The sequence below is a fragment of the Rhodonellum psychrophilum GCM71 = DSM 17998 genome, assembly GCF_000381545.1.
In the GTDB taxonomy this organism is placed as follows: domain Bacteria; phylum Bacteroidota; class Bacteroidia; order Cytophagales; family Cyclobacteriaceae; genus Rhodonellum; species Rhodonellum psychrophilum.
The window spans coordinates 1-115,343 of sequence record NZ_KB906681.1 but is presented as its reverse complement, the minus strand read 5'-3'; the positions used below and the strand labels follow the sequence as shown (position 1 = coordinate 115,343).

At 41.7% G+C, this 115,343-nt stretch carries 84 protein-coding genes, 1 tRNA gene and 2 pseudogenes (1 of these 87 running past the window's edge); 22 read left to right on the top strand and 65 right to left on the bottom strand.

The annotated features are described in order from the left end of the window. From F824_RS25965 to F824_RS0114395, 6 genes are all read right to left on the bottom strand, one after another. A protein-coding gene (locus tag F824_RS25965) for a glycosyltransferase family 2 protein (protein ID WP_081625000.1) crosses the window boundary here: on the bottom strand, positions 1-271 show its start. The gene continues 713 nt to the left of window position 1, outside the view; 271 of the gene's 984 nt are visible here — the first part of the coding sequence; it begins with the start codon at positions 269-271; the stop codon falls past the left edge of the window. 11 nt (positions 272-282) lie between these two features. Further along, positions 283-2,040 carry a T9SS type A sorting domain-containing protein gene (locus F824_RS0114415; RefSeq protein ID WP_019598619.1) on the bottom strand — a complete coding sequence of 586 codons (1,758 nt, stop codon included), beginning with the start codon at positions 2,038-2,040 and terminating at the stop codon, positions 283-285. After that, entirely contained in the window at positions 2,000-3,391 is a 1,392-nt protein-coding gene (locus F824_RS25960) for an O-antigen ligase family protein (protein WP_019598618.1), read from the bottom strand. Before F824_RS25960 ends, F824_RS0114415 begins: the two co-directional genes overlap by 41 nt. 70 nt (positions 3,392-3,461) lie before the next feature. Continuing rightward, positions 3,462-4,646, bottom strand: coding sequence for a glycosyltransferase (locus F824_RS0114405; protein ID WP_031327235.1), 1,185 nt, complete (start codon positions 4,644-4,646; stop codon positions 3,462-3,464). Positions 4,647-4,648: 2 nt separating this feature from the next. Further along, on the bottom strand, positions 4,649-6,829 hold the full coding sequence (locus F824_RS0114400) for a GumC family protein (protein ID WP_019598616.1): 2,181 nt from the start codon (positions 6,827-6,829) through the stop codon (positions 4,649-4,651). A 2-nt stretch (positions 6,830-6,831) separates the two neighbouring features. Beyond that, positions 6,832-7,551 (bottom strand): TolC family protein, encoded by a 720-nt coding sequence (locus F824_RS0114395; protein WP_019598615.1) that lies wholly within the window; start codon positions 7,549-7,551, stop codon positions 6,832-6,834. 395 nt (positions 7,552-7,946) lie between these two features. Here F824_RS0114395 and F824_RS0114385 point away from each other — a divergent pair, with 395 nt between their 5' ends. Next, entirely contained in the window at positions 7,947-9,005 is a 1,059-nt protein-coding gene (locus F824_RS0114385) for a glycosyltransferase family 2 protein (protein WP_316928730.1), read from the top strand. A gap of 106 nt (positions 9,006-9,111) precedes the next feature. Here F824_RS0114385 and F824_RS27970 read toward each other — a convergent pair whose 3' ends face one another. From F824_RS27970 to F824_RS27220, 3 genes are all read right to left on the bottom strand, one after another. Then, complete coding sequence (locus F824_RS27970) at positions 9,112-10,329, bottom strand: sugar transferase (RefSeq protein ID WP_019598612.1); 1,218 nt, start codon at positions 10,327-10,329, stop codon at positions 9,112-9,114. Next, the gene (locus tag F824_RS0114375; protein ID WP_031327236.1) at positions 10,326-10,727 is read right to left on the bottom strand and encodes a response regulator; all 402 of its coding nucleotides are present in this window, start codon (positions 10,725-10,727) and stop codon (positions 10,326-10,328) included. Before F824_RS0114375 ends, F824_RS27970 begins: the two co-directional genes overlap by 4 nt. Positions 10,728-10,996: 269 nt before the next feature. After that, positions 10,997-15,886 (bottom strand): PAS domain-containing protein, encoded by a 4,890-nt coding sequence (locus F824_RS27220; protein WP_019598610.1) that lies wholly within the window; start codon positions 15,884-15,886, stop codon positions 10,997-10,999. Between the two features lie 38 nt (positions 15,887-15,924). Between F824_RS27220 and F824_RS27525 the strand changes: the two genes are divergently transcribed. Both F824_RS27525 and F824_RS0114360 read left to right on the top strand, forming a co-directional pair. Further along, entirely contained in the window at positions 15,925-16,287 is a 363-nt protein-coding gene (locus tag F824_RS27525) for a hypothetical protein (RefSeq protein WP_139189842.1), read from the top strand. Positions 16,288-16,523: 236 nt separating this feature from the next. Continuing rightward, complete coding sequence (locus F824_RS0114360; RefSeq protein ID WP_236613242.1) at positions 16,524-17,774, top strand: serine hydrolase domain-containing protein; 1,251 nt, start codon at positions 16,524-16,526, stop codon at positions 17,772-17,774. A 532-nt stretch (positions 17,775-18,306) separates the two neighbouring features. Here the strand turns inward: F824_RS0114360 and F824_RS0114355 are convergent. From F824_RS0114355 to F824_RS0114340, 3 genes are all read right to left on the bottom strand, one after another. Continuing rightward, a complete protein-coding gene (locus F824_RS0114355) occupies positions 18,307-19,269 on the bottom strand; it encodes a sodium-dependent bicarbonate transport family permease (RefSeq protein WP_019598607.1) in 963 nt (320 codons plus the stop codon). A 25-nt stretch (positions 19,270-19,294) separates the two neighbouring features. Beyond that, positions 19,295-19,765 carry a carbonic anhydrase gene (locus F824_RS0114350; RefSeq protein WP_081624997.1) on the bottom strand — a complete coding sequence of 157 codons (471 nt, stop codon included), beginning with the start codon at positions 19,763-19,765 and terminating at the stop codon, positions 19,295-19,297. Between the two features lie 502 nt (positions 19,766-20,267). Next, positions 20,268-21,704 carry an NADP-dependent isocitrate dehydrogenase gene (locus tag F824_RS0114340; protein WP_019598604.1) on the bottom strand — a complete coding sequence of 479 codons (1,437 nt, stop codon included), beginning with the start codon at positions 21,702-21,704 and terminating at the stop codon, positions 20,268-20,270. A gap of 94 nt (positions 21,705-21,798) precedes the next feature. On the opposite strand from F824_RS0114340, the gene F824_RS0114335 reads away from it, so the two are divergent. The 3 genes from F824_RS0114335 to F824_RS0114310 all read left to right on the top strand — a co-directional run bounded on the left by F824_RS0114335 (position 21,799) and on the right by F824_RS0114310 (position 25,678). Further along, positions 21,799-22,722: a LysR family transcriptional regulator gene (locus F824_RS0114335; protein ID WP_019598603.1), complete on the top strand. Its 924-nt coding sequence runs from the start codon at positions 21,799-21,801 to the stop codon at positions 22,720-22,722. Positions 22,723-23,331: 609 nt separating this feature from the next. Then, positions 23,332-24,279 (top strand): bestrophin family protein, encoded by a 948-nt coding sequence (locus F824_RS0114315; protein WP_316928729.1) that lies wholly within the window; start codon positions 23,332-23,334, stop codon positions 24,277-24,279. Positions 24,280-24,625: 346 nt separating this feature from the next. Next, positions 24,626-25,678 carry a formylglycine-generating enzyme family protein gene (locus tag F824_RS0114310; RefSeq protein ID WP_026333722.1) on the top strand — a complete coding sequence of 351 codons (1,053 nt, stop codon included), beginning with the start codon at positions 24,626-24,628 and terminating at the stop codon, positions 25,676-25,678. Positions 25,679-26,004: 326 nt separating this feature from the next. Here F824_RS0114310 and F824_RS0114300 read toward each other — a convergent pair whose 3' ends face one another. From F824_RS0114300 to F824_RS26870, 20 genes are all read right to left on the bottom strand, one after another. After that, positions 26,005-26,937, bottom strand: a complete 933-nt coding sequence (locus F824_RS0114300) for an NAD-dependent epimerase/dehydratase family protein (protein WP_019598596.1) — start codon at positions 26,935-26,937, stop codon at positions 26,005-26,007. A gap of 72 nt (positions 26,938-27,009) precedes the next feature. Then, positions 27,010-27,336 carry a RidA family protein gene (locus tag F824_RS26660; protein WP_236613268.1) on the bottom strand — a complete coding sequence of 109 codons (327 nt, stop codon included), beginning with the start codon at positions 27,334-27,336 and terminating at the stop codon, positions 27,010-27,012. Between the two features lie 104 nt (positions 27,337-27,440). Then, the gene (locus tag F824_RS0114290; protein ID WP_019598594.1) at positions 27,441-27,965 is read right to left on the bottom strand and encodes a nuclear transport factor 2 family protein; all 525 of its coding nucleotides are present in this window, start codon (positions 27,963-27,965) and stop codon (positions 27,441-27,443) included. Positions 27,966-28,158: 193 nt separating this feature from the next. After that, the gene (locus F824_RS0114285; RefSeq protein WP_139189840.1) at positions 28,159-29,706 is read right to left on the bottom strand and encodes an amidase; all 1,548 of its coding nucleotides are present in this window, start codon (positions 29,704-29,706) and stop codon (positions 28,159-28,161) included. 361 nt (positions 29,707-30,067) lie between these two features. Continuing rightward, a complete protein-coding gene (gene ggt, locus F824_RS0114275) occupies positions 30,068-31,765 on the bottom strand; it encodes a gamma-glutamyltransferase (RefSeq protein ID WP_019598591.1) in 1,698 nt (565 codons plus the stop codon). Between the two features lie 511 nt (positions 31,766-32,276). Then, a complete protein-coding gene (locus F824_RS0114270) occupies positions 32,277-33,080 on the bottom strand; it encodes a sterol desaturase family protein (protein WP_019598590.1) in 804 nt (267 codons plus the stop codon). Between the two features lies 1 nt (position 33,081). Continuing rightward, the gene (locus F824_RS0114265; protein WP_019598589.1) at positions 33,082-34,416 is read right to left on the bottom strand and encodes a Zn-dependent hydrolase; all 1,335 of its coding nucleotides are present in this window, start codon (positions 34,414-34,416) and stop codon (positions 33,082-33,084) included. Between the two features lie 85 nt (positions 34,417-34,501). After that, positions 34,502-35,557, bottom strand: a complete 1,056-nt coding sequence (locus tag F824_RS0114260) for an asparaginase (RefSeq protein ID WP_026333720.1) — start codon at positions 35,555-35,557, stop codon at positions 34,502-34,504. A 78-nt stretch (positions 35,558-35,635) separates the two neighbouring features. After that, entirely contained in the window at positions 35,636-36,817 is a 1,182-nt protein-coding gene (locus F824_RS0114250; protein WP_019598586.1) for a DUF1624 domain-containing protein, read from the bottom strand. A gap of 159 nt (positions 36,818-36,976) precedes the next feature. Next, the gene (locus F824_RS0114240; protein ID WP_019598584.1) at positions 36,977-37,978 is read right to left on the bottom strand and encodes a c-type cytochrome; all 1,002 of its coding nucleotides are present in this window, start codon (positions 37,976-37,978) and stop codon (positions 36,977-36,979) included. Positions 37,979-38,215: 237 nt separating this feature from the next. Continuing rightward, a complete protein-coding gene (ahr, locus tag F824_RS0114230; protein ID WP_019598582.1) occupies positions 38,216-39,220 on the bottom strand; it encodes an NADPH-dependent aldehyde reductase Ahr in 1,005 nt (334 codons plus the stop codon). A gap of 91 nt (positions 39,221-39,311) precedes the next feature. Continuing rightward, entirely contained in the window at positions 39,312-39,713 is a 402-nt protein-coding gene (locus tag F824_RS0114225; protein WP_019598581.1) for a nuclear transport factor 2 family protein, read from the bottom strand. A 42-nt stretch (positions 39,714-39,755) separates the two neighbouring features. Continuing rightward, positions 39,756-40,964, bottom strand: coding sequence for an acyltransferase family protein (locus tag F824_RS0114220; protein WP_019598580.1), 1,209 nt, complete (start codon positions 40,962-40,964; stop codon positions 39,756-39,758). A 48-nt stretch (positions 40,965-41,012) separates the two neighbouring features. Beyond that, on the bottom strand, positions 41,013-41,432 hold the full coding sequence (locus F824_RS0114215) for a RidA family protein (protein WP_019598579.1): 420 nt from the start codon (positions 41,430-41,432) through the stop codon (positions 41,013-41,015). Positions 41,433-41,578: 146 nt separating this feature from the next. Next, the gene (locus F824_RS0114210) at positions 41,579-41,845 is read right to left on the bottom strand and encodes a hypothetical protein (protein ID WP_019598578.1); all 267 of its coding nucleotides are present in this window, start codon (positions 41,843-41,845) and stop codon (positions 41,579-41,581) included. Between the two features lie 174 nt (positions 41,846-42,019). Next, a complete protein-coding gene (locus tag F824_RS0114205; protein ID WP_019598577.1) occupies positions 42,020-44,437 on the bottom strand; it encodes an outer membrane beta-barrel family protein in 2,418 nt (805 codons plus the stop codon). 378 nt (positions 44,438-44,815) lie between these two features. Next, the gene (locus tag F824_RS0114200; protein ID WP_019598576.1) at positions 44,816-46,762 is read right to left on the bottom strand and encodes a sensor histidine kinase; all 1,947 of its coding nucleotides are present in this window, start codon (positions 46,760-46,762) and stop codon (positions 44,816-44,818) included. A gap of 432 nt (positions 46,763-47,194) precedes the next feature. Then, positions 47,195-48,526 carry a DUF418 domain-containing protein gene (locus F824_RS0114190; protein ID WP_026333719.1) on the bottom strand — a complete coding sequence of 444 codons (1,332 nt, stop codon included), beginning with the start codon at positions 48,524-48,526 and terminating at the stop codon, positions 47,195-47,197. A gap of 123 nt (positions 48,527-48,649) precedes the next feature. Further along, complete coding sequence (locus tag F824_RS25945; RefSeq protein WP_022582268.1) at positions 48,650-49,162, bottom strand: YybH family protein; 513 nt, start codon at positions 49,160-49,162, stop codon at positions 48,650-48,652. Positions 49,163-49,489: 327 nt separating this feature from the next. Then, the gene (locus tag F824_RS26870) at positions 49,490-50,257 is read right to left on the bottom strand and encodes a hypothetical protein (protein ID WP_019598570.1); all 768 of its coding nucleotides are present in this window, start codon (positions 50,255-50,257) and stop codon (positions 49,490-49,492) included. 340 nt (positions 50,258-50,597) lie between these two features. Between F824_RS26870 and F824_RS0114165 the strand changes: the two genes are divergently transcribed. Further along, positions 50,598-52,541, top strand: coding sequence for a tetratricopeptide repeat protein (locus tag F824_RS0114165; RefSeq protein ID WP_019598568.1), 1,944 nt, complete (start codon positions 50,598-50,600; stop codon positions 52,539-52,541). Then, positions 52,541-53,272, top strand: coding sequence for a LytR/AlgR family response regulator transcription factor (locus F824_RS0114160; RefSeq protein WP_019598567.1), 732 nt, complete (start codon positions 52,541-52,543; stop codon positions 53,270-53,272). The genes F824_RS0114165 and F824_RS0114160 overlap by 1 nt, the downstream gene beginning before the upstream one ends. A 146-nt stretch (positions 53,273-53,418) precedes the next feature. Here F824_RS0114160 and F824_RS27215 read toward each other — a convergent pair. The 19 genes and pseudogenes from F824_RS27215 to F824_RS0114070 form a co-directional block, all read right to left on the bottom strand. Continuing rightward, positions 53,419-53,553: pseudogene (locus F824_RS27215) on the bottom strand (type II toxin-antitoxin system HigB family toxin); the annotation flags it as partial. 112 nt (positions 53,554-53,665) lie between these two features. Next, on the bottom strand, positions 53,666-53,965 hold the full coding sequence (locus F824_RS0114155) for a HigA family addiction module antitoxin (RefSeq protein WP_019598566.1): 300 nt from the start codon (positions 53,963-53,965) through the stop codon (positions 53,666-53,668). 10 nt (positions 53,966-53,975) lie between these two features. Then, positions 53,976-54,250 (bottom strand): annotated as a pseudogene (locus F824_RS27210) (type II toxin-antitoxin system RelE/ParE family toxin). A 307-nt stretch (positions 54,251-54,557) separates the two neighbouring features. Further along, positions 54,558-55,154, bottom strand: coding sequence for a mobile mystery protein B (locus tag F824_RS0114150; RefSeq protein ID WP_019598565.1), 597 nt, complete (start codon positions 55,152-55,154; stop codon positions 54,558-54,560). Beyond that, on the bottom strand, positions 55,145-55,603 hold the full coding sequence (locus tag F824_RS0114145) for a mobile mystery protein A (RefSeq protein ID WP_019598564.1): 459 nt from the start codon (positions 55,601-55,603) through the stop codon (positions 55,145-55,147). The genes F824_RS0114150 and F824_RS0114145 overlap by 10 nt, the downstream gene beginning before the upstream one ends. A gap of 273 nt (positions 55,604-55,876) precedes the next feature. Beyond that, positions 55,877-56,017 (bottom strand): hypothetical protein, encoded by a 141-nt coding sequence (locus F824_RS27520; protein WP_154654339.1) that lies wholly within the window; start codon positions 56,015-56,017, stop codon positions 55,877-55,879. A 60-nt stretch (positions 56,018-56,077) separates the two neighbouring features. Beyond that, a complete protein-coding gene (locus F824_RS0114135) occupies positions 56,078-56,380 on the bottom strand; it encodes an addiction module antidote protein (protein WP_019598563.1) in 303 nt (100 codons plus the stop codon). Between the two features lie 82 nt (positions 56,381-56,462). Next, a complete protein-coding gene (locus F824_RS0114130) occupies positions 56,463-57,548 on the bottom strand; it encodes a porin (protein ID WP_236613209.1) in 1,086 nt (361 codons plus the stop codon). 11 nt (positions 57,549-57,559) lie between these two features. Further along, a complete protein-coding gene (locus F824_RS25935) occupies positions 57,560-57,823 on the bottom strand; it encodes a hypothetical protein (protein ID WP_019598561.1) in 264 nt (87 codons plus the stop codon). After that, positions 57,820-58,512: a potassium channel family protein gene (locus F824_RS0114120; protein ID WP_019598560.1), complete on the bottom strand. Its 693-nt coding sequence runs from the start codon at positions 58,510-58,512 to the stop codon at positions 57,820-57,822. The genes F824_RS25935 and F824_RS0114120 overlap by 4 nt, the downstream gene beginning before the upstream one ends. 12 nt (positions 58,513-58,524) lie before the next feature. Further along, the gene (locus F824_RS0114115) at positions 58,525-60,267 is read right to left on the bottom strand and encodes a TrkH family potassium uptake protein (protein ID WP_019598559.1); all 1,743 of its coding nucleotides are present in this window, start codon (positions 60,265-60,267) and stop codon (positions 58,525-58,527) included. 391 nt (positions 60,268-60,658) lie between these two features. Then, positions 60,659-60,964, bottom strand: a complete 306-nt coding sequence (locus tag F824_RS27825; protein ID WP_019598558.1) for a hypothetical protein — start codon at positions 60,962-60,964, stop codon at positions 60,659-60,661. Positions 60,965-61,024: 60 nt separating this feature from the next. Further along, a complete protein-coding gene (locus F824_RS27820; RefSeq protein WP_019598557.1) occupies positions 61,025-61,630 on the bottom strand; it encodes a hypothetical protein in 606 nt (201 codons plus the stop codon). A 145-nt stretch (positions 61,631-61,775) separates the two neighbouring features. Next, positions 61,776-62,204 (bottom strand): hypothetical protein, encoded by a 429-nt coding sequence (locus tag F824_RS0114105; RefSeq protein ID WP_022582267.1) that lies wholly within the window; start codon positions 62,202-62,204, stop codon positions 61,776-61,778. Positions 62,205-62,241: 37 nt separating this feature from the next. Continuing rightward, a complete protein-coding gene (locus tag F824_RS0114100; protein ID WP_019598555.1) occupies positions 62,242-66,099 on the bottom strand; it encodes a DUF7149 domain-containing protein in 3,858 nt (1,285 codons plus the stop codon). A gap of 673 nt (positions 66,100-66,772) precedes the next feature. Further along, on the bottom strand, positions 66,773-67,840 hold the full coding sequence (locus F824_RS0114085) for an SDR family oxidoreductase (protein ID WP_019598553.1): 1,068 nt from the start codon (positions 67,838-67,840) through the stop codon (positions 66,773-66,775). A gap of 80 nt (positions 67,841-67,920) precedes the next feature. Continuing rightward, positions 67,921-68,490 (bottom strand): Crp/Fnr family transcriptional regulator, encoded by a 570-nt coding sequence (locus F824_RS0114080; RefSeq protein ID WP_019598552.1) that lies wholly within the window; start codon positions 68,488-68,490, stop codon positions 67,921-67,923. A gap of 454 nt (positions 68,491-68,944) precedes the next feature. Continuing rightward, on the bottom strand, positions 68,945-69,364 hold the full coding sequence (locus F824_RS0114075; RefSeq protein ID WP_019598551.1) for a hypothetical protein: 420 nt from the start codon (positions 69,362-69,364) through the stop codon (positions 68,945-68,947). A gap of 99 nt (positions 69,365-69,463) precedes the next feature. Then, a complete protein-coding gene (locus tag F824_RS0114070) occupies positions 69,464-70,567 on the bottom strand; it encodes a porin (RefSeq protein WP_026333718.1) in 1,104 nt (367 codons plus the stop codon). 823 nt (positions 70,568-71,390) lie between these two features. Between F824_RS0114070 and F824_RS0114055 the strand changes: the two genes are divergently transcribed. Continuing rightward, positions 71,391-72,062 carry a porin family protein gene (locus F824_RS0114055; RefSeq protein WP_022582266.1) on the top strand — a complete coding sequence of 224 codons (672 nt, stop codon included), beginning with the start codon at positions 71,391-71,393 and terminating at the stop codon, positions 72,060-72,062. Positions 72,063-72,249: 187 nt separating this feature from the next. Here F824_RS0114055 and F824_RS0114050 read toward each other — a convergent pair whose 3' ends face one another. The 4 genes from F824_RS0114050 to F824_RS0114035 form a co-directional block, all read right to left on the bottom strand. After that, positions 72,250-73,041 carry a DUF3050 domain-containing protein gene (locus F824_RS0114050; RefSeq protein ID WP_019598546.1) on the bottom strand — a complete coding sequence of 264 codons (792 nt, stop codon included), beginning with the start codon at positions 73,039-73,041 and terminating at the stop codon, positions 72,250-72,252. Between the two features lie 255 nt (positions 73,042-73,296). After that, positions 73,297-74,205 (bottom strand): helix-turn-helix domain-containing protein, encoded by a 909-nt coding sequence (locus F824_RS0114045; RefSeq protein ID WP_019598545.1) that lies wholly within the window; start codon positions 74,203-74,205, stop codon positions 73,297-73,299. 9 nt (positions 74,206-74,214) lie between these two features. Continuing rightward, complete coding sequence (locus tag F824_RS0114040) at positions 74,215-74,715, bottom strand: hypothetical protein (RefSeq protein ID WP_019598544.1); 501 nt, start codon at positions 74,713-74,715, stop codon at positions 74,215-74,217. An 8-nt stretch (positions 74,716-74,723) separates the two neighbouring features. Beyond that, the gene (locus tag F824_RS0114035; protein WP_026333717.1) at positions 74,724-75,545 is read right to left on the bottom strand and encodes an oxidoreductase; all 822 of its coding nucleotides are present in this window, start codon (positions 75,543-75,545) and stop codon (positions 74,724-74,726) included. Between the two features lie 1,028 nt (positions 75,546-76,573). Here F824_RS0114035 and F824_RS0114025 point away from each other — a divergent pair. Then, complete coding sequence (locus tag F824_RS0114025) at positions 76,574-78,937, top strand: ABC transporter permease (protein ID WP_019598541.1); 2,364 nt, start codon at positions 76,574-76,576, stop codon at positions 78,935-78,937. A 544-nt stretch (positions 78,938-79,481) separates the two neighbouring features. On the opposite strand, the gene F824_RS0114020 is transcribed toward F824_RS0114025, so the two are convergent. The 8 genes from F824_RS0114020 to F824_RS25925 all read right to left on the bottom strand — a co-directional run bounded on the left by F824_RS0114020 (position 79,482) and on the right by F824_RS25925 (position 93,647). Beyond that, positions 79,482-81,911 (bottom strand): TonB-dependent receptor, encoded by a 2,430-nt coding sequence (locus F824_RS0114020; protein WP_019598540.1) that lies wholly within the window; start codon positions 81,909-81,911, stop codon positions 79,482-79,484. A gap of 840 nt (positions 81,912-82,751) precedes the next feature. Next, complete coding sequence (locus tag F824_RS0114005; protein WP_019598537.1) at positions 82,752-84,377, bottom strand: long-chain fatty acid--CoA ligase; 1,626 nt, start codon at positions 84,375-84,377, stop codon at positions 82,752-82,754. Between the two features lie 639 nt (positions 84,378-85,016). After that, complete coding sequence (locus F824_RS0113995) at positions 85,017-88,136, bottom strand: efflux RND transporter permease subunit (protein ID WP_019598535.1); 3,120 nt, start codon at positions 88,134-88,136, stop codon at positions 85,017-85,019. Positions 88,137-88,249: 113 nt separating this feature from the next. Further along, the gene (locus F824_RS0113990; RefSeq protein WP_019598534.1) at positions 88,250-89,308 is read right to left on the bottom strand and encodes an efflux RND transporter periplasmic adaptor subunit; all 1,059 of its coding nucleotides are present in this window, start codon (positions 89,306-89,308) and stop codon (positions 88,250-88,252) included. Positions 89,309-89,318: 10 nt separating this feature from the next. Continuing rightward, positions 89,319-90,656, bottom strand: a complete 1,338-nt coding sequence (locus tag F824_RS0113985; protein WP_026333715.1) for a TolC family protein — start codon at positions 90,654-90,656, stop codon at positions 89,319-89,321. 13 nt (positions 90,657-90,669) lie between these two features. Further along, the gene (locus F824_RS0113980; protein ID WP_019598532.1) at positions 90,670-90,957 is read right to left on the bottom strand and encodes a cupin domain-containing protein; all 288 of its coding nucleotides are present in this window, start codon (positions 90,955-90,957) and stop codon (positions 90,670-90,672) included. A 113-nt stretch (positions 90,958-91,070) separates the two neighbouring features. Further along, a complete protein-coding gene (locus tag F824_RS0113975; protein WP_026333714.1) occupies positions 91,071-91,664 on the bottom strand; it encodes a TetR/AcrR family transcriptional regulator in 594 nt (197 codons plus the stop codon). 786 nt (positions 91,665-92,450) lie between these two features. Continuing rightward, on the bottom strand, positions 92,451-93,647 hold the full coding sequence (locus F824_RS25925) for a DUF6807 domain-containing protein (RefSeq protein WP_019598529.1): 1,197 nt from the start codon (positions 93,645-93,647) through the stop codon (positions 92,451-92,453). 290 nt (positions 93,648-93,937) lie between these two features. Between F824_RS25925 and F824_RS0113955 the strand changes: the two genes are divergently transcribed. The 11 genes from F824_RS0113955 to F824_RS0113905 all read left to right on the top strand — a co-directional run bounded on the left by F824_RS0113955 (position 93,938) and on the right by F824_RS0113905 (position 110,801). Next, positions 93,938-94,549: an RNA polymerase sigma factor gene (locus F824_RS0113955; RefSeq protein WP_019598527.1), complete on the top strand. Its 612-nt coding sequence runs from the start codon at positions 93,938-93,940 to the stop codon at positions 94,547-94,549. Between the two features lie 272 nt (positions 94,550-94,821). After that, positions 94,822-95,841: a FecR family protein gene (locus F824_RS0113950; protein ID WP_161629754.1), complete on the top strand. Its 1,020-nt coding sequence runs from the start codon at positions 94,822-94,824 to the stop codon at positions 95,839-95,841. Positions 95,842-96,037: 196 nt separating this feature from the next. After that, positions 96,038-99,484, top strand: coding sequence for a SusC/RagA family TonB-linked outer membrane protein (locus F824_RS0113945; protein ID WP_236613251.1), 3,447 nt, complete (start codon positions 96,038-96,040; stop codon positions 99,482-99,484). 8 nt (positions 99,485-99,492) lie between these two features. After that, positions 99,493-100,959 (top strand): RagB/SusD family nutrient uptake outer membrane protein, encoded by a 1,467-nt coding sequence (locus F824_RS0113940; RefSeq protein ID WP_139189834.1) that lies wholly within the window; start codon positions 99,493-99,495, stop codon positions 100,957-100,959. Positions 100,960-101,245: 286 nt separating this feature from the next. Beyond that, positions 101,246-102,745, top strand: a complete 1,500-nt coding sequence (locus tag F824_RS0113935; RefSeq protein ID WP_019598523.1) for a BNR-4 repeat-containing protein — start codon at positions 101,246-101,248, stop codon at positions 102,743-102,745. A gap of 3 nt (positions 102,746-102,748) precedes the next feature. Next, positions 102,749-104,233, top strand: a complete 1,485-nt coding sequence (locus F824_RS0113930) for a PQQ-dependent sugar dehydrogenase (protein WP_019598522.1) — start codon at positions 102,749-102,751, stop codon at positions 104,231-104,233. A 2-nt stretch (positions 104,234-104,235) separates the two neighbouring features. Continuing rightward, entirely contained in the window at positions 104,236-105,447 is a 1,212-nt protein-coding gene (locus F824_RS0113925) for an Nramp family divalent metal transporter (protein ID WP_019598521.1), read from the top strand. A 21-nt stretch (positions 105,448-105,468) separates the two neighbouring features. After that, entirely contained in the window at positions 105,469-106,485 is a 1,017-nt protein-coding gene (locus F824_RS0113920; RefSeq protein WP_019598520.1) for an NAD-dependent epimerase/dehydratase family protein, read from the top strand. Continuing rightward, the gene (locus F824_RS0113915; RefSeq protein WP_019598519.1) at positions 106,482-107,537 is read left to right on the top strand and encodes a dihydrodipicolinate synthase family protein; all 1,056 of its coding nucleotides are present in this window, start codon (positions 106,482-106,484) and stop codon (positions 107,535-107,537) included. The genes F824_RS0113920 and F824_RS0113915 overlap by 4 nt, the downstream gene beginning before the upstream one ends. After that, positions 107,524-109,521: a hypothetical protein gene (locus tag F824_RS0113910; protein ID WP_019598518.1), complete on the top strand. Its 1,998-nt coding sequence runs from the start codon at positions 107,524-107,526 to the stop codon at positions 109,519-109,521. Before F824_RS0113915 ends, F824_RS0113910 begins: the two co-directional genes overlap by 14 nt. 5 nt (positions 109,522-109,526) lie before the next feature. Beyond that, a complete protein-coding gene (locus F824_RS0113905) occupies positions 109,527-110,801 on the top strand; it encodes a glycoside hydrolase family 88 protein (protein WP_026333711.1) in 1,275 nt (424 codons plus the stop codon). Between the two features lie 662 nt (positions 110,802-111,463). Here F824_RS0113905 and F824_RS0113900 read toward each other — a convergent pair. Continuing rightward, positions 111,464-111,555: transfer RNA gene (locus tag F824_RS0113900), tRNA-Ser, on the bottom strand. 776 nt (positions 111,556-112,331) lie between these two features. Between F824_RS0113900 and F824_RS0113885 the strand changes: the two genes are divergently transcribed. Next, entirely contained in the window at positions 112,332-112,610 is a 279-nt protein-coding gene (locus tag F824_RS0113885) for a hypothetical protein (protein ID WP_019598514.1), read from the top strand. A gap of 283 nt (positions 112,611-112,893) precedes the next feature. Here the strand turns inward: F824_RS0113885 and F824_RS26865 are convergent, their stop codons facing one another. Beyond that, positions 112,894-114,450 (bottom strand): hypothetical protein, encoded by a 1,557-nt coding sequence (locus F824_RS26865; protein WP_019598512.1) that lies wholly within the window; start codon positions 114,448-114,450, stop codon positions 112,894-112,896. Positions 114,451-115,343 lie beyond the last annotated feature (893 nt).

Sequence of the window (115,343 nt, the reverse complement as noted above, 5' to 3'; positions counted from 1 at the left end):
AAAGTAAATATTTTCCTTTTGCAACTGCGATCCCCGAATTGTTGCCGGCCGCAAAGCCAAGGTTTCTGTTATTCTTGATGACTTTTGTCCCTGGGTACTTGGTTTTTATTTCTTTTTCCGGATCGATCGTTGATCCATTGTCTACCACGATGATTTCAAACGGGCCATAATTTATTTTGAATATTGACTCCAAAAATGCCAAAGTACAGCTCAACTGATTAAAATTTACACTTATTATACTGACAAGTGGTCGATTCAGCGAATTTTTCATTTGAAACTCAATTAATTTTTGAATAGAAGATGGCTCAGACTGGTTGTTTTTGTGTCTATCTTCAAGATATACAGGCCATTTGGGAATTGGCGGAGGTCCAAAATTCTGTCTAAGCTGTATTCATCCTGAAATTTTTCCTGAAATAAAATAACACCATTGGTATTGATCAATGCGATGGTACCTGCGTTTTCCCGAATGTTTAGGTACTTCATGTTCAGGTAATCCGAGGAGGGATTGGGATAGATTTTTAAGCTTCCGAAAGCATTGTTCAGCTTGTAAATTTCTTGGTATTCAAAGGCTCCCATATCCATTTTTCCGTTTTTTGGTCGGGGAAGCTGATCATGGTCGAAGTTCAAATCAAATCCCGCAATCGGCAGTCCCGAGTTGATCAGCGGAGAACGGAAGGTTTGTCTAAAATCATAATTTTCGGAGGATTCGAAAAAGAGCGAATCAATGGCATTGCTGAATAGATTTGCCCTTGAATATTCGATGGAGGAAGACTTATTCAGGTCGATGAATGCCCGGTTGGCCACGATGGGGAAAACCCCTGGATTTACAATCACATTGTTTTGTATAATGGTTTTGTTTCCTAGAGCATCAGGAGAATTGATCCCGCTTGTCTTGGGAGCGATTAGGGTATTGTTGAAAATGCGGATATCGAAAATACTTTCACCGGTAATGTTTTTGACGTAAATCCCATGTTTCGGGAAATTCTGTGGGGAGGATTCCGGAAAGAGTTGGCTGCCCGGATTCACGATCACATTGTTATAGATGACATTGCCGGAGTTTCCGAATACCTCAATGCCTGAACCCATCCCGTCCGCGATGAAATTGTTGAAGACCTCACAAACACTGCCCCCACCGATCAGGATCCCACTCATTTGCCCGAAGGACATTTCTTGGCTGTCTAGGGTTACCCGATTGTTGAAAATCTGGCAATTTGATGGTGTAGAGCTCACTTGAATGGCATCTTTGCCGATGTTGTTCAGGATATTGTCATGGATTTTGACATCCTGCATAAGGTGTTCCAATACAGGTTTAATTCCACCATCACAATCCCAGGTACGACCATGGTAGAAGGAGCTGCCGATATACATCCCTTCGTCCCCAATGGCATCAAAAACACAGTTGCTGATGATAAGGCCTTCAAAAATAAAATTTTCCCTCAAGAATGAATCGTTTTGACAGTTTGAATCTGATTTTGCCATAATTCCAGACTTGGCGATATTGTATAAACCGATGCCTGAAATCTCGATTTGACTGGTTCCGTCCTCCAGTGATATCCCGTTCCCGTTGGAGACATCCCGAATGGAAATTCCTTTTTCATTGGGCGCATTTTGGTTGGAATTTTTCCCTATTATCTTTAGGTACTTCGAATTTCTTATCGCTATGCCATAATTGATTCCTTCTGAAAGAACAACAGGTCCCCCTTTATTCACGATCACAATGGGTGAATTTTTATCGCCCCTTAGATTCCTGATCAAAATTTGGGAATAGGTACCCGCCATCAAGATGATGCTGTCTCCGGGAGCAATGTCCTGAAAAGAAATAGGATCAATGACCAGAATTTTGTTTGTAGAGGGGTTGACAAAAAACACTTTTTGAGCTTTGGTTTCTCCCGAACAAAAGCACGCCAAAACCACCGTAAATAACAATGGATTGAAAATGTTTTTGTAAAAATAAAGCATGTCAGGAATGTTAAAACAGATCTTTTGTGTTGAAAAGGTGTCAAGAAGAATGGCTGGCTTTGGTTTGGTCTTGCGGTTCATCCGGTTTGGTATCCCAGAGATACGCTTTCCATATCAAAGGAATTGAGATAAAACAGATGATATTGGAAGGATATTGCCCAATGATGGAATTGCCGTAGCTGGCCAATACGATTCCCGTTAAACCTGCAAGAAGGGCCCCCATGGTATTTCTCAAACCAGGGTCGTCTATGTTGAATATCTTGAAAAAGCCAAGACCTAAAATGATCAAAATACCCGCTACATGGATGACGAGTCCAACGATTCCTGTTTCGGCCCAAATCCTCACATACCAGCTGTCTGTTGGCGTGTTTGCCAACAAGGTGTCGGGACTGAATCTCAATCCAAAATATCCGGCCGAGCCAATACCTCCCCCGAAGGGTTTGTCGGCCAAGTATTTGGCGAATATCTTCTGATTGTCCTTTCTTACATTTAATGAGGCATCCTCAGGGTCCAACGCACTCCTTAATCTTTGAATATCATAGTTTCCCTGTCCAATATAGGTGTACTTGAGTACGCCAAAAGCGGAAGCAGCGACAATAGCCCCAAGGATCAAAACCTTAAAGTTTTTGTTTACCAAAAGATAAACAAAGCCACCTCCCGCAGGTACGATCAGTGCTCCTCTGGTCCCAGAGATCAACATGCCATACAGGCAAAGAAGTCCACCCAAACCAAAGAGTATTTTTTTTGTTTTGGACCCGGGACCGATTGCAATGATTGCAAATACCAATGCTGCCTGAGCCATCGAAGCACCAAATTGGCCAGCGTCGGAAAAAAAAGAAAACACCCGCAATTTCCCATGCAGAATATGGGTGGAGGCGTTCCCTGCAGCAAGCCACGCATTTTCAGCGCCATCCAATCCTATCATTTTTTGTTTCAGCCCCCAGAGGACGGCAAGGACAGACCAAGCCAACCAGGTGTAGAGAAATATTTCAAGATGCTTTTTGTCTTTGAGATAAATCAGGCAGATGATGATGATAAACAGAAAGTTGAAGGAGGTGCCCCTGACAGCATAGAACCAAGCAGTCAAGCTTACTGCCTGCGGATTCAGAACCTGGAGGGTCGTATAAACAAACCAAACAAAGAATACATAAAATGGGGCGGAGTTTAAGGATTGTCTTCCTGAAGGATCGCTTTTGACAAGTGAAAGAAAAACACTGACGAAAATAACGGCATCCAAGAGAAGCCCAAAAGGGATCGGAATGTATCTAGACAAGCCATTTCCCACAAAAGCCAAGTTGAATGCCAAAAACAGACCGAAAAGTGGGTATTGGAAAATGAAATACATCACAATCAACAAGGGAATGATGATGAAGATCAATCCAATTCCAATGAATTGCGCCTTGGCGACCAGCAAGCCAAAAACAATGGCCAAGGATCCCCAAAGTAAATATTCAAGGATGGCCTTGCTGTTTTGCGATATGTTTTTTGGTAAGGCCAGTTGCTTAATCGGTAAACTGCCTGAGAATGGAAATCAACTCGCTTGCTTTTTTCTGCCAAGAATTTTCCGCTGCAAAAGCCTGCCTTTTTTCGATCAAGGCTGGGCTATCTTTTTCCAGTAATTCTTCAATGGCTGCAACAAAAGTATCTGGTCTGTCGGCAATCTTCACCAAGTCCTCAAATTCGGGCAGGTCAGAAAACGAAGTCATGATGACAGGCAAGCCTATTGCCAGGTATTCATTGATCTTAAGGGGGTAAATGGAAATGGTGAATTTGTTCTTTACGTATGGGATGATGGCAATATCCAGTGTTTGCATAATGCCAGGCACCTCCGTAATGGCGACTGCAGGTTTGAACATCACATTGGGGAAGCCTTCGAGTTGCTCGACGACAGTCTGATCCAATACCCTGCCGACCATTAAAAAATGGCAATTGGGCATTTTTTCCACTACTGATTTGATCAAAACGGTATCAAAACGATCATCAATGGTACCCACATAACCTATTGTTTTTGGACTGTTTGAGGTGAGCTCTTTCTTTACAAACGGCGCGAAAACTTTTATGTCCACTCCGTTTTTGACGACTTTATTGATCTTGGTTTCAAGTCCTTTGATCTTGGCGAGATGATCGGAAGTGAAAACGCAGGCATCCACCTCTTCCATCAGTTTGCGCTCCATTTTTCCCCCATGTTTTTTGAGCCAAGGAGCAGCACTTATTTCATCATAACAGTAATAGATATTGGGGACATTGGGAAAAAATTCCTTGATCCCCACGCTTGTGAAGGGATTGAATGCGGTGATGATGGCATCCGGATAAGAATTCTGGCCTTTCATGGTTTTGAGAACGCTACGCAAGATGATCCGATAATTGATTTTGTTCAATCGTTCAAATGTTTGGTCGTTGTTTGCCCAAAAAGAAGGAATGATCGGTGGAGCTGTGAAAATATTGACCTTGTCCTCTTTTGTTCCGTTGTCAAAGGACTCGATTCGATTTTCAATCCCCATTATTTTTTTCCAAGGGATCATGCTATTGGGTTTTCGCATCCCTGTCAAGACGTCCTTGACCGTGAATGGATAATCCACAAACCATACATCGTATTCCGATGAAATGCCCTTCATCAATTCCACGGTTGACTTGAGGTAATCGCCTTTCCAAGGGGTCATTGAAATACAAAGTATCGTTTTTTTCATACTTATTTATTTAGGGTGATAAGGCCTTTTACCCAAACCCGCAACTTTCCTCTATTCTTTGGGACTTCAGAAATTACCTCTTCCATATAATTGACATTCATGTCTGTACCCACGGTATAAATTTCTGACTTGGGAAAAGTTTCCTTGATGAAATCCAAGGCTGCTTTGTCATGAAAACCCCAAGCCTGATCAGCATTGACCATTAAGATAACGATGGAAGGTACAATGGAGGAAAACGTATTCAGCACGGCATTTTCAAACTCTGGTATCCGTACAATGACGCCATCCTGTTCTTTCAGGTTTTGCCTCAGCTCTTGGATGACTTGATTTCCTATGGGGTCATATTTGCGGGCAAAGATTTTAGATTCTTCGTTCTCAGTGAGCTCAGGTGTGTCATTTGACTCGGTGAAATAATAATAAATCACTTTGTCAGTTAATTTTTGGAGTGCCTTGGAAACAAAAAGTCCCGCCTCATTCATATTGTCCTGGGTACGGGTGCTGGTGAGGAAGATAAGGTTCTTGGCCTCGGTATTGCTTTTGTTTAGGGCGATGTTGAGGTTGTTGGAAAGCAGGTTGAGGAGTTTTTGTTGGAGGTCTTCCTGTAGGATTTTTTTGTTTTGGATCGGTGAAGAAATGACTCCCAGAAGTTTTAGATTGGTCGCTTCCTGAATGGAAGAAGGCGTTTTGATTTTTCTGTCCATGATTTCAAGTCCTACGATCGTGCCGACCACAAAGAGAAGGGATACCATAAAACCTGCGATGAGGACCATCGCCATTTTGGATCCTTTGGGGTTTAAAGGATAGAAGGGGCGGTCCAAAAGACTCAGGTTTCCGAAGAGTTCTGAATTGCTTTTGTGAATTTTGGCTTGGTTGAGTCCATGCAGGATGCTCAGGTATTCTTGTTCGGCAATTTGGATTTCCCGTGCCATTTTGCTCAGGTTGAAGCCCACGGGGGCAAATTCACTGAAAAGGTCGATGAAATAGAGCCTTTGTGTGAGGAGTACCTCGAGTTTTGCTTTGTTTTTGTCTATTTCCAATACGTATTTCAAATATTCGGACAGGACTGTCAGTCGGGGAAGAATCTCTTTAGAGTAGCTTCTGGAGTAATACTCGTCTGCAGTATTGATCATTCCTGCCCTCATGTTGTCCTGGACTTGCTGCAGGGAATCCAAGGTTTTGATGTTTTTTGGACTGGATTCGCGCAGGGAAATAGTCGTGATGGCGGTGGTCAATTGCGCAATTTCCTTCATTTGCCGCATGATGCCTTCTCCATTGAGGTATTTGGCGGCCGTCTCATCCATGGAAACGGAGATTTCCGCCAAGGCTTTGGTGGAGGATTCTAGCTCCATTTTAACTTTGTAGATATCTTTCTCCAATTCCTCCTTGCCCTCGGAGATGAATTTTGTCTGCTCTTCGTAGTTGATGATTTGATTTTCCTGGGAGTAGTTTTTGAGGGTTTCTTCGGCATTGTTGAGCCGCATCTTTGCTTTTTCCAATTCGGCGATAAAATATTCGATAATCCCACCTGCTTCGAAATTACGGGTTGAGCTATATTTTACCTTGAAGATATCGGCCAAGAGCGAAAGGGTGGACAAACAAACACCCGGATCATTGGAACGGTAGATGATTTCCAACATGTCACTGTTTCCTTTTCTGGAAAAAGTCATGTTCGCCTTGATGGCGTCGATGTTGTAAAAGGTTTTGGATTTCTGGAGTAAAACTTTGAGGTCGTTTGGCTCCTGGTTATAATAGTCAATCCTGATTTTTTCCTCAATCGTTTTTATCTCCTTTGTTTTGGTCAATTCAGCGACTACGGCGGGAGATAAATGTTCCTCTCTGAGTTTATTGAAATTTTCTTTGGAAATGATGTAGGGATCTGGACTGTCCAATGACAGGTGAAGTGCCAGCAAGCTGATGGCAACATCTTCCAGGGTTTCCCTGGATTGAAGAATGGTGGTCAGGTTATCGAAAGCATTGTTTACCGCAAAATAATCCACCCGGCTATTGGACATACTCGAAAGATTCGTCCCAGAGGCAATCCCGGTGTTGAAGATCATTCCGGATTGGTATTCCTTTGGATTGTTTCTATTGAGTAGAAATGCCAATAGGGCTACTGTCAGTGGGAAAAAGACGATGATGAATTTTTTTCTGACTAATAATTTGATGATCCTGATTAAATTCACAGCTATTGATTTTTTAATAAGTTGTGAGGAGCCAAGCCGGCCAGCGCCGCGAGATTGTGGTACCTTTCGAGAAATTCAAATTTGGCATCCGAGTAGTAAGATCTGGATTGGGCCAATACGTCCGTCAGACGGGACAGTTCCCCAATAGGGATGATTCCATCTTTAAATTCCTTTTCGGCAATGATGTAATTTGTTTTCAACGCTTCCTGTCCCTCACTTCGGATTTTCAAAAGTTCGTAGGCGCCGAGCAGTTTGAAATATTCCAAAGTTACGAGCCGTCTCAGTTCAAACTCCATTTCATTCTTCTGGAATACTACGGCCTTTTTTTCTTCTTCAAATAGCTTGATCCTTGATTTTCTTCCCATGAATTCAAACAAGGGTACATTCACTTGCAAGCCTGCCCTGTAGCCGTTTACGAGTGAAGTCGAGGCCGCACCACCAGGATTAAAACTGTCCCCTGTGATGATCCTTTGATCACCAGCAGAATAGTTTGCAAATCCGAAAACATTGTTTTGCCAAAGTCTTTTGGTAAGTTCCACTTGGTACTCTGCTTTTTCTATCAGTGCATCCTGATAATCCAATTTGGGGCTGAAATCCAACGTTTTGCTGATGATTTCTTCCAATGGGAGGAGTTGATCTTCCAGATTTTTGCCAAGATCCAATTGTTCAATCCCCTGTCCCATCCCTTTGAAGGAGACCATCAACAAGAATTGAAGTGTCATAATAATGTATATGAAATTCGTTTTTCGCATATATTATCTTAGGTGATTGATGTTTTTATCATTTGGGATTTGGGTGAAGTCCGATGAATTGATATTACTTTATTATATTTATTTCCAAAATTACTCCATTTATACAAAATATATGGAAGGCATCACAATTAATATAGGGTATTACTTAGGTTTTCTCTCATCTTCGGCCTTTTTTTGGTGCTTGAAATGATGTTTGGTTTGTTAAATTAGGTAATATTTGATTCAAAAGGATAAATAAATTTTAGAATAAGAAGAGGATGGTAGAAATTTTATTTTGGATTGGTGTGGCGATTGTATTTTATACTTTCATAGGGTATGGAATTTTTTTATATATACTGCTTAAATTTAAAAACAACAAGGAGGGGATGATGCATTTGTTTTCAGACACCTACCATCCCGAGGTGACACTTGTGATCCCTTGTTTCAATGAAAGTGATATCTTGGATGAAAAAATCCAAAACTGTTTGGATTTGATTTATGCTCCGGAACTCTTGGAGATCATCTTTATTACCGATGGGTCGACAGACAACTTTAGGGAGGTGATTGGCCGGTATCCAAGGATAAAGCTGCTGCATGACGATGCCCGAAAGGGTAAAACCGCAGCAGAAAACAGGGCAATGACGTTTGTGAAATCACCGATTGTCATTTTTTCAGATGCCAATACCATGTTGAATAAGGAAGCTGTAAAGAATATCGTCAGGCATTTTGAAAATGAAAAAGTAGGATGTGTTTCAGGTGAGAAAAAAGTCCTGACCGAAGAAAGGGATGGGGCGAGTTCGGCAGGGGAGGGACTTTATTGGAAGTATGAATCCTTCCTCAAAAAAATGGATTCTGATTTTCACAGTGCGGTTGGCGCGGCAGGCGAACTGGTGGCCTTCAGGTGTTCAGAATATGAGGATTTGCCGGAAAATACTATTTTGGATGATTTTATGCAATCACTGCTGATCGCATCAAAAGGATTTAAAATAGTCTATGAGCCTGAGGCTTACGCATTGGAAAAAGGCTCGGCTTCCATCAAGGAAGAGTACAAAAGGAAAAAGCGTATCAGCAGTGGCGGTTGGCAATCCGTACAAAGACTCTGGGATAAAATCACTTTATCCAAGGATCCCAAACTTTATTTTCAATACATTTCCCATCGTGTACTAAGATGGACAGTAACCCCATTCTTGTTGATTCTGTTGTTTCTGCTCAATATTTTTCTCTTGGATTCAGGTTTGTTCTATCAACTTTTTATGCTGGGTCAGGTCGTTTTTTATCTTATGGCGCTGATTGGATGGTATTATGAAAACAAGCAGATAAAAGTCAAACTGTTTTTTGTACCTTTTTACTTCACTTTCATGAATTATTCGGCGATTACTGGTTTTTTGCTTTACATGAAGGGAAATCAATCAGGTGTATGGGAAAAGGCTGCCAGAAAAGCATGAGACACCAGGCTTCCTGAGGCTTGTTCTTTAGGAATAAAAAAACCCATCCTGAGCAAATCAGGATGGGTTTTTTTTTATTTTTTTTTAAAATTCGCACATCCATCCATCAGACATTCTCCTTTTGAAACAGGGCAGGGATGGTCATCAACATGATCTTTATGTCCATCCAGAAGCCAAATTTTTCAGAATATTCGTTGTCCAATTGCATGCGTTCTTCTTCAGACATTGGGCCTGCCTTGCCTCTTTTGGTGACTTGCCACAAGCCAGTGATCCCTGCAGGCGCCATGAATCGCATCGAAAACTGATCCGTGGTCAATTTTTCGGCTTCATAGATCGGCAATGGACGGTTGCCCACGATCGACATGTCTCCCATGAATACATTGAACAACTGAGGCAATTCATCCAAGCTGGAATTCCTAAGAAATTTTCCCAAGCCTGTGATTCGAGGATCATCGGTCAACTTAAAAAAGGCCGCGCCCGTATTTTTCTTGCTGTTGAGGTGCAAAATCTCGCAAACCTGTTGTCCCATCTCATTGAACAAGGGGCTTTCGCAGGATTGGTTGTATTTGGTACAGGTTTCACATTTTTTGAATTGAAAGCCATCCTGTGCATTGTCCGTCACCGATTCCGGGACTGTTTCTTTTTCTTGGTTGTTTGCGTATTGATTCAAATGGCTGAGTTCCTTGAGTTTTTTGTCCGCATCGGGCACCATGGACCTGAATTTATAGAACTCGATGATTTCCCAGCCGGTACCCACTCTTTTGGATTTGTAAAAAATAGCTCCTTTTGATTCCAGTCTGATCATGATTGCAATCAGGACCATGATGGGGGAGATCAGCAGGAGGATACTCCCAGAGACCAGTAGATCAAAGGACCTTTTCCAGAAGGGTGTTCTGTAATTGACCGTCAAAATCTTTTCTTTATTGAGATTTTCCATAAATCCTCTCATGGGAGGATTCTCCAGAAGATTTTGGATTTCGTCGAGGATTTCCAGCTCTTGCATTTGGCTGGTAGAAAACAAACCACTTATACTCTCTTTGATGGCTGTTTTTTTGTCAGCAAAATCAAAATGATCTGAAATAATGCAGATCTGAAAGTTATTTCGAATTGCGTAAGGTTTGATTTTTTTGATGTTGTCTACGAAGCTTGGGTTTTTCAGATCTCCAAACAAAAAAACTGCATCCATTGAGGTGGAACCTTTTACTTCATTGATGAATGAAAAGATGTCCTCCTGGATCCTAAGGTCAAATCCTTTTTCCAAGATCTCCTTTGATTTGACGTTTAGGGCATATCCGGGTTTGATAAATACCAATTTCTTTTTCATGTCAAGTCGAATTTGTATCTGCTGAAGAAACGGTCTATCCTGACATTCAATTCTTGTGGATTGAAAGGTTTCATCAGGAAATCGTCCGCTCCGCATTTAAAAGCATCAATCCTTGAATTGACGCTTTCCTCTCCCGACAAAACGATCAAAGGTACTTTTTCAAAATAATTGAATTTCCTTACCTCTTTGATAAACTCGATACCGTTCATTTCTGGCATGTTCAGGTCCAATACCACCACATCAGGGATATTTCCCTCCATGATCCAACTGAGCGCTTCTACTCCATTGAGCTTTAGGACGACTTCAAAATTTTCATCAAGCTTGTTTTTTAGCAAAAGACCCATGACAGGTTGATCATCTATCAGCAATAGATTTTTTTTTGATTTTTTGGTTGGCATTTTCAGTAGGGATTTTTTTGATTTCAACAACCGAAACTAAGTATTATTCAATTATAAATAATTATTACAATAAATAAATATATTTTAGTAGAGTTTCGGTCTCTATTATTATAATTTTATAATGCATTAACCTATATAGATGTGCATTTTTTTACGGTGTAAAATAAGCAGTTAAATTAATTTTTTTCGGAATTAATGCTTGTAGGAAATTGAAAGTAAATTGGATATATAATTTCATGTTTATTTAAGATCAGTTCTTAAAGAAGGCATTATAACTCTGACAATTCATTTTCGATCACCTTTTTGAGGTGGATCCATTCAGCAGCGATGTTTTCAAAATACTCTTCCAACTCGCCGATGTCTCCATCGGCTTTTTCCTCGATGATTCTTGACCATTTGTACAGTTCCAGAAAGGAAATGGATTGTGATGACCCTTTTATGCCATGACTGTCTGCTTTGATTCCACTTCTGTTTTGATGCTTTATGTTTTGGCGCAAGCTTTCTATTTGGGTTTCAAATTCCAGGGAAGCTTCCAAGAGTTGCTTGTAAAGCGGTAAATTGTGGTCTATAAGATCCAACAGGTCTTGCTTGCGAAAACTTTTTTCTACTTCAAAGACTACTTTCATAACTTTATGTTCAATTTCCTTTATATTTTTCCCTAAGTACTTTTCCAGTACCAACACCAAAGCTTCAGGTTCAATCGGTTTGGATAGGAAATCATCCACACCTGCATCAAAGCATTTGGTCTGTTCCTCTTTCAAGGCACCCGCGGTCAAGGCAATGATTGGGGTATGGTAGCCTTTTTCATTCTCAAATTCCCTTATCTCCCGGGTTGCAGATAAGCCATCGAGTACAGGCATCTGCACATCCATAAAAATAAGGTCAACTTGGTTTTGTGTGAAGGCCTCCACTGCAAGTCTTCCGTTTTTACATGGGATTATTTTCACATTGGGGAGATGGTTGGTGACCAACGTTTGGATCAGGAGCATGTTCATGCTGATGTCTTCCGCGATCAAGACGGTCAATTCCCCATCATTGATGCTTTTGTTTTCCGATTCTGGATAGTGGAATACTACGCTTGAAGGCAGTTCTTTGTTGATGTTGGTGATGAATTTAAACAATTCATCCGCTTTGACGGGTTTTGTGAGATTGCACCGAACGCCTAGATTTTTACATTCCTCCTTGATTTTGAGATCATCGATGGAGCTGTGGAGCAAAAAGACAGGGAACAATTCAGGGGTCAATTTTAATTTTTCGCGGATCAATCTAATCGTAGTCAAACCATCCATAAAAGGCATGTGGTAATCCACGATGGCCAAATCGAAATCATGGGACTTTTCCAATAGTTTCAGTGCAGACAAACCATTGTCGCAACCCACGTATTCAATCCCCCAATAGGCAAAATTATGCTCGAGGATAAGTCGGTTTTTGTCATTGTCATCGATGACCAAGACCTTTTTAATAGGGATTTTCTCCTGATTTGATCTAGGCTCGTCCTCTTTGAATTTGGTGATGATCGAAAAACTAAATGTAGATCCCACACCTGTCTCGCTTTCTATTTCTATCTGGCTCCCCATTTTTTCGGCCAGTAGTTTGGAAATGGTCAGGCCTAAGCCCGTCCCTCCAAATCGTCTTGTCGTGGAGCTGTCCGCTTGGGAAAAGGCCTTGAACAATCTTTGTTTTTGGGAATCTGAAATACCGATCCCAGTATCCCTAACCGAAAAGCCGAAGCTTCCGTGGAATGCATCAATCTTCTGGAAATCGACTTTGATTTCCACCTCACCATCAGAGGTGAACTTGACGGCATTGCTCAACAGATTGATGAGGATTTGCTTCAACCTGAAAGGATCCACTTCTCCAAATTTTGGCATGGTGGGGGAGATGTTCAATAGCAATTCCAAGCCTTTTTGAGCAGAATGGTATTTGATGATGTCCGCACTCTGTGAGACCAGATCATAAATGTCCGTATGGACAATTTCGAGTTCTAATTTACCGGCTTCGATTTTCGATAGGTCCAGCACATCGTTGATGATATTCAGGAGGGCTTTACCGGAGGTGTTTGCATTGTCGGCATATTGTTTTTGGACAGGTGAAAGTGGGGTTTTGAGCAATAAATCCGTGAAGCCAATCACCCCATTGAGCGGAGTCCGGATTTCGTGGCTCATGTTGGCAAGAAATTCTGATTTGGACTTGTTGGCGGTATCTGCGTTTTCCTTTTCCTGAATCAGGTTTTTTTCGAGTTGAGACTTCAGCTTAAGATTGGCGAGAATCTGGGCAAAAACCATCAACAATGATTTTTCGACCTCAAAATTCAATTTTTTCTTTAAGACAAAATCAAAACCCACGAATCCAAGACATGCGGTCTTGTCCATGATGGGGATGGTAATGAGGCTCTTGATGTTCTGAGGTTCCAAAATCTGCCTGACGCCATCATTCTCGGGAAGTAACTCAACGTCCGGTATGAAAGTGAATTCATTGTTAATATGGCTGTTCACCCAATCCCCCATGTATTCCAAGGGGATTTCCTGCAAGTTTTCTATTTCGGGAGCGATACCCGCTGCACACCATTCGTAGGTGTTTTTACAAGTTCGGCTTTCCCAATCATAATCAAAAACATAAACCCTGTCGGCTTCTACAAAGGTTGCCAGCTTTTGAAGGGAGTCATTTACTCCAGTGTCAATTTGGGATAAATCGATGTTGATATAGTGGGCAGCCATATCGATCAGGATTTTTTGAAGGTCGGTTTGTTTTTTTAGGGCCTCTTCGGCGTTCTTTTCCTGGGTGATATCCGATGTTTTTCCATCCAGCCTTACAGGCGTTCCATTTTTATCAAAAATGGTTTTTCCGGTATTTTTCATCCATTTGATGTTTCCATTTTTCGTTATTATCCTGTATTCCGCTTCGTAGGACTCTTTTGTTTCAAGATCCGAGTAGATTTGTGCGATTATAGATTTGTCTTCGGGATGTATTGATTTTTCCCACCATGAACTGTCATTCATCCATTCGTCGACAGAGATACCAAAGAGTCTTTCGGCTGAAGGAGTGACATAAAGCATCTCATAAGTGGGTAATTTTACCGCCCAAATCACATCTTCAATTCCATTTAAGATCCCTTCAAGTTTTTGGGTGGTTTCCAAAAAAGCAATTGATTTTCTATGGACTTCATCAATGTCCTGAAATGTCCCATGGATGCGGATACACTGCCCATCCCTAAATTCAGATTTGCCTAAAACCCTGACCCATTTTTCCTTTCTTTTTGAGGTGATGATCTGGGCCTCCAGATCAAAGCTTTCCCCATGCTCCTTACATTTTTTAAAGGCTTGTGTGATCAAAAGCCTACTTAGGCCTTTTTTGTAAAAGTTGATTCCCTTTTCATAATCAGGAATAAAGGTTTCTGGAACTTCATGGATGGTCTTTGTCATGAGGGACCAATGAAGGTTTTCAGTCAAAAGATCCATCTCCCAAGCCCCTAACTTGGCTATTTGACCTGCTTGTTCAAGGGTTTCCTTGGTTTTTTCAAGTTCAATCTGGGTTTGTTTTCTGTCGGTAATGTCGGTAACTCTACCGGTGATTTTTTTGATGTGCATCTCCCTGTCCATAATGGGTGAGGCCTTTTCTTTTAGCCACCTGGTTTCACCATCCATGACCACTCGGTATTCAAGGTCAAAGGCAATCCCCAACTTAAGATTCTGATGGGCATTTTTACAAAGCTCTTTGTCGTCATTATGGACAAAATGATCGGTAAAATCTTTGCCTTCCTCAAAAAATTTGAGATCCACTCCGATTACTTTTTGACTGTTGGGGCTGAAATACTCGTATTTTTCTGTCAGGCAATTGTAGAGGTAAAATGCATCGCCGATGGTTTTGACGATCAGGCTTAGCCGTTCTTCCGTGATTTTTAGCGATTGTTCCGTCTTTGTTTTTTCTGTGATGTCCACACAGTTGGCAATAACCATCTGGGTCTGTCCGCCAAAGTCAGCGAGGCTATTTTGATAAGCCCAATACCTGTTGCTGCCGTCTTTGGCAATGATCCTCAGCACTCCCTTGTGCGTTCCTTTTTCGTAGATCTCTGAAAAGTAACTGTCCATGAAGGGCAGGTCATGGGGATTGATAAAATCCTGGAGCTTTTTACCCAAAACCGTATTCAGGTCATATCCCAAGGAAACGGTGGCTGCAGGGTTGATTTTGGTGATCGTTCCCTCTTGGTCGTGGACACAAACCAATCCCTGTGAATTTTCAAAGATATACTTGAAAAGCGTTTCTTCACTTTTTTTATTGGTGATATCAATGATGAGGCCATTCAAAATCCCTTCATTCTCACTTTCACCTTTGGAGAAGCATCCTTTTTCAAAGACCCACTTGATTTCTCCTTGACTGTCTATTATTCTGTATTCCAGCTCCCAAGGCATGTTTTGTTTGATGGCGTCGGTGATTTGGCGCCGTACTTTTTCCCTGTCTGGTGGTGAAATGATACTTTCAAAATTCCGGATATTGCTTTTTATAAAGTCAGAGGGTGGATAGCCGGTGAGCGTACTGATGCCCTCACTGACGAACGTGAAGGTGAAATCCTCATCGTAAAGACTGCTGTAGGTCGTTCCTGGAGTATTCTGGATCTGTGAATTCAGCTTTTCCTTGCTTGCTTCCAATTCCAGGTTTTTTTTCCGGAGTTCCAGCAGCGCCATCACTTGGTTGGCCAAGGCTTTCAGGTTGTTTTTTTGACTCTCGGTAAGCGACATTGAGTTTTGGTCGAGTACACACAAGGTTCCGATAGCAAAACCATCAGGAGTGACCAAAGGGTAACCTGCGTAGAATGTCAAATTGGGAAATCCCGTCACCAAAGGGTTTTCTTTGAACCTTTGGTCCAGCTTGGCATTGGGAATTTCAAAAAGGGCATCGGGTTGATGGATTGCGTGGGCACAAAAAGAAACATCCCTGCTGGTTTGTTTTTGGCTCAGTCCATGAGTGGATTTGAACCATTGCCGCTCTGAATCCACAAAACTGACCAGAGAAATTTCGGTTTCACAAATCTCTGAGGCCATCCTCGTCAAAAAATCAAAATCCACCTCTTCGAAGCTGTCCAAAATGTGATAGGAGGCAAGTGCATTGAGCCTTTCTGTTTCATTACTAGGTATTTCCGGTAAACCTATTTTTCTTTCCATTGTCACAACTCAAAATCGAATTCAAAATTTTTTGAATTTTGTCTAAAATCCAAAAAATAATTTTTAAAAATACAATTTCAACCCAATTAATTTATTTTTTGGCTCAATTAAAAAAAGAATATTTTGGAGTGCGGGATTTTAGGTCTTTGTGGATTTTTTTACCGTGTTTATTAGGTCTCTTTGATTTTCAGGCAGATCAGTTCCTGGGGTTGGCCCATATTCCACTTCTAGGAAGGGATGTTTTCAGTCCAGTTTATGCATTTTGTCGCTTGGTCAAAATCTGGAATTCCACCATAAATGGCAGAGGGGCGACTCTTAAATTTTGGGTACCACAAAAATGGCTTGGCGCAGTCAAAAAAATCAGTATAGTGAAATTTGGTCTCTCGATGATGGTCTCCTGATTATTGTTTTCTGGCGCATTATCTTTTCCTTTTTTTGTGCACCTGTATTTCAAAAACTTTGTCGAGAAGGGTGATACTACAATTGGCTTGGGCCCGTTTATTGTGGAATAAGTAGAGGTAAGGATATCCGATTTTTTTTTGAATTCACCCAAAAAAACCAATAGGATCCCTTATTTTTGCAAAAAATATAGCTTACCCTAAATTCACACATGCACTTGCTTTCTTTAAAATTACCCTTGTCGAGATTCCTCCTTATTTCTGTTTGCCTCCTTTCCTTTTATGCTTGCCAGACCAACCCTTCAGATAGCCAGAATGATGCGTCCATAGCCTATCAGGATTCCCTGCTCCAAGTTTTGGCGGCGGAAGAGGCCGATCGGCAGAAGATAAGCATACCTGCTTCTTTTACCCCGGAAAGTGCGCAGGCTTTGGGAAACCAGCTCGATTCCATCTTCAACTTTTTGCATCAAAAAAAGGGATTTAACGGGACTGTGCTTTTCACAAAGTACGATGAAGTCATCTTCAAGGGGGCTTTTGGCTATAAAGACCTTGCGAGAAAGCAACCCCTCAAAATGGAAACAGCCTTCCAACTGGCCTCTGTTTCCAAACAATTTACAGCCATGGCCATCATGATGCTGAAAGAGCGGGGAAAACTGGAATACGATGATGATATCCAGCAATTCATCCCCAATTTTCCTTACCCAGGCATTACGATCCGGCAATTGCTCACCCACAGGTCCGGTCTATCCAATTACACCTATTTCAGTGATAAATTCTGGCCCGACAGGACCATTCCCATCACCAACGAGGATGTCATCAACCTTTTTGCCCAACATCAGCCGGCAGCCTACTTTCAGCCCAACTTGAAATACGAGTACAGCAATACAGGGTATTTACTCCTTGCCTCGATCGTGGAAAGGGCTTCGGGGAGACCATTTGCCACTTTTCTTGAGGAGAATATATTTGGACCATTGGAAATGACCAACACATTTACCTTCAGGGAAGACCTTCCCTCAGAAAATGTTGCCATCGGCCACACCCGCAACAAACGAAAAAGATCGCCGGATTACCTTGATTTTGTACTTGGTGACAAGGGAATGTACTCCACTGTTGAGGATTTGTACAAATGGGACCAAGCCTTGTATTCCAATAAACTGGTGAAGTGGAATATTTTGGAGGAGGCCTTGACCGGTTTCGATCAGAGCGAAAAGAAGGGGAAGGAAGATTATGGATTTGGATGGCGGATAAAAACGCTAAAAAATGGTGACCCTGTATGGTACCACGGAGGCTTGTGGCATGGCTACAACACCTACCTCCTGCGCAATCCAAAAGACCACAGCACCATCATTATCCTGAGCAATGTGGCCAATGGCAGCTTGAAATTCTTGAGTGACCTTCAGGATTTTCTCTATCCCATCCTTCCCCCAACGGACACAGCTGAAAACAAGAATGGCAAAGAAGGGGAAATAGATGTTTTGAATAAAAGTTGACCTTTCTTATTCCCGAGGAATGGGAGCGGAGTCTTTCCCTCTCAGACCAGAACCAAATTTTCTTCATTCTTTATTGCCAATACTTTGAGTGTAGTACTTCTCCTATTGGACTTGAAACAGCAAAAAACGAAGACCATTTGGAGAATAGGTAGTAGTACTGATATGGTGAATTCATAAACAGCAAACTACTGAAGATCGTCAAGCCATTTTAAGCTGGAGTTGAATTGGGAATGCATATCAGGGGCTAAAAGCCTAGGGTCGGAATTAATAGTTGGTGATTTATGGATTTGTTTTTTTCATAAAAGATTTGCGGGAATTGTTTTTAAAAGTAACACTACCTGAACCAGTATTTTTTCAACCCGTTTTATGCATTTCGAATGCCATTCAATACTATATTTATCTGATAATTAGTCAGTTGCTTATTTTTACTGACTTCACCATGTCGGTATCAGGAATTGGTCTCCCAGTTGTCTGATTTTCTTTTGGTTTCCATATCCTAAGAAAGCCAAATGCATATTTCGGATTCAACCAATCAGGTGTTTTGAACAATCAATAAATAGAGAGGCATTCCAATCGTAATATTTACCGGGAAGGTAATGGCAAGGGCCATTGGTAAGAAAAGCCCCGGATTTGCTTTGGGAACAGATATTTTTAGGGCGGCGGGAACCGCAATGTAAGAGGCACTGGCAGCCAAAACGGCAAACATAAATCGATTGCTGATGTCTTCGGTGACAAAAGAACTTAAAATTGCAATGATGCCTCCATTGATCAATGGAATCAAGATTGCGAAAATGAGTGGAAATGACCCAAAGGAAAAGAATGCTTTAAGCTTTCTCCCACTCGTAATGCCCATATCCAACAAGAAAATAGCCAAAAAACCCTTAAATAAATCATTGGTGAATGGTTTGATTCCCTCCGCCTGCTCAGCATTGGCCATGAAGCCAATGATTAAACTTCCCAATATCAGCAATACACTGCCATTTGTAAAAGAGTGTCGGATAGCCGTTCGCTTTTTAATTTTCTCATTTTCATCTTTATTGAAAACCGAGATAAGCACCAATCCCATGATTATTGCCGGGGACTCCATCAATGCCATGATGGCCACCATGTGCCCGTTGAGCGTCAAATGCTGCGCTTCAAGATAGGAAACAGCAGTTACAAAAGTAACGGCACTCACCGAGCCATAAGCCGCAGCGATAGCCCCTGCATCGAAGACACTCAATTTTTTTTTCAAAATAAAGAAAGTGTACAAGGGGATAAGCAAAGAAATGAAAATCCCAAACAAAATGGACCAGCCAATTTCTAAGGTAAATTCTTCATGGGACAATTCTTGACCACCTTTAAAACCGATGGCAAAAAGGAGATACAGTGAAATAAATTTCGAGGAATTTGCTGGTATTTCTAAATCGCTTTTTAAATATACGGCGATGACACCAAGCACAAAAAAAAGTAATGCAGGGTTCGTTAGGTTTTCGATCAGTAAGTTGTAATTCATGAATTTCGTTTTTGCGCTTGTTATTTTATATTTCCTTAAATAATCTCTTCTCTTTCGAGGTGATGAGTCCCTTTATTTCTATGGAAAACTCCTGAATATAATCTTTAAACAAGGTTGAATTCATGATTTCATCCACCTGATTTTTGATATTAAACTCCGCTAATTTCTGTTGTTGGTTGAATAAGGATTGGTCTTTGAAATCTGAAAAATAATACTCCACATACAATTCCTCAATTACTTTTTGGGAAGGAAAACCTATTGTTTTATTTCTCTTGATAATCCCATTGATAAATCTACATGAAGTGTCATTCACTATATAAATCCTTTTGATTTTTTCTCTATATATCAAATATTTTACCTCTAACATATAGTCGAAATCCTGCTGCTGTACAATAGCCCCAGAATAGGTGATGAAGAAAATATTTTTCCCATATTTATTTTGCAAATATGATTCCATACCCGAAAAAGGGCAAATTATGAATAATTGATTGGCCATGATTTTTTTGTTTTGATAATCCGTATTGTTTTTTCTTGGCGATCATCTCAGATGACAATTTTTTTTTCAGAGGATATTTTTTAGGGCTGATGTTTTTCTTGTCCTTGGGATGGAGTCTATTAGGGAAGGCAATCCAATTTGGTAAAAGCAGGCTTTACAGTCCAAATACATGCGTTTTCCGAAAGGTTTTCTAAATAATAAATATTTTTCACAAGAAATTAATTGCTTTATACATTGGATGTTTTTTGCGTAAAAGCAGTTTTATTATATAAATAATATTTTGTTTTTTACATATTTTAAGATATCTTGATTCGCGATTTTCGTGTAAAAACAATTGTAGTATAAATTGAAATTGAGATAAACAAAGGGTTCGATTTGTAATATTTTAATTTGATTATTTAATCATATAATTATTTCATTCATGGATATAAATTCAATAAATTATTCTTTATAATGATTTTTTAAAGGGTTTGTGTATTTTTAAATTTGACTTTGGTGCTATTTATTGCCCCTGTCCTAGCGAGAAGGCTACCTTACCATTGAAAGAATAAAGGTTTTCGGTTTTAATCGTGTCGATGTTTTCCTTCAGCGCATTGGTCAAGAGCGCGATGATAATTTCCTTGCTTATTTCTTGATTGTCATTGGGCTTGAATCGACATCTCCAGTGGTCCGTACAAAAAGTTTCTTTAAATCCCTGCGGCCACACTTTTATGCCTCTATTTGTAATCATTGACAATTCAAGTCCACTGGGGATTATCTTATTAAGATTTTCGGCCAATTCATTTGGGTCACAACCCTCCCAGTGTACGAATATATCCACACCCAATAATTTCTTTTCAGCAGAGGGTTTGCGTTTGTATTTTGGAAGAATGAGTGCGGAATTGTTGGAATAGGTGACGGGTTTAAAAATGGTAGGTTTGTTTCCAAGATTGGCGATTACCGCTTTTGCAAATTCCCTTGTTCCTACCTTTGTTTTACTTTTTCCCGCTGTATAGATATCTGAAGTGTGTGTGCCTTGTTCCAGTGTGGCAAGCCATGCATTTTGGATTTTCTCTGCGACTTTGGTCTGACCAATATGGTTCAGCATCATGATCGCGCCCTGTAACAAGCCGGAAGGATTTGCAATATTCTTACCCCCGATATCAGGAGCAGTCCCATGGATGGCCTCAAACATCGCACATTCTTCGCCAATGTTTGCAGATCCTCCAAGACCCACAGAGCCGGTAATCTCGGCGGCTATATCTGAAATGATATCTCCATACAAATTGGGCATGACCAGCACATCAAATTCTTCCGGAGATCCAGCCACTTTGGCTGCACCGATATCCACAATCCAATGCTCGTTCTTGATTTCCGGGTATTCCTTGGCAATTTCATTGAACACTTGATGAAACAAACCGTCTGTCTGTTTCATGATATTGTCCTTTGTAAAGCAGGTTACTTTCTTGCGATTTTGTTGCTTGGCATATTCAAAAGCATACCGAACGATTTTTTCACAACCAGGACGACTGATCAATTTCAAGCATTGGACAACCTCATCCGTTTGCTGGTGTTCAATCCCAGCATATAAATCCTCTTCATTTTCCCTCACGATGACAATATCCATTACAGGATGTTTTGTGTTTACAAAGGGATGCAAACTCATACAGGGTCTAACATTGGAATACAAGCCCAAAAATTTACGGGTAGTGACATTCAAACTTTTGTATCCACCACCCTGCGGAGTGGTAATAGGGGCTTTCAAAAATATTTTATTGCGCTGGATTACTTCCCATGATTCAGGTGCAATTCCTGAAGTATTTCCGGTCAAATAAACTTTTTCGCCCACTTCTATTTCTTCTGTTTCAATTTCGGCACCAGCCGCTAAAATAATCTCAAGTGTTGCGTCCATGATTTCTGGCCCTATTCCATCGCCTTTTGCTACTGTTATCTTGGTCATGTTAGATCGAGTTTGTTTTTTGACACCGCAAATTTGAACATTCAAAAGCATAATATTTTATTTATATTTGTAATGAAATACATAAACATAACTTATGAATTATACCCTTCATCAACTACAGGTATTCTTGAAAATTGTCCAAACGCAAAGCGTTACCAAGGCATCGGAAGAGTTGCATCTCACACAACCGGCTGTATCCATTCAGCTTAAAAAATTTCAAGAGCAGTTTGATATCCCACTCACAGAGTTGGTAGGTAGAAAAATTTACATCACCGATTTCGGAAGGGAAATTTCCGAAGCGGCAGAAAATATCATCAACCAAGTCTATGCCATCAATTATAAAACATTGGCCTATAAAGGGCAATTGACGGGAAGGTTAAAGATCTCCGTGGTGTCAACCGGGAAATACGTAATGCCTTATTTTCTTACTGATTTTATCCAGGAGCATTCTGGGATAGCCTTGTTGATGGATGTCACGAACAAGAACAAAGTTTTGGAAAGTTTGGAAAACAATGAGGTTGATTTTGCGCTCGTTTCCATTTTGCCAGCCACGCTGAACATCGAGAAACTTGATCTGCTTCAAAATAAATTGTACTTGGTGGGAAGTACAGCCATCAAAGCCAAGAAGGGGATTGGAACAAAAGAAATTTTTAAAGACCTGCCCTTGATTTTTAGGGAAAAAGGCTCGGGAACCAGACAAACTATGGAGAGTTTTTTTCAAAATAATGCCATATCGGTCTTGAAAAAAATGGAGCTGACTTCCAATGAAGCCGTCAAGCAAGCTTTAATGGCAGGGTTGGGATATTCCATTATGCCGCTGATAGGCATCAAGAATGAACTTCACAACCATGAACTTCAAATAATCCCCATAAAAGGTCTTCCGATTGTCACTACTTGGAGCCTGATCTGGCTGAAAGGCAAGAAGCATTCTCCTGTTTCGGCTTCATTTTTGGATTATTTAAGGAGGGAGAAAACTCAAATCGTTCAGGATAAATTCAGCTGGTATGAACAGTATTAGGGTGATGACTCTATTAGGGTGATGACTCTTTAACCGGTTTATGCATTACGGACGCAATTGAAGTTTGTAATTTACCGATAATGAATTGGGTAGAGACTATTTTTGACCTTACCCTATTGGTGTTAGGAATTTGGTTCCCAATAGTCTGATTTTCTGGAAGTTTCGATTCCATTTGGAAACGGAATGCATATTCCTGGGTTTAGGGCCTGGATTTTGGCAAGGGAGCCAATAGGTTGATTTGGGAATTCCAACCTATGGAAAATTCCAAATTATCATTTCTATTTTGGAGGGATCTGGGGCAGTATCCTTCCAAAGAGGAAACTGGTTCAGGCAGAGAAGATCAAATACCCCTTGGGTTTGGTTGACACGGTAGGCGCTTTCAAAGCCAATTACCGCAACTCTCATAATTTCTGAATAGCGTTATATCCCGTCTTTTTTGAGGCATGAGGAGTTGGGTTTTTTTCTAAAAAATTGTGAATTATGATGCTGCTTGTCCGATCGAAAATCCACAGAACAAGAGTTTTGGATTGAACTTTGGCTTTTCCATTTGTTGGAATTAGAGATTGTATTTGTCATTTATGAAATCAATGGCGGAAAAAGTGTTTTTTCATGGGCCTTAATTTCCAGTCTGTTTTTACTCTATATTCGCAGAATTGTTCATTCTTGATTGCCTCCATGTTTTATTACAACCCAAAGGATTGGATTTTAGCCATCTTCAGAATCACAAAGTCAGAAACCATTATGACTTTGGCCCCCACCTTGATTTTTATTTCTTTGTACTCTTGGGGGATCGTGTATTTGGAGGTTTATTACCTTAAGCTTTCCGAAAACAGTTATGCCAAGGACATCACCATCATGCACTCACTTCTGGGTTTTGCCATATCGATGTTGTTGGTCTTCAGGACCAATACGGCTTATGACCGCTGGTGGGAGGGGCGAAAGCTTTGGGGAAGCTTGGTAAACAACAGCAGAAACCTGGCGATAAAACTCAAGGTTTTTTTACCGGCAGAAGACCAAGGATCAAGGACATTTTTCAGGCAAGTCATTCCGCTTTATGCCTCGGCACTCCACAAGCACCTTCAAAAGGAAAGCACCAAATTACAGTTGGATGAAAAACCACATCCGGAGCTCCCTGATTTTGACAACAATCCCCACGTACCCAACAAGGTGGCCGAAAGCATGATTTTCAAGATCAATGATTTGTACAAGAACAAGATTATCTCCGGAGACCAACTCATTGTGCTCAATGATGAAATGCGGTCCTTTACAGAAATCTGCGGTGCCTGCGAACGGATTAAAAACACGCCGATTCCCTTCAGCTACAGTGCTTTTATCAAAAAATTCATTTTTATCTATGCTGTTACCCTTCCTTTTGGTTTGGCGCTCTCCTTGGGTTATTTCACCATTCCAGTCACCGCGTTTATTTTTTATGTGTTGGCGAGCTTGGAGTTGATCGCAGAAGAGATCGAGGACCCTTTTGGCACAGACATCAATGATCTTCCTATGGAAAAAATAGCGGACAACATAAAAAGGAATGTCAAGGATATATTGACCTAATGACGGATCGGGTTTGAAAAGGAGCATCCAGAAAAAGACCATGGAAGACAATTTTGGGAATTTGGCCTCTTTCATCCCACATCTGCATCACCGCTAGGTGTTGACTATTTTAGACTTCATCCTATTGGAGTCAGGAATTATTCTCCCAATAGTCTGATTTTCTTTCCGTTTCAATCCCATTTGGAAACCTATTGCATATTTCGGGTTTAGCCCCCTTTTTAGAAATCTACTGCCTGTTTGGCTTGAATTGACTTGTGATTTGAGCGTTTTGACCCTTAGAAAATGATTCAGAATCGGTAACTTTATCAGAAATTAATGATATGCCTTTCTCATAAAATGTCTTTTCATGAAGTACCTGTCGAGTAGCCTTTGTTTTTTATGTTTATGGATTGCGCTGTGTTCTTGTCAGCGAAAAAACCAACAGGATCCATTGGCTGCCAACCTTTCCCAAGCACCTGAAAAGTCCATTGCGGGAATGGTGTGGATCACTGGGGGGGATTTTACCATGGGGACCAATGACCAAAACTCCTATCCGAGTGAAAGGCCAGCGGTGATCAAGAGGGTCAATGATTTCTGGATGGATGAAACAGAAGTGACCAACAAGCAATTCGCCGAATTTGTAGAAAAAACTGGATATATAACTGTTGCCGAAAAAATCCCGGATTGGGAGGAGATGAAACAAACCCTTCCACCTGGCACCCCTAAACCGGATGCATCCCTGATGGTCCCAGGTTCATTGGTCTTTGTTGGACCTGAGAAAGCAGTGCGCTTAGACGACATCAGCCAGTGGTGGCAGTGGGTATTGGGAGCGAATTGGAAGCATCCTGAAGGTTTGGGTTCTGACTTAAATGGAAGGGAAAACCATCCCGTCGTTCATATTGCTTTTGAAGATGCGCAGGCCTTTGCCGTTTGGTCTGGGAAGCGCCTGCCCACCGAGGAAGAGTGGGAGTATGCAGCCAAGGGAGGGAAGAATACCCGTTTTCCATGGGGGAATGAATTGACACCACAGGGACAATTTAAAGCCAATACTTTTCAGGGGGATTTTCCCCATGAGAATGTGAAATTGGATGGTTTTCAGGGTACTGCACCGGTCCGCTCTTTTGCCCCTAATAATTTCGGCCTGTATGACATGATTGGAAATGTCTGGGAGCTTACGTCGAATTGGTATGATGCCATCGCTTTTATGCGTGCCAATAACATCGCTCCGGCCTTGGATACGGCCATCTCCAAATGTTTCAATCCTGAAAATCCATATGCCATCGAAAAAGTCATCAAAGGAGGATCATTTCTCTGTGCAGATGACTATTGTATCAATTACAGACCGAGCGCCAGAAGGGGCCAGGATGTCTATTCTGGAACCTCCAATGTTGGATTCCGCTGTGTAATGGATGCGGAGTGATGGCAATCAATAAACCGAGAAACCAGCCTTGGAATGTTCCTGGGAAGATAAGGATTCAAGGATGGCTATTAAAAATGCCTCAAACTGCTCTCAATAAAAGGAAGCGTCGTCTTCCAAAACTTGCTGAAGGTTCAACCCTTGTTCTGCATTATCAATTCTATTTCGGACTGAAATTGCTTAAGAATCAGTTGCTTGTTTACTGTTTTTGATCCCACTATTTCGGCGCTTTTGCTTATTCTCCAAATAATCAGATTTTTTTGTAGTTACAGTCCTATTAGGAAGTCTAATGCAGAACACGGGTAAATAAATTATAAGCAGTCATTGTTTTAGTATTCTCCCAAAGATTCCATAATGGTTTTGAATTTGATTCCCAGGTCATTTATGGCCAATGTATTTGCATAGACTGTTTTTGGTTGGTTTCCGGGTTCCTCATGATTGAGCATCCGGGTGATATCAGAGACCGGGTAGGTTTCACTTGTCAGCAGGTAATTTTTTCCATGCAAGCCTGTTTTGGTTGCCGCCTGAAAAATCCCCTCTGCAATATCTTCCACATCCACCATCGCAAACTCGATATCATTGTCATAAAATCCCTGAAAGAATGGATCAGGGGCAATCTTGTTTTTGAACAGGAATTGAATGCCCGTGGAGGTCGAATCTTCCCTTTTGGACAATGACTTGCCGGTAACCAATACAGGAGATACCGTTACTATTTCAAAATCCAGATGGGGATGCGATGCGATAAACTGTTCCACGGTGCGTTGGGCAAGGAATTTTGCCTGTCCATAGGGATGGCTTTCTTCGCCATAGAAGGGGAGGTCTGATTCATCGAAGGTTTCACCGGGGTTTTTATTTCCTGCCGGAAGAGGAAAATCGGTATTGAAAGCTGCAACTGATGCTATAATGATCACTTTCTTGATTCCGGGAGTTTTCTGAGTGGCATCCAGAAAGTTTTCGGTACCCTTCACGGTCGGATCAAACAATTCAGTCTTGGGATCCTTCACTGCAAGCTGAAAAGGCGTGCCGCCATGGATGACGATTTCACACCCAGTCAAAAATCCTTCGAGTTCTGATTTGTTTTCAACATTCAAAGCGACAAGTTCCAGGTTTTCCGCGTTTGGCAAATGCTTTAAATGTATGTATTTCTCCACCTTGGAAATATCGGTGGTGGACACTTTTACATGGTATCCTTCTTTCAAAAATTTCTTGGTGTTGTGGCTTCCAATAAAGCCTGAACCTCCGATGATTCCTACTGTTTTCATTTTTGATTGTTTAGGGTTTTAAAAATCCGCAAGGTTTAGGCTTACCTTTAAAAATTCCATTGAAGGCTCTATTCATGCATTACATTGCACTTCCAATTCGATCTCAATCAGAAATTCCGGCAAGGCCAAACCTTTGACCTCGAGCCAGGATCCGGTTGGAAACTGCTGGGGATAGATGGTATTCCGATAGGCCGCATGTTCTAAAAATGCCGGCATGTCTGTGGTAAAGAAATTCTCCACCACCACATCGTCAAAAGTACATCCATAGTCCTTCAACATTTTGTCCAGATCGGAATAACAATTTTTCATCTGCTGTAGAAAATCACCAACAGCCATGGGAGCGCCTTCATCATCCATGCTGACCGCACCGGAGACTTTGATATTGTTTCCAATCTTCACGGCATGGCTGTATCCTTAGGCTTTTTCTACCTCAGGTCTGAGATGAAAGTATTCGGGCTTTTCTGAATCCATGGCTGAGGTCATTGCGCTTTGGATTGTTGGGGTCACTTAGAAGGTGCCTTGATTTCATACCCTTGACTTTCCAAAACATTCAACATATCATACCAATACCTCAAAAATGCAATCTTACCGTCCATTATCCTCCCCGCAGTATGATAGGGAACTGTTATCACTTTTCCAGTTGTCTTGTCAGTAATGGTATTGGTACCCCACGACAAAACCCATTCCCCTTCGTTCCAATTGTTGGTGACTTTGACAGGAAGAAAAAGCTCTCCCGAAAGGCTGTGTTTAAATTTATTGGTACTATTGGTGTAATAGGCTGTATGCTGGGCCTTTGTCAAAGAGTCTAAGCCTCCTCCCAAACCATAGACCATTGCATTTGCAGCAAGTTGGGCATCCATAGTGGCCACATCACCTGACTGAAGTGCCTTGGTATATTTCTTTACGACCTCCAGTGCTGTTTCGGCATTTTGAAATTCCAAGGTCACTGCCATTTCCTGTGCGTCGGAAATGAAAGGTGTCAGCATGAAGACCAAAGCCAAGGCCAAAATTGTTTTTAAATTTTTCATCGCAGATTAGTTTAAAATAGTGTGAAGGAATTTTTTTAAATTCTTCCTAATTACCTGAAAATCAATAAAAAATAAAAAGGAACATGGACAGATGCACTGATTTATTGTCCCAATGACGGGGAAAAATTTCCGAAGAGCGCACAAAGATTTGGGATTTCTAACAATAGAAATCCAGCTGTTTTTTCGCTTTGTTTTAATTCGGTGATTTCCGGTGCTTGGTTCCCTGTTCATAGGAATAGGTCAGCTTGATCAAAACCGGCTCATCATACATCCTTCCCAAAAACTGTAAGCCTGCAGGCAGATTTCCGGATGTAAATCCCATAGGAACCGTGAAAGCCGGTTGCCCGGTATGGGGAGAGACAATCTGGCTGTTGTCCCCTTTGTACTCTTCTTCAAAGAAATCGATCCTGGCAGGTTTGTTATTCCAGGTCGGATAGACCAAAGCATCCAGTTGCAGTTCCTCCATTTTCTTTTCGATAGCTTCCCGGAATGCAACTCTTCTGAGGTCTGTATAGGCATCTCCACAGGGGAGAGCGGGATTTTCCCGACGGAGTGTATTGGTGGACAGGCGCTCCATCCTACCTTTGGTGTAGGCTGAATGCGTTCCGATGCGCATAATGTCTTCCAATGTTTTGGTCGTATCCCTCTTTACGTAGGTTTTGAGAAAATCTTCCAGGTCCACGCGAAATGTCGGACACCACTGATCTTGACTGAGCTGGTCAAAATCAGGGATTTCTACATACTCAATGGCTGCTCCCAGATTCGCCATATCAGATAGGGCCTTTTCAAACAGTATATTAACTTCCTCATCCATATTGTCTCCAAGCAGGTTTTTCAACACCCCTATCCTCGCACCTTTCAAACCATCTTTATCCAAATACTGTGTATAATTGAAAGAGGTTCTACCTTCAGAATATCGGGTTAAAGGATCTTTGGCATCAAATCCGGCAATGACTTCTAGCATTTTCACTGCATCTTCGACAGTTCGGCACATGGGTCCTACAACATCATTTCTGAGATATAATGGTACTATTCCTTCCCTGCTGACCAAGCCCAATGTAGTCCGGAAACCCACTAATGCATTGTGTGAAGAAGGTCCCCTGATGGAATTTCCCGTATCAGTGCCCAAGCCAATGGTGCCGAAATTGGAAGCAATGGAGGCCCCTGTCCCTCCGCTTGAACCGGCCGGAACATGATCGAGATTATAGGGGTTTCTGGTGATTCCGACGGTCGAGCTTTCCGAATGCATGGGGCTGAAAGCCCATTCGGCCATATTGGATTTGGCGATGACAATCGCTCCGGCGGCTACCAGTTTTTGGATGATAAAGGCATCTTCCTCCGGATAAAAATCCTGCAAAGCCAAGGACCCTGCAGTAGTAGGTAAACCTTTTGTATTGATATTATCCTTAACGATAAGGGGAATACCGTGTAGTGGACGAAGCGTTTTTGTCTGTTGAAACTCTTCATCCAATGCTTTCGCAATTTGCAATGCTTCGGGATTGATCATGCTGATGGAATTGATTGCCGAGTCCATGTTCTCTATCCTATCCAAATATGCCTGTACCAATTCCTGACTGTTGAATTTCCCACTTTGATACGCTTTATGGATATCTGAGATCGTGAGTTCTGAAAGGTTGATGGATTCCTTTTTTGGAGATTCGCATCCAAAGAAGGGGCTCAGGGTCAAAAGCCAAATGGCAATTTTTTTGGTGAAATTCATAGCTGAAACGAATAGATTCATTTAATACATTTGAATTTAAAACTAATCCTGGAAAAACAAGTCGATTTTGCTTTGTAAACCATCCAATTGATGCGTCCTTTTGCTAAAGTGGATGCTGGAAAGAAAAGCCCTTCCCAAGTCGCCAACCAGATACTGTTCAAATTCAGGTTTATCCTCCAAGCGGCAGTCAGGCTTTTACGTTTTCCACTCCAATATCTATTCAGATTTCATTCCATTTCAAGGAACCCTAGGCTTGATGACTTTCATGGTTTGAATGGGTTTCGTCAAGGGTACGTTGGTTGTTTTAATTTCACCTTTTCGAAGAATAGGAACTGGGGGCCAAAACTTAGGTATTGGTTTTAGGAGCAGGGAATGACGTCAATCAATACCCAACGGCTGCGCCATCATTACTGGCTGAATCAGCCGCCCCCACATACACCTTCAGCCTTGGATCGTAGGTGATGCCCATCAAAACGCCCAAATTGTTTACGGCCCTTAGTTGATGTCCCATTTTTTCAAGGGCTTCCCGGGTATCCGGGGACAGGAGGTGTCTTTCATACCTGATTTCGTCAGGCAGCCATTGGTGGTGGATCTTCATGGCCTCGATGGCTTTGTCGATTCTCATGTCGAATTCCAATACATTCAGCACGGTTTGAAAAACGGTATTGATAATCGTCCTTCCTCCCGGGCTTCCGATGATGAGGTAGGGTTTATCGTCTTTTGCCACGATGGTGGGTGTCATACTGGATAACATTCTTTTCTCAGGTGCAATCAGGTTTGGATTGGAGCCAATGAGTCCTTCCCTGTTGGTAAGGCCTGCGACAGGATTAAAATCCCCCATTTCATTGTTGAAGATAAAACCCAGTTTGGAGGAACCCATTTTTACCCCATAAGAGTGCTCCAGCGTATAGGTCATGGAAACTGCATTCCCGTCCTTGTCCACGACCGAAAAATGCGTTGTGCTGCTGCCGTCATAAAGTTGTCCATACAGGGATGAATCGCTCAAAGATGCTTTGGACAAGTCGATATTGTCAAATCGCATTTTGGCAAATTCCTTAGAGATAAGTTTGTCAACAGGGATGTCAGGGTTGAAATCGGGGTCTCCCAAATGTTCGGCCCGGTCAGCAAAAGCCCTTCTCATCGCTTCCGCTACCAAATGCACATACGCCGTGGAATTGAATTCAATCTTTTTGAGGTCGGCCAATTCCATCAGGTTCATCATTTCAATCAAGGCCACACCGCCTGAACTTGGTGGAGGCATGGTGTAAATGTCAAAGTTCTTGTACCTGCTTTTTAAGGGTTCGCGTTCTATGGCGGTATATTTCTCGAGGTCTTCCTTGGTGATGATTCCTCCATTGGCTTTCATGTAGGCTTCGATTTCCTCCGCAACTTCTCCTTTGTAGAAACCATCCTGACCTTTGTCACGGATTAGAGAAAGCGTTTTGCCCAATGCAGGCTGCTTCCAGATTTCTCCGGGTTGCACAACAGCGCCTTCCCCGTTCTGAAAGTAGTTTTTCATAAACTCAAATGAATCATCCAATTCGGACATCCTCAAGGCCACCTGGTACAAACCCCAAGTCATCGGAAATCCATTCTCTGCAAGGGCAACTGCCGGTTGGACCAATTCGGCCCATGGCAAACTCCCATACTCTTGATGCGCAAGATACAATCCGGCAACAGTTCCGGGTACCCCAACCGCTTTGATGGTTTCATGGTTGGAGCCCACGATCAGGTTTCCATAGACATCCTGAAACAAGTCAGGAGTTGCGCCCAAAGGTGCTTTTTCCCTAAAATCAAAAGTAGTGACCTTCCCATCCGATTTCATCAAAACAATAAACCCGCCCCCTCCGATATTTCCTGCCTCGGGGTGTGTCACAGCCAAGGCAAATGCAGTCGCAATACTCGCATCGATGGCATTCCCGCCTTTTTTCAAAATGTCAATTCCCACTTCAGAGGCCAGGACGTTGTCCGAGACCACCATGCCGTTTTTGCCGTAGGTTTGGGCCTCGAGGGGGGAGTGAAAGAGGAAGTGCGAGACAACACCTATGAATAAAATTATTAGGGATTTAGATTTCTTCATTTTGTTTTTTTAAATAATGTAATGGCTTCCATTTCATTTGCCTCCTTGCTCAAAGCATGTTCTCCATAATATCAAGGTGAATATGATTTGTAGATGACTTTAAACCCGTTTTATGCATTTCGAACTCAATTCAATAGTATAATTAACTGATTTTTAGTTAGTTGATGATCGTTTTTGACTTCACTCCATTGGTGTCAGGAATTAGTCTCCCATTAGTCTGATCTTCTTGCAGTTTCGATCTCATTTGGAAACGGAATGCATATTTCCATCTAACTTAATCAAGTTAGCTGCTTTACGTTACTTTTTCGATGTCTTAGAATTCGGCTTAAAACTACGTAATTCCATACTAGCATTGAAGCCGTCTTCCTATTCCTTGGTTAACACTTTTTGATCGGGGAGTGAATTTCTCAACAAAGCTATGCGTTCATCGCAATTGTCTCAATCAGGTATTTATTTACCAAAATGAACCCAAAAAGACTACTCTATTTCAATAATTCTCTTTTCTTTCCTTTTAAATCTTCTCAATATTGATAAATGGACTCCTGATGAGATACCAAAAAGTCTGCTTCTTTGGTTCATCAAACTCTACCAATCCAAGTTTGACTTCTTCGGCAGGTTTGTATTTGAATGTGCCGAAAATTCTGTCCCAAAGGATAAATATGTCGGCAAAATTGGAGTCCGTATAATATTGATCCTGATCATGGTGGATCTTGTGCAGGTTGGGTGTAGTGAAAACCAATCCTATGGTTTTGTCCGACCATGAAGGGAAGCGGAGATTGGAGTGCTCGATGACCAGAAAAGGAGTTGCCACCAAAAAATACATCCCTATGGTCAATAAATCGAATCCGAAAATAGCCGACATCAATATTGGAGCACTTCCAAACCAGAACAGTACCTCAATAGGGTGAGAGCGGAAATAGCTGGAAGAGTCCATCGTCGTATCACTGTGGTGAACTCGATGAAATCGCCAAATAAGTGGAACGAGATGGGAAATCCTGTGAAACCAATAGGTAGCCAAATCCAGGAGCATCACGCCCAAGATTAACTTCAACCAAACTGGGATTTCAATCAGAAAAAACAATCCGATTTCTTTTTGATTGAGCCATTCTATGCAGAAGACAAAGGCGATTGCCCAAAATATATTTCCAATCAGGAATACAATTTGGAACAGGAAGCTGTTCCAAAAATGCTTTCCTCTGTCCGTGAAGGAAAATTGAGTACTGAGGAGATGTTCCAAGGTGAAAAATACGGCTATCAACCCGATTACGATGTAATTGAGGTCGATGCTGAGGAGGTATTCAATGGCTTTCATCATGTTATTTTAATTGAATTCCGATATCTTTTTCAGTTAAACTTTTATCCAATAACAACACCGTATGCAGCATCACATTGGCCCCATTGGCCATTTCTTTGGGTGATGAATATTCTTTGGGATTGTGGCTGATGCCGTCCTTGCTCGGGATAAACACCAAACCAATTGGGCCCAAAGCTGCCATTTCCTGCACATCATGTCCGGCACCACTCTGCATTTTGATATTGGAAATGCCAAGAGCATTGGCCGCTTCCATCATTTTATCCTGCATTTCCTGACTGGCAAAGGTTGGGGTAGTACCGAGGTTCAGGTTTTCAAATTGAATTTGGGTATTGGTTTCTTTGGCGATCTGTTCCGCACGCCTTTCAATATCAACAAACATTTTCATGATCTTTTCTGCCGATAGGTCCCGCATTTGTAGGCTCATTTCTACTTTTCCGGGAATTACATTGGGTGCACCAGAGGGCACAGATATCTTACCCACACTGCCGACTTGGGCACCTTCATAGCTGTTGACCACTTCATTGACTGCCAGCACCAATCTGGAAGCTGCGATCAGTGCATCCTGTCGGTCATTCATGGGCGTGCTTCCGGCATGATTGGCCATTCCTACTATCGTAATGTCCCAATCCTCAATGCCTACTATTCCTTCCACAATAGCCACATCGATGCCTTGGCTTTCCAAGACCTTGCTTTGTTCAATATGAATCTCCAGAAAAGCAGTTAAATCGCCTTTTTTTCGGACCACTTCATCCAATCTTTTCGGATCGCCACCGATGGCCCGGATTCCTTCTTCAAGGGTTAGGCCACTGGCACTTCTTTGGGACAAAGCGGCTTTGTTTATATTTCCGGTCAGCGCCCTGCTTCCAACCAATCCCCCTTCTTCATTTTGGAAAATAATGACTTCGAGGGGATGATTCGTAATGATCTTATTTTCATTGAGGACTTCGATGATTTCCAATGCGGTGATGGAACCATAGGCTCCGTCATAATTTCCACCGTTCGGTACCATGTCTATATGAGAACCAAAAGCAATGGGTTTTTTGGAGGGATCTTTACCGGCTCTTTTTCCAATGATATTGCCTGCATAATCAACATGCACCTCCAAGCCTGCTTTTCGCATCAGATCCATAAAGTAAGCCCTGCCTTCAATATCCCCGTGGCTGTAAGCAACCCGAAAAGGTTCTCCTTTCTCATTCTTGCCAAAGGCTGCCAGTTCAAAAATCCTCTTCTCGATGCGTTGTTCATTGACTTTGATGGGGTCAGTCGAGAAGCTGACCTGGGCCATAACGGAAAGGCTAAACAGCAAAAAGGAGATTGAAAGGATTAGTGATTTCATATTTCTTGATATTTCGTTAAAACTGATGTGTGCAAATGAATTATTGATCTTTAAATCTAATTTGGATGAATTTTGTCATTAAAAATCAATAGGTCAAAAACATTTCCTGAATTTTATCCTTGTCCTGTGTGATGGTTAAGGCAAGCATCAGAAGTATTCTTGCTTTTTGGGGATTAAGGTCATCAGATGCAATAGTTCCATTTTTTGCATCTTCAAAATCCCCAATATATACGCTGTGAACTTTTCCTGAAACTACTCTTGAGGACCGGACTACCATTATATTTTTCTTGGTTGCATTTTGCGCAGATTCTAAAATAGCTTTGCTGAAACTTCCTCCCCCTGTACCAGCTATTATAATTCCCGGGGTATTGGCATTGATTAGAGCGTCAATAGCAATATTGGACGCATCTGCATACGCATATACTATTTCTACTTTAGGTAAAGAATCAATTTTACTGATATCAAATGGCATAAAATCCGAATTCCTTTTATGGGATTGGATATTGAAAGTAACTTTGCCATCATATACTTCTCCTATCGGACCAATATTGGGAGATGCAAATGCATTGGTACTAGTAGTATTTATCTTGACCACATTTTTGGCACTATAAATTTTTTCATTAAAGGACACCATAATGCCCTTTTCTTTGCTATTGGGATCAATGGCCACGACAATCGCATCATATAAATTTTTGGACCCATCACTGCTTAATGCGGTCGCCGGCCGCATCGAGCCTGTTAAAACCACCGGCTTGTCCGAATTTACGGTAAGGCTTAGAAAATAGGCTGTTTCTTCCTGTGTATCTGTGCCGTGTGTAATGACAATACCGTCCGCTTCATTGTTGGCAAATATTTCATTGATACGTCTCGCTAGTTTGAGCCATATATCCACGGTCATATAATTACTTCCTATAGCTGATATTTGCTCTCCCTGAACAGTTGTTTTTTGAGTGATGGAAGGGATATTCTTCAGTAATTCTTCTATTGGGATTTTGCCAGAGATGTAACCTGCTTGATCAGTATTAGGCTGTTCTCCTGCGATAGTACCACCTGTTGAAAGTATAATCACACGTGGTAAATTTTGTGATTTGGCACAATTAATTAAGCTGAAGCAAAAAAGGATCAATAACAATTTTTTCATCTGTATTTTTTTTCATGATTGAAATAGAGGCAATTCTGAAATAATTGCCGTAGGCTTTTAATTTGATTTGCAACCAAATCAAAAATAACTCAACCACCATTTATCCTTATTGCCCATTTTATACCTATCAAACTTTTTGCAAATAGGATACAGCAATAAGATCACCGATATCCAAACCAAATACACTACCCAAAGCGGAAATCCATACCCCGGAAGTGGATTTTCAATTATTCCCCAAGCCGCCATAACCATATTTTTTTCCCAGCTATAGCCTGTCATTGCCGCCAAACCAATGGCGATCAAATGGATAAGATAAATGTGGATGATATAGAAAAAGAAAGGAACCCTACCAAAGGAACAGATGAAATCTACCGCTTTGCCTTTCCATTTTTCGGAGTTGGCCAAAAGCAGCAATGTCCCGCCTAAGGTCATCAACAGAAATAAAAGGGAGGGCGGATACTTAGTAGGATTTAGGAAGGACACGAGGTTTTTGGAAAATGATCCAAATTGTTCGAAAGCGATGGGATCGCCATATACATTGCTTCCCCCCAAAATCACAAACAAGACAATTGCCGAAATCCCGATAAAGTTGAATGTTTCCCTTCTTTTAACAGGATCTACAGAACGATCATAAAAAGAGCCAAGGCAATAGCCCAAGGACATCACTGCCACCCAAGGGATAATGGGATAACCGACCACCAACATCAAACTGTCGGATAAGTTGAAAATATTAAGTTGATGAAATAAAGCCCATACTATGGAGTCGTCCAAACTGATGGTATCAAGAAGGTTATGCCCAAAAATCAGGATAAGGCTGAAAACCAGGAGGATGTTTCGTGGGAGATACACCAATCCCGCCAAAGCGATCATGCTGATTCCCAAAGACCAAATCACCTGTAAGAGTAGAGTGCCATAACTGAAATCAAAAAGCCAACCAAAATTTACAAGGGTCAACTCAATAATTACCAACCAAATTCCCCTTTTTAAAAGAAATCCTGACAATTCATTTTTAGGTTTTCTCTTTCCTACCATAAAGGCAGACATACCTGCCAATAAACTAAAAGCCGGGGCACAGAAGTGGGTGACCCATCGGGTAAAGAAGATCGCCAAAGTCGTCTGAGTCGGATCAGCAGGATCAAACAAAAAAGCCTGAGCATGCACATAATCCCGCGTATGGTCCAGCGCCATGATGATCATGGCCAGCCCTTTGACTAAATCAAGGGAGGAGATTCTATTGTTGGAAATGGGAATTGATGTCATCAGGGTTTTTGAAAAATTTTATGATCTGAAAAAAATAGATTTTCCCTGGTTAAAAATTTAAAGGATATTGACAGTGACCATGCGGTCATCGTCCAATTGTTGGTTAAAATCATACTTGTTTTTTTCTAAATATTAGATTGTCTAAAATTAAATTCGCTCTTATTTTTTAAACATCAACTCACCCGGATCATAATCCTGTGGTTCCAAGCTTGAAAGGTAGAGGTATAGCGCTTCCAAATCCTCATCTGTCATTCTGGAAAAAGGGCCCCAGTGCATTTGGGAGATGTTGATAATTCTTCCCTGACGAAAACGTGCTTTCCATTCCTCCACTGTTTTGAATTTCGATAGGGCACTGTTGGGATGTGGGGTGATATTGGGAGTACGCGTCCATATTTCAGGATCTCCTCCTACAGCCAAGGCAAATTCAGGCCAAGGCTCAAATTCCATCCCGCCACCATATTCCGGCCCTATGGCTTCAAAAGTCATGGGATCCCTTGCGGTATGACAACCCACACAATTGGCCACATACCGGGAAAGGTATTTGCCCCGCTCAATGGTCGCTGCCATTGGAGGAGTTTTGGGGTAGGGTTTGGGATTTTCTATCGGCTGAAAGGAAGAAGCCATCACCCGCACAGCCTTGCCCATAAAGGTCCAATCATTATCGGGAACCACATTATTGACTGGAGCCAAGGTTCTCAAATAGGAGACCACTGCGATCAGGTCTTCATCGGCCATGTCCCAAAAAGGCATGAGGACGGATAAAGTTGCCGTTCCATCAGGCTTCACTGCATGGCGCATCATTCTGAAGATTTCCGCATCGGAGTATCTTCCAATCCCTGTGCTTGGGTCGGGTGTCAGATTTCTCGGATAAATGGTGCCTATAGGTCCCAAGGGGAATGATGCCCCGCCTTTTAAGGGGATGTTTTCTCCGGCATCAGCTGCTATCATTTCCGCAACACTGCCCACATGACAATTGGAACAATGTGCAGGGCCATGAACGAGATACTTACCTCTTTCAATTACTTCCGGGTCATTACTGACCTGAAGATTGGGATAGGGATAATCATATTTTTTATCCCAGTTCAGTTGAACAAAAATCACCAATCCCCCTACTGCTACAATTAGCAGGATGAATACGCTTAAAATAATTTTCTTCACCATTTTGCTATCTCGTTTGTGGTTGTACAAATGGAGTCAAAATCGCATTTAAAATCAGAATCAATTTATAAAAAAAAACATGTTAAAAAGTATATTGTAATTCATATTGTGATAAAAACAAAATTATATATTAAAATGAAAAAAAAATTCAGTGATTTTAAAGGTATTTATTCACGCTGAATCGATTTTGGCTTTCCTTTATTTTTTAGACTTTGTTCATCCTAGGTATTTTTGTCACCTCTAGTTTTTCAATACGATTCGGAAACGGGCTTTTCCGGATTCCAGATGTTCTATTGCTTCATTCACCTTTGACATGGGGAATTCTTCTGTAATCGGATAAATGTCATGCCGTACGCAGAATTCCAACATGGTTCGTGTCAAGGCCGGGCTTCCGAGGGGACTTCCGGCAACTGATTTTTCTCCTGTAAGCAATGTAAATGCTGGAATAGCCATTGGCTCCAAGACTGCACCGACATTGTGGAATTTTCCTTTGGGAGCCAATGCAACCAAATAGGAATTCCAATCCAGGGTAACATTGGCAGTGTTCAGAATAAAGTTCAGACTCCCTGCGATTTTGGCCAATTCTTCGGGATTGGTGGAATCAATAACCTGCGTGGCTCCCATTTCCATAATAGACTTCTTTTTGTCAGGATTGGAGCTAAAAGCAATGACTTCACAACCCCATTTGTTTAGGAATTTGAGTGCCATATGACCCAAGCCTCCGATGCCAATGACGCCGACTTTGTCTGTGGCTTTGACTCCGGCCAAAATGATGGGATTGAATACGGTGATTCCCCCGCAGAGTAGGGGGCCTGCCTTGTCCAAATCGATACCTTCCGGCAGTGGAATTGCCCAGGACCAATGGCTTCGAACATAGTCTGCAAAGCCACCATGTCTGCCACCAATGGTATACTCGGCAGCGGAGCAGAGATGATGGGCGCCATCCATACACTCATGGCAGGACATGCAAGATCCGGAGAACCATCCCACACCGACTTTGTCCCCGACTTTAATGTTTTTGACGGCATTGCCTGCTGCGATAACCTCACCAATGATCTCATGTCCAGGAACAATGGGGTAGGCAGTCATTCCCCAATCATTGTTCATCATGCTGAGATCTGAGTGGCAGATTCCGCAGTTGATCACCCGGATATCGACTTGTTCAGGTCCCAGCTCTCCCATTTCATAGGAAAAGGACTGTAATTTTTGTTGTGGGCCTTTGGCCGAAAATGCTGATACTTTCATGTTTTTCCTGCGGTCATGGTGTGGCAAACTGTTGTCGATTATTGAAAATCAAACTTTAGGAATTGGATTCAAAAGAATGTTTCGCTTTCCATTAGTTCATTAAAGCCTCGTGCAGTTTTTTGGTATCCACGTACTGTTGAAATGCCACCACTTTACCGTCATTCAGTGTCCAGAAATGTGCCACTTGAGCATTGTAACTGTTCCCGTTTTTGTGTTTGGCATCATAGCGCAAGGTGGCCAACACTTTATCATTGAGCATCTCGTGCAGTTCGATATCCTCCAAATTAAAATACTCATGGTCCTGCATTATCCGGCCAAAAACGCCATTCAATACCGCTTCTGGTCCTATATAAGGGTTGCCATCGGCATAGGTGTTTCCTTCTGCTTCATTCCAAACTATTTTGGAATCCATACTGCCAAGAACTGTCGGGATATCACCGGCAGCAAATGCTTTGTAAAGCCCATCTATGATAGACATGTTCTTGTTTTCCATTTTAATGATCTTTTAAGGGTTTATATGTGAGTTTTTTGTTTGTTAATTTCTTGCTAGTGCTACTTGTGCCGCTTCCTGAGCTTGCCTTATATCAGCTATCTTTCTTGAATATTTCCTTCCATTTAGAAACTTCCCGATAAATGTCCCTCTCACCAGATAATGATAGCTTACATAACATATCACTCCTGTAATGATCAAGACAAACAAAAATTTCAATGTGGCTGGTATGGGCCAATCCACGATAAGACTTGGGATAAATGCAGTGAATGGTAAATGAATTAAATAAACCCAATAGGATGAATCCGATATATAGCGCATTCTCGCGGAGTGATTGCTCCCATATCTAATAAACAGGCCTGTGATTCCGAAAATAAATAACCATAACATAATGGATTTCAAAATAATTTTAGCTTCAAGACCAAAAGATGCATTCATAAAAAACAATATTGAAAACAAGATGATACCCAAAATGGTATTCATCCAATCATACTTTTTAAATGTATCCAAAAGATGTTTGGATTTGAATAAAATCCAACCTACCGTATAAAAGACAAAATAATAAAGGAAAGTGTTAAAGTCAGGTATGAATGAAGTCGAAGTGTTTACTTGCGAAGTACCCATGATAAAATACACAATTGCTGAAATTCCAGCAAATACCAGGATCCGTAATATGGGTTTTTGAATCGCCCAGTTAAAAACTTTCGAAATTGTACCCGTTGCTACAGGGATTCTTTTAGCTACCAGCGCTAAGACCACTACGGAAAATGTGATCATCGCCAGATAGTATAAAAACCACAAATGAAATGTTCTCGGCGGAACAAGAATATTCCAATCTGAAAAATTGGAAAGTACTATTGTCAAGGCGTCTGGGTTTCCATTAAACACTAATTTGGAATACCCAAAGGCAAAAAACACAGTAGGCCAAAGTAAGAGCACAAATACAATAAAAGGAAGAACGATTCTGTCTACCCTGTTTTTCAACATTTTCAGCGGGTTTCTTTCATAAAATAGCATAGCACCAAAAAAGCCGGAAACAACAAAAAATATTTGCATCCTAAAAGCATGAATGAAATCAACGATAAAATCATTTGAGAGGTGAGTTGAGCCAGGATCTTTTAATGGCCAAGCAGCACCATAATCTGTAATGGCATAAGTAATTGTTGAATGTATGACTAAACCCAATAGCATCATGATGGCCCTCAATGAGTCAAGTGAGTGCAAGCGTTCGGTTTTATGCGCTTCTATTTTCATTTCGTTTATTCATTAAGTGAAATTTTTGGTCATGTTATCTTCTAGAAATTATTCATGGCTTACATGCACCTCCAATTCGATTTCTATCAAAAATTCCGGCAAGGCCAGACCTTTGACTTCCAGCCAGGACCCTGTGGGGAAATGCTTGGTATAGATGGTGTTTCTGTAGCCGGCATGTTCCAAAAAGGCAGGCATATCCGTGGTAAAAACATTCTCTACCACTACATCGTCAAAGCTGCATCCATAGTGTTTCAGCACTTGGTCCAGATCGGAATAACAGTTTTTCATCTGTTGGAGAAAGTCACCCACCGCTGTGGGACCTCCTTCATCATCCATGCTGACCGCGCCGGAAACTTTAATGATGTTTCCAATCTTCACGGCATGGCTGTATCCGTAGGCTTTTTCCACTTCAGGTCTTAGGCTGAAATATTCGGGTTTTTCTGTTTGGGTTGGTTTGGTAGGATTCATTTTCTATTTGTTTAATCCATTTTTGAAAAATGAGGGGTGACCCTTAGAAAACCTCCTGCTTCTTGATTTTCATTTTCTTTCGGGTCGCTATTGCCGAGGTCACTTATGCAGACATTTTTGCCGGCACGCTTTTGGCAGTAGCAGTTTTAATAAATAATTTCCATAGACATGGTTATCGGTTCCAATACCGTGTGCTTGTCTTTGATTCCCTGATTTTTAGGATCATTGATGATGGAGCCTAACAATTCCAGATCGGTCACCTCGATGACCAACACGACCGAATTGGGGTCGTCCATATCCTGAAAAGCCTTATAACTTGTTATTGCCGGAGCAAAAAGGTCCAAGCGATCCTGATGACCCGCAATCCAAGCCTTTGCATCCCCGACTTTGTGTCTCGTTACTACTGTTGCCATGATGTTGATATTTAAATGGTTGTGCCTGCCTTTATAGGGTTAGGGTTCCCTCAAAACTTGTTCGTGTTATAAAAGAAAAGCTACCTTTTAATTTTATGGGTTAAAACCCAGTAGGGACAAAGCAGCTGTATTTCTGTCCCAAGGCATGGTTTTATTTTCCCAAGGAAAAAATGATCAATTGGTCACCCTTCTCTGTTCTTCTTGGGAGCCTACTTTTCTGTCCCTGGTTCCCTTGATTTTGCTGTTTCCAAACTTATAGGTGTAGGTGGCCATAAATACTCTTTTTTCAAACTTGAACCTGCCAGAAAATTCCAATTCAGCACCCTCAAATGACCTCCATCGCAATTGACTGGTTTCAAAAATATCATTGCAGGAAACCCGCAATATTCCGGATTTTTCAAAGTCTTTTTGGATGCCCAGGTTCACAAAGCCCCTTGAAAGCCAATTGAAATAGCCGTTGATAGTAGGCGAAATATAATACCCCATCAACTCAATGGTGTATTTTTTGGGAAGGGTAAAAGTATTGGTCAATACTACTTGTATACCTTTCTGATCCACTTCATAAACCTCTCCATTCAGATCTGAATTGACTCTTTGATAATTGGCCGTGAAATTGTTTTGGGTTTCCCACCAGGAAGTTATTTTTAAGGGAAAAGCGACCATCATGGAAACGGTCTTCCTTTGGTCAAGATTTTCCGTTCTAAGGAATACGGTATTGGTCTCTTCATCAAGAGAAGGCTGAAAGGAAGCGATTACATTCTTATCTGTGCTGTACTGCACAAAGAAGATCATACTCTTGTAGGAATAATCTGTTTTGAAAGTGTTGGTATAGGTCGGTAGTATATTTTCATTTCCGGCGAAAAAGGTAAAAGGGTCAGAAAAAAACACAAAAGGTGCCATCTGATTGAAAGTAGGGCGGGTAATCCTGCGGCCGTATGACACCTGAACCAAGTTGTCGGCATTGATTTTTCTGGATAAAAATGCCGTTGGAAAGAAATCCCCGTAATTCCTGTCAACGATTTTCTCTCCAGAAACGGTCGTCAGGTTGGTTTTTGTGTTCTCGTACCTTAGCCCTGCATTTAAGGTGGTTTTTTCATCTAATTCAATTTTTGCTGTGGAAAAAGCTGCCAATATATCTTCATTGAGGAGGGCATCATTTGTGAATTTTGAATCAATCAACCAATCTGATCCAAATTTCTCTTCGAAGACCACGGTATTGGTGAATTTTGAAAAAGTAGCCCTGACACCTGATTCTACTGATACTGATTTCCCAATTTTCATAGAATGGTTCATGTCTGCTACCCAAAGGTCAATGGGAGTGTCTTTGGTTATCCTGAATTCCTCCGAACCGATCAAATCATTGGATTCATTGTAATTCATGATGGTGTACCAGGAGGGGTTGGAATTTTTATAGGTCAGGTAATCCACGTTGGTACTGAGGACCTGCCCGTTTTTAAAAGTATGTTGAAGATTGATATTGCCCATGATATGGCTCCATTTATTGACTTCTACCGTTGTCATCGTGACAAGGGTATCCGGGGAGATGGAATAATTGGAATTGGTAATAGTTGGTGCTGTCATATCCCAACGGTTATTATAGCCACTGAGCAAACCACTGATTATGGTATTGGTTGTTAATTTATAATCAAATCCCGCCTGGTAATTGATGGATTTTCTGGTGGAAAACCGGTCTGTGTAAGTATCAATTCCAATGTTTTCAAATCCATTGTTGTTGCCTCTAAAGGCTTCCCATTCAGCCTCCTGATCTACATAAGTCGAGGACAAAATCCCAAACCAACTGAATTTGGGACCCTGATGGTTGAGGCTGAAGCTCATATTGCCATTATATCCCGATCCATAGCCCTGGCCTATGGTCAGGATACCATTGGTGCCTACCATCGCATTGTCTTTTTTCATCACGATATTGATGAAACCCGCATCACCATCCGCATCATAGTTGGCCGGGGGGACTGTGATGATTTCGATCTTTTCGACGTCACTCGAGTTCAGACCTGCCAGCATCTGATAGGCGGCCTCCATCGGCATCCTGAACCTATGTCCGTTCATCAGGATAACCACCCCGTTTTTCCCCAAAACAGAGAGGGAATTACTCTGCCTGTTGACCATGACTCCCGGAGACCTGTCCAGTACATCTATGACCGACAAGCCGGCAGCGGAAATACTGTTGGCTACATTGACTACCATTTTCCCCTGCACCAGCTCAAAAAAGGGCCGGGTTGCAGTTACAGTCACTTCCTCGAGATTGGTGTCTTCCTGAACCAAAATGATTGTTGCCAAATTATTTTTTCCTGTTCCCGAAAAACTGAAAACAGGAGTAGAGGATTTGGTATATCCCAGATTATATACTTCAACATAGTATTCCCCTTTAGGTATTTCTGTAAAAATATAGCTTCCGGATTCATCAGAAACAACCCCTTTCACCATAGCGGAATCAGGCTTATTCCAAAGCAATACATTGGCAAATGACATCTCTTTGGCTTGTGAATCATGAACCTTCCCCTGAATAATCCCCTGAGAAAAGGCCGTGGTAATCAACAAGGAAAATAGTACTGGTAAAATCAATGTCTTCATATCTTGGTTTAGGTAAATTTTAAAAATCTATACTCTGTAAATATCTTGATAATCAGATTGATGTAATTATGGACAAGGACGAAGCAGCTGTTTTTCTGTCCGACTACTGGAATTTATTTTTCCAATGAAAAATACAAAGTGGGGATATTCAAGTCATCTCTAAAATCCTAAGCCAAACAAGGAATTGAATAGGAATGTCTATTTATAATGTAAGGGAAAAAATTAAAATGCCTAAATAAAATACAAGCCTAAAAAGGTTGAGTTTTGGGACTTGGTTGTGCAGCAACTTGCTTTTCAAACCGAATCGGAAAAAGGCCTGCCCGTCTTTCAGGGACAGGATTTGGGCAGGTCAAAACTTATATGATTTTCAATATTAAATTAAGCTATGTTCGCTTTTTTAAAAAGTAAAGAAACAACTGTCCCATTGTTATTTTCATAAGTCAATTCCCCATCCAATTGCCTTGTCAAAAGCGCAATGAGCTGCGTACCAAAACCTGTGCCTTTTGAAGGTTGATCGGCGACTTTCCCAATCCCATCATCAGTGACGATAAGCTTTAGTTCAACTTCCTTTTTTTCCTCTTCATTGGCAATGGGGCTTAAACTGATTTTTATCGTTCCCGAATCTTTTCCTTCAAATGCATATTTTACCGAATTTGTAATTAATTCATTGGTAATCAATCCAATAGAAATTGCCGTATCTACATCAAGTATTAATTTCGACATATTACACTCCACTTTGATTTTACCACTGGCATTGAAGGAATCTAAAATATTTTCTCCCAAATTGATAAAATAATCCCGCATTTCGATGGAGGCCAAATTCTCACCTTGATAGAGTTTTTGGTGAATAATTCCCATGGAGTGAACCCGGTTTTGGCTGGAAAGCATGGCTGCCTGCACCGAAGGGTCTTGTATCTGTGAGGATTGTAATTCCAATAAACTCGAAACGATTTCCAGGTTATTTTTCACCCGGTGATGAATTTCCTTCAAAAGCAATTCATATTCTGCATTGCGTTTATCAAGCAAATCATTTTTATGGGCTAATTCTTCATTCAGTACTTCCAGTTTCTGATTACTCTTTTGTTTCAGTCTGTAATTCCGGTATAAAAGTCCAAGCATAAAAGTGCCAAGGAACAAGACCACTATGTAAATGTATTGTTGTTGTTTTTTTACGGCAAGCGCTTTCTCTTGTTGGACTAGATTCAACTGCAATTCACTTTCACGAAGGCTTCTTTCGTTTCTTTCTACTTCGATAATATTGTCAGCTTCAGAATACTCAATGTAGTGTTCAAGTGCTTTTTTGAAGTCGCCCATTTGCTCATAAACACTATATAATTTGCTGATAAAATAGGCTGTATTTGATTTTGTGTTGATTTCAATAGACGAATTCTTGGCTTTTTGATAATAGTCAATTGCATCATCATACCTGCCTTCTTCCTTGGCAATGTCACCCAAACTGGAATGTGCAAATTGATATACATCTATCGTAGTCAGGTTATATTCCTCCAATAGTCGTATGGTTTTTAACAGATATGATTGTGCTTCGTCAGATTTATTTCTTTTAATCAGGTTATTACCCATCGAATAATAATACCAAGTGTGATGAAATGGATTGGTGATTTGGGGTAAAAGCTCTTTCAGTCGATTCATATAATAATCTGTCGAATCGGGATTTGAATTTTCGAAATGGTAAGACAATAGTTTGTATGCAATGACAAGGCTTTCATACTTTTCAGGATAATCTGATTTTTGATAGCCGATCATACTCTCCTTCAAGTATTGAATGCCTATTTCTTCTTCTTCTGCCAAGCCATATTGGTAATAAAACCTACCCTTATCTTTTAAAATTTTTAGCTGAATCTCCGGTCGTTTATCATCTTTGAGCAAATCCAATGCTTTTACAAAAAGTTCTAGCCCAGGTTTTGGTTCTCCCCTAATTATTTTTATCAGAGCCCAATTGATCAACAAATTATAACCCAAAACATTATCTTTTTGGTCGTCGGGAATTTTTTCATAATAAGACCAGCCGATAGGAGCGAGAGAATCCACCACTATAAAGTTATGGGACCGATTGGCCCTATCGGTAATATCCCTATACAAATTTGCCAAACGTTCATATTGAATGGGCCTACTATTATGGAGTAAGGCAGCAGCGGTATCAAGGTAAAAAACGGTACTGTCACGGTTAAAATGTGGCATTTCCCGAAACCACAATGCCTTCTCCCGATAAGTTTCACTCAAATCAGCAACTTGCTCAGGTGAAAGATTTTGAGCAAAAGTTGTGGTAAATAAGAAAAAAAGAAAGAAAAAAAAGGAGATTTTCATTAGAGTTTATGATGTTATCCGCTTCATGTATCAAAGAAATTAATGTTGGATTTACTTTCCCTTAACCGGGAATTTGATAAGCTCCATAGTAAACTTTTCAAGGATTTTTTATAAGTTCCCAAAACTCTAGCATTTGGCCATTTCTTAAAGATGTACAAAATTTTGAATTTTTTATAACCAAAACATTTCCAGTTAAAAAAAACAGGAGAATTTGAGACATCCGGAAATGCTGTTCAAGAACTATTACCTGGTGGGCAACAGGTTTAATTTTATGAACTTTAAGGAGTAAAAGTGAGAAAACCATCTATCTATAAATTAATCTTTATAGGGATTATTTAATTGACACCATAGAAGAACGAAGGGATTGTTTTACCCTTTGAATACTTAAATTTATTTCTTGAATGAAAACCAGCTAGTCCATCTGAATTTCTTTTAAGCCACCGGCACGCTGACCAATTTCCCTGCCTCTTTCCTAAACGCTGGCTTTTTCCGGTAACTCAAACTTCTCCAAACCCACTCCATAGGGCCAAAATGGAAATACTTTAACCAGATTGGACTGGCAATCAGCTGGAAAATCCAGATAGAGAAAACCACATACAATAATTCGAAGCGTTCCAATCGACCAAAGAGGCCAAAGCCAACTCCGGTGAAAACAAACATACAGATCACAGAATGCATCAGGTAATTGGTCAGCGCCATTTTGCCGACTGCAGCAAGAGATGTTTTCAGCCATCCAAAGATGGGGGTTTTGCAAAAAAGCATGATCAATCCTACATGTCCCATGGCCACAAAAATTCTTCCCCAGTAGTAAGTAATATTGGACTGACTAAATGAAAGGGTGGAAAAATTAGCATCTAAAATCATTTGCATCTCATAATAGTTGATTGCAATTCCAATGGGATAACCAATTCCCACCATCAGCCAATAAGGAAAGGAAGGTTTTTCGCCTGAGAGCAGTCCCCATCTAAAAAGTGCTATGCCGATCAACATCATACTCAATACGTCCCAAAGTCCTCCTCTATATGGGCCATTGACATTGAAATCGTACATGATGGGAGCGAGGTGCTTGACTACCGAAAAATATCCCTTCTGCATTTCCTTCATATATTCCCCAGTGGCTTCCGGTGAATTTTTAGCTTCTCTTTTATCCCATGAATCCTTGGCTTCTGTTAATTCCTTTGAAAGTTCCTGACCTGAAAGAAGGGACATCTCAGCTTGTTGAACCTTGCCGAACCATTCATGGTCTGTTCGGTAGTCATTATAATTCCATGCTGTTCCAATACTGAAAAGTAGAACTGCAGTAAATATTAGATTCCTTGGTGCCATATTCCGAAAGGAATAAACCAAAAATCCCATCAATGCATACTCGTAAAGAATCTCTCCTAGCCAAAGCAGTAAATACCCATGAATCAATCCAAAAACCAGCAGCCAAGTAATCCTGCGAAAATAGATATCAGAAGCCTTGATTCCAGCATCCTTTTTCAAAAGTCTATCCAGAAATATAAACATACCTACTCCAAAAAGCATAGAGAACAATGCCCGCATAGTTCCTTCAAAAAAAAGGTTGGTTACCATCCAAGTATAGAGATTCAAACCTGTATCCCCTCCTAAGACAGAAGGGTTGTTGTAACCAAAAGCTAAGCCAAATCCATTGATGTTCATCAACAAGATGCCGCACAGGACTATTCCCCTCATGACATCTAATGAGATGATGCGTTCTGTACTTTGAATAGAGGAGAGGGAAGTGCTGGTTGTTATATTCATATGTTTGCTTGATTATTCCGGTTTTGGACTACTCCGATTTTAAAGTTTCTATTTTTACTGAAAAAGGAGGGGGGATTTGCAAATACCCCCTCAAAAAAAAGAATTGGTAATTCCCCTGAAAAATCAATTTTCCTTGGTACTGCTGTAGCCGATATCCCTGATACAAAGCCATTTTCCATCTCTTTTTTCCCAGATTGCCATATAATTTCCGGTGGAAATAACTTTTCCCGAGGCATCCATACGCGTAGATTTCCCGACTTCTGTGACCAATTTGTCATCTCCAAAGACGTCCAACACCTCATAGGAAACTGTTTGCCCCGCAGGTCTGCTGGCAAATCCGGCTTCCATTTCCTTTACAATAGCGGCTTTGCCAACTGCCATTGGACTGTTGGCGGACATACTCACGGCATCATTCGCCAAGAAAGCCCCTAAGGAATTTGCATCTTTTGCATTGTCAGCAGCGGACCAAGCCTTTTCTATCGCCTGTATTTCTGCTTTGATTGCGGCCATATCAGGCTTGGTTTCTGTGACCACTGCAACTGATACGGATTCTTTTTCAGCCGTGGGTTCGCTGCAGCCAAAACTGAATAGTGAAAATCCTAAACATGCAATTAAGAATCGGAATGAATTTTTCATCGTGTTTTCCTGTTTTTTATTGCCTACTCTGATCGGTTTTCGGCTTCGCCGTCAAAAAAAAGCATAAGGGCGTTTGATCAACTCAACTAAATCTCTTATGGAGAAACCCTTACGCTTGTTCAATCTTTTTTATGCATTTCCAATGCTATTCGAACCTGAAGTGGATTCCTAGTCAGTCAGTTATTTGTGTTTGTTGACTTCCCCAAATCGGTGATTTGCATTGCTCTCCAAACAGCCGGGTTTTCTTGCATTTTCAAGCCCCAATAGGAAACCCAATGCATTACATGGATTTCCTATTGTTTTGCCATCAATTTGCCTTGGAGTGGCTCATTCCTTGCCGGTATGGCTGATATCCTTCATAAGTTTGTAGGTTGAATAATCACTTTCTTTTACTGAGCTTCTATAAACCTGCTGCATTTCATCCCTTTTCTCCTTTCCAACCGACGCTTCTATAATGGCCCAGACACTCTTGTGGCTATCCATAGCTGCATAATTTTTAAATGGGGTCACCACATGGTAGTTGGGTGTTCCGGGTCCGGCGGTTTGCCAGGAGTACCAATAATGTTGAAGGGAACCTTCCGCTTTAGCCACCAAGGCTTCCACCTCTTTGATAAGCGCAAAAAATTTGTGCCCGTTTTCCATATTCAGGTAAAACCTGTTGACACCGATGACTTCATCTTCCATGGCTACATTGGCACTTACCTCAGGAAGAAACCGGGTCACTTGATTGTTGGATTTTTCAATATGCTGATTGATCATCTGTCTTGCCAGATTTGCACATTTGTTCCCGCTATCATCAGTAAGATCCATATCTCCCCAATTGGCCATGTTTGAGGCCAATACATAGACACTACCTTCCCCTTGATCTTTCCGCCAGACTCTCCACTTCCATTCGCCTTTGTTTTCAAGGTAGCAGTTCTTCCAGGCTTTGATCCCTTCCTGAAATTGCAGGTCGTGCCCGGGGATGATGGTTAACTCGGTTACATTCATCAAATGTCCCTTCGGGGCATCTTGGGCATGGGTTTCCTGAATTGTCACAAATAAAAGCAGAAAGCTAAAAAGCCCTTTCGATAACATTATCATTTTTGATTTCATGATTTTTTGGATTTGTTTGATTTGAATTTGCCTTGGATTTTCAAATTAAAAAAAGCGTTCGGGATGAATCCTGTGGTTTTCTGTCCGAAGCTGGGATTATACTTACCGAAGGTTTTCAAAATCGTAAAAAATTGAATATCTGAATGGTATATTTTCCTATCTTTAAAAATAGATATGCAGTAGGGTTCCCGGTGGGTATTGAAACTGTAAGAAAATAAGGCCATTTGGTGTATAGGGCTTCGTACCGATTTGGTAAAGTCAAAAACGGTAAACAATAGACTGATTCATTAGCGGTTCCAGCTTGGAATAGGGTTGGAAATGCATAACACGGGTTGAATAGATGAAAATACTTTTTTACAGTCTTGTTCTTTTGATTCCTTTAGGCTTGGACGCACAGATTTTTGAAGTGAGCGCGAATCGCAAGTACCGGGAGGTTTTTGTGGATACCGATAAATTTGGGGTGGAATATCTTGATGTGCTGGAAAATTCACTTTTGAACATGAAGGACAAGACCCTTCGCTTGAAGATTCTGAATGATCTCGGCTACTATTACCATACCCGAAACCTCAAAAAGTCTTTGGCATTTATCAATCAAGGTTTGGAAGAAGCATTGGACTTGGAAAACCTTTATTGGGAAGGGAAATTCCAGGTTTCCCAAGGTGCCGTGTTGCTGCGCATGGAGGAATTGGATTCTGCCGAAGAGGCGCTCAGGAGTGCCATGGGAAAAATTCCCGAGGAAGAAAGTTGGTTGCTTTATACCAACCTGGGTTATGTTTATGAAAGAAGGGGAGACCTGAGCAAAGCCTTTGAAATCGCCGGGGAATCTCTTCAAAGAGCGGAGGAACATCAAGATAGTAAGGGTAGGGCCATGGCGTATTCCGACCTCAGCAATCTGTTTTGGAAGCAGGGGAAATTTGAAAAAGGTTTGGAGTATGGCTTGAAAGCATTGGAATTATTCAAAAAAAGGGGGATAAAAGATCTGGATTATGATTTCACCTTTCACGTAGTGGGAAATAACCTGATCGCTTTGGGCAGATATGATGAAGCATTGGATTATTTTAATGCGTCTGTCGAAATCGGGGAAAAATACGGTTTCTACAATAATCTCAGTGATACCTTCATTGCATTGGCTGATTTGTATATGGAATTGAACCAATTTGTCCAAGCGCAACAATCCGCAAATGCAGCATTAAAATACGCCCGCTTACTGGAAAATGATTTTATGATCATGCGCTCATTTTTAGCCCTTGGAAAACTGCAAAATACGCTTGGTGAATTTGACAATGCTTTGGAATATTTGCTTGAATGCATCGAGGTGGCAAAAAGTGATTTTGGAGATAAATTTTACCTTGCCCATGCCTACAAGGCATTGAGCAAATCGTATGAAGGAAAGGGCGATTTGCCTGAATCTTATGAGGCATTTAAAATTTTCCATCATTTACAGGAGGAAGTTTTTAATGCCGAGGCCGGTCAAAGGCTTGCCATGCTTCAGACCGAAATGGATGTGGCGCAAAAAGAAGCCACCATCAACATTCAGCAAGCCAGGCTTGATCAGCAAAAAACTTTGCAGGTATTTATTCTGATTCTGTTCGCGGTCCTGATTTTCTTTTTGGCAGTCCTTTATCGGGTATTTCTACGGAAAAAAAGCTACAGTGAATTGCTCGAAAAGCAAAACAAAGAGAAGGAGTTTTTATTGAAAGAAATCCATCACAGGGTCAAAAACAACATGGAAATCATCTCCAGCCTTCTTTCCCTTCAAACAGCACAAATAGAGAATGACAGCCTTCAAAACATCATGATTGAAAGCCAAAATCGGGTCCACAGCATGGGTTTGATCCATCAGAACCTTTATCTGGGAGAAAACATGGCCGCCATTGAAATGAAAAAATACTTTCTGAATCTGGGTCAATATGTGCTGGAAACCTTTGGGGCCAGCGAAAGGATAAAAATCAATTGTGTCATGGATGCACTCGATCTTGACATTGACAGAGCCATTCCGATAGGTTTGATTGTGAATGAACTCTTGACCAATGCGTTGAAATATGCTTTTCCCGAAAACAAAATTGGAGAAATCGACATTAGTATGAAGGAAAGTGGTGGCAGCTTATTGCTAAAAGTAGCAGACAATGGTATCGGTATGCATGTTGATGGCCAAATCAGCGGCACCGGATTTGGAAGTCAGCTGATCGGCTTACTTTGTCGGCAGCTGGAAGGGAAGATGCATTTGATTCAGGAGGGAGGTACCCAGGTGTTTTTTGAATTTCATATTCAACATGCGGCATAATGTATAAAACCAGAATATTAATCGTAGAAGATGACATGATCATCGCCGCAAATATCTCTTTGCAGCTAAGCAAACTTGGATATGAGGTGACCGGAATAGAAACCCGGGGAGAAGAGGCTATTCATCACGCCCTCGAAAACGAACCGGATTTAATCCTGATGGATATTCGGCTCAAGGGAAAATTGGACGGCATCGCCACCGCCAAAGCCATTCATGAAAGGAAAGCCATCCCCATGATTTACCTCACCGCCAATATTGATGAGGCGACATTCAATGAGGCCAAAAAAACCAATCCCTATGCTTTTATTGGCAAACCTTTTCATATGCTGAATCTGGAAAGAACCATCGCATTGGTGGTGAATCAAATTTCTGAAAAAGCGGGTGCGGAAAACGAGTCAGATGTGGCGGTGAATTTTTTGGAAGACCGTATTTTTATCAGGAACCAGAATAAACTGATCAAGCTGATGTTTGGGGAAATCCTCTATATAGAAGCCGAGCGCAATTATTGTAAAATTGTGACCCCTGAACAGACCTATACGATTGTCAGTGCACTGGGACACCTCTGCGACAAATTGCCCAAGGACATTTTTCTGAGAGTACACAGGTCATTTTTGGTCAATATTTCCCATTTGGATGCCGTTGCAGATTCCCACCTCGAAATCGGCAAGAAGAGCATCCCCATCGGCAAGGGCTTGAAGGATCAGCTCTTCAAACGCATCCACAAAGTCTGATGGATTTTCCAAAACCTGCATGTTTCAGGATTGGCCTTGGTACTTTCAGAAAGGTTATTTAATAATCTTGAATTAAAACTTCAGTTGGTATTTTCAATTTTGAACTCAATTTTCTGATCATATCTAAAGTCAGTTTGCGTTAATTCCTACCTGCCGGACAGGTTATCAACCTCAGCGTGCGTTCCAATACATCTTATCCAACAAAGTTGAGACTCAAAGTTAAATTTTACAATCAACCGATAATCATTTCCTTTGATGTTGAACACAATCCGATTATCCTTATTTTACCGCTTTTTTAGCGAAACCACGATACCGGGTTGAAAAAAAAGAAGGGCTAGGCGTGACAGCACTTGGTGAAATTTTAAATCCGGTGCCGGAATAGGTGTAATTCGATTAAGCCTCGTTTATTTTTATCTTTTTAATTTTATCCAATTCTTTAATTATCTGATTTCTTTCTTCTTCTATGTCAAAATCATCTTGCAAACCCAGCCAAAATTTAGGAGTTGTGCCAAAATATTTACTTAACATCAGTGCTGTATCAGCTGTAATTCTTCTCCTTCCTTTTACAATCTCACTGATTCTTGTTTGGGGGATATTGATGTCTTTTGATAGTCTATCTGCTGAAATTTCAAATTGTTTTAAAAATTCCTCATTTAAAACTTCTCCCGGATGTATGTTGCTTAATTTTTCCATAAATCAATAATCAATGATAATCCATAATCTTTACTTCAGAAGCATTCCCATCAGACCATTTGAAGACAATTCTCCATTGATCCGAATGCTATAAAACCCTTTTAGATCACCTGATAACTTTTCCAGTCTATTTGATGGAGGAATTCGTAAATCAGCAATATTTTGGGAGTTATCAAGCATCCTAAGCTTTCTTCTTCCTGTTTCCTGAATATCTAATGGCCATTTAGGAATCCGTTCACCTATCCAGACTTTTTCAGTTTCTTTTGAACCAAAACCTGCTATTATTATGTATTACGTTAGTAACCTTAAACGTAAGTAAAAAAGGTTTCTAATAGGAGGGATTTTTTGAGATAAAAACATTCATTATAACAACTTTCTATTGAACTTATTTCGTCCAAAATTCATCAGATATTTGGGGCGAAAAAATTATTTACCAACCTTTTCATAAAAACGTTTCTTTCCTGTTTTTAAGAAGTCAAAAAAGTTGATTCCTTAACACCTGCAAGTCTGAACTGACTTGATCCCAATCCATGATGGATGCTGAATGAATGCGCAGCAGGTATTCCTGTCTTTTTGAAGAGAAGACACCTTTTTAGGATCTGGCAAACCTCAAAAGTTGTTCAAAATCACCCTTATCAGCTGCTCTGACTGCTTGTAGATAGTTAGAACGGGCCTTTCCTTCGTGTACTAAATCATCTGTTCCCCAACTGAATAATGGCATTTTATAAACCTTACCAATAATTACATCTGCCATCAATCTACTATGTCTACCATTTCCATTGGCAAAGCAATGTATACTTACAATTCTGTGTTTAAATCTTAAAGCTGTCTCATCAGCGGTAAATGTTTTATTTTGAATCCAATAGTATGTATCATCACAAAGGATTTTCAGTGCCGTGGGAATTTGCCATTTATCTATACCCAAATTTTTCCCGGTCTTTCTGAATTTTCCGGCCCATGCCCAAACGTCTCCATACATCCGTTGATGTAAATTACATATAAACTTTTCGGTTAAAATCGTTTTTGCTGTTAAGGGTCTACTCAAAACCCATTGCATGGCTTCTTCAATATTGTGTTGTTCAAATTCGTCCAACTCTTCACGGCTAGCTATTGTAGGGATCAGGAGAGCTTCTTTTTCATCCTCATCTAATGGCGTTTGTCCATTGATGTATACCAAGTCTAATCCCATAAAGCTTTGGGAAGTTCTCTTTTAATAATGATTACCCGCTCTTCAATCGCTTTTTTAAGTCGTTGTTTCGTGTTTTCCTGATCTTCAAGTTTCATGGTGTTTGAAGTTCGGGAAACTATTTTTTCAGCCAAAGAACGGGCTTTAATGTCAAGGTAATTTTCCAATGACCCATCCTTTGGAACAAAGCCATAGACAAGCTCCATATCTAAAGCCCTTGCAGTTTCTCTTAATGATCTAAGTGTTATTGAGCCTTCTTTTTCTCTCATCTCAATTTCCTGAACACTTTGTTTTGTCATTTTCAATTTATTGGCCAGCTGCTGCAAGGACATCCCAAAAGCCAGTCGGATGGCTCTTATCCATCCGGTAGGAGGGTTCAGCAATTCCCGGGCATGAGAAAATCGCTTTACCTTTGATTCAAGTTGATCGAATTGAATTTTCTTTTTATCCATAATGTCAGCCTTTAACCTGATTAAATATCCATAAAAGTAAGGCTAATGCCTGACAAATAAAAATTATAATCAGGCAATAACCTGACGATCACAAAAACTGCAAAGACCCCAAAAAATTATCAGAGCATTCATACGATGCACACGTATTCGGCAAATCCGAATTACCACAGAGCAAAGGATATCCCATCACCGATATTAAAGGAACTCAATAACCAACACCCGCTTCGGTTTTTCCGGAAACGGCTCCCCGGGGAATATTTATTTTTGGCTTTTTCAGCCCGTATCCCAAACGGATCCCAAAGGATTTGCCATAACCCTGACCAATCCATGATGGATGCTGAATGAATCCTCAGCAGTCATCCCTGTCTTTTGGACTTGGTGTTGCAAATCCCGTATCTCAAGAACGTTTGGCAATCTGTGTTTCTTTAGTATCGGTTTGATTGGTTTTTTTTATTCAGTCTTTGGGCCAATGGTCTACCTAGTGGTGTTTTTCCTTAAGCTGTTGGGATTTATTTGTATTTCTCCACCGATTGCTCTTAAAACTTTCATAATTGTCTCAAATTGGGGTTTAGCGCCATCAGATAACGCTTTATATAAACTGGGCCTGCTTAAGCCGGTTTCTTGAGCAATCTTTGTCATTCCAATTGATTTTGCAATACGTCCGATTGCTACAATGACATCGGAATCATTCCCTTCTGCCAAAACAGTGTTCAGGTATTCCGCTATCATTTCGTGATTGTCTAAATAGTCTGCGATATCAAATTTTGAAATTTCCATTGCTCTTATCTAAGTTTTAGCCCTTAAATCCTTTGCTTTTCTGAGCCATTTTTCAAATCCGTCTGTTTTATAGAATTGTGATTTAATGCGCTATTGTCTCTGAAAATCTGATTGCGATTGATGCCGCTATGATAAAATTGTTCTCTGACAGGGTGTTTTTAGTTTCAAAAACTTTGTCCTTGCTGTTTAACCAACGCCCTTCCAATCTACAAACGATATTTGTTGTCGGTGAGTAATCAAAATTTAATGAAAGTCCACTTGTTTTAAATCCATTTGGTGTGTTTGTAGGATTGATGATTCCTGATTCGTCATGGTAATATTCTGCTCTTATGGCTGTGTTCCAATTTTTATTTATCGTGTATCGTCCTATTATTACTGGACTCAACCAAAGGTCATAAACTGAACTCCCTTGTATTCTCTGTTGTGTTCCGATGTCGAATCCTGTGATTATACCAAACTTTTCTGTCAATTGAAATTGCCCGTAAAAATTATTGAAGTAACGCATTCTCCTTGTCGTATCGGGGTCGTCTGTTCCAATGAACGTACTCCAATTAAATGTGACTTTTTCTGTAGGACTAAAATTTATTTGAGTTCCAAATGAGGGCAATGAATTTCCTTGTAGCCGTTGGATGCGTTGCCATCCGTTCACGATTAATCCTGCAAATTCCCATTTGCTGCCTGGGTGATAAGTTAATTTTGCTCCTGACAAAAAATAAGGTGAGTTTTCAGCCAACATAGACCGTGTCAAGGTCCAATTGTCGGCAGAAATAGCACTTTCAAAGCCAATATGGGACGCAAAAACACCTGCATCCAACCAAAGATTATTTTTCCTGTTAAGCGACAAACCAACATTCGCTTCGAAAATGTTTTTGAGTAGTCCAGGTTCTTCTGAATAGTTGTCATTGGCATAAGTGCCTGTTTGTAAGGCTAAATTTGCCCGGTATTTTGTGTGTTCCAAACCAACTTTCACAATACCTAAGTTCAGGTTAAACTCGTTGTGTCGGTTGTGATTAAATAGAAATGCTTGTCTTTCTGTACCTTGTGGTTGGTTGAAATCATACACATAAAAAACGTCCAAAAAGGCCGAAATATTCAAAGCTGGCTTTTGTTGCCAAATACTGTCATTTTGAGCCGAAACAATATTGCTCAAACAGGAAAAAAGCAGCATCAAATATATTCTTACTTGCATTGATGAATTGGGTTTGAACAATTACCCTTATGAGCCATAAAACCATAGGATGAATTTCCGTCCAAGTCTTCTTTGTAGATGAGGTATTCGCAACCTTCATAGACAATTACAGATACTTTATTTTCAGGGATTTTTTTTATTTCATGCTCGATAGCACTTTTTTCAGAATTTTCAATCTGTGTTTTATCGCCCTGCAAATTACAGGATGCTGAAATTATTAAAACCAATATTGTGGATGCAAATTTTTTCATCATCTTAATTTTTGTTTCAGGAAGATTTGTAAATCCTTGTTTGAACCATAAAGAACTAAAATGTCGTTTGGTTCAAGTATGGTATCCGCTGATGCGACACCTTGAATCTGTGTTTCGGTTTTGGATTTACCGATAACACTCTTTACTTCTACTTTCTTAATGATAGTCAGTACCAATAAATTAAAATCCTTACGAAAACCCACTCCACGAACTGTTTTACCAACATAATCAGCAGGTACTTTTGCTTCAATAATACTGAAATCAGCATTTAATTCGAAAGAATCCACGACGTTACTAAGACATAATTTTTTTGCCCATCGCTCAGCTGTTTCTTCTTCGGGGTGTACAATTTCATCCACTCCGATCGCCTGTAAAATCTTTTCGTGCAATGGATTGATGGCTCGACTTATCAAACGTTTGACCTGAAAATTTTTCAACAGTGCTGTTGTCATAATATTTGCGCCTTGGTCTTCGCCAATAGCAACGAGTACAATGTCAGTTTCTTTTAATGGAAGCCCTGAAACAGTAAACTCGTCTGTTGCATCCATACAAATCGTATGAGAAATTTTTTCTTTATAAGCATCCACTTTTGCCATGCTGTTATCAATTCCGATGACTTCATTCCCTAGTTCAGTAAGTTTCTGAGCCAGTGAAGCCCCAAAATTCCCAAGGCCGAATATGATATATTTCATCTTTTACTATTTTTAATTTATTGTGATTTCTTCTTTTGGGTAGCTGTAGTTTTTATACTTTGCTCTCTTGAATACCGCTATCACCAATGAAAGCATACTGATACGTCCAACAAACATGACAACTATAATGATAAATTTACTGACGCTGCTCAAGTCACCTGTAATGCCTAAACTTAAACCTACTGTACTGTATGCCGAAATACACTCAAAAGCGATTTCCTTTAATTGTTTTTCGGGGTCAAAAAAGGAAATAAACAGTATGGCAAAACAGATGACAACCAATGACAAAGATATAATGGCAAATGCTCTCCGAACAGAAATATCAGCTATTTCCCGTCTGTAAATTTCAGTTCTTGATTTTCCTTTTGCCAAACTCAAAACATTCAATATCGCAATGGCAAAAGTACTTGTTTTAATGCCACCTCCCGTGGATTGGGGCGAAGCACCAATCCACATCAAAAGAAATACCATCATCACAGTGGGTAGGGCCATCGCCGCGGTGTCTATGGTGTTAAAACCAGCTGTTCTTGGTGTGGTTGCTCCAAAGAGTGCCGTTACTACTTTCCCAAATGCATTGTGTTCGGCTAAGGTATTGTTGTATTCGAGAAGGTAAAAAATGACAAAAGCCACCAATGAAATGGAAAGCGTGGTAACCAATGTAATTCGACTGTTTAAGTTCAATACCCAAGGTCTGTATTTACTTCTTTTGGATGAAAATAAAGTAATGATTTTGTATTTTAAATATTTAAGAATGTTCACCACTATTGGAAAACCCAGACCGCCAAGTACAAATGTGAGAATAATAACCAATTGAAGGTAATAATTGAATCTAAAGCCTGTCTCGTACAAACTGTTGGTTAATGTTGAAAATCCTGCATTGCAAAATGCCGAAATAGAATGAAATGCAGAGAAAAATAGTTGTTCCGACTGAGAACCAAAGTTGCTGGAATCTATGCTCGTGTATATTAAAAATCCTGCAAACAGTTCTATACCAAATGTAATGAGAATGATGTATTTTAAAGTCGAAAATACTTCTCCCAATTTCTTTGCGCTGGTCATATCGCTTAAGGCCAATTGGTTTTCATAAGTAGTGCCGCCTTTAAAGAAATAGCTGAAATAACTCGCAAAAGTCAAAATCCCCAAACCCCCCACTTGTATTAAGATCATGATGATTGTTTGACCAAACAATGTAAAATGTGTGCCTGTATCCACCACCACCAATCCAGTAACACAAACTGCACTGGTTGAAGTGAATAAAGCATCTAAATAGGAAATTCCGTCATAAGTAGCATTCGGTAAAATCAATATAAATGAACCAATAATAATGATGACTAAAAAACTCAGTATGAAAAGTTGTGCCGGATTGAGAACAGTCCTTTTGAAGTTTATTTTGATTTCCGAAGACTCTCGAATGAAAGTAAGCAGAACAGCAATTTTGACCCAAATGGGATTTTCGAGAAGTAAATCGGTTTCAAAGGGTACACCTATAAAGAGATACATGTAAAATACCCATAGCGTAAATGCTATGGATATAAGGTCAAAAACAAAAACTTTCCTTTCTAATAATTTGGCATTTTGAATATATCGGGCAGCTGTTGCTAGGATGCCAACTCCAAGCACCACAAAGTAAAAGCTATCCAATATTCGTTGAGAAAGGGCGTTTTGATAAAACCCGAAGTCCGAAATAATGGCAATCAGTCCTGTCAGGCTAATCCAAAATGCAATTCTATAAAACAATTTTAAGTCTAAATTCATTTATTGTTTTGTTTCCTTTTCTGTCGGATTCTTTTCAAAGTGTCGGTTTCCTAAGCTTCAGACAACTTTTTTCCTCCCCGCAATTCTCCCGCTATTGGAGCATCTTGTGACCAATACCGCCACAGCAAGCGGATATCTTTGGCTTATCCAAATCTAATTGTTTTTTTGGGAGGCTAGTCCTTACTTTAAAAAATTCTTTGATCAATTCCTCTGATAGTGATACTCCTTTCTGTAATCTCTCCTTTCATCCAAAATCCACCTTAACCCCTCTCCACAATCCTAATCTCCTGTTTTGGTGTCATCCTGTACCGGTTTTCATTCCACTTTTGATTTACTGAACAAATATCTTCAAGTATGCTGGATTTTAGGCCTTCGATTAGGAATATGCAGGCTATTCCGCATTTATGGGCAGATGTTTTTCTTTGCAATAAGCGTCAACTTCTGTATCGTTTGCAAAGTAATGGTCACAAAATTCATCGAGTTCCTTTTCTGCGCCGGATACATATTTTTCGCTTGCAGTCATCAGTTTTTCTGTTTGCTCGATGAACTGGTTAAACGCAGTGTTCATTTTGCAGAGTTTGTCAATGGTCTTGAAATCTAGATCGCGATAGACTGCAGGAAAAAGAATTTTGCTTTGATATGGATTGGAATTGAGTTCTATGATGCCGATTCCAAAGGATTGATTTAACCTTCCCATTTCTTCGGTCAAACTGTCACTGAACTCAAATGCTACTAAATATCCATAATTCGACCAACTTTAATTAGAAACCGCCTGAAAAAATGCCTTTTTTAGCTCGCTGTCACTATTGATTTCCTTTTTGAGCTCGTATGAACTTATTTTAAAGGTGTCAACCCTGTTTACAAACTTTAAAAAATTTTGGCTGGCCTTTGTTTGTAAGTTCAGGAATTTAATACCAACCATATCGGGATGTGTCCAGATTTGGTTGTTGTCTTTGCCATTTGACTGTTCGTGAAAAATGGTCTTGGAGTAGGTGTCGGTATTTTTTAAATAGCTACTCAAAAGTCTATGTAAATCCCTTTCTTCGTAGGTCTTGACCTTAATGGGTTTTGTTGGTTTTGTCGTTTGCGTTTCAATATCCCCACTCAGAACCTCAACTGGAAGATACTGTTCATTTTTTGTCAAGTAATAAGAGTATGTTCCACCAACTTGTTTTATTCGTTTTACCCGTGTATCTCCGTTGCGGATAAAGTCGCCCAAAATGGCAGAAATTGTTGAAGCTGGCGTTTTCGCTGCTCCGAAGTCGTAATAGTTTTTCCCAAGAATATGATTACAGACTTCCAAATAATTGGTGATGCCGTTAATGTCTTCTAAGCTTTTAATAACCGCTTCTTTTAATGTCATTTGGTGGTCGATTAAATTAATTATTACTCTTTGATTAATGCATTTTATAACCTTTGATCGTATAAATACTCAGCAGCTAAAAACGACTTTACTTTTAATTAATCAATAATTAAAGATAAAAAAATCCCGTAAATTTTCCTTGAAATTAATTATTCAAAAACTTGGGGAAGCGAGAGTATTGGTTAATGATGTCATAAAGTTTTTTAACATCACTTTCCTCAATTTCCTTGATATCAAAATCATAACTCTTTCCGTTATATTTATATATTGTTAAAATTTTGCCTTCTATTTTGGTATTTCTTATATCATCGAATGCTATTGATTTTCCAATAAATGTCTTAATACGAATGCCGATTCCTTTTTTATTCCATTGCACATAATTCTTAAACCAAAACATTCTACCCAATAAAATTATTTGAATAAAGTGTCCAGATGCAGTAAAATATTTATATGATTTTGGATTTTCAAACGCAATCAATTCAAAATACCCAATACTTAGCAAAATAGAAGACAATAGGATTATTGAGATAAAATACCAATTGTAGCTTAAATCATCAAACTTTATTTTTTTCATATTTCCAAAAATTTTAAGGACTTTACAAACCCCATTGCTATTTACTGGAGCCTTCCACAATGGCGATTTCCTCCTCCGTCAATTCATAAAGCGCATAAACCAACTGATCTATTTGGTTCTCATATTCTCTGCTTCCTAAACCTTTTTGCTTAGCTTCAAAAGTTTTATTTACAAGTTTAGATAGAATGGAAGTGTTCGCTTTTGTAAAATCTGGCAATGGAAAGGGTAATATATATTTGGTATTAAATCTAAAATATCCTCCTCTCAATACGTTCCCTGTGTTTTGAATATAATACCAAAGTAGTTTTGAATTGAGAATTGCAATTATTTCGTTTTCATATTTTTTATATTTTAGTTTTATAGTGATTCCATAAGCACCATTTTTGACACAGAAATTACCAGATTCTTTGGTAATGTTCATTCCAAAAGTGATGTCTGGTGAAACAAGTTTATTCTGATTTGCTAATACCAGATTTTTGGGATAGTTATATAAAAACCATTTATCAGCAAAATCCATTTTCCCCTTTTCTCTACCACGTAAATTGCTTTCGTATTTCTTTAAATAATTATAACCGACAGGAAATTTTTCTCTTATGTATTCTTCGCTCATTGGATTTGCTTCTCCTTCCACTAACAAGTATGGGAAAATAACATATGTGTCACTGTGTATCGTAGAATATCTTTTTATATCCTCTCCTTTTATCAACGGTTTAACAAGTCCCAATTCAACAGAAACATTTTCGTCTCCATTTTTTGACTTTCCAATTACAAAGCCATTATTTTCTCCCCCAATAATTGAGTAAATTTTATCTGCACTTGTTTGGATTCCTGAAAAAACCTTATCTAAAACATCCCCTATTTTTAATGGTAAATTCGTTAATCGATCCATTACAGATAAAGATTCATTTTTCATAAATAACCATGGTTCTGAACCTGGTATATTTTCATAGCTAAGGTTTATAAAATCTTTTTTGTCCGTAAGTTGTGATGAATCTATTTCTATGAACTTTAGCTCTGAGTTTATTTTATTGTTTAATGATAATAAACATGTATAAGTCGTAACTCCTTCAAAAATCATTTCGTGTCCAAAATGTATTATTTCACTAGCATTTTTTGAATTGTATAGAATATCTCTGATCCCTTTACCAAAATCTGCTATTAAAAATTTATGAGGTAGGATAAATTGTAGGTTTCCAGATGCGTTCAATAATTGAACACTCTTTTCTATAAATAGAACATAAATATCATAATTGCCTGTTTTAGCACATTTAAAAATAGACTTGTATGTCTCTGCATATTCATTCAACTCTTGAATCCTCATATAAGGCGGATTCCCGATCACCACATCAAAACCCACAAAATCCCCCTCCTCATTCAGCACCTCCGGAAATTCAAAGCGCCATTCAAAAGCATTTTCAAAAATCTTATTGCCTTTGATTTCTTCGATTTCGGTTTCCAGTTGGTTGAGGTTGGCTTCTAGTTTGGCGGCTTTGGCCAGGCGTTCTTTTTTCAGTTTGGGACTTTCCTCGAAGAGGCCCTGCTGCATGGTGAGGTTGTAGAGTTCACCGGCCAGTTGGGCCTTGCGCTTGATCTTGGGGTCGTTCTTGGCGATTTCACTCCGGAAATCCGATTTGATGTCGGCAATTAGCCGCTCCATCTCTCTTTTTTCTTCCTTGGTTTTGGCATTGCGGTAGGTCGCTACCGCGATGCGATAGCTGTCTATGGACCATTTGCTCTTTTTCAAAGCCTGCTTCAGGTCGGCATCTATGGCAAAGCGGCTGACCAGCGAGTTGCCGCATTTGATATTGATGTCAATGTTGGGCAGGGTTTCGAGCTCACGGGAGAAACCTTGAAGGTCTTCGTCCTGCTGCTTGTAATATGCACTCTTCAGCAGTTCTATCCAAAGCCTGAGCCGGCATATTTTTACGGAATTGGGATTGATATCCACCCCAAATAGGCAGCTTTCGATCAGGATTTGCTTTTCGTGGAACAGCGTTTCCTGGATGCGTTGGCTCTCCTTGGATTTGGGATTGTATTGATATAAGATACCCTCTTCGTCTGTGACGATGAGCTCGTCATTGACGACTTCTACCGTATAGCTGCTCAAGGGTTCGTAGTGGGCATCCACCAGGACTTTCAGCTCGCTTTTGATGGCGAGCAGTTCGTTCAGTACCGAAACCAAGAAATGTCCCGAGCCCACGGCCGGGTCGATGATCTTCAGGCTGTTGATGATTTGATTGGCCGATTTTCTGACTTCCTTTCTGTTTCCTGCTTTTATTTCTTCTTGGATATCCTCTTTGAGTTCTTCAAAGGATTTGCAATTCCAGCCTTTGGCCTCGTTGAATTTCTGTACCACGGCCTTCCGGATGGTTTCACCGGACATATACATGGTGACAAATCCGGGCGTAAAGATGGAACCCTCTTTGTAGCCATTGATTTTTTCGAAGATCAATCCAAGAACGGAGGCATTGATCAAGGTCTTGTTGTCTTCCTGAATATCCTCTCCACCTTCTGCCCCAAAATCATAGGCCTCCAAGAATCGGAACAGATACTCCAAAGTTGGCATTTCGCCGCTGAGCTTTTTGCCCTTGTCATCTTTGAGGACGGTCTGCGAAAAAATCGGGATTTTCTTGTCGTCTCTCAGATTGCTGATAAACAAAGTGGAATGCTCTATTTCCGTAGGTTCAAAAAGCGAGGAATTGAGATAGGGGACTTTGTCGAATGCTTTTTTTACATCTTCGTTTCGTTCTGGGTACCTGCGTGCCAGTACCTGAAAAAACAAGCCATTGAGGTCGTCATAGCTTTTGATTTTATCAAGATTCAGGAATGCATAAGCCGTATCGCCACGGTGATAGGTGAGGAGCTGGGCTTCCAGCAATTTCAAGAACAGGATCCTATTGATCCAGGTGATGGTCAGCTCCAGGGCAACAGTGAATAGCCGTTCCTGTTGGGTGTTTCCAAACTGGCTGGGGCGCTCCAGACGGCTGATTTTGTCCATGCTGTCCAGCTGAATGATGGCATCTTCCAGAATACTGCCCGTATTCCGCTCGCCTTCTTTGTTTCGGTTGATCAGTTTTTTGCCGCCTTCCTTGGTTTCGGTCAGCCCGATGATGTGCAGAAACTCACTGTAAAACCTTTTGTCGAGGCTGTTGCTGTCGTTGGTGAAGGGGAGCTTTAGGAGGTGCTCGGGAGACAGCAATTTGAAAAGGGCAATCAGTATGTTGTCGTCCGCTTTGTCGGCGTTCCGCAGCGGTTTTTGGTAATCCTGAAGGTTGAAGTAGGTAAATTCAATTTCGGGTTCGAGCGCCGCAATAAACGGTTCGGCGATCTGTCTGTAGAAAAAGTCGGTTTTGGTATCCGCCAAGCGTCCTCCTTCAAAATCCTGGAATTGCTTGACCAGGTTTTTGTTTTGGGCAAACAAGCGGTCAAAGGTGGTGGCATCAAAGATAAACCATTCATTGATATTGGTGATGACCAGTTGCCTGACCTCAAGATTCTTGTGTGTGATCCGCTCGCGGAGATAGTACAGGACCAGTTCCTGAAAGGCTTTGGTGTTCAGCTTTTCGGCGCCATTGGATACCTGAGGCATTTCGGTTTTGTTGGTCGGCTTTTTGGTTTCGATGATCACGGCCACCGGGCTGCTGGACTTGTCCCCGTTGTGGATGACCAGGTCATTTCGCCCTTTGGTATTGATGTAGTGGTTGGGCTCGTAATAGGTTTTCTTCAGAAAGTCAATGACCAGGTTTTTATGGAACTCCTCCGATTCGGTGTCATTGGTCCTGTCGAGCAGCTGGATCAGGTTGGTCTTAAACCGCTCAATGTCCGTCCTGTTCGGTTTCACTTTTAAAAATGCCTTGTTGAGCGCCTTCCTGGGTTTCAGTCTGTTGATTTTCATTTACGCGGTAAATTTCTTTTCGGTGGCATAAGATAGTTTTTTTCTGGGGCTTATTAGTTCTGGATGTTGAAAAAATAGCGATTACCCATAGAATTTTTACATGCCCGCGCTGGGTGTAGTTTTTACTACATCCAAATATTGGTGAATGCCCAAGGAAATGCTTCACGCAATAAGCCATTTCCAATGGCAAAAGGAAAAACGAATCCGGCTACAGCTGAATGTTTTTGCTACTCGAATTGCAAATTCGAGGGATAGGAAGGCGTAGTGGCATACTACGCCTAGCGCCTGACATTACGCCTAGCGCCCTGGGTGTAGTTTTTACTACACCCAAATATTGTTGAATTCCCAATGGAATACCTCACGCAATAAGCCATTTCCAATGGCTAAAGCAAAAACGAATACCGGTTTCAATCGAATGTTGTCCTTACTCGAATTACATATTCGAAGGATAGGAAGGCGTAGTGGCATACTACGCCTAGCGCAGTTTTTTGCTGCTGGTGTGGATTTTTTTCTTCTTTTTCCAGGTTTAGCCGAAAAAACAAGCATTCACTTGACAATCCAAGACCATTGGATTGTCAAGTGAATGCAAATGGCTTCTGGTGGAAAGGGTAGTTTCAAAAGCAAAATTTTCCCATGGATGATTTTCAGTGGTTTTCCTTTTTTTCAATAATTTTTATGGAATTAATTTATCTGCACGGAGATCTTCAAAAAGCTCAATAAAGGAATCCAGGGTAGGTTTGTAGGTTGTAAATCCCAGTTTCCTACTCAAGGACATATCTGTCATAATCTCTATCGGTCGGCTCAAATCCAAATCGGTATGCCAGGCAGAGGCCAGCTTTGAAAGGTTATTTTCCTTCAAATTGTATTTCGAAGCGATATCATTCCATACTTCTTCGTCCCCTGCCATTTGCTGCTCCAGGGATTTGTTCTCTCCTGTATACCCTTGTATTTCTAAGCCGAAATAATTTGCGATTTGTTCCCACATCCATTTCCATCTAAAAATATCTCCATTGGTGATATTAAAAGCTTTATTTTGAGCAGCCTGCGTCGTAGAAGCCCAGATCAACTGATCTGCCAAAACATTGGCATCTGTCATATCTGAAATGCCTTCCCACTGTGCTTCAGATCCAGGCCAGGTAAAAGCTTGTCCTTTTTCCTTACAGATGCTTGCATAAACTGCCAAGGTAGTGCCCATATTCATCAAGTTGCCTACGGCTTTGCCAATGACTGTGTGAGGGCGATGGATACTCCAAGTAAATCCGTCTCTTGCTGCAGCTGCGTAGACCTCATCTTCCTGTGCATAATAAAAATTAGGCGTGTCCAGACGGGGATGATCTTCCCTAAACGGCGTCAGTGGAGATGCTCCTTTGGCATAATCATCAAAAGGTCCCAAATAATGTTTAAGTCCGGTCACCAAAGCGACATGTCTGATGGATTTATGAGGTGAAAGGGTATTCAAAAGATTCTTGACCATGCTGCTGTTTACTTTTATGTTTTCCGCTTCGGTAGCATGGCGCATCCAGGTAGATAAGTATACATGGCTGGGTTTTACCTCTGCCAAAGCTTTTTGCAGGTCTGCTTCATCCAGCAAGTTTGCCGCTACAGGAATTAGGGACTCAATGCTTATATTCGGGTTTCTGGATAACCCATAAGTTTTCCATCCTTTCTTGATCAGTGAATCGGCTACACTACTTCCTGTGATTCCGGTTACCCCAACTACCAATGCTATTTTATCTTCCATCTTTTTTATCTGCAAATTTCAGAAATTTTTCAGGGTTCTAAAAGGACATAGATCACGCCATGCATGTGCGCTAAGTCACACTATATGGATAAGCGGCTAAGGGTTTCACGGCTGATACCCAAATAAGAGGCGATCAACTTTTTTGGAAGCCTGTTGACCAGATCAGGATAAAGTTCTTTAAATAGTCGGTAGCGATCTTCAGAATTTTGGCTCATAAGTGATAAAATCCTTTTTTGCAGGGCGATGTACCCTGCAGTGGTTTTTTTCAAGAAAAAATACTCCATTTTTTGGCATTCGACACAAAGCTTTTCCCTGTTGTCTATAGAGATGGCCAGTGCTTGGGTATTCTCCAGACAATCAATATTTAAAGTAGCGTCTAACCGATTATGATAGGCCTGAGGGTCAGAAATCCACCAATCCTCCATGGCAAATTGAATGATGTGTTCTTTCCCATCTTCATCAGTAAAAGATGATTTCAAGAGCCCCTTTGACACAAAATGATCATAAGGTGCGGAAGAGCCAGCTTGCACCACATATTGATGTTTTTTATAATTTTTGGCTTCAAAGTGGCGCAGTACTAAATCATATTCATTGTCTGTCAATATGACTATGGCTTCAATTTGTTTCCTCAAGGCATCTTCTATTCCCATTCCAGCTCTTTTCTGTTTTTAAAAATTTAATTAAACCCATGTTCTGCAAGAGCAATTCAACTCCACCCTATAATTACTTAATTGTCATTCAGTTGTTTGTTGCTTTTTCCCTCACACTATTGGTTACTACACTTTAGTTCACCAAATAGTCTGATTTTCTTGCAGTTTCAAACCATAAGCAAACCGAATGGATATTTCAGGTCAAATGAATAAGGGGATTACAAAAACCTCTTGCGGGATGCTTTCCAATGCAATCTAGCAAATATAAAGTAAGGGTGCTCTAATCGACTTTTTATTAGATTTTATTCAATTTCCTGTGCTCATGATCAGTCTGATCATGCCTTTTGCAAATAAAGGGGAATTAAAGGCTACCCACGCTGGGTGTAGTTTCTACTGCTCCTAATGTTGGTGAATCCATACTGGCATGCTGCAAGTCGATGCTTGTTGGGAGCGCTTACTTCTTTCCGAGGCTGATTTTGCTGCGGATAAAATCAAGGTCTGATGTTGGCGCGTTTTTGGAAAAGGCGACGGTGATCTGGGTATTGCCCAGGAGGGTGTCTTTCAAAATGTAATCCGGATGGACGATTGTCCTGTTTTTGGGATTCTCCAGCACATAGTAATCGTATGTAGGTTGGTCGGCGATGGCATAAAACAGGATATTCCTAAAAATTGGTTTTGCGGGGTTCAGGTTTCTGAACTGCTTTTGATTGACCGCAAATTCAAAATCCCCAAAAGTCAGGGAATGGAAATTGGCTTCCGGATTGGAAACCGACACATAATTGTCCTCGGAACCAATTTTCGTTTCTTCGGCAATCTTGCTGAAAGGGGAGCAGCCAATGGCAAATATGGAGCAGACAAAGAGGAGGTATTTCATGGTTCACATTTTTAATTGCGGCAGCCAATGTAAATCCGCTGTTCGGGATTTGCAATCCCGAACCCAGATATTACAGGATTTGCAATCCTGGTAATCGCCCTATTTCCTGAAGGTCTCCGAAAATTGGATGGCCATGGATGCGGCGATGATCAGGTTATGATGCGTTGGGTCTGTTTTGGTTTCAAAGATCTTGTCCTTGCTCTTCAGCCATCGTCCTTCCAGTCTGCAAACCAGGTTTGGGGCAGGGGAGTAGTCTAAAGTGACGGAAAGCCCGGTGGTCTGGAAACCGTTCGCAGTATCAGTTGGAATCATAATACCCGTTTCGTCCTGATAGTATTCGGCTCGGATAGCGGTTTTCCAGGTGTTGTTGAGGGCGTATTGTCCTATGAAGACAGGGCTGAGCCAAAAATCAGTGGCTGTACTTCCCTTTGATCTTTGTTGGGTCCCGATGTCAAGGCCTGCGACAAAACCCAATTTTTCCGTGAGTTGAAATTGTCCATATAAGTTACTGAAGTAACGCATGCGCCGGATGGCATCTGGGTCGTCTGTTCCGATAAAGGTGCTCCAGTTCAGGGTGGTTTTTTCCGTTGGGCTGAAGTTTACTTGGGTTCCAAATGCCGGGAGGGAATTTCCCTCCAAGCGTTGAATGCGTTGCCAGCCGTTGACCATCAGTCCCGCGAATTCCCATTTCTGTTTGGGCGTGAAGGTCAATTTTGCGCCTGTCAAAAAATAGGGTGAATTCTCCGCCAACAAGGAACGTGTCAGGGTCATATTGTCCATGGAAATGGCACTTTCAAAGCCGATATGTGAAGGCAAAACTCCGGCATCCAACCATAGGTTGTTTTTCTTGTTGAGTGAAATGCCGATGTTGGCTTCAAAAATATTTTTCAACAGGCCGGGTTCTGCCGCATAATTGTCATTGGCATAGGTGCCTGTCTGCAAGGCAAAATTGGCTCTGTATTTCGTGTGGGCCAAGGCCAATTTCACCAAGCCCAAATTCAAATTGAATTCATTGTGTCGGTTATGGTTGAACAAAAACGGCTGCCTTTCCCTGCCCTGGGGCTCGTTAAGATCATAGACATAAAACACGTCAGTAAAACCGAAAATGCTTATTTCTGGTTTCTGTTGCCAAACGCTGTCGACCTGCGCGGATAGGCTGAAACTCATCAAGCTCAACAGCAATATTCCTTTAAAAAGCTTCATCCATTTTAGTTTTGACCGCCATGCTGTTCGGGATTTCGCTGTCCGCGTTGTTCGGGATTTGCAATCTTTAACCAAAGATAATTCAGGATTTGCAATCCTGCTCTGAAACGAACAAACAATTTAAGATTTGTAATCCCTCGGACCAGATCATTCTTTAAAGGGGTCTGAAACGGAATGAAAATCAGGCTATTTGGAGAATAATGGGTTTTAGTTATTGGTGGGCAAATTCTGGTTGGTTTGGACCTAGGAATGCATCATGATGATCAGTGCAAGTCAATTGACAAGGGTCTGGGATGCAATTCGATGACAAGAAAATACCTTTGTCGATATTTTCGGCCAACCTAAAAAGGATGTTTTTTGAATCTTATTTTTTAAAAAAAAATAAATTTTAACTATTTAATTAACAATGTTTTTTAAATGAAAAATTACATATTATATTTATTGTAGTTTTAATATGTAAATAAATATTCATTTGATTAATTTTATTTTTGTCTTGTTTCAAATTTTTCATAAGCGTATTTCAATAGTAAAAAAGGACTGTACAAATTTTTTTTGGTCCTGAAATCATCAAAGAATGGATTTTATGAACATCAATTCCAACATCTTTTTTGGAAACCCAGGTCAAAGCACAAGACTACCCATGTTAGGTTTTTCAAGGCTATTCCAGCTTGAAAATGCTTCATAATCAGATAGTGGTTAAGGGTTTTGATTTACCAGAGTACTGAAACAAAAGAAAACAAAAAAGTGGAGACCAGAGCCCACTTTAAAAAACGGGGTGATACTGAAAAACCTTACGAGTAGGAAAAAAATAAGCAAATTCCACATGAAAAATCTATTAAAACTGTTTGTTGTGGTTATGGGATTCACAATGGCTACTGAGTCTTATGCGCAATCATTTGTGGTCAAAGGCGGATTGAACTTGTCAAAATTTCTTGCAAAAGATGATGAGGGCACCTACAGTGATGATTTTAAGATGAATCCGGGTTTTCTTTTTGGGGTAACATCCGAATTCCCAATATCCGAGGTGTTTTCATTCGAAACCGGCTTACTTCTCTCCAGTAAAGGAGTGAAAATAAGTGAAGAAGAATCGATTTTTGAGGAAATGGTTGAGTTTGATTCGAGAGTGAATCTTCTTTATCTTGATATTCCGCTGCTTGCCAAGGCCACGGCTGACCTGGGGTCTGCAAAAATTTATGGTGCTTTCGGGCCCTATATTGGAATGGGTTTAAGTGGGAAAATCAAATCTGAATTCACCAGCATGGGCGAAACTGAAAAAACCGAAGAAGATGTTAAATGGGGTTCGGGTGAAGATGATGACTTTAGAAGGCTTGATTATGGTTTGTCTTTTGGGGCAGGGGTAGAAATAAATGCGATTCAAATTGGATTGTCTTATGGTTTGGGTCTGGCAAATATTTCGCCGAGTTCTGAAGGTGGTGCCAAAGTGAACAACAGGGTACTTGGGATATCTTTGGGTTACCGATTTGGAGGAAATTAATACGAGCCTTCCTTGGGTGTAGTTTCTACTACACCCAGCTGTTTGAGATTTATAATCTCGAACCACAGATAAACCAGGATTTGCAATCCTACACAGAAACGAGCCCGCGATTCGGATTCTCCCAGTCCAAGTATCCGCCTTGCACTGAAATCAAAAACCCTCCCGAATGCTCGGAAGGGTTTTTTGCTTATATATCGGCAGTGATTTTCCTTTTGATGATTTGGTTGTAAGCCCCATCCCAAAGTTCAATCCGTTTTTCCAGGGATTGGATCGTCACTTGTTCGGCTTCTTTCCAGCGATTTTCATCCGTTCCGCAGAGGTTGGAGGTCATCTCCAAGGCAAGGTGGCTATGGTGGTCTCCGTCAACTTCAATGTGTCTTTCGAGGTAATATTTGAAGGTCGAAATGCTGTCGGGAAAATTCTTGTGGATGTCATTGACCATCGCTATAAACATACCGGGGATAAGGTCCTCGCGTCCAAAAGTGAAAATTGCGGCTTGCAGATGGTCCTTGTTGCTTCCAATAATGTCGAAGGTGAAATCCACAAAGTTTCGGGCAGCTTGCGGGGTATTTGAGGCCAGATATGCCGTCTGGAAATCGCCGGATTTTTTCAAGACCGCAATGAATTGATCAATGGGCTGGGTGTCTGCCCCGCATTGGTTCATGGCGTCGAGGTACAGTTCAAAATGACTTTTCCTGATCCCATTGGCGTCAACATCCGACTCTTCCCCCACGACAATTTCGTTGATAAGGTGTCGGGTATCTGCCGAACCTTTGGGAAACCAGGGGACGGTCGTGCAGGTCAGGTTGTTTTGAAGGGTTTTGAGCAGTGACATAAAGTCCCATACCGCATAAATGTGGTATTGCATGAAAATCTTCAAGTCGTCGACGTCTTGGATGATGGAATAAACTTTGTGATTGGTGATTTCCTCCTGTAAGGGCGCGATGGTCCTTCTTATTTTTTCTATTTGTGCATTCATTGTTTTTGGATTTTTGTCTGCTGATTTTTGGGCTTTGCCTTGAAAACCGACAGGTATGGATGGGTTGAAATCTACTCCGTTTTAAACCCCATTGGAAGTCGAAATGTTCAGGGATAACCTTGTTGAAATTAATAAATAGAAGAAGGAAAAATGACCAAAAAATGCAAGATCCATATTTGCAGTGGGATGCACTTTCCCGCGTCAGGTTGTAGCGCCTTCTGGGGAGGCTGAAAAAAGAATGCCGGGATATTATTTCTAGTTGTAGCTCCTGTATTCACTCGGGCTCAATCCTGTTTTCGCCTTGAAGAGTTTGCTAAAGTGGTTGGGGTATTCAAAACCCAATGCATAGGCGATGCCACTGATGCTGTCTTTGGATTGTAGAAGCAAACCTTTGGCTTTATTGACAAGGTAAAGGTCAATATGTTCCTTGGTGCTTTTACCGGTCTCGGCCTTCAGGACATCGCTCAAATAATACGGGGACAGGTTGAGCGCTGCACCGCACTGTCCAACACTCGGGATGCCTTTAGTAGTCAATTCGTTTTGAAAATAGGCATTTAAATACTGTTCAAATTCCACCAAAACCCCCTTGTTGAGATTCCTGCGGGTGATAAATTGACGGTCATAAAATCGTTGACAATACTTCAGCAGGGATTCCAAATTGATGGACATGATGTCATCCGTGTGCTTGTCGATGTTTTGGTGGTATTCCTTTTCTATTTTTTGTACGATTTCGGTGATGGAGGTTTTCTCCCCATCGGATAGATGTAGGGCTTCATTGGCTTCATAATTAAAAAATTGATAGTGCTGAATAGCTTGACTCAATCCCGAACTGTGGATAAAATCCTGATGCACCAGAATGGTCCACTCATTTTTTGATTGGGAAAATTCAGTTTCACTGAATGAAAAAACCTGGTTGGGGGCCATAAATACCAAAGAACCTTCCTGGAAATCGTATTTGTTTCTCCCGTATTTTAATACCGCCTCCTGACTGCCTTTCAAGGAAATCAAATACATCTCCAAGCTGATTCGCTGATCTTTATAGTTGAAATCCATCACCAAATCAGAATGTCTCACCACAGAAATCAAGGGGTGTTTCGGTTTTGGCAAACCAAAAAGGTCATGCAAATCGGTGATGGTTTTGATGGCGAGGATGTTCTTTTCCATGCTCTAAAATTAGTCAATTGGGGTCAATATCCGTAAAGCTTCCAAATAGGTTTTGAGCCGGTGGTGGAGAAAGGAATCAATAATGAATGCCGCCAAAAAAAATCCCGCAAAACCCAAGCTCATTCCTTGCCAAAGATCACTTTTTAGGACAAAGTACAAGATGGCTGAGAAGAAAAACGAAACAACCCAAATCACTTTGAGCCGGCTGTAGATCAGGTCGTCTTTTTGGGCTTTATCAAGTTCGGTTTTCAGGGCAACTTTTGGGTTGTTGTGCACTTCTTGCGCTACTTTTTCTATGTGTTTGGGTCTCATGGTCATTTGAAATCCTCCGTATCCGAGCAAAAAAAGCATGAGCAAGGCAAAGGGCCAGGCCATTCCCCTGTGAAATGATTCTTGAAGATCCGTAAAATACAAGAAACTGAAAATCATAAGAATGGCGAAGCCAAACATGATTCTTCCTTGCAGGACTTCGCCCTTTACCCACTGTGTGGTCGCTGTGATTGGATGCATGGTCTCCGTTATTTAACCTGACTTAAAATTATTTTATCAAAAAGAGTATCGCCCAAATAAGTTCTCATCCAAACCAGGGGTTTTGCGAGTTTGCCTACTCGATAACGCGTTTTTGGTTGGCGTGCATTGACGATCTTGACGAGGGTATCAGAAATCACCGACGAAGGGGAAGCGCCATTGGGTTTGCTGTAGGTATTCTTGGTGGCTTCCGCTACGGCCATGGCAAATTTCTTGTAGGGCCCATTTCCCGATACTTTTAGCATGGGTTCATAGAGCACCTCGCCAAAAGCCGTGGAGATAACTCCAGGTTCAAGGATCACTACATGGATATTAAATTGTTTCAATTCCAACCGCAGGCAATCGCTCCATCCTTCCAGTGCGTGCTTGGTTGCATGATACCAAGCCCCAAGCGGCGTGTACATTTTGCCTCCCATGGAGGAAGTATTGATGATGGTTCCTGATTTGGCTTCCCTCATATAGGGGATAACCTGCTGTGTCAGGGCGGCCAAACCAAAAAGATTCACATCAAACTGCCTGCGGGCCTCTTCGATGGAGATTTCCTCTACCGAGCCAAAGAGCCCAAAACCGGCATTGTTCCAAAGGATATCTATTTTATTGCTTTTGTCGATGATGGTTTTTACAGCATTTTCAATATCTTCCTTTTTCGAGACATCCATTTGAATGGGAAAACCACCCATTTGCGCCAGATCATTCATGCTGTCCAGCCTTCTTGCTGCGGTATACACGGTATGACCTTGTTTGATCAATGCCTTTGCCGCTTCTTTGCCCATGCCTGAGGAGGCACCGGTTATTAAAATCACTTTGCCCATTGTTGTCTTGTTTAACCCGTTTTATGCATTAAGAACTCAATTCAATATTGTAATAAAATGATGTTCAATTATTTGCTGATTGTTTTTGACTTCAGCCTATTGTTGTCAGGAATTAGTCTCCCAATAGGCCGATTTTCTTGCAGTTTCAATCCCATTTGGAAAATGAATGCATATTTCGGGTTTAACCCGTTTTATAGATTTCCATTTTAACTCCAGCCTGAAATTGCCTGATGATCCGTCAATTGTTTGCTATTTCTGAATCAACTTTTCAGTGCTCAGCCCCATTCTCCAAATCGCTTGCTTTTCTTGCAGTTTCAACCCCAATGACGAAGCCGAATGCATATTTCCAGTTTGAAAATTCAGATGACAACACAAATGTAGCGTGGGGCTGATCCCTGGGCGGATACGAATTGCGGAAGCTTGGATAGATTTTGCTTTTTTTGGACTTGGTTCTTCAAAGGGGAATTTTGAAGGGTTTGGCATTTGGGTTTTGGGAGATCCTTGATAACCAAAGGGTGTAGTTTTTACTACACCCAAATATTGGTGAATTCCCAATGGAATACCCCACGCAATAAGCCATTTTCAATGGTAAAAAGAATAAACGAATCCGGCTTCAACCGAATGTTTTGACTACTCGAATTGCAAATTCGAAGGATAGGATGGCGTAGTGGAATACTACGCCTGGCGCCTGACATTACGCCCAGCACACTGGGTGTAGTTTTTACTACACCCAAATATTGATGAATTCCCAATGGAATGTCCTACGCAATAAGCCATTTCCGTTGGCAAAAAGAATAAACGAATCCGGCTTCAACCGAATGTCCTTGCTACTCGAATTGCGAATTCGAAGGATAGGATGGAGAAGTGGGACAAAAGTTGACAAAGGCTGGCGATTCCCATTCGTCCATCTGCGGACAAAAAATGTCCGCTGAAAAATGATTTTTCAGCTAAAGAACCTCCTAATTGCCTATAAGGGCGATTAAATTCGGCACTGCTCTTGAACTTTCTGTTTGATAAATATTATTTCTATGATGATCTTCCATGCGCTCAGGACTACTTTTCGAAATCTCTTTCGTCATAAAACCAATGCTGCTGTCAATATCCTCAGTCTCACTATTGGTCTGACTTCAGCCATTTTTATCTTTTTGTGGATTTTGGATGAATATGGTTTTGATAAATTCCATCCCAATGACAAGGAGCTGTACCAGGTCTTGATCAACCAAACTTTTCCGGATGGGCAGGTGCATACTTACGGTGCCACTCCTGCTAAACTGAAGGAGGCCATTCTTTCTGAAATTCCGGAAGTCAACAAAATCACCATTACCAATATGGCCTCGATGCAATTATTACAGTTCGGGGAGGTCTCATTTCAGGAAGTGGGAATATATGCAGACCCTGATTGGTTTTCCATCTTCAACTTCCCTATCATCCATGGTGACCCTTCCAAGCCTTTGCCCGCAATCAATTCCATAGCCATTTCCCAAAAGCTTGCAGACAAATTGTTCGGAAAAACGGATCCTATAGGGAAAACGGTTCAGATAGAACAGACGCAGGAATTCATGGTTTCCGCAGTTTTCGCCGATGTTCCTCTACATTCCAGAATTCAGTTTGAGTACGTGGCGCCCTTTGAGGTTTATTATCAGGAAAATCCCTGGATGCAGGGATGGGGAACAGGCGGGACAAATACCTATGTGACGCTGGACCCAAAAGCGTCATTGCCTGCAGTAAACCAAAAACTGGAAAGGCTGATCAACAGCAATTGCGAAGATTGTACTACAAGTCCATTTCTGTATGGCTTCAGTAAATTATACCTTAACGGGAAGTTTGAGGGAGGGAAAAATGTGGGTGGAAGAATAGATCAGGTTATGCTATTTGGGGCCGTCGCTGGAATAATCCTCCTGATGGCCTGTATCAATTTTATGAACCTGGCCACTGCGAGTGCCGCAAGCAGGAGTAAAGAAGTCAGTGTCAGGAAAATTATCGGAGCCAACAGGTCCGGCTTGGTGGTCCATTTTATGTTGGAGTCACTTATCCTTGCTTTTCTGGGCTTCTTGTTGGCCATTTTGCTGGTGCAGCTCTTGCTTCCTTTCTTCAATACCATTACCTCCAAATCCATCCAACTGGATATTTTTGATCCCCTGTTTTTGGGAGGGGCAATTATGATTACACTGGTGTGTGGCTTGCTCGCAGGAATATATCCAGCTATTTTTCTTTCTTCATTTAAGCCTTTGACCATTTTCCAAAGAAATGCCGGAAGCCTTCTTACTGGAAGTGGCTTGAGAAAGACTTTGGTTGTCATCCAATTTGCATCGGCGGTGATTTTGATGGTGGGGAGTATCATCATCTATCAACAGATCAATTATATCAGCAACAAAGACCTGGGTTTCAACAAAAGTCAGGTTCTGGTCATTGATCAGAACAAAAACCTGATTGCCAATACCGCTCCTTTCAAAAACGCCATGCTCCAATTGTCCACTGTAGATAACATTGGCTTTGGCGGAAGCGATATTTACGTAATCCCTATTACCACTACCGAAATCGAATGGCCCGGTAAACCCAATGATGCTTCCATTCATTTCAAGCTGTTCAGGTCGGATGCCGGTTTCATACCAACCTTGGGAATCGAAATGATCCAGGGGAGGAATTTTGTTGGACAAAACCAGGATTCCCTCCATTACATCATCAACCGAAAGGCGATGGAAGTCATGGGGATTCCAGAAGATGAAGTGATAGGTTCCGAACTGGATGTATGGGGTCATAAAGGGAAGATTGTCGGTGTGACCGCCGATTTTCACAATGATAACCTCAAGGTGGGCATAGAACCTTTGGTATTTCTTTATTCTGAGAATTTGGGAGCCTATTATTTTGTAAAAGTAAACCAACCAGCCTCCATGGCGGAAGCACTTGCAGGAATCGAAAAGGTTTTCAAAACATATAGTCCAGATTATCCTTTTGAATTTACCTTCTTGGATGAACTGTTTGAACGGCAATACCGATCTGATTTGGTCATGGGAAAACTATCGCTGAGTTTTATGGTCATTGCCATATTGATATCATGCTTGGGCCTTTTTGGACTATCCACCTTTACAGCTGCACGGAAGACCAAAGAGCTTGGGATAAGAAAAGTGATGGGGGCCAGCTCGTTTAATCTTGTTCTTTTGCTGTGCAGGGATTTTACCAAGTTGGTATTGGTCAGCATCCTTATTGGCAGTCCCATTGCCTGGTACCTTGCCAAATCCTACCTGTCAGGATTTGCTTTCCATGTGGATATCAGTTGGGTTACATTTCTTCTTTCCGGTTTGGGATTGTTGGCAGTGGCCTTGATCTCAGTCGGGTTTCAATCCCTCAAAGCCTCTTTGACCAATCCGACGCATTCACTTAGAAGTGAGTGATTTTCATAGGGTTGTTTTTAACCTCCTCTATTTGGATGGGAAGGTGGATATAATGCTGTCGCATATCAAATACGGGAGGTGCTATGGTAGCTAAACCTGACAAATCTTCCAAGCATACACACCCTATCAAATGAGTGCTAAGGATTTTATCCATGCTTTAACCCGTTTTATGCATTACGTACTCAACGTAATATTGTAATTGATTGACAATCAATTGGATGTTGATAATTTTTGATTTCACCCTATTGGTGTCAGGAATTATTCTCTTAATAGGCTGATTTCTTTCAGTTTCAATCCCAATTGGAAACCTCTTGCATATTCCCTGGGTGTAGTTTCTACTACACCCAGATATTGGTGAATTTATTCAGGAATGTCCCACGCAATAAGCCATTTCCAATGGCTTAAGCAAAACCGAATCCGGCTTCAACCGAATGTTCTTGCTACTCGAATTGCAAATTCGAAGGATAGGAAGGCGTAGTGGAATACTACGCCTAGCGCCCTAAGTGGATTTGGACAGCCTTTTTTGGGAATTAGAGAAAGGAAGTTACAATTTCAATCCGAAGGTAAAATAGAAGGTTCTACCATCTCCCGGCATGATACCCGGTCCCGGATAGCCGCCTGCTCTTCTGGTGAAGTAAACTGAATTGGTCAGGTTGTTGATCCCCGCCCTGAATATATAGCGCCTTCTGATGTCAGTGGATGCGGAAAGGTCTTGTACCTGATATGCCGGAATCAGACCAACTGTGGCAGCGGCATTAGGCAAAACGGTATTGGAAGCATCCGAGAATGCATCTCCGATATCACTCAATTGCCAAGTCACAGAAAATCTATCGTATCTGTAGGTTGCGCCATATCGGTTGATTTTCCTTGGTGCATTTTCCACGCGATTGCCTTTAAGATTTCCCTCCAAGATCACGCCCTCCCTGACACTGGTCGTTGCAAAATCACCATATCTGGCATCCACAAATGCAAGAGAAGCAAACAAGTGCAGGTAACCAAACTTGGAGGTCTTAGAAAGTGCCGAAATGGGATCAAACTCCACATATCCCTCAAAACCCTGGCTAACTGAGTTGCCCAAATTGGTTCTAAACTGATTGATAATCCCATTATTGTCCATCGTGGCAATGGTTCCGATTCTGTCTGCGTAGTTGAGATAGAAATAACCTACATCAAATTTCATCCAGTTTTGAACTGCCCCTCGGTAACCAAAATCAAAGTTGAAACCTCTGGAATCCTGCAGATTATCATCAATGCTATCTGTGGTGGCAGGAGGGGTAAGATCAGAGATCAATACTGGTCTGTAAGCTTGGGAGAAATTGGAATAGAACTCCATGGATGGGTTGATTTTATACTCAGACCCGATCCCGACAAGGAAAAAATTCCTTGTTCTGCTTTGTGGGAGCAAGATCTGCTCTTGGTCATTGACGGTGTTGAACAATCCTTCCATGTTGGAGGAAATCCGCTCATACCTCAAGCCGGTGGTCAGCAGCCATTTGTCTGAAAACCGGAATACATTCTCGGCAAAAGCGGCTTGATTGATATTGGTGAAATCGAAATCCCTCCGGTAGATCCCTCCATCCGCCAGGTCAAAATTCATTTGTGTGCCATTGTCTCCTCCGCCCACTTGCTTTCTATCAATAAAGCCATTGAAATACCGTATCCCGGCCGCCAAGGTGTTGGATTTGCCAAACAATGAATACTCCGTAATCATTCTGAGTTCCGAGCCATAGGTAGTGTAAAAATCCCTATCCACCTGTCTGTTGCCTAAATCATCCTCTTGATTAATGGGTTGCATAAAACCCACAGAGTTTCTTTCTGCAAATGTGCCGAAAGTCTTCCAGCTTAGCTTGGTCTTGTCACTGAGGATGTATTCGGCTGTAAGGGCAGGAATAAACCAAGGAGTGCTGAACCAATTCCTTTCCCGGGTACTAGATCTGGAATCCTTATTGAATTGCTCGTCCGTCAAGCCTCCTGGCTGTTGGCTTTCCGTACCCATATAAGTCATTTCCAGTCCGATCATCAGGCGGTTGTTGGCCGCATAGTTTACCTCCACATGAGCATGATCGGTATTGAAATAGCTGTTTTCTCTCCAGCCATTGCCGACACGTTTTTGGTAATATGCCGTATAGCTCCACTTGCCTTCCGTACCGCCGAGGTAATTGAAGCTGCTAAAAAGGCCATTGCTCCCAACGGTGTTCAGTGTTTCGAAAGTAAATCGGGTGGATTTATCCGGCTTGCGCATCACAAAGTTCATCAAACCTCCAAACTGAGAGCCATATTGAATGGAAGAAGCTCCGCGTACAATCTCAATTTGTTCCACCACTTCCATTGGAGGCGTATAATACGCTTCGGGATAGCCCATTGGATCGGGTGTAATGTCATATCCGTTCATCCTCACGTTGAATTCCCAGGATCGGTTGGGATTCAGTCCTCTGGTAGCGACACCCAACTGTATTCCCGAGCCGTCATTTTCCCAGATGGAAATGCCGGGCGTCCTGCTGAAGATCTGCCGGCTATTGTTCATGGCCAAATTTGCATTGAGCTCGCCCACACGGATTACCTCGTTTTTCTTCCCGGCATTGATTCGGAACTTGTCCACCTCAGGAAGCCGTTCTTGGCCCATAATGCCTCTACTGACAGAAAATTCAAAAGGATCCAAAGAAAGCAAGGCCTCCTGTAAGTTGATGTTCAAGGCCAAATTTTCTCGCTCGCCAATGCTAAAAGGAAGATTGACCTCTTTGTAGCCGAGCATATTGACCTTCAGGACATATTTCCCCTCGGGAATATCCCTCATGACGTAGTGACCGGATGGATCGGACTGAACTCCTCTTACGGTTCCTTCCAGAATCATCGTCACACCAGCAATGGGTTGACTGGCTTCGTTCAAGACTTTCCCCTTCAACACATTTTTTTGAGCAAAGGCAGGGTTCAAACCCATTGAAAAAGCAATCAAAATTGTAAAAATCAGTTTCATATTATCTTTACTTAGATTAATTTTAAATAACAATGCAATATTAACAAATCATATTTTAACATTAAAAGTTATTTAGATTAAATCTAAATAAGATTATTTTAAGGGAATCATAAATTTTTCTTATGAATGGGGGTGGGTTTTCGGCTATAACATATTCTAATGGATGCAAATGATTGGTGAACAAAAGGATTTGCCACCGGAACCAGTCCTCCAATACGGATTACAATACCCTAGAATCATGAAATCAGATTTTAGTGATGCCCTATTTTTTGAGGTCTATATTGAAAATATTTGGGGGGGTAAAAAAATCGAAGAGCAGGTAATACCAGCCGATTGTGATTTAGCAGCTCTAACTCGGATACCTCAGGAGTTCTGATTTTGTTCAAGAAGGCACTCAATGGGTCTTATGGCAGAACAATGCTTTTTTTCCATATTTTGATCCGATAGGAAGAACAAAAAAATATTTGAGAACCCCGAGATACTTAAACTTTACAAGTCTGTCGGGGATCAATCGGGAAGAGGTTTATAATGGTTGATTCATTTTTAAAGAGATGGCTTTTAAGGACCCACTACGGTCACTGCTTTGACATTGGAGATATCGAGTGATGTCCGTAGGTTTGTGGTGGCTCCCCTGGGTGTAGTTTTTACTACACCCAGATATTGTTGATTACCCAATGGAATGCCCCGCGCAATAAGCCATTTCCAATGGCAAAAAGAAAAACGAATCCGGCTTCAACCGAATGTTCTTGCTCTTCGAATTGCAAATTCGAAGGGTAGAAAGGCGTAGTGGAATACTACGCCTAGCGCCTGACATTACGCCTGGCGCCCTGGGTGTAGTTTTTACAATACTCCTTCGGCAAAAAGTCTTCTGATTTCTTTTTTGTCAAATTTGCCAACACTGGTTTTTGGCACCTCGTGGACATACACATAGTTTTTTGGAATCTGATAATTCACAAAGTCTCTCGACAGGAATTCAATCAATTCCCCATCCGAAATTTCATCGTTCTGATTCACCAAAACGATGAGTGCCAATGGTTTTTCGACCCATTTCGCATCTGGTATCGCAATTACAGCGGCTTCTTTGATTTTGGGATGGGCCATTAGTGCCGATTCGAGTGCTACGCTGGAGATCCATTCGCCGCCACTTTTTATCAGGTCCTTGGTTCTGTCCTTTATCTCCATGTATCCATCTTCGTCAAGGGTGCAGACATCGCCAGTTTTGAACCAACCATCTTCGGTAAAACTTTCACTGTTATTCGTTTTGAAATAGGCTTGAATGGTCCAAGCACCTTTGATATGCAGTTCCCCCATGCTTTTGCCGTCTGTTGGCGCCAGAGTCCCATCTTCCATGACAATCCTCAACTCAACACCAGGAAATGCTAACCCTTGTTTGGCGCGGATATCCATTTTTTCACTGGCGGATAAATGCGCATGTTTTGGCTGTAAGCGACTGACAGTTCCGAGTGGGGAGGTTTCGGTCATTCCCCAAGCCTGAACACCCTTGATACCAAAATCTTTTTCAAAACCTTCTATCAGACTTTTGGGGAGTGCAGAACCACCGACAAGGTATTCTTCGAGCGCTAATTTGTCCTTTGGGGGATTCATTTTCATGGCGTGGTACACGCCCAGCCAAATGGTTGGGACACCGTTGGCTTTGGTTACTTTTTCTTCCTGAAGTATTTTGATAATACTATCGGGCTGTAAATGGGAAGAGGGGAGGACCATGTTTGAGCCAGACAGGAGGCAGAGGTAGGGAAAACCCCAGGCCATGACATGAAATTGAGGAACGATCAAAAGAACTGTATCCGAATTGCTGAAATTCCCTGCGTTTGGAGAAATAATGGTGGAGGCGTGCAGAAACGTGGACCGATGAGAATACAAAACTCCTTTTGGCAAACCCGTCGTCCCGCTGGTATAACACATCCCGCAGGCATCATTTTCATTTAGCTTGGGCCACTCAAAATCCTCGGATTGCTCCGCCAGCAAATCTTCATAATGCAGGGTGTTTGGTAAAGTGGTCGTAAAATCCTTGGGCGCATTCAGCAAAATATAGTATTCCACGGTTTCGAGGAGTGGCGCTATTTTTTCCAATAGGGGAACCAATGTGGCATCGACAAAAATTACTTTATCCTCCGAATTGTTGATGATGTATTCGATTTGATGGCTGGACAAGCGAATGTTTATCGTCTGACAAACAGCCCCTATCCCAGATATTGCATAGTACAATTCTACATGGGGACCATGATTCCATGCAAAAGTGCCAACCATATTGCCATTCGTGATGCCCAATTTGTGGACCAATGCATTGGCTAACCTTTTGCAACGCTTGTACATGTCACCAAAGCGGTACTCATGGCGTGTTCCATCCGGTAAGTGGCTGATTATTTTTTTATGATGATAAACACTGTTTCCGTATTCAAGAATAGTGTTGGTCGTAAGTGGGTAATCCATCATCAAGCCTTCCATTTTCTAAAAGTTTAGCTGTAAAATTCTTATCCTTCACCCAGCAGCATATGCATTCGTCACCCATGAAAATTTGTTCAAATGCCAGAGATTCGCTTTATATCCTTTTGGCCCAAAGTCTACATTTGATATCCTATTTGCTACAGTTCCAATTCTTTAAAATTAAAATTAATTCCCTGATATCCAATTCTTTCCCCTGGTATTTGATAGGGCCTGTGGTGCATAGACTTTTTTTGGATTCTTCAGTAGGGTGATAAGGGCGAAGAACGAGATTTTGGATGTATGGGATTTGACCCAAGTAGGCTGTTCAGAAGAAGAAAAAATACCGGAACTTCCTGCTGCGACGCTATCCCAGCTGTTCGAGAGGTATACTCTCGTTCCTTAGATCCTTCAGGTTTTGTGATTCTGGTCAAGTCCAAACCATTGGGTCCGCTCATTTTTTAAAGACGCTGGGGAAGGTCCATTTTAGGCATGGAAATTAAATCCTTATGATGCATTCCCAATTCCATCCCCTCCTGGAATAGCAAGACAATCAGTCAATTGCCTTCAATTATTGACTTTACCTTTATTCTCCAAATCGTCTGATTTTCATTCAGTTTCAAGGCCATTTAGAAATCTACTGCATATTTCGGGTTAAAGTTTTTAATGCACTTGTTTCCGGCGTCCCATTTTTTCCTTGGTGGAATCTACCCAAAAATAAACCATGGGAACCAGATAAACCGTCAAAACCAGTGAAGAAAGGAGTCCCCCAATGATCACCCAAGCCAATCCGTTTTTCCATTCGGCGGCTGTTCCCGTCGCAAGGGCGATGGGCAACATGCCAAAAACCATGGAGAGGGTAGTCATCAAGATGGGTCTCAGACGACCTTTCCCGGCAATGACAAGGGCTTCCCTAAATGGTTTGCCTTCTTCTTTGAGCTGGTTGGTAAAGTCTACAATCAGAATGGCATTTTTGGTCACCAAACCCATCAGCATGATCAAACCAAGTAAGGCAAACAAACTTAAATTGCTTAAGGATAAGTTCAGTGCCAGGAATGCTCCAATGGCCGCCACCGGTATTGAAAAAAGGACGACAAAGGGGTAAATATAATTGTCATACAAGGCCACCATAATCAGGTAAATTAGCAAAAACGAGACAAGCAATACAGATCCCAAAGCTCCGAAGCTATCATTTTGCCTTTTGATATCGCTGCCCCAGGTCATTTGGATTCCCTCAGGCAATGGATGGTCACTTAGATAAGTGACCACATCGTCCGCCACTGTTCCCGATGGTCTTCCCAAGGCATCGGCTGTTAGGGTGACAGCTGCCTGCCTGTCTTTTCTCTCCAATAGGGATGGGGAATTGCTTTGCTCCACGGTAGCAAACTGGGAAACTTCCACCGCAATGCCCATGGGATTCACAATGCTCAGTTTTTGGACATCATCAAAATTCTGACGCTTGAATGCGTCAAGCCAGATACGCACGGGATATTCTGTGCCTGCCTCCGTTAATGTGGCTTCATCGTTTCCGGTGAATGCGGTCCTCAAATTCACACCTACATATGCGGTGTTGAGTCCCAATCTTTGCATTTTATCAGTATTGGGAATGATTTTGTACTCGGGAACACCTTCCTCCACAGACAAGCGCATATTGTCTGCACCCGGGATATTTTCAATTGCCCCTTTCAGGGCAATACCGGTTTGCATGACCAATTTGGGATCACTTCCGCTCAGTGTCAATTCAATTGGCGCGGAACGCGGGATCAAACCCAATGCCGCCATCGAGTAGTTGATGCCCGGAAATTCTTCCTGCAACTCACCCCGCAGCCGCCTCATGAAATCCTCGGTGGGGACTTTCTTTTGGCCGGTTTCTTTGAGTTCGTCCTTCCTGGTTTTCAATTGAATGGTAAACTCGGTTTTATTGGGAGAACCCAGGCCCAAGCTTCCGATTCCCGTGCTTGGACCACCGATGTTGCTGAACACCGTGGAGACTTCCGGTTGGGTCAATATATACTGTTCGATTGCTGTGGAGACTTTGTTGTTTTGCCCGATGGAAGTGAATTTATCAAACTCCAAGGCCATCCTGAATTTCCCCTGATCACCTGTTGAGATAAGTTCTTTGCCGATAATTCCTTGCCTCATGATTCCCAAAGTCAGCACAAAGAGCAACAATACGATTCCCGTGAAGACCAACTTGTGGGTCAATACCCATTCCAGTTGTCTGCCATACCAATCGGTAAATCGCTGCAATTGGCTTTCAAACCAAAGCAAGAATTTATTGAAGATATTCGTGGGCTGTAAATCTTCTTTTTTGCCGATTCGGGAAGCCATCCAGGGAGTTAGCGTAAATCCCACCAATAAACTGGTGAGCGTGGAGGTAATCACGACTACGGAAAACTGCTTGAGCATGTCGGCAACAAATACTTGCAGAAAAAGGATAGGCAGGAAGACTACCACGTCTACCAAAGTAATGGAAAGCGCAGAAAAACCGATTTCCATCCTTCCATCCATGGCGGCTTTCCTTTTGTCCTTGCCCATATCCAAATGACGTTGGATATTTTCCAAGACCACGGTGGCATCATCCACCAAAACCCCAATGATCAATGACATTGCCAATAGGGTCATCAGGTTTAAAGTGTAACCGAGAAGCCACATCACCGCAAAAGCAGTCACAAGGGAGGTAGGAATGGCCACCAGAACGATGATGGAATTTCTGAAACTTCTGAGAAACAAAAGCATCACCAATGAAACCAAGATGACTGCCAAAATCAGGTCAAAAACCACGGAGTTTACCGCTGCAATGGTATTGTCCGTGCTGTCATCGGCGATGGTGAATTTTATGCCCGCATCGGCATTTTGTTGTTCAATCGCCTCAAGCTTCTCTCGAACAAGTCTGGAAACATCCACCGCATTGGCATCTCCTTGTTTTTTTAACAACAAGCCGATTCCATCTTTTCCGTTGTACCTGCTGATGGAGCTGGTTTCTTTGACGCCATCGGTGACATAAGCAATATCTTTCACATAGATCGGACTCCCGGCCACGGGCATGGCCACCTGTACGTTTTTGATATCTTTCAAGCTGGTGAATTTCCCGGTTAGCCGTACAGAATTGGCTTCCTGATCGGTTTGGACTTTTCCAGCCGGCAAGTCCAATCCCGATCGGTTTATGGCTTCTACTATTTGGCTAAGGGAGACCTTGTACAGTCTTATTTTATCTTGATCAACAGCGACTTGCACTTCCCTTTCTTTGCCTCCCAGAACCGTAATTTCAGCCACTCCTTTGAGTTGTTGAATCTGCGGGAGAAATTCGTCTTTCATTTTTTGGTAAAACTCCGTAGGGGGCAGGTTGCTCGTCGCGCTTATGGAGATGATGGGCAAGTCATTCGGGGACACCTTGCTCATTTCCGGACTGAGAATGTCTTTTGGCAAATCTTTGCGGATATTGTCGATGTAGCGTTGTGCATCCTGCATTGTTTTGTCCAGGTCTGTGCCATATTTCAAATTGGCTATGATGATGGATGCATTGGGCAATGACTTGGTCACCAAATAATCCACGCCCTCCAAGTTAGACAGCGCATCTTCGATCTTTCGGGAGACGGAAGCTTCTACTTCCTCAGGGTCTGCACCCGGATAGGCTGTTTTGATGACCACTACAGGCTGATTGAAATCAGGCATCAATTCATAGCTCAAATTGTAATAGCCGAGAATCCCCAAGAGTGTGAATACGCTGAACAATACAACAATCAGCGAGGGACGTTTTATTGATATTTCCGTGATGTTCATTTTTTTCAATTAAAATTTATCGGTACAGATTTCAGAATTGCTAAAGTCAGAACTCCAGTTACAGCACTCTTTTGGGGGATGAGATGCTTTATCATAAGGGATCAGGAGACATCTTACTTCTTAATGGACACATTTGCCCCATCAAAAAGATTGATGAAACCGCTTGTGACCAGCACATCTCCTTCATTCAATCCACTGGATACAAGTGCCTTGTTTCCGATTCTTTCAGAGATGGTGATGTTTTGCAGCATCGCCTTGCCATCTTTCACCAGGTATACTTGTGGTTGGCTAGACGATCCAATAATGGCAGTGCCAGGTATAAGGATGCCTTTTTTATTTTGTTCCAGGTTCAGAATAGCCTTGCCAAACATTCCGGATTTAATTCTCAAATCCGGTGTATTCCTGACCAAAAATTGAATGGGGAAACTGCTGCCCATATTGGCTTTGCTGCCCACCATCAATTCCTTTCCTTCCAAAGAAACATCGGGAAAAGCATCACTTGTAATCGCGTAGGATTGTTTGGGATTGAAATGCTTCAAATCATTTTCAGAAACATTGATGGTGAATTTGAGCTGTGAGATGTCCGTGATTTGAAGCAGAGGTATTCCGGGTGCGGCAAATGCACCTTCTTCATTCAACTTGGCGGTTATGATCCCGTCAAAAGGGGCCTTGACGGTGGTTTTGGAGATTTGCTCGGTCAGAGTTGCCTTTTGAACCTGGGCAGATTTTAAACCCAACTCGGCTTTTTCTAATTGTACGCCCTGAATCGCATCTGCTTGGGACAAAACAGTATACCGATTGACATCTTTTTCCACGCCTTCGATTTGTACCATTATGGATTGCAGCTGTAAATTCAACAGGGAATTGTCCAATTGAACAAGGGTTTGTCCTTTTTTGACAGCGGTTCCCACATCCACCAATATCCGATTGATTTTTCCAGATTGTTCGGCGCTGATTTTGGATTCTTTGTAGGGCTCAAAAGTCCCCGTAAAGCCCAAATCTCCATTGATATACCCGTATTGTAATTTATCTGCATCAATGCGGATCGGTTTTTCGCTTTCGTATTGATACACCTTGTTTACGGCGATTTCTTTGTTGTTTTTCAGTTTAAAAACAACCAATGCAATCAATGCCACTCCGGCTACTATTGCTGCTATTTTCCTCCAATTCATGTCTTTTGATTTAATTCTTGGTTCTCAATTGATTCCTGAGTTTTTTCAATTCCAAGTCAGCTTTCAGGTAGTCTACCACTGCATTCAAGTAGCCTTGTTGCGCTTCTCGCAGCGCATTGTCTGCCAGGAGTACATCCGTCAGATTTGCAATTCCTTGTTTTTGTTGAAGCAAAGTCTGTTTGTAAACAGATTGCGCCAATTGGATTTGCGCTGTCGAAGTTTCAACTGTGGATTTTGCCACATTTTTTTGTAGGCTTGCATTCTCCAACTGCATAGAAGTTTGATCGGAAACCAGGCTATGTTGAAGTGCGTTATTTTCGAGCTCAATCTTTTTTTGGTTGATTTTTCTTTTTGTTACTGTGCCATTAAATAATGAATAGGAGAGTTGAATGCCTGCAAAACCAATCGGGTAAAAATTCAAGAAACTGTTGGGTTGTTTGTCATAGCCAAACCCGGTCGTACCATAGGTCGCGAATAGATTTACGGTCGGTAAAAATCTGGATTTGGATAAGGTGTTTTGCTCGACTTCCAGCAATCGATGCTGTGTTTCTACGATTTTCAAATCCAATGTTGTGGACGCTGAAGTACTGAACTGGTCAGTATAAATGATGTTTCTGTCAATTTCGAGATCATACTCCATAGACAAGCCCATCATAAATTTTAGCGAATTCAATATTTGCTGAGACTTGCTTCTTGTGGTCTCCCGCTGCGTCTTCAATTGCGTTGTCTGCAATTTTATTTTGTCCACATCATTGCTGGTAGCCAGCAAATGTTCGTGGAGCAATTGGATATTCCCCAAAAGCCTATTGGAGTTCGTCAGGTTGCTGTCCAGAAAAGTCAATTGGTGTTGCAGGATTTGCGCGTTATAGTAAAGGTTTGCGATTTCAAAATATACCTGCTCCTCTGATTTCTGCAGTTGCAATTCACTCAATTCCTTGGCAATTTGAGTGCTCTCTATCGCTCCATAAATCTGGGGATTGTACAGGGGCATCGCCAGTTGCAGGTTTGCATTGATATTGTGCGGAACGCCAAATTGAGCTTCCCTGAATTCACCGGTCGGGGCTTCGAGATTGAATGCAGTAAGGGGCAATAATTGGTAGGGAAGGTTGGTGAAATACTTGTAATCTGCATTTGCCGTTATTCTTGGGAGCAAATTTGCCTTTGCTTCCCTGTACTTTTGCTCACTTAAGGCTTGGTAATTCCAGTTGATTTGCAGGTTTTTGTTTTGCACCTGTGCTGTATCGATGCATTGTTGCAGGGTCCAAACCTGGGTTTGGGCCTGAGTTGGATTGAGCCCAAGAGCCAATAGCGCAACCAATATAAGTTTGTGAATATTTACTAACGTCATATTGAAAATTTTTTTATTTCAACAATACCAATTGGGAGTCAAGAGCAGCATTGAGCCAATGTTTTACATTTGGTTCGATAGGAGTATAGTCACCCCTTTCCAATACAATTTGCTTATCTGTTTCGTCTTGGTAAGTCACTTTTCCGGAAATACAAAGAAGCAAAGCGGACGTCTTGGTAATGTGTTCCTTCAAAATGCCGTTTTTTCGCAAGTGAATGGAGGTTGCAGTAGCCAATTCACCTTTGAAAAGACTGACTGCGGAAACATCTTTTTCTGAAACGTGCAATTCTTGTAAGTTCATGTGTACAGGAGTTAGAGGTGTTTAAGTAAGACCGTTTTTGTCCTTCGGTATGAGGCTTCCCTTCCAGATTGTTGGAAATATGGAGGCGACAAATACAAGAAAGACTATTGTATTTATTCCTTTTTTTGGTTCTTGATGATGGTCAACAAGGCTTGAATCATGTTGTTTCCATTGCGTTCAATGTCAAATTGAAAGTTGGCAATTCGCCATTTCAACATCTGCAATCTAAATGTCCCCATGATGATATGGATCAATTCCTCGGAAGTAATGCTATTGGTGAAAACACCTTTCTGTTGTCCTTCTACCACGATGGGCATAAGGTGTTTCATTTTTACAGCCATTATTTTTAAGATCGTTTCATTGATCCGCTGACTTTCCTCCATCAAACCGTCTGAGAAAACGGCAACCACAAAATGGGCATTATTCTTAAAGAAGCTGAATTGGTTTTGAAACAACAGCGTGAACTTCTCCAGAGGCGATTGTTTCGCGTTGATGGCTTGGCTATACCGTTTGTCCATATTATCGGCGAGGTATTCCAGCATTGCGATGATGATTTCCTCCTTGCTGGTAAAATGCCTGTAAACGGCACTTTCGGAGAAGTCCATTTCCTTTGCTAAGTTCTTGATTGTCAATCCACTCACGCCAGAAGAGGTCAAGATTTTGCCCGCAGCTTCAATTATTTCTACTTGTCTTTCAGATATCTGCATAATTTGTAAGTGAGTGTTCACTCTGTAAAAGTAGATAATGCCTGGGAGAAGTGCAAGTCTTTTACCGGTAAAAAAATCTATTCTGTAAAATCGCTCCTTTTTGCCTTTGTTTTTTTTTAACATCTGGGCCTTGGCACAAATGGAGTGCGTACCGTTGGTCAGGATTACGGCAACTTTATACTCTAGATATTGAGTGTTGCGGGTGTATTTGGATTGAAACCCTGTGGTGCATTCCCAATTCCAGTCCAGCCTGGAATAGCAAGACAATCAGTCAATTGCCTTCAATTATTGACTTCACCTTTATTCTCCAAATCGTCTGATTTTCATTCAGTTTCAAGCCCAATTGGGAGGTCTCATAAATTTTCCGAAATCAAACTGAATTCCTTGATTTGAGCATTTAATCCCATTCAGCTTCCTCTCCCCGGAAATTTGCAAATCAGTTTTTTAACCCGAATTCTAAGACAACGAAAAAGAATCGTCAAGCATCTAACTTGGAGAAAGTTAGATGGAAATATGCATTCCGTTTCCAAATGAGATCGAAACTGCAAGAAAATCAGACTATTGTCAGACTAATTCCTGACACCAATAGGGTGAAGTCAAAACAATCAACAACTAATTGACCATCAATTAATTATGCTATTGTATTGAGTTTGTAATGTATAAAACGGGGTTTAACGTGCAAATCCTTCATGTTCATTTGAAAAATATGGGAAATGGGTTTTTAGACTTGCGCTCTGTTTACCATTTTGGTTCCGTTTTCACCGCCCCATTTCATCTGCTTTGGTTCTAGGGATTCACCAGAATATGGATCGGATGGAGAATTGTGTTTTGAATTTGCTGGATTTGATCCAAGTCAGGCTTTCCATCAAAGACGAGATACCTGAACTTGCTGCTGTAACGCTCTCCCGGGGCTAGGAAAAACCCTTCTTCTATCACCGGGGAGTAGACCCAGTAGGGCATGGTGGGATGCACCCGGATGGCTTGGGGATATTTGAAATTCTCCGGAAAACCGAAAATGGTAATCCCCGTTGCCTTGCCATCGATGTTTCCACTGCTGGTTACCCATTGGGCCTTTTGATTGTTCGCCTGTGCCAAAGTATGGCCTTGATCCGTTGTGATTTCCCAGGGATTTTGGTACTGAAGGCTGTCGTCGGGGTTCCATGCCTTACTCCCGCGAAATGCCATTCCGCCATAGATGTATTTGTCCATGAACAAGGTGTCGTTGGATGTGTTCACCTGGGTGGACAGGATGTCAAAAAGGTGAAATCCTTTGCTTGGATAGACTTTTATTTCCCAGGTCTCTTCCAATGCTTCACCATCGATTAAACTGATATGGCTAAGCATCGCCACCAATTCCGCATAGGCTGTGCCAGACTTTTGGCTGATGGTTCGCTTGTGTGAAACAGTTCCTAAACTGTCCAATTGATTCCAGAAATCCACTTTTTTCCCTTTAAAACGGGTCTTTGCCCAAGCGTTGTAAATGGCATGTTGGTGGAGATGCCCCATAGGGAAATCATCGGTCAGGATTTGGCCTTCGGGGCTTTTGACTGGATGTATAAACCCACTTTTCTTATAGCTTTCGCTTTGACCATCGGGGGGATAAGCAAATGTGGGGTGGTAGGTCAATACCTCATTTCCTGCGTTCAAGATCTGGATTCTTCCTTTCGTTTCTCGCAAATCCAGTCCTCCGGAATTGCTTTCCGTACCTTTTTTCAGCTCAAGGGTGAGCGTCTGATTCGCCTGTAAATGGTCTAGAAAAATCGACATTTGGCCTTCGGATATCTGGGGAGAATAAAGTTTTCCCGAGGCCATATCTTCAAGGACATATGTTGAATTGGGGTCTAGGCCGGAAGGGATTTCGAAGTGGACTGGGATGCCGATTCTGTCGATTTCCCCTGCCTCTATCTTGACCCTGAACAAAGGCTTTTGACAGGAAAAAAGGGCGAGTAGCGCGAGTAATATGATAGGGGAAAGCTGTTTCATGGCATCTCTATTTAGGCGGTAATTAACTTTAAATAATAGTTAAATTGCGCAATGTTACATAAAAATATGGTGAAAGATACTTGTTCTATCAAAAAAAATATCAACGTGTTTTCAGGAATTTGTTGTGGATTCAAAAATTTATCTATTGTATTTGAACCGATTTCATAATAAATAAACGGTTTTGTTTACAATTTGAAAAGGAATAACCCTGTCTTGCCTTTTTAATTTTTCGGGGGGTATTTGAAACATTAAATTTAATTCCTTCCTTTGGATTCGATCCATTCTTTCCCATGGCAACAGATTTCAAAGGAGCTGCAATTCAAAAAATCGTTTTGGATTTGTCGAAAGGCGATGAAAAAGCCTTCGAGAAATTGTACACGCTTTTTGCGGAAAAAATCTATCATGTCGCCAGAAAAATGAATCTTTGCCATGAGGATGCGGAAGGGATTGTGCAGGACATTTTTCTGAAAATATGGAAAAAACGCGAAAGCCTAAATCCTGAATTGTCCATCAATGCCTACATGATTGCGATGGTGCGGTCACTGGTCATCAAAAAGAGTAAAAAAGAAGCCCGATTTTTTGCTTATCAGCAGTACAAAATCCCACTGCTTGCTCTCCAATATGGATTGGACCCCGAAAATGAGATGATTTATACCGATTTTCATCAAATATCCTCCGATATCATCGACCAGTTGCCCAACGGGCAAAAGCAGGTTTTCATGCTGCGCAACCACGAAAACCTGACAGTGGAACAAATCGCCGAACAATTGGGTGTTTCCAAACGAACGGTTGAAAACCAGATCTTCCGTGCATCCAAACAGGTAAAGGACCGCCTGTTGAAACTTAAAATCATTTCATTTACAGCCTTCTTTGTTTTTTCTGAATCCTACATCTTATTCTGATCCCAGATAATCCGGATTCAATTTTTAGCTGTATTTTTCACTTCCCATTGATGCTTTTTCCTTTTTGCATTTTGGATAATCCCGCACTGATTATCCCCTCATTTATTTGCCTATTGGGTTAATGGAGCGCTACCAGAGTTCATCGAATTTCCTGTTTTGAAAATGGCTTTGTAAAGGCTTGGGAAAGGGGACGCGAAAAAAATTGAATTATTTTTAAACCCCCGTGAGTATTTCACAATGCTTGAGGGTATATGTCCTAGAAATAAATGAAAATGGACAGAAGAAAACAATTGGAGGATTTTTTTGGAGGCAGGCTGGATGAGGAGCAGGCTAGGGAATTGGTGGTTTGGTTGGATACCCCAGATGGGGAAGAATTTTTGTCTGCCGAGGTGCTTGAACTATGGGATGAAAATCCCAAAAAGAATCGCTACGAGGAATGGGATGCTCCGTCCCTTTGGGAAAAAATAAACAAAAATAAAAAAGGTTATGCCAAACCCGTGGTTTTGAAAGATCCCGTCAAGCCAAAAAGAACCACTTTCAGAAAGTGGTGGGCTGTGGCAGCGAGTTTTTTGATCCTGGGTTTTGCCGGCTTGTTTTTGTTCGGTGTATTCCATCAGGATCAAGCGCCGATCCAATTGGCTGCAGGCATCAAATCGGTAGAACGGGTGAATCCGGCGGGTCAAAAGACCAAAATCCTCTTGCCCGATGGTTCCACGGTCTATCTGAATTCCGGTAGTAAAATCAGCTACAGTGAAGATTTTTTAACCAATCGCCGGATCGAGTTGGAAGGTGAAGCCTTTTTCAAAGTGGTAAAGGATGAAAGCCATCCTTTTTCAGTTTTGGCCAGTGGCATTACAACCACGGCATTGGGTACAAGTTTCAATGTAAATACTTTCAGCAAAGCAGCAGAAGTAACGGTCACGCTACTGACGGGAAAAGTCAAACTCAACAGGAAAGACAGGGATAATTTTCTGATTCTCAACCCAGGTGAGGAATCGGTCAGCTCTCTGGATCAAACCATATTTACGAAAACTGAGGTGGATGTAAGATCCAGGATTTTGTGGGTGGACGGGGTCTTACAGTTTGACCAAACGGCACTCACCGAGATGGTTGATGAGCTGGAGCGCTGGTACGGTGTAGCGATTACGGTCAAAGGAAAACCTGAGCATTTCTTGGCTTCGGGTACTTTCCAAGACAATGAAACGCTAAGAAATGTGCTGGATGTATTGGGTTCCTCGATAGGTTTCACCTTCGAAATCAATGACAAGGAAGTAATCCTTTTATTTAATTAAAGCCTGCCTATGGGAAATTAAAGTCTTTAAAAAAACAGGAGCATACGATCAATACGCTCCTGAGTCCATCAAATCAATGTTTCCATGAAAAGTTGTTGGTAGCACCTTTTCAATGGATCAATTCAATGTTTCATTATAGATATTCAAAAATATGAAAAAATTATTACTACTGGTAATTATGTCGTTCAAGTTATTAATGAAAGGAGTAGTTTTACTCTGCTTGACGTTTGGGCCACTGATGGCCAGCACTTCAAAAGCACAGGTCAAGAGTATAGATGAAGTATTCTTGAGATTGGAAAAAAATGAATATTCCTTGTCCCAATTTTTTAAGGAAACCGAGCAAAAAACGGATTTCAAATTCTTTTACACGGACAAGTTGCTCAAGTCTAATCCTAAGATCGTTATTCTGGATACGCATGGCTCCGTCGAAGAGCATCTCAAATCCATCGCAATCCAAACAGATTTAGGTTTCAAACAGGTAAACAATACCATCAGCGTGATCAAAAGAACCGAGGGCAAGGTGGCTCCGGTATTGGCGGTGCAAAAGGAATTTATCAGCATCACAGGGATTGTCAAAGATGATTTGGGAGAACCTTTGCCAGGGGTTACGATCATGGTGGAAGGAACTGCTGTCGGTACGGTGACAGAGATCGATGGGAAATATACCATCGAGGCGCAACCAGGCGATGTGTTGGTATATTCATTCCTCGGTTTTCAAAAAGCGAGAAGAGTGGTGGGAAACAGCCAGAAAATAGATGTCAATCTGATAAAGGAGGAAAATGACCTTGAGGAATTTGTCGTCGTAGGGTATGGCACCCAGCAAAAAAAGGACATCACGGGAGCGGTAAGCTCCATGGGATCCAAGCAAATCGAAGATCAACCTGTGGTCAGCATTGACCAAGCGATGATTGCCCAGATGGCAGGTGTTCAAGTGACACAGGCGACGGGTGCTCCGGGAGGAGGATCTTCTGTAAGAATCAGGGGTGCAGGATCGCTTAGTGCTGGAAATGAACCTCTGTATGTCGTAGATGGATTTCCTGTGACCAACGATTTTGACCAAAGAAACAATCCACTCAACACGATCAATCCTGCCGATATAGCGGATATTCAAGTACTGAAGGATGCATCCGCCACCGCGATTTATGGGTCCAGGGGATCCAACGGAGTTGTCTTGATTACAACCAAGTCAGGGAAATCAGGTGTCTCAAAAGTTGATTTTAGCATCAACACCGGTATCCAACAAGTAGAAAAAACATTGGATGTGTTGAATGCAACTGAATTTGCCAGATATGCCAATGAAGCAAGAAACAATGCATGGGTAAATTCCGGTCCTGGTCGTTCTGCATCCGATCCGAATTCAGCCAGGTTGAACAATGTCATGTACTTGCTGCCCGAACAGTTCAGCAATCCGGAGGCTTTGGGAGAAGGAACGGATTGGCAGAATGAAATCTTCCGCTCCGCGATGATGCGCGATTACCAATTGAATTTTTCAGGTGGAAATGACAAGACCAAGTATTTTATTTCAGGAGGATATTTGGATCAGGAAGGTGTTGTCATCAACTCTGACTTGAAACGTTACTCTTTCCGGGTAAATGTGGATTCGAAAGTCAATGACAGGATCAGAGTCGGCGCGAATATTACTCCTTCCTATACATTCTCCAACCAGTCTTTGGCGGAAGGAAACTGGCAGGGTGGTGGCATCATTCAGTCTGCGATCACAGCAGGTCCCCACCTTAGTCCCTATGATGAAAACGGGAACTATACAAAAATCACCGGATTGGGGATCGGTACCTCGGAAGTCGACAATCCGGTCAAGATTGCAAGGGAGTATTTTCACCAACAAAGTACTTTGCGCTTGCTCGGTACGGCGTTCGCTGAAATCAACCTGGTGGACAATTTGAATTTCAAAGCTTTGGTAGGTGCGGACATGAGAAGCTTCGGGGAAGATATCTTCAGTTCCTCCATTATCAACCCAAACAGTGTCAATCCCACCAAACCTGCCACGGGGAGCAACACCACCTCAGAGCGAAGAAACTGGTTATCGGAATTCACCTTGAGTTACGCCAAAAAAATCAAGGAGCATTCCTTTGATGCAGTCGTTGGGTACACCATTCAGCAAGAACAGTTTGATTTCAATAGAATCAACGGAACCAATTTTCCCAATGACGAAATCAAAACCATGAATGCGGCAGGGCAGATCGTCAATGCCATGTCCACCAAAGAAGAATGGGCATTATTGTCCTACCTCGCAAGGGTGAATTATAATTTCCAAGACAAGTATTTGTTGACCGCAACATACAGGAGGGATGGCTCTTCCCGATTTGGTGCAGAAAACAAATGGGGTGCTTTCCCATCGGTTTCCTTGGGATGGAGATTGTCTCAAGAGAATTTCTTGAAAGACGTCAGTTGGCTGTCTGAACTCCGAATCAGATCGAGTTATGGTTTGACTGGAAATAATTTTATCACCAATTATGGATCCATCGGTCTTACAGGAGCTGAAAACTATCCTTTGGGAGCAGGATCGGGTAATTTGAACAACGGAATCAGGCTTTCCAATATTCCCAACAGCAGGTTGGGCTGGGAAAGAAATAAGCAGTTGGACCTAGGTTTGGAGTTTGGGTTGTTGGATGACAGGATTTATATGTCCTTTGATTACTATAACAAAAGGACATCAGATCTTTTGCTATCAGTACCAGTACCCACGCTTACAGGGTATTCGACTGCACTACAAAATATAGGAGAAATCCAAAACAAAGGATTTGAATATACTTTGGTCAGCAGGAATTCAATCGGTGCTTTCAGATGGACTACCGATTTCAATATTTCTACAAATGACATTAAGGTATTGGCATTGGGACCTGATGGATCACCCATTATTTCCAGACAGGCAACCTCTGCATCAGCACCCACACATATTACCGAAATCGGTTCCGCGCCAGGGAGTTTCTATGGCTATAATGTGATCGGTGTCTACCAAAACCAGCAAGAAATCGACAACAGCCCAGTCATTTTAAATGGAAACGGTTCTGTCCAATCCAAGCCAGGTCAGTTGAGATTTGAGGATGTCAATGGTGATGGGGTCATCAATGCCGCCGACAGAACCCGTTTGGGCAGTCCTTTCCCCGATTTCACTTATGGGATGACGAACTCGTTTGCCTATAAAAAATTTGACTTTGCATTCACCCTACAGGGTGTCCAAGGTTTTGAAGTTCTCAATGCCGCCAGAAGATACTACGGTAACTATGCCGGTTCCTACAATGTATTGAGAAGTGCCTCGAATGGTTGGAAATCGGAGTCAGATCCCGGTGATGGAGTTTCCCCGATGATTGACAGGAATTTCAATGGATACGCGGGAAGCAATGTGGTGAACAATATCACTTCCTTGTTTGTGGAGGACGGCTCTTTCCTAAGGATCAGGAATATCACTTTGGGCTATTCCTTTCCCCGAAGTGTTTTGGATAAATTGAAAATAGCGAATGCAAGGGTCAACCTGACGGTTCAGAATGCATTTACCTTCACCAAATACGAAGGGTACAATCCTGAAGTCAGCGCACAGGGAGGTAGTCCTTTGGTGCCTGGAGTGGATGCCGGTGGATACCCACTTGCAAGAACTTATATGTTAGGTTTAAACTTTGGCTTCTAAACAAAAAGATGATGAAAATATTTAAATTAAATTCAATCATAGGGGCATTAAGCATTATGGCTTTGGTAGGATGTGGGGATGATTTTTTGGACCGCGCACCGATTTCCCAACAAAACAGCAACAACTTCTACAAGACAGCAGCAGACATGAACAATGCCTTGACGGCAGTTTATGGTTCCTTGCAGTATGGAGGACAATACTATTCTTCCCTACATGTCATTGGAGACTTGCGCTCTGACAATACAGAGATTACCAATCCCAATGCGGGCGCAGACCTTCAGGCTGTTGATAATTTTACCAACGTAGCGGTAAATTCGATCAGCAGCAGCACTTGGAATGCCCATTATCAAGGGATACAATCCGCCAATATTGTCATCGAGAAAATTGCCCCGGTTTCTATGGATCAAAATCTCAAAGCCAGGTATACTGCTGAAGCCAAGTTTTTGAGGGCTTTGATGTATTTCAATTTGGTCAGGATTTATGGGGAAGTACCCTTGGTTTTGGAAGTAATCAATAACCCACAGGATGGCTATTCGTACGGAAGAAATCCGGTAGCGGAAATTTATGCGACCATTGTTGCTGACTTGGAAGAGGCCGTGGCAAGTTTGCCTTATACGTACGGAACTGCCGATATTGGCAGGGCAACCAAAGCTGCCGCACTTGGATTATTGGGAAAAGTTCACCTCACCCTGAAAAATCACCAACAAGCGATACAGGTTTTGGAAGAGCTGGTCAGTAATGCCGGTACAGCGAAATTGCAGCTGCTCCCTGAATATGGATCCCTTTTTGGAGCCGCCAACAGAAACAATGCGGAATCCATTTTTGAAGTTCAGTTCAAAAGTGGTGTCGCGGGCGAAGGAAGTCCCTTTTCCAATCAGTTTGCACCCATTGGATCGGGAAGAGCTGTCGTATCGGTCGGAAATCCACTGGGACAAAATATTCCTACCGCAAATATGGTCGCAGCCTATGAAGAAGGCGACCTAAGAAAAGCGGTTTCTCTTGAGACCAGTTATGTTCTGAATGGCAATACCGTAAAACATAATTATGTGACCAAATACTTGGGAACGCCAGCAGCAAACTTGGATAGCGATAACAACTGGATTGTTTTGCGCTATGCCGATGTGTTGCTGATGTATGCCGAAGCCTTGAATGAATTGGGTTACGTTGCTGATGGACCTGCCTTTGGTTACCTGAATCAAGTTCGTGAGCGTGCGGGTTTGCTTCCCAAGTCAGCGATGAATCCCGAGTCTGGATTATCGGTTCCGGATCAGGCGGCCTTCCGTTTGGCCATTGAGCAGGAGCGAAGGGTGGAGCTGGCTTTTGAAGGCCACAGATGGTTTGACCTGATACGGACTGAAAGAGCCGTGGCAGTCTTGGGTAACCTAGGAATGCAGACCCACATGCGTCTTTTCCCCATTCCCCAAAGCCAAATCGATATCAACCCCAACAAGATTACCCAAAACCCAGGGTACTAAAAGTTTTCTCCTCATCATGGATAGTTTTTCCTGCCTACGGCCAAATCATTTGGCCGTAGGCCTGGAGGGCTATTGCTTAGACCCGAAATAGACATATCGTTTTTTTAATGGGGACAAGGCAAAAATATCAGGCTTTTTGGAGATGAAGGCAGCGTGCCGATGTAGTGAAGTCAAAAACAGTAAACCAAATAACCGATTGTTCAGCAATTTTAGGCTGGGAGGGATTTGGTCATGGATATTACGGGTGGAAATTTCCGGGTAATTAAATTTTAAAACACTGAAAATTATGAATTTGATTCAAACTAGGTGGAGAAATCACCTTTCTATACTTGTCTTTTCATTGGCGCTTTCCTTGCCGGGTTTAGGTTGGCAGCAGGCTTCGGCACAGGGCCTGACCCTCAATCAGAAAGATGATGGCTACCGTGGAATATGGTACAGCAACCAGCCTTCCAATGACGAATATGTCTACAAGTACAGCGGGGGCTTGGGTACCTACCCGGCCAACCATTACCCTTTTTCAATTCATGTGCCTTCCGAACAAAAAACCTTTTTTTGCTACGGCGGAGCGGACAAAGAAGGGAAAACCCTCCTGCACATGGTTTCTTATTTTGACCACAAAACGGGCATGGTTCCTTTGCCAACGATCGTGTTGGACAAGGAAACCAACAATGCACATGACAATCCGGTCATGAACATTGATGACCAAGGATATATTTGGATTTTTTCCACGGCCCATGGCACCAACACACCTGCCTACATTCACAAGAGCAAAAGACCTTATGATATCGCCGAATTTGAACAAGTTTTTGCCAGCAAATTGGTGAAAGATCAAACTGTACCGATGGATAATTTTTCCTACCTGCAGACTTGGTTCCAGCCCAAAAATGGATTTATCAACCTTTTTACCCATTATGAAAGGAAAGTCATTCCCGGTCAACCTTCAAAACCAAGAAGAACCATCGGATACATGACGAGTCCCGATGGTGAGCAGTATTCTGAATGGAAAGATTTGGCGGCCATTCAGGAAGGACATTACCAGACCAGCGGCCAGATTGGAGAGGTTTTGGGTACCAGTTTTAACTTTCATCCCTACAAGGAAAATGAAAATGGATTGAATTATAGAACCAATCTGTATTATATCCAAACCAAGGATTTTGGTAAAACTTGGCAAAATGCCAATGCCGTTGATCTAACATTGCCTTTGACAACTGTCGAAAATCCAGCGCTGATAAAAGATTATCAGGCATTGGGACTGAACGTGTACATCAATGACTTGACCTATGACGCGCTGGGCAATCCCGTCATACTTTTTGTCACCAGCAAAGGATATGAAGCCGGACCTGAAATGGGGCCTAGAGAGTGGCATACCGCTCGGTTTACCGGGAAAGATTGGGAAATCCTTCCCATCACCCAATCCGATAACAATTATGATATGGGTTCTCTCTACATCGATTCCAAAAAGGAATGGATCGTCATTGGACCAACCAAGACCGGCCCACAACCTTTCAATACTGGAGGAGAAATGGTTTTGTGGAAAAGCTCGGATCAGGGGAAAAGCTGGAAAGCCAAGGTTTTGACTGATAATAGCACCTACAACCACTCCTATGCCAGGAGACCAGTTGGTGTACAGGAGGATTTTTATGCCTTCTGGGCAGATGGTCACGGAAGGGAACCATCCGTCTCCCGGCTTTACTTCTCGGACAAGAAAGGAAAGGTTTACCAGTTGCCCTTAAGTATGGATGCTGAATTCGCCAAGCCACTTCGGGTTAAAGTTTCAAATAAATAGGGGATGAGATACATTTCCTACCGCTTCCTTATTTCACTTTTGTTTTTTTCCTGTAAGAAAGAAGAAAATCTAAATCTGGAATTGCGCGACAATCTCCTTTTGGAAGATGGGTTGCTGAAAATCGAAATACTGGCAGATAGCCTGGATGTTCCATGGGACCTTGCCTATGCTTCGGATGATTTCCTTTGGTTGACAGAACAAGGAGGAAGGATTTCCAGAATCAACCTGCGAAATGGGGAGTTTGAAACCATTCATTTTGTGGAAGAGGTGTGGAGATTGAGGACCACAGGTTTATTGGGCCTGGCGGTACATCCGGATTTTAAAAACCATCCTTTTGTGTTGGTGAATTATACGGTGGAGCAAGGAGAAAATCGTAGCAATAAATTGATGCGGTTCACCTTCCAAAATGGACGTCTGGAAAGCCCCAAAGAATTGTTGGAGATCCAAGCCAATACCGCCCATAATGGATCCAGAATCGCCTTCGGGCCTGATGGGATGATTTATTGGGCAACGGGAGATGCTTATGTTTTTGAGAATGCGCAGGATCCCGCCAGTCTGAATGGGAAAATTTTAAGGATGGACCTGGAGGGGAAAATACCTGAGGACAACCCTTTTCCGGACAGTTATGTATGGGCCAAAGGATTCAGAAATATCCAGGGACTTGACTTTTCAGCCCAAGGGTTACTGTATAGCTCAGAGCATGGAGATGCCATCGAGGATGAAATCAATCTGATCGTGAAAGGAGCAAATTATGGCTGGCCTTTTATAGAAGGGTTCCATGATTTAAAGGAAGAAAAAGAATTTGCAGAAGCCCAATCCACCCTTGAACCGCTTTACAGTTGGACTCCCGTCATCGCGCCTTCTGGATTGACGTATTACCAGGGCCCGATAGCCGCTTGGAACCACAGTTTATTGTTGACAGCCCTGAAAGGAATGGCCTTGCGGGTATTGACGCTGGACAGGGAAGGCAAGCGCATCATCGGTGAAAAGGTTTATTTCTATCAGCGTTATGGAAGGCTCAGAGATGTTGCGGTTGCCTCCAATGGGGATATTTACATCTCCACAAGCAACCAGGATTGGAATCCGCAACCTGGTTTTCCAAAAGTGGGTGATGATCGGATATTGAAAATCAGCATCGCGAATCAAGCCGTCCTCGAACCGATTGTGGCGGATGATTTGGCTTCCAATACACAGTTGAAAGGCAAGGAGCTTTACAACAACTATTGCGCTTCCTGCCACAAACCGGATGGGAAAGGTGTTTCCGGGATTTTTCCGGCTTTGCTCGGCAATGAAGTTGTTGAAGGGGATACGGAAGCCCTGCTAAAATTATTGCTGAGCGGAAGTGAAGGCACGCAAACCGATCAGCGAATGCCCTCTTTCGCTTTCCTTTCCGATGACCAAATCGCAGCGATCACCAACTACCTCTACCAGCTGACCATCATGAAAAAGGAAGTGGTGACACCAGAGAAGGTTGCAAAATTCAGATAAGTATGGAAAGACAAGGATTCAGGAATAAGGTTTTTGGGGGATTTGCAGCATTGGGTCCAGGGATCATTACTGCTGCTTTGGTCTTCGGCCCCAGTAAGATCACCATTACTTCCAAACTGGGGGCTTCTTATGGCCATGACATGCTTTGGATCGTGGTTCTCGCCATATTTTTCATGGTCATCTTCACCAATATGGGCGCAAGAATTGGCCTGAGCAGCCCTTTGAGTTTGTTGACTTTGATCAGGAATAAATGGGGAAAGGCCATAGGGATAAGTATTGGCTTAGGTGTATTCTTGGTTTCGACATCTTTTCAAGCTGGGAATTCGATAGGGGTGGGATTGGCCGTGGCTGAAGCAAGCCATACGCCGATTTGGCTCTGGATTTTGGTTTTCAACTCACTAGGAATCGGATTGCTTTTTTTCAAAAGTTTTTACAAAATATTGGAAAAACTGATGATTGGATTGGTAGGGATCATGCTCTTTTCTTTCACCCTGACTTTATTTATGGTAAAGCCTTCTTTTGAAGGGGTAATGTCAGGGTTTATACCCAGTATTCCCGATGGATCTGCGGGCTTGATGATCGCATTTATGGCTTCTTGCTTTTCCATTGTCGGAGCGTTTTACCAAGCGTACCTGATTCAGGAAAAAAGAAAAATCAACATTCCCCAAAAGAACAGAAGTAGCTCAGGGATTTTGATTTTGGGAGTCATGAGTGCTGTCGTGATTATCTGTGCCGCCACCGTTCTCTATCCTCAAGGGATCCAGGTGAGCAGTGCATCAGAAATGTCCATTGCACTCGAACCTTTGTTTGGATCCAATGCCGCCCATTTATTTTTGGTGGGATTGTTTGGTGCTTCCTTTTCTTCCCTCGTAGGAAATGCTACGGTTGGGGGGAGTTTGTTGGCAGATGCATTGGGCTTTGGACATCAATTGCACCTAAAGCGTGTGAAATACTGTATTGCTTTGGTCATGGTGGCAGGAGCAAGCATTGCGTTGATCTTCGGCAATCTGCCTTTGGAGCTGATCATCTTTGCGCAGCGGGTCACGATATTTTTGGTCCCGATAATAGGCTTGTCGATGTTTATGATCGCCAACGACAAAGGACTCATGAAAGACAGGGTGAATACCACGGCCATCAAGTTCGGTGGTATTGCCGGCATCATGCTGCTGGTTGGACTGGCCATCTGGAATTTCGGGGAATTGTTCAATAACTAAAAAACATAATTATAAAGTGTTATGACAGATTTAAAAGAATTGGAAGCAAGAATGCTGGCCCCTTCGCAGGCTTTGATACAGGATATTTCCCGCATAAAAGGGGATATCATGTTGCTGGGTATCGGCGGAAAAATGGGTCCAAGTATGGGGAAGCTGGCGGTTCAAGCCTGTAAGCTTGCCGGTGTCCAAAAACGGATTATCGGAGTGTCCAGGTTTTCGGACAAAACAGCTGAAAAAATGCTTCAGGAAAATGGAGTCGAGACCATTGCCTGTGATTTGCTGGATGAAGCACAATTGTCAAAACTACCCCTTGTAAAAAATATAATTTATTTGGCGGGCAATAAGTTTGGAACCACAGGAAACGAAGGGTTCACATGGGCAATGAATACTTACCTGCCGGGAAGGGTTGCTGCTCATTTTTCGGCTTCCAATATTGTTGCTTTCTCTTCCGGAAACGTTTTGCCTTTCGTTGGGGTGAATTCAGGTGGAGCCTGTGAAGAAACCGCTCCTGAGCCTGTTGGCGAATATGCACAATCCTGCTTGGGTAGAGAAAGGGTTTTTGAATACTTCTCGAAAAAGAACCAAACACCGATGCTGATCTACAGATTGAATTATGCTGTGGATTTCAGGTATGGGGTGGTTCATGAAATCGCCAAGTCGGTCTTGGAAGGCAGAACGATTGATCTGAGTACTGAAAATGTGAACGTGATCTGGCAGGGAGATGCGAATGAAATCGCCATCAGATCGCTGTTGTATTGTCAGCATCCGGCAAAAATCCTGAATGTTACAGGTCCCGAGATTTTGTCCGTTCGCTGGATAGCCGAGCAGTTTGGGATGCTGTTTCAGAAAACCCCTGTTTTCACCAATCAATCCTCAGGCACAGCCTTGTTGAACAATGCTTCCGCCTGTCACCGGTTGTTTGGCTATCCGAGGGTAGGGATCCGTGAAATCATCACGGCGACAGCTGACTGGATTACCCAAGGTGGGGAATCCTTCGGGAAAGCAACTCATTTTCAAGAAAGAGGAGGTAAGTTTTGAAAGCATTGGACATCGCATTGGAAAATCATTTGATGGCAGGTACGGTGATACCCGCACATCCTTTGGCCTTGGATCAACACAGGAATTTGGATGAATCCAGGCAAAGACTGTTGACCAGATATTATATCCGCAGTGGTGCGGGAGGCATAGCGGTTGGCGTACATTCCACGCAATTTGAAATCAGGGATCCAGAAATTGATCTGTTCGAAACTGTCTTGCGGATGGCATCGGAGGTTTGTGCGGAAGAGAATATCAATCGCCCATTTATAAAGATTGCTGGGATTTGCGGCCCCACTGCCCAAGCAGTTCAGGAGGCCGAATTGGCCGTGAAATACGGCTATGACATGGGCTTGCTGAGCATGGGGGGATTGAGAGATTGGACGGAAGACCAAATCATTGTTCGGGTGCAAAAAGTCGCGGAGGTCATCCCTGTATTTGGGTTTTATCTGCAACCTTCCGTAGGGGGAAGGATCTTCAGCTATGATTTTTGGTGCAGGTTTGCAGAAATCCAAGGGGTCAAAGCCATTAAATGTGCCTCATTCAACCGGTACCAAACCCTTGATGTCATGCGGGCGGTAGCGAACAGCAGCCGCAGGGATCAAATAGCCATGTATACGGGCAATGATGACAATATTGTAGCAGATCTATTGACCCCTTATGTCTTCACCATCAATGGGAAAAAGTATCAAAAAGAGTTTGTAGGTGGCCTTTTGGGGCATTGGGCGGTTTGGACCCATAAGGCAGTTGCATTGTTGGAAGAAATCAAGACTTTGAAGGCTAGGGGAAATGTGCAGGCACTTCTGGCCAAAGGCGTTTCAATCACCGATGTGAACGCGGCAATTTTTGATCCGGCGCATCATTTTCATGGTTGCATTCCCGGGATCCACGAAGTTTTGAGAAGGCAAGGTTTATTGGAAGGGATATGGTGTCTCAATCCCAAAGAGGTGCTTTCAGACGGACAAGCAGAAGAATTGGACAGGGTGTACGCCGCCTATCCCGAATTAAACGATGATGATTTTGTAAGTGAATTCTTGAGTGATGAAAAAAGGTAAAAAATCTTTAAACGTTTTATTATTTGGTTTTTTGTTTTTCGCCATGTGTCACCAATCACATGCCCAGAAAATTCAAGAAACGCTGGTGAACCATGGCCCTCAGTTGACAGCCAGCATGATCCAGGGAAGTTTATTTGTGGAAGACGCTAGCGGCAGGGAGTTGGTGTATACGGTGGTGAGGGGAGAACCAGCGCATTTACTGGCTTATGAAGTCAAAACGCAAGCCTTGGTCTTTGATGTTCCCCTGCCCAAAGCGGATGGAGCATGGGATTTGGCCGAATCCAGTGATGGCTATCTTTATATTCCCGGCGCAAACGGCTCCCTTTTCCAACACCTAATTGGCAGTGATCAGATCAAGGATTTGGGAATTGCCTTGCCGGAGGAAACTTACCTGTGGAATCTAACGGCAGGAAATGAAGGTGAAATCTTTGGCGCTACCTACCCCGGATGTAGGGTGTTCCGGTACCATCCCGATGAAGGATTTTCGGACGTGGGCAAAGGGCCATTGGTAAAGGGTGAAAATTATGTCAGAAGCCTTGCTTTCCACAAAAGGACAGGTTTGCTCTATGCTGGAATTGGCTCTCATGCCCATCTGATCGAACTCAATCCAAAAACAGGGGTGAAAACAGATATTCTACCGGAGGCCTACCGGGAAAAAGAGTTTGTCTACGGTTTGGAGATCGTTCCCAGCGCTTCGGGAGAAGATCGGTTATTTGCTTTGCTGACTAGTGGAAATCAAACTTTGGTGATCAATCTCAAAACCAAATTGGTTGAGCAGGAAATTGAGGGGATGGACCTCAAAGCTTTGGCTTCCAGTCCCTCAGGAGACCAGGTTTATGTAAGTTCAAAAGCCAGGATTCTGGCATTCGATCCCAAAAAACCCTTTCAAGAGGCAAAAACAATCCTCGCAAAAGCCGGGACAGCCAATGCCTTGCATTGGTCAAAAGCCGGACATTTGAAGGTGTTGACTGCCGGAGGGAATTTAATGACCGTTGATCCCGTAAGTCAGAAGGAAAGTAGTGGCCAACTGGATATTCCGGGCCAACCTATTCCGATCAATGCCATTGTTGCGGCTGCAGACGGGAAGATTTGGACGGGAGGATATTTGGCCGGTGGCCATGCAAGTTTTGATCCCCAAACCAACGCTGTAGAAGAGTTTAAAGGCTTGGATCAAACCGAGGGAATGGTTCGGTCTGGAAACGAGATCTATATGGGGATTTATCCCAAAGGTAAATTCTATGTCTTTGATTCCCAACAACCATGGACGTCAAAGGAAGATAATCCCCGATTTCTGGGCCAAATCCCAGGTCAAAGCAGGGGTTTTGCCCTTGCAGCCCTGGGCAATACGCAAAAACTGGCCTTTGGGATGATCCCTGAGTATGGACAACTCGGGGGAGCCTTGGTGGTGTATGACAAGCAAACCCAAGATTTGAACACCTTTGAGCAACCAATACCCGATCAGGGGATTTCAAGTTTGATCTATCATAGGGATGTCCTGCTGGTCGGGACAACCATTTCAGGAGGTCTAGGAATTGCACCCACAACCAAGGAAGCCAAAATTTTTATTTGGGATGTCTTGGAAAAGAAAGTCGTGTATGAAACTGTTCCCGTACTCGGAGCATCTGCCATTACAGGGTTAATGGTTGGCCCGGATGACAATATCTGGGGGATGGCGGATGGCTCTCTTTTCGTTTTTGATCCAAAAAATAAAGTGACGCAGCGCGTCCAAAAGCTCTATGATTTCCCAGCTTTCAAAAGCCACCTCTGGCGGAGCGCATTCTTGGTACTGCATCCCAATGGCTATGTCTATGGAACCGATAACAAGAGGTTGTTCCGATTGGATCCGAGAAGTATGCAGGTTGATGAAATCGCCGAGGATGCATCGCTTTTGGTGATGGATCCAATGGGTCGATTGTATTTCAAAAGGGGAACTGAGCTTTGGTCTTTCTTTCCCCAATCCACCAATTCCAACTTAAACCAATGATTAACATGTTGAAGTCTTTATCGCCTGTCCTCTGTATGGTTTTTTGTTTGATTGCATCATTTGCCTGCCAGCCAAAAGCAAATGAAGAAAAAACAGAAAAACCGGTCAAGGATATTGTTGCCCACAGTTTTCAAACGGCTGTTCCGCTTTATCAAAACCTGCTGTCAGAGACGGTAGATGATTTTGAGAATTACCCACATTCCCTTCAGGCCGATGGAAGCTTGAAGTATCTTCAGATTGATGAATGGACAGGAGGATTCTGGCCTGGAATTCTTTGGAACATGTATGCCTATACCCAGGATGAATCTTGGAAAAAAGCGGCATTGGAATGGACCCATTCCTTGGAATCCAACCAGTTCAATACCAGTCACCATGACATTGGATTTATGATGTACTGCAGTTATGGCAAAGCAAAGCAGTTTGAAGACAATCCCGGTTATCAGCAGATATTGGTCACTTCCGCCCAATCCTTGGTCAAGCGGTATTCACCCAAGGTGGGAAGCATCCAGTCCTGGAACCAGCGCAAGTCAAAAGGGGATTTCAATACTTGGGCATTTCCCGTGATCATGGACAATATGATGAACCTGGAATTGCTTTTCTATGCAAGTTCTGTGACAGGAGATTCCATTTACAGGCATGTGGCCATTCAGCATGCCGAACAAACCATGAAAAACCATATCCGGGAAGATTACAGTACTTTTCATGTGGTGAATTATGATCCTGAATCCGGAAAAGTTTTGCACCGTCAAACGCTACAGGGATTTTCTGATGCCTCAACTTGGGCTAGGGGACAAGCCTGGGGGATTTATGGCTTTACCACCACCTTTAGGGAGACCAAAGACCCAAGGTTTCTGGAAGCGGCCATGGGTTTAGCGGATTATTTTTTAGACCATCCCAATCTACCGGATGACTATATTCCCTACTGGGATTTCAATGCAGGTGAGCCGGGCTATTTTCCGGATTGGGAATATGATGCCAAGGTTTACCCGAAGCAACCTCGGGATGCATCCGCCGCTGCCATTGCTGCCTCGGCCTTGTTGGAATTGTCTGGGTTTGTTTGGGAAGAGAAACAAAAAAAGTACGATCAGGCGGCAAGGGAAATGCTGCTGTCGCTGAGTTCAGATCAATACCTGAACACCGATCAAGAAAACCCCTATTTCTTGTTGAAGCACAGTACAGGAAATCTACCCAGCAAAAATGAGGTTGATGTTCCCTTGATTTATGCAGATTATTATTTTTTGGAAGCCCTCCTGCGATTGAAGGAAATGCAAAGTAAGTAGTCGTTGGCTCCTTGGGTATTGCCACATGCATTTATTACGATTAGATTGAATGGGTTAAAAATGGGAAAGGAATACCAATTTTTGGTATTCCTTTTTTGTTGTGCCCGGCATTGTCTAACAATTCCAAACCCAAATTTCTTGGACTATTCCCTCAATATAAACTGATTTGTGATCCCTTCAAGGGCCGCCATGACACCAAAGTCAGTGCTAAACGCCCTGCTTGTCCGCTTTCTCATAATGTTACGTTCAATTTTTTTTGAACCTAGCTGTTCTATGCATTCCCAATTTCATCCCAGCCTAAAATTGCTAGACAATCAGTCTTTGTTTACAATTATTCTATTGGAAATGCGCTTTGCAAGGTCATGATAACAGTTTGATCTAGGAATTGGGGTGAGGTTCGGAGATCAGCCAAAGTGGAATAAAATTCAACAGGTCCTCCATTTTCACAATGATTTCTAACTATGTTTCCAAATCCGGTCCTTTTAATGCGGTAACGATTGCGAATATAAAGGGTGAATTTCGTTTACTGCAATCCCAAGCCATACTGAATGAGGAGTAAATCAAAAGACTTGATATTTTTGAAAAAAAAACTTCGAAAAATCGCCCCTGAATAAAAATAAAAAACCCTAACTCTCTGTAAAACAGCGGGTTAGGGTTTGAACTGGCAGAGGATGGGGGATTCGAACCCCCGGTACGCTTTAAGACGTACGACAGTTTAGCAAACTGCTGGTTTAAGCCACTCACCCAACCCTCTATTGTCGGAAACAAACCTTGATTTGTTTCCATAAACGAGTTTGTTAATGCCTTGTTCGATGCAAATATAATTGATTATTGTCCATATTCACAAACATCCAAACCCCTAAAATGGTCTTTAGACGAAGAAGAAACAGCATGGGAAAGTAATCGGCTGTTTATCAGTACGAAATTCTTTTTGAAACCTTCACTTTCCCGGGAATTAATTAATTGGATCCATAAATTTTGCTTGATTTAGAGGGCCAGATTAAAAATTGAACTGGAATTTTACCGAAAAATCCTTTTTGCGGCATACAATTCATCAAAATGGCCTTTTAAATAGTTTGGCTTTTTTTCAATCAACATTTTTTGAATATTCTCGGAACAAATAATATTTTGATGCTTTTCATTCAGATATGTTTTATGGTCCCGATGGTTTTTCCCATTGATTGGGATTCTGAAAATCACGAGCATGAATTATCAGGTTTGGCTGAATGTAAATTTTTCCTCAAGGAGTTTTCACTTGGCTCCTTTAATTTTTTACCAAAGATTTTGTCAGAATGTAGAATAAAATGTACATTATAAATAAAAAACATAATTTATGAAGGAAAAAAATACCCTCTTCATGGTATTTTTTTCATGAAAAAAATTCAATAGATTTGAATTCAGTAAATTTATTTGAAAGAGATTTTCTTTGAGTTTGTTTGAAGCCAAGTCTAAATAAAGTTTTCTGGATTTATTTTGTTCAGTTGAATCGATTTGGTAATAAAGATTTTGAATTTTAAAAAATAAAAAATTATGGTAATAACATCACTTCATGGAACATTTTCCATTATTGCCAGCGAAAAAGACCAAGATCAGCTTTTTGTAAGGTCCAATGAAAAAAAGGAACTCTCCAATGTCTTTGGCGAGAAAAGAGTTTTGGATTATGATGGTGAAAGTTTTGACTTTTTTGTCCCCATTTGTAAACAAGAATTTGCCAATACGCTGATCATGATGGTCAAAGAGGTCAATTATTCAGATTTGGGTAAGGAATTGCAAGAAATGAAATCTTCCTCGGAAAACATCTACGCCTGAGTAGTGTCTATTTCTTTGTGAATTTTGGTTGGTATGAAATAAAAAAAAGACCGGTCCATTTCTTGAAAACTGAAACATTGGGATAGTTTTTAAATCCGAAATGCCCATTAGGATTCCCAATGGGCTTGAAATTGCAAGAAAATCTGACTTTTTGGAAAATAGCGCTTTTTGCCGATAGGGTGAAGTCAAAAATTGCGCGAAACTCACTTATTAGTTTCTTGATTTCAGGCTGTTATAAAATTGTTGACGCTTATCTGGGGTTCAATCAATTTTAATTTTTGGTTTAAAAAAATGCTTTGAAATCAAAAGCAAGCAATTTTGCGGGGACTGTAAAGCCTCCAAGTTGTATCCTTTCGGAAGAAATATAGCCCGTATTGTCTTTGTTTAAAAAGATCCCCTCGGTTTGTCCCAACACAGCCGGACTCCCGAGATTGATTTTCGACTTTTTGCCCGAAAATATTTGTGACCCCGCATAACCTGAGAGAAGCCAAACAAAACTTTGGGAGCTTAAGCCGAGGTTTTGGTAACCCAGCAATACAATCTCTCCCGTATTTTGATTGATATCTGCAGCGGTCACCAAACCTTGGGTATCAAAATCCATTTTATAATTGGCAACCCTCTCTCCTGGCTGACTGCTCAAAGTATAATATTTCGTTTTGTTGTCTACCCAGTTTTTGGTAAAAAGATGAAGAGAATCATTTTGAAAATAGAAGGCCTCGCAATCAAAGTTGTTGCTGTTCAAAGCGCTGACAAAACTCGTTTGATCGGGATAGCTGAAATTGATTTTTTCCGCAGTTACGGCATCACTTGCCAATAGACTGCTTTTTTCGATTTTTAGGATGGTGAGATCCTTTCTGTTGCCGGAATTATTCCCGAAATCACCTACAAATAGATGCGTTTCGCTTTGAGCCATGCTTTCCCAATCCACGTTGACCGCATTGGTCACCCTGACTTTCCTGCCCATATTTCCATTGACAGGATCCATTTCATAAATGATGTTTTCATTGCCACTGTCATTGATGGTCCAGAGTTTCCCGGCAAAGAGGGCCAGTCCGGAATTCTCGCTCAATTCCACATTCAGCACCGAAACAAGGGTAGGGGAATAGCTTGTGGGGACTGTACCAACATTGACCAGTATTTCTTCCTCTATCAGTTCAAAGTCTTTTAGAACGAGTTCTATGACCTTGCCGCTACCGTCGGATATCCGAACGACATAATTATAGTGTTTGTACGCCGCAATGGAGAGTGATCTCCTAATGGTGTTTCCAAAGACGTTTTCAATGATTTCCAAAACAGGGGCCTTGTCTTTAAGAACATATTTATAATAATAATTGCCCACCAAATTCATTGAAATCTGTTGTCCATCGATTAAGATTGGACTGGGTTTGACATTGGTGTTTTCTACAGTGACCAAGCCATATTCGGTTTCCGCATCGAGTTTGATCAGCAAAACAGGCACATTCATGCGAAAATTACCAGAGGCCTTGTAGGGCAGGTAGTTTTCATATGCACTACCGGTCACTTCTGTTGTATAGGTATAATCACCATAAGGGATGGTGACTTGTTCTGAGCCCGAAAATGCGTTTGCATCGTAATTCAGGGAATATTCCGCACCTGTAGCTGTATTTTTGATTTTCAGAACCGCATCGGATTTGAAAACATGGTTCCAAGGGGAGGATTCCTGGGTCCGTCCGTTGTTTGGATTCCCGGAATCATACTTCAATAATTCCAAGCTTTCCAATTTCAGAATGCCGTTTTCCGATGGTTTTTCCTCTTTGGTAAAACAACCCGAGAGGACCAGGAGTATTAAAAGAACAATACTTGAGTAAAACTGCCGCATAGAATTGAGGGATTAAGCTTTTTTTCTATCAAATCTAAGTTCAAAATTCGGTCCTGACAAATCCTCACGATTCAATTCCCTCAGCTTTGTTATTGAAGAATGGATTTTGGAATAAATGCAATTCACTTAAGAATCTTTTTGAAATTATCAATTTGTGGTTATTTGAATTTCGTCCTGAATTTCCCTCTTTAAGTTTGGTTTTAATAATCTGTTCCTGTAAGAGTGTTTGACCTGTTTGAAAAATTAAACCCTTCAATTCCTTTTACAGCTGGTTTATCGATAGATCAATATTTTTTAATTGAATCATCAAAAAACTGCCATTCAGACAATTGAAGTTGTATAAAATTGACCAACCAAAAATTGTTTAATCGTGAGTCAATACGATTCGATTTTTCATGAGCTTTTTTTGAATTACATAAATCAAGTTTTTTTAATGTATATCCGAAATATTGCGAGGAGATGTCAAAATTTAGAAAATCACTGTCAGAAATCTAAATTGAAGGCTTCTTCCGTCTTCAACCCTTTTTCTTTCAACATGTATTTAACCCGAATTCTAAGACATTGGAAAAGTAACGTTAATGCGCTAACTTTTGGTTGCAGCATGAAAGCCTATGCATCGAATGGTGATTTTATCCCTTCCCGAATTCTGGTAGAAATGTTCAACCCCAATCTTTAAGGTCAGGGTTTTTGAAACGTTAATTGGTGACCATGTTTTGTTATGGATCCCGTATGGAATAATCAAATCAAATATACATTTCTCTTGCTGCTTTTAATCAAAACCAAAAATAAGATGAAGCAGAAAAAGTTTGAAAGTATGGCTGTTGTCAATCCTTTTGCCGCTGGAATTGATGTAGGCTCTAAAAGCCATTTTGTTGCGGTGGGGCAAGATCCAA

Excerpts from the sequence above, each read along its gene's own strand:
- F824_RS0114165 (WP_019598568.1), top strand. The coding sequence starts at position 50,598 with ATGAAAATACTTTTTTACAGTCTTGTTCTTTTGATTCCTTTAGGCTTG.
- F824_RS0114105 (WP_022582267.1), bottom strand. The coding sequence starts at position 62,204 with ATGAAAAAAATAAAGTTTGATGATTTAAGCTACAATTGGTATTTTATC.
- F824_RS0114250 (WP_019598586.1), bottom strand. The coding sequence starts at position 36,817 with ATGACATCAATTCCCATTTCCAACAATAGAATCTCCTCCCTTGATTTA.
- F824_RS0114070 (WP_026333718.1), bottom strand. The coding sequence starts at position 70,567 with ATGAAGCTTTTTAAAGGAATATTGCTGTTGAGCTTGATGAGTTTCAGC.
- F824_RS0114290 (WP_019598594.1), bottom strand. The coding sequence starts at position 27,965 with ATGAAAAATTTAAAAACAATTTTGGCCTTGGCTTTGGTCTTCATGCTG.
- F824_RS0114405 (WP_031327235.1), bottom strand. The coding sequence starts at position 4,646 with ATGAAAAAAACGATACTTTGTATTTCAATGACCCCTTGGAAAGGCGAT.
- F824_RS0114155 (WP_019598566.1), bottom strand. The coding sequence starts at position 53,965 with ATGGAAAAATTAAGCAACATACATCCGGGAGAAGTTTTAAATGAGGAA.
- F824_RS0114035 (WP_026333717.1), bottom strand. The coding sequence starts at position 75,545 with ATGGGCAAAGTGATTTTAATAACCGGTGCCTCCTCAGGCATGGGCAAA.
- F824_RS0114200 (WP_019598576.1), bottom strand. The coding sequence starts at position 46,762 with ATGAAAATCTCCTTTTTTTTCTTTCTTTTTTTCTTATTTACCACAACT.
- F824_RS0114050 (WP_019598546.1), bottom strand. The coding sequence starts at position 73,041 with ATGAATGCACAAATAGAAAAAATAAGAAGGACCATCGCGCCCTTACAG.
- ggt (WP_019598591.1), bottom strand. The coding sequence starts at position 31,765 with ATGAAGAAATCTAAATCCCTAATAATTTTATTCATAGGTGTTGTCTCG.
- F824_RS0114240 (WP_019598584.1), bottom strand. The coding sequence starts at position 37,978 with ATGGTGAAGAAAATTATTTTAAGCGTATTCATCCTGCTAATTGTAGCA.
- F824_RS0113945 (WP_236613251.1), top strand. The coding sequence starts at position 96,038 with ATGAAAGGAGTAGTTTTACTCTGCTTGACGTTTGGGCCACTGATGGCC.
- F824_RS0114025 (WP_019598541.1), top strand. The coding sequence starts at position 76,574 with ATGATGATCTTCCATGCGCTCAGGACTACTTTTCGAAATCTCTTTCGT.
- F824_RS0114020 (WP_019598540.1), bottom strand. The coding sequence starts at position 81,911 with ATGAAACTGATTTTTACAATTTTGATTGCTTTTTCAATGGGTTTGAAC.
- F824_RS0114210 (WP_019598578.1), bottom strand. The coding sequence starts at position 41,845 with ATGGCAACAGTAGTAACGAGACACAAAGTCGGGGATGCAAAGGCTTGG.
- F824_RS25925 (WP_019598529.1), bottom strand. The coding sequence starts at position 93,647 with ATGAAACAGCTTTCCCCTATCATATTACTCGCGCTACTCGCCCTTTTT.
- F824_RS0113930 (WP_019598522.1), top strand. The coding sequence starts at position 102,749 with ATGAGATACATTTCCTACCGCTTCCTTATTTCACTTTTGTTTTTTTCC.
- F824_RS27825 (WP_019598558.1), bottom strand. The coding sequence starts at position 60,964 with ATGGGAAGGTTAAATCAATCCTTTGGAATCGGCATCATAGAACTCAAT.
- F824_RS0113950 (WP_161629754.1), top strand. The coding sequence starts at position 94,822 with ATGGACAGAAGAAAACAATTGGAGGATTTTTTTGGAGGCAGGCTGGAT.
- F824_RS0114100 (WP_019598555.1), bottom strand. The coding sequence starts at position 66,099 with ATGAAAATCAACAGACTGAAACCCAGGAAGGCGCTCAACAAGGCATTT.
- F824_RS0114350 (WP_081624997.1), bottom strand. The coding sequence starts at position 19,765 with ATGGCCAATCAATTATTCATAATTTGCCCTTTTTCGGGTATGGAATCA.
- F824_RS0114160 (WP_019598567.1), top strand. The coding sequence starts at position 52,541 with ATGTATAAAACCAGAATATTAATCGTAGAAGATGACATGATCATCGCC.
- F824_RS0114130 (WP_236613209.1), bottom strand. The coding sequence starts at position 57,548 with ATGCTGCTTTTTTCCTGTTTGAGCAATATTGTTTCGGCTCAAAATGAC.
- F824_RS0114220 (WP_019598580.1), bottom strand. The coding sequence starts at position 40,964 with ATGAAAATAGAAGCGCATAAAACCGAACGCTTGCACTCACTTGACTCA.
- F824_RS0114040 (WP_019598544.1), bottom strand. The coding sequence starts at position 74,715 with ATGCATCCAATCACAGCGACCACACAGTGGGTAAAGGGCGAAGTCCTG.
- F824_RS0114310 (WP_026333722.1), top strand. The coding sequence starts at position 24,626 with ATGAAGTACCTGTCGAGTAGCCTTTGTTTTTTATGTTTATGGATTGCG.
- F824_RS0114215 (WP_019598579.1), bottom strand. The coding sequence starts at position 41,432 with ATGAATCCTACCAAACCAACCCAAACAGAAAAACCCGAATATTTCAGC.
- F824_RS25935 (WP_019598561.1), bottom strand. The coding sequence starts at position 57,823 with ATGATGAAAAAATTTGCATCCACAATATTGGTTTTAATAATTTCAGCA.
- F824_RS0113905 (WP_026333711.1), top strand. The coding sequence starts at position 109,527 with ATGTTGAAGTCTTTATCGCCTGTCCTCTGTATGGTTTTTTGTTTGATT.
- F824_RS0114055 (WP_022582266.1), top strand. The coding sequence starts at position 71,391 with ATGAAAAATCTATTAAAACTGTTTGTTGTGGTTATGGGATTCACAATG.
- F824_RS0114335 (WP_019598603.1), top strand. The coding sequence starts at position 21,799 with ATGAATTATACCCTTCATCAACTACAGGTATTCTTGAAAATTGTCCAA.
- F824_RS0114005 (WP_019598537.1), bottom strand. The coding sequence starts at position 84,377 with ATGGAAGGCTTGATGATGGATTACCCACTTACGACCAACACTATTCTT.
- F824_RS0114340 (WP_019598604.1), bottom strand. The coding sequence starts at position 21,704 with ATGACCAAGATAACAGTAGCAAAAGGCGATGGAATAGGGCCAGAAATC.
- F824_RS0114315 (WP_316928729.1), top strand. The coding sequence starts at position 23,332 with ATGGGCCTTAATTTCCAGTCTGTTTTTACTCTATATTCGCAGAATTGT.
- F824_RS27220 (WP_019598610.1), bottom strand. The coding sequence starts at position 15,886 with ATGGAAAGAAAAATAGGTTTACCGGAAATACCTAGTAATGAAACAGAA.
- F824_RS0113985 (WP_026333715.1), bottom strand. The coding sequence starts at position 90,656 with ATGACGTTAGTAAATATTCACAAACTTATATTGGTTGCGCTATTGGCT.
- F824_RS0114395 (WP_019598615.1), bottom strand. The coding sequence starts at position 7,551 with ATGACACTTCAATTCTTGTTGATGGTCTCCTTCAAAGGGATGGGACAG.
- F824_RS0114205 (WP_019598577.1), bottom strand. The coding sequence starts at position 44,437 with ATGAAGACATTGATTTTACCAGTACTATTTTCCTTGTTGATTACCACG.
- F824_RS25945 (WP_022582268.1), bottom strand. The coding sequence starts at position 49,162 with ATGAAAAATTCATTCCGATTCTTAATTGCATGTTTAGGATTTTCACTA.
- F824_RS0114385 (WP_316928730.1), top strand. The coding sequence starts at position 7,947 with ATGATGCATTTGTTTTCAGACACCTACCATCCCGAGGTGACACTTGTG.
- ahr (WP_019598582.1), bottom strand. The coding sequence starts at position 39,220 with ATGAAAGTATCAGCATTTTCGGCCAAAGGCCCACAACAAAAATTACAG.
- F824_RS0114265 (WP_019598589.1), bottom strand. The coding sequence starts at position 34,416 with ATGAAATCACTAATCCTTTCAATCTCCTTTTTGCTGTTTAGCCTTTCC.
- F824_RS0113910 (WP_019598518.1), top strand. The coding sequence starts at position 107,524 with ATGAAAAAAGGTAAAAAATCTTTAAACGTTTTATTATTTGGTTTTTTG.
- F824_RS0114150 (WP_019598565.1), bottom strand. The coding sequence starts at position 55,154 with ATGGGATTAGACTTGGTATACATCAATGGACAAACGCCATTAGATGAG.
- F824_RS0114270 (WP_019598590.1), bottom strand. The coding sequence starts at position 33,080 with ATGATGAAAGCCATTGAATACCTCCTCAGCATCGACCTCAATTACATC.
- F824_RS0113935 (WP_019598523.1), top strand. The coding sequence starts at position 101,246 with ATGAATTTGATTCAAACTAGGTGGAGAAATCACCTTTCTATACTTGTC.
- F824_RS0114120 (WP_019598560.1), bottom strand. The coding sequence starts at position 58,512 with ATGAAATATATCATATTCGGCCTTGGGAATTTTGGGGCTTCACTGGCT.
- F824_RS0114045 (WP_019598545.1), bottom strand. The coding sequence starts at position 74,205 with ATGGAAAAGAACATCCTCGCCATCAAAACCATCACCGATTTGCATGAC.
- F824_RS0113955 (WP_019598527.1), top strand. The coding sequence starts at position 93,938 with ATGGCAACAGATTTCAAAGGAGCTGCAATTCAAAAAATCGTTTTGGAT.
- F824_RS0113885 (WP_019598514.1), top strand. The coding sequence starts at position 112,332 with ATGGTAATAACATCACTTCATGGAACATTTTCCATTATTGCCAGCGAA.
- F824_RS0114375 (WP_031327236.1), bottom strand. The coding sequence starts at position 10,727 with ATGCCAACCAAAAAATCAAAAAAAAATCTATTGCTGATAGATGATCAA.
- F824_RS27970 (WP_019598612.1), bottom strand. The coding sequence starts at position 10,329 with ATGAAAAAGAAATTGGTATTTATCAAACCCGGATATGCCCTAAACGTC.
- F824_RS0114145 (WP_019598564.1), bottom strand. The coding sequence starts at position 55,603 with ATGGATAAAAAGAAAATTCAATTCGATCAACTTGAATCAAAGGTAAAG.
- F824_RS0113920 (WP_019598520.1), top strand. The coding sequence starts at position 105,469 with ATGACAGATTTAAAAGAATTGGAAGCAAGAATGCTGGCCCCTTCGCAG.
- F824_RS0113990 (WP_019598534.1), bottom strand. The coding sequence starts at position 89,308 with ATGAATTGGAGGAAAATAGCAGCAATAGTAGCCGGAGTGGCATTGATT.
- F824_RS0114085 (WP_019598553.1), bottom strand. The coding sequence starts at position 67,840 with ATGGAAGATAAAATAGCATTGGTAGTTGGGGTAACCGGAATCACAGGA.
- F824_RS26865 (WP_019598512.1), bottom strand. The coding sequence starts at position 114,450 with ATGCGGCAGTTTTACTCAAGTATTGTTCTTTTAATACTCCTGGTCCTC.
- F824_RS26870 (WP_019598570.1), bottom strand. The coding sequence starts at position 50,257 with ATGAAATCAAAAATGATAATGTTATCGAAAGGGCTTTTTAGCTTTCTG.
- F824_RS0114285 (WP_139189840.1), bottom strand. The coding sequence starts at position 29,706 with ATGAATCTATTCGTTTCAGCTATGAATTTCACCAAAAAAATTGCCATT.
- F824_RS0113940 (WP_139189834.1), top strand. The coding sequence starts at position 99,493 with ATGATGAAAATATTTAAATTAAATTCAATCATAGGGGCATTAAGCATT.
- F824_RS0114115 (WP_019598559.1), bottom strand. The coding sequence starts at position 60,267 with ATGAATTTAGACTTAAAATTGTTTTATAGAATTGCATTTTGGATTAGC.
- F824_RS0114355 (WP_019598607.1), bottom strand. The coding sequence starts at position 19,269 with ATGAATTACAACTTACTGATCGAAAACCTAACGAACCCTGCATTACTT.
- F824_RS0114190 (WP_026333719.1), bottom strand. The coding sequence starts at position 48,526 with ATGAATATAACAACCAGCACTTCCCTCTCCTCTATTCAAAGTACAGAA.
- F824_RS0114075 (WP_019598551.1), bottom strand. The coding sequence starts at position 69,364 with ATGAAATACCTCCTCTTTGTCTGCTCCATATTTGCCATTGGCTGCTCC.
- F824_RS0113995 (WP_019598535.1), bottom strand. The coding sequence starts at position 88,136 with ATGAACATCACGGAAATATCAATAAAACGTCCCTCGCTGATTGTTGTA.
- F824_RS0114260 (WP_026333720.1), bottom strand. The coding sequence starts at position 35,557 with ATGAAAAAATTGTTATTGATCCTTTTTTGCTTCAGCTTAATTAATTGT.
- F824_RS0113925 (WP_019598521.1), top strand. The coding sequence starts at position 104,236 with ATGGAAAGACAAGGATTCAGGAATAAGGTTTTTGGGGGATTTGCAGCA.
- F824_RS0113980 (WP_019598532.1), bottom strand. The coding sequence starts at position 90,957 with ATGAACTTACAAGAATTGCACGTTTCAGAAAAAGATGTTTCCGCAGTC.
- F824_RS0114415 (WP_019598619.1), bottom strand. The coding sequence starts at position 2,040 with ATGAACCGCAAGACCAAACCAAAGCCAGCCATTCTTCTTGACACCTTT.
- F824_RS0113975 (WP_026333714.1), bottom strand. The coding sequence starts at position 91,664 with ATGCAGATATCTGAAAGACAAGTAGAAATAATTGAAGCTGCGGGCAAA.
- F824_RS27820 (WP_019598557.1), bottom strand. The coding sequence starts at position 61,630 with ATGACATTAAAAGAAGCGGTTATTAAAAGCTTAGAAGACATTAACGGC.
- F824_RS0114300 (WP_019598596.1), bottom strand. The coding sequence starts at position 26,937 with ATGAAAACAGTAGGAATCATCGGAGGTTCAGGCTTTATTGGAAGCCAC.
- F824_RS0114225 (WP_019598581.1), bottom strand. The coding sequence starts at position 39,713 with ATGGAAAACAAGAACATGTCTATCATAGATGGGCTTTACAAAGCATTT.
- F824_RS0114080 (WP_019598552.1), bottom strand. The coding sequence starts at position 68,490 with ATGGGAATAGAAGATGCCTTGAGGAAACAAATTGAAGCCATAGTCATA.
- F824_RS0114135 (WP_019598563.1), bottom strand. The coding sequence starts at position 56,380 with ATGGAAATTTCAAAATTTGATATCGCAGACTATTTAGACAATCACGAA.